A 112,693-nucleotide genomic window follows, 5' to 3' on the forward strand; every position below is an offset into this window, starting at 1 on the left:
AGCCCATAGGCCATATCCCGCCAGCCGAAGCCGAAGCTGCCTACTATGCCATGCTAGCCGAACAGCCCCTGGCCGCCTAACTTAAGCCAAATGGCCTCCGGCAAACCCGGGGCGGTTCAATAGACCCGGCCGCCCTCGGCAGGCTCAGAGATGATGCTCAGGCCGTGCTTCTTCTTCAGCGCCCCGGCCATGGCGCCGCGCACCGAGTGCGGCTGCCAGGCGGTCGCCGTGCTGATCTGCGCCAAGGTCGCGCCCTCGGGCCGGCGCAGCAGATCGACCACGATCCCGAGTTTGCCGGCAGGCGGCCTGGGCAGGCTGGGCACCGGCGCAGGTTCGGCAGGCTGCGGCGCGTCAGCCTCCAGCGCCTCGATCGGCGGTGCGGAGGGCGCTGTTCGCTTGGTGACGCGCTTCACGCGGGGAGACGGGCTCACGGATTTTGAGGCGCGGGCGGTTTGGGTGGATGCAGTCATCATGGGTCCTCGACAGCGGCGCGGGATGCGCCGGTACCGAGGAGAGCCCGCGTCGCGGGCCATGACACACCAATGCTTCGTTGCCCGCGACAGTCGAGCGGGAATTCCAGGCAGCATCACGTCTGTAATTCAAAATAAGCGACACAATACGTGTTGAGCGACCGCGTATGGGCCTATTTTGATTACTGAGCGATTTGTGTTAAATAGAAGGATCTAAGCTTGCTGAGACCACAACGGCTCGTCGGATGGCGACCCTGGCCCATAGAAGGATTACTGGTGCTGTCAGGCGAACGATAAAAGTTCTCCGGTATTTGTGGCGTAAGCCGCTGGCGGAGATGATGTTTCGTGAAGTCGATTTCGTTCAAGCGCCACCGGTTCCCGGCGGATGTCATCCGCCACGCCGTGTGGCTCTACTTTCGCTTCAGCCTGAGTTTTCGCGACGTCGAGGAGCTGATGGCGCAGCGCGGGATCGACGTCAGCTACGAGACGATCCGGTGCTGGACGATCAAGTTCGGACCGATGATTGCCCGACGTTTGAGGAAGCGACGGTGGCCCCCGACGCCGCGCTGGCATCTCGACGAGATGGTCTGCCGGATCGGCGGAAAGCGGATGTACCTGTGGCGCGCGGTCGATGACGAAGGCGAGGTCCTCGACGTCCTGGTCCAGCGCCGGCGGGATACGGACGCGGCGTTGAGGCTGCTCAGGCGGCTCCTGCACAGCCAGCCGGTCGAGCCGCAGACAATTACGACGGACGGCCTGACCTCATATGGCGCGGCGCTCGAACAACTCGATCTGCGCCACCTGCATCGACCAGGCCGGCTCCGCGAGAACAACCGAGTTGAGAATTCACATCTCCCGATCCGACGGCGGGAGCGACAACAGCAGCGGTTCAAATCCCAAGCCTCGGCTCAGAGATTCCTCACCACTCACGCAGCGATTTACAACACCTTCAACAACCAACGCCATCTGATCAGCAGACCCACACTTCGCCGCTTCCGCGCCGACGCGGCCTCTGCGTGGGCGGCCGCGACTGACTAATTTCAGGTAGGGTAGGGCGGCTTTCGACTTGGCGCGGTTAACTTGTCATCACCTTGAAAACACCCGCCGCACACTCCCGCTTGTAGGCTTGGAGAATTTATCGTGACATTCTGCTACCTGGACCCTCAAGATGTGCCGATGGCCCTTATGGAGCCGTTGACTGCTAAGACTGTCGAAGAGGCTCAGCGTGAGGCAACCCCCCTTTTGAAGCACCATCGAAGCGCGCGGGCGGCGCGCATCTTTTTCGACGCGCAAGAAATAGCGATCCTCGACGCTACCGGAGATCAGCTATGACCGCCGTTGTAGTACACGGCGACGTTTCACCAAATCACCTCCTAGCGGCGGCGGGTTGGGACGAACTCCCGGGTGAGCCCGTCATGCTCCGCGTCGGGGACGTCTTGCAGGTCCAGGGTCACAAGGTGTGGTTCCCGCTCAAGGCCGTCATTCGTATCGAGGTCGGCGCCGCGCGGATTTTCGGCGGTTGGGTGGATCACCGCGGAGCCGTTGGACTGAATGGTGAGACGGAGTCGCGCAGCCGCCATAGGTGGGTCGTCTCATCAGCCGGTTCAGCCTTGGCGGTTCCCACTGCCTTCGTCGAAGCCCGTATGGATCGGGCCCCTCGTTTCAGCCGTGCGACAATTGATTGGCTTCAGTGCACGGGTTGCGAAGCTCGCGAGCTTGCCGCTTCGAATGCATCTGACTCAGCCGCTGAGCGTGTTGCGAAGCTGTTGCTCGCCATGGACGGCCACGGAGTCTCAGGGGAGTTGATTGAAATCAACCAAGGTGAGATCGCACGGTTGGTTTGCGTTCGACGGACGACCGTTTGCGCCATGATGAAGGGTTTCAAGGACTCAGGAGCTATCGGATACGCTCGGGCTAGGGTTCGGGTTTTGGATCGCCAACGCCTTGAAGCTTTAATAAAGCTGTGAAGCCGGGTTCTTAGACGATGACGTGACCCCCTTTTCTCATCCAGCCATGTTGATCGGCGTGCAAGGCGGGGCCCCACCCGGTATGAAATAACATATTGAATGAGCTTAATATATCGGGGCGAGACGGGGTCCCGACAGACGCCAGTCAGCATGCGCGCTAACGTGTTTTTATATAGCGAATTCAACCGCCTAGGCTGCCTCTCGACGGGGTCCGATTTCGGCGCCGATCCACACCTCTGGCGGCTAAATTATAGATACTTCCGTGTTCAGAAGCGTTGCAACCGCGCTGATGATTTGTGCAGCGACGAATGGTTTACTCACGAGAATGCTGTTTGGAACGCCGTTGGCCGCCCACTCATGGGCGCTGTCCCCGGTAACATAAACGACCGGCAAGGTAGGGAACTTCTCGCGGGCGTTTCGAGCCACATCCCAGCCCTTCAGCTCTCCGCCAAGGTTTACATCTGTGATCAGCGCACGGCAGTTTTCGCCGTGCTCTCTAAATAGCGTCACCGCCTCTTCTGCCGACATCGCCGACTTGTGGTCGAACCCACCGTCTTGAAGTGCGTGTTCAATGGTCAGGAGGATCAGAGCCTCATCGTCAACGACGAAGACGCATACGGAGTCCGACATCAAGGTCTCGTTTCATTCATTCGAGAGCCTAACACCGCCCACTTTGCCAGGTTGCGTGCATTTCCCCTAAACCTCCGTGATCTTCGACAATGTCCGCAGCGGGTCGACATCGGTTTTCGGCTTGCGCCCAGAAAGCAGACGCGCTGGACATCGCCTTGGGGTGGGGACCGGACCCGCTGTCGCAATGAAGAGCAGCGACGGAAAGTCGCAGACTTAAACCTGCCTTTAAGAGGACTCATGGGACGCCGTTCGCCGGGAGCGGACCATGTCAGAGAAATCGGCCTTAACGCGCGCGCGGCTGCTGCGCATTCTGGTTTTCGCCGTGATCGCAGTGTCGGCGCTCATGATCAGCGTCGGCGGAATGGTCGCCTATTCCGCTTCCGTCATCGACCAGCAGACCGTCCGCACCCAGTCAGATTTGGTCGACCGCAGGGTCGAACGGCGCCTCAAGCGCCTTCGCGACGATGTTCTGTCGGCAAGTGTCTGGAACGAGGCTTACGCCAAGACCCTGGCCGGCGACCGGGAATGGATGCAGCTCAACTACGGCGACTACTACGCCGACTATATGCAGCACGAGGTAACCGTCGTGTTCGATGGGGCGGGGCGTGCCATCTACGCCTCGCGCGACAGCGAGGAGACATCCCCCGAGACCGAAGCGGAGCTGCTTGAAGTAGCTAGGCCCATCGTCGCCGACCTCCGCCGCAGCGCCGATGCCCAGCCGGCCGGCCCCGTCAAATATGGGTTAGACGCCGTCGTGACCCGAGAAGCCGCCGTGATGGTAGGCGACGAGCCGTATTTCATCACCGTCTCCAGCGTCGTCTCTGAAGATGCCGAGAATGACCGGCCGGGCACGCCAAGCCCTTTCGTCGTGTCAGGGGTTTCGGTTCGATCCTTCGTCGCCTCGCTCGAAACCGATCTGATGCTGACCGCCCCAAGGCTGGCGGGAGCAGATGAAAAGCTGACCGAGGCGTCGGTTCCCTTCATGGACAGTTCAGGGCAGCTGCTGGGCTCGGTTCATTGGACCCCGGATCGGCCGGGGGCCTCACTGCTAGTAGATGCTATTCCGGCGCTGTCGATCATGGTCGCCCTCTCGCTGGCCGCGCTGGCTACAGGCGGCTTCCGTGTCTACCGGCTCATTCGAGATCTGGCTTCCAACGAAGCGGCTCTGAACCGCACTCTGGCGGAGGCGGAATCCGCCAATGCGGCAAAGTCCCAGTTCCTCGCCAATATGAGCCACGAGCTGAGGACACCGTTGAACGGCATCATCGCCATGACTGAACTCTTGCGGGACCGCCAGACGGATTCCCGTGGGCGCGAAATGGCGGCCACGATCATCTCATCGGGTCACACACTCGAACATGTGGTCAACGACATTCTGGATGTCGCCAAGATCGAGGCGGGACTGCTGAAGTTTGAGGCTGCGCCGTTCGAACTGGACGAGTTGCTGAAGGTGGCCGCTCAGCTTCATGGTGCGGCTGCAGCCGCCAAGGGCATCACGCTCGGACTGACGATCCACGACGACGCCTCTGGGGTCTATCTGGGCGATCGGACGCGCGTGTCCCAGGTCATATCCAACCTGATCAGCAATGCGGTGAAGTTCACGGAAACCGGCGGGGTCCAGGTCACCGCCCGGCGGCATAGGGACCGGGGGCTTTGTCTGTCGGTCAGCGATACGGGCGTCGGCTTTGACCGGGCGACTACCGCCCGGCTCTTCCAGAGGTTCGAGCAGGCGGATGCGTCTGTCAGCCGGCGATATGGCGGCACCGGGCTCGGTCTCGCGATCTGCGCATCCTTGACCGAGATTATGGGAGGGCGGGTCGCGGCGAGATCGGTTCCGGGGAAGGGATCGACCTTCTTCGCTTATCTGGCCCTGCCGAGGATCGGCAACGCCGAGGTCATGGTGTCGGAGCCGGCGGCACCCTGTTTTGACGGGGACGGCCGCTCGCTGCGGGTGCTCTACGCGGACGATCATGCCATCAATCGTCAGGTAGTGACGATGATCCTTGAACTGTGGATCGGCGTCGAAATCGGACCCCATCGAGTGGTAGTCTAGGTGTTTGAATTCGCTATATAATGATACGTTCGCGCGCCTGCTGACAGGCGTCTGTCGGGACCCCGTCTCGCCCCGCAATATTAAGCGCATTCCATACGTTAGTTCATATCGGGGGGGGGCTCGCCTTCAACGCCGATCAACACTTGATGCCTCGCGGTGCCCGGGGCGGCCTGGGCCTCTGAAAAGGGGTGCGAGGCGACTTCGGGCTCTTCGTGGACTGTTGATCGGCGTCCAAATCGGACCCCCATCGCTATGCCGTTAACCGACTGACGTGAATGAAGAAAGTTAGGTTCCGACGCGGCTTGGGAACGCCTTCGAAAGGCAAGCCGGCAGCTACCGTGGAAGGAGTTGACGATCGAAAAGTCTCTTGCCTCGGCCCGGCGGATGACGGTTCTGGCAGCGCAAATAAGCCGAGCAATGAGCGTGATCCCCATAGAGGGGGAGCCGCTGGCCATCGCTCGTCCAGCGACAGAGGCCGAGAAGCGAAAGCGACAAAGGGCCACGCCGAAAAGCTGATATTCAGGTCAGATCGCTCACATCCATTAGTCTGAGACTGTGGATCGGCGTCGAAATCGGACTCCATCTAGGGGAAGTGATCCGCCCCCATTCTCTGGAGCACTCGAAGCTGGAGTTTCCCGGCCCGAGTCAGGGTGACAGGCTGGCTGTGTCACCTGGATTCATCAACGTGATCGGCGTCTTGTTGCCTAGGGGGCTTTCGACTTGGCGAAGTTACCCTGACAGTCCCCAGAGCCACACTTCGGCGTTTCCGCGCCGAAGCCGCGACCGTTTGGGCGGCCGCCGTTGACTGAAGCGAGACGGGTAGGGCGCTTTTCGACTTCACCCGGTTAACCTGTCAACGCCACCTTGGCCGCCTGTCCGATTTCCCGGCTCGGCCTCAAAGGTAACGGTGTTCCTTCCACCTTCAAGCTGAAGCCCATGGTCCGCCTCGGGACGGCACCATGATTCGGCATCCACGCTATATCAGTGCAAGGTCAAGACCGAACGGTCCCGAAACGACTGCGCTATGTCAACGAAGTCAGCTGGATGCTCAATGCTGCTACATGATAGGTCACCCGCAAGGCCATCCCGCAAAGAGCGCCGCGTTCGAGCACGTTCCTGAATGAACCGAGCTACGCCGGAGCTGCGTATCTACGCCGAGCGTCTCATCGCCAATGAGATCGGCCGAAACGCGTCTGCCAAATCAAAACCCACGGCAGCCTTTGCTGTCATAAATAAGTTGGGCCCGCATTTTGGCGCACTCATGGGCGCCGCAGGGTTTCGCGCGCTCCTCTCGCGCGCACTCATGCTGGCCGGTGCGGAAGTTGCTTGGCTGGGTGAGCTGCATGTCAGAGCGGACGGATCTTTTGAAGATCTGAATGAATTTGAAGCCCAAGCGAGTCCCGAAGAAATGTCTAACGCCGGGATTGTTCTACTCGCCCGGTTGCTCGGACTTCTGGTGACTTTAATTGGCGACGAATTGACCCTCCAGTTGTTGAGCAACATCAACGACCTGCAATTGGCCCCGGAAGGCTAAAATGGTAAAAAAACCTAGCGCTGCGGCTGCCCGCAAACTGACAAACAATGCCGCAGGGCAACCGGAAAAGGTCACGATCCGCAAACTGCCGACCGGCGTTCGCGGCCTTGACGACATCCTGGGCGGCGGCATCCCGGAATTTTCGTTCAATGTCATCGCCGGCATGCCCGGTTGCGGCAAGACTACGATGGCGCATCAGATCGTTTTCGCGAACGCGACGGCGGAAAAGCCCGCGCTCTTTTTCACCGTCCTCGGTGAGCCCGCCATAAAAATGTTGCGCTACCAGCAACAGTTTTCCTTCTTCGACGCATCCAAGTTGGGCAAAGCCGTCCGCTTTATCAATCTCAGCGACCTGGTGTTGAATCAGGATTTGAACGCGGTCCTTGCTGAAATTATCAAGCATGTCACGGCAATCAATCCGGGCGTCGTGGTGGTGGACTCCTTTCGCACCGTAATGCGCAAACCGCAGGCCGCTGGCGGCGAAATGGAGATGCAATCGTTCATTCAGCAGCTCACCCAGTTTCTGACCAGTTGGGAAGCCACGACATTTCTGGTCGGCGAATTTAGCGAGGGAGAGACCCAAGGCAATCCGCTGTTCACCATCGCTGACGGCCTCTTCTGGCTTTCGCAGAAAGTGGAAAGAAATTCCGTGGTGCGAAAACTGCAAATCCTGAAAGTGCGCGGGTCGGGTTCGGTGCCGGGATTGCACACCGTCCGCATCAACGAAGACGGGTTGCAAGCATTCTCGCGCACGCTGGGGTTCATTTCCAAAGCTGGAAAGCCGGCCAAGCGTCGGCGGCTTTCTATGGGCATTCCTGATTTGGACGAGATGATGGGCGGAGGCGTTCTCGAGGGCGACAGCCTTCTCATTGCCGGGCCATCAGGGACGGGCAAGACGGCGCTGGCCACGCAGTTTATTGCTGCGGGACTGCGCAATGGCGAGCCGGGGATCATGGCGATCTTCGAAGAACGACCGAAGGGCTACACTGATCGCGCTGACAGCTTTGGCTTGAATTTGAAGACGCCGCTGGAGAAGGGACGCCTGGAAATCATCTACCTTCGTCCGCTCGACCTCTCGGTGGATGAAACCATGCAGGAGATTCTCGACGCTGTCGAAAGGGTCGGCGCGAAACGTCTGGTGATCGATTCACTGGTCAGTCTTGAGATGGCGCTGGCTCCCGGTTTCCGCGAGGATTTTCGCGAGTCGCTTTACCGGCTGATCGTGGCTTTGACGGGGGCCGGGGTCACGATTCTCAGCACCGTTGAAGTGGAGGATACGTTCACCGGGTTTTCCTTCAGCCACTACACGATCTCGTTCCTGACCGATGACATCATCAGGATGCGCTATGTGGAAATCGACGGCCAGCTTCGAAAGGTCATGGCCGTGATCAAAATGCGCGGCGGCAATCACAGTAAAGACATCCGCGAATATGTCATTACGGACAAGGGCGTGATGGTCATCCAGCCGCGATCCACGGACTACGACGGACTGACAACCGGAATTCCCACGCGAACCGGCCCGCGCCCGGCGCAAAAGGCAGAACCCCCTCCGGAGCCGAAGGCTAGGTCTAAGGCTAGGGCCGCGAAATAGAAGCTCGGCCGCGCTGACCATCGAAGAGGGAGCGGCCAAGCCTAACCGCCAGCCCGATTCTCCGGGGCGGCCTTATGTTTGTGGTATAGGGTAGGCGACGGACGAGCGTCTCGTCGGGGTTGTGATCTAAGTGACCAGAGCCACGCAGTTGCATAAAAATACGGTCGCGATGAACGAAGCGCTGATCCTCAGTTCGCTGCGCCAGCAAGAACTCGTCCGCGTCGCAGAAGAGTTGAACGCCAAACTGCGGCGCGAAATCACCGTGCGTAAGCTGACGGAGGCAACGCTTTACGAAAGCGAAGCACGCTATCGCGCCCTGTTCGAGATAGGTCCCGTGGCCATCTTTTCTTGCAATGCCTCGGGTGTGATTCTGGATTTCAACCGCCGCTGCGCCGAACTGTGGGGGCGCGCGCCAATGCCGGGGGATAATCACGAGCGGTTTTCTGGCGCGTTCAAGATGTTCTGGCCGGACGGTGGTTACATGCCTCATGACCAGTGTCCCATGGCCGACGTGTTGAGTGGCAAGATACCAGAGGCGCGGGACGTGGAAGTGCACGTCGAGCGGCCCGACGGCACGCGGATTATCGTGCTTAAGAATATCCGTCCGCTAAAGAACCAGCGCGGAAAAATCACCGGGGCAATTAACAGCTTTTTTGACGTCACCGAGCGCCAGGCAGCACAGGAAGCCGTCCGCGCGAGCGAGGCGCGATTCCGGATGCTCTTCGAGTTTATCGACGAGGGCTTCTGCACACTCGAAAAGCTCGATACTCGCGCCGGCGAGCCGAGCGAATTCCGCTACCTCTCCGCCAATGCTGGTTTTGAGAAACAAACTGGTGTCGGCGGCATCGTCGGCAAAACCATTCGAGAAGCGTTTCCTGACGAGCCCCAAGAATGGTTCGACACCTACGACGCGGTCATGGCGACGGGAGAGCCGATCCGTTTCGAGCGCGATCTGGCATCGCAGGGGCGGACGCTGGAGTTGTTCGCCTTTCGCTTCGAGGATGACGCCGTCCTGAAAGTCGGTGTGATCTTCCTCGACGTGAGCCTGCGCAAACATCATGAGGAACGGCAGGAGCTGCTCCTGAAGGAGATGGATCACCGGATCAAGAACCTGTTCGCCATCGTCGGAGGAATGGTGACGTTGAGCGCTAGGTCGGCGACCACGCCCAAGGAGCTGGCCCAGACCATTCAAGGCCGGCTGGGCGCGCTCGCCAGCGCCCACCAAATGATCAGGCCGGGGCCTTCAGCGGCCCCGGCCACCAAGCAGGAAACCACCTTAGGCGATTTGATCCAAAAGGTTCTCTCGCCCTATGCGGAACTGGCGGGATCAGGCGACGTCGCACGCACCGAAATCGGCGGGCCGGAAATTGCGGTCGGCACCGAGGCCGCCACGAACGTCGCGCTCGTGATGCATGAGTTGGCGACGAACGCGGCCAAGTATGGCGCCCTGTCGGTCCCCGGCGGGCGCGTCCGCGTTTCGTGGGTGGTGGCCAAGGGGCGCCTCGCTCTTTCGTGGGAAGAAAAGGACGGGCCCGCGATCACGACCCCACCCGAGCGGGAGGGCTTCGGCAGCGTATTGGCCCGCAGAAGCGTCGAAGGGGGGCTCCGTGGCGACGTGACGTTCCACTGGTATCCCGACGGGTTGGTGGTTCTTGTTTCGGCGGAGACGGAACGCCTGGCCCTCTAAAGAACTTCAGCAAGGCGAAACATTTCCCAACGTCGCGCCTGGCACCGCCCTTGCTAAATCACTTATCAGTCCCCGTCGCCGAGGTGCTGTCAGGCGAACGATAAAAGGTCTCCGGTATTTGTGGCGTAAGCCACTGACAGGAATCATATTTCGTGAAGTCGATTTCGTTCAAGCGCCACCGGTTCCCGGCGGACGTCATCCGCCATGCCGTTTGGCTCTAATTTCGCTTCAGCCTCAGTTTTCGTGACGTCGAGGAACTGATGGCGGCCCGCGGGATCGACGTCAGCTATGAGACGATCCGGTGCTGGACGATCAAGTTCGGACCGCTGATCGCGAGGCGGCTGAAGCGCCGTCGGCCAGCTCCATCGCCTCGCTGGCACCTGGATGAGATGGTCTGCTCGATCGGCGGAAAGCGGATGTATCTGTGGCGAGCGGTCGACGACGAAGGCGAGGTCCTCGACCTCGTGGTGCAGCGCCGGCGGGACACAGAGGCCGCGTTGAAGCTACTCAGGCGGCTGTTGCACAACCAGCCGGTCGAGCCGCAATCGATCACGACGGACGGCCTGGCATCATACGGCGCAGCTCTGGATCAGCTGGACCTGAGGCATCTGCATCGACCGGGCCGGCTTCGGGAGAACAACCGGGCAGAGAACTCCCACTTGCCGATCCGACGACGAGAACGACAGCAAAAGCGGTTCAAATCCCAAGCCTCAGCCCAGAGATTCCTCACCACCCACGCAGCGATCTACAACACCTTCAACGTCCAACGCCATCTGATCAGCAGACCCACACTTCGCCGCTTCCGCGCCGACGCGGCGACCGCGTGGACGGCCGCCGTTGCCTGATCGAGTCCCCGGGTAGGGGCTTCTCAACCGACGGAAGTTTCCCTGACAGCGCCCTTTAACCTCCAGCGGGCTCTGTCAGCCCAAACCGATTGCCCCGCTTTCGTTGGCCATCTAGCCTCCCCGACCATGCCCAAATCGACCAATCCGTTTCGCTATTTCGACAGCTCGCCGGAGGTGATCCGGACGGTGGTGATGATGTACGTGAAGTACCCGCTGTCGCTCCGGAATGTGGAGGACCTGCTGGCCGAGCGTGGCATCGACATCTGCCATGAGACGGTGCGCCTGTGGTGGAACCGGTTCGGCCCGATGTTCGCAGCGGAGATCCGCAGGAAGCGGGTTCAGAAGATGCGCGCGTTCACCCACTGGAGGTGGCATCTCGACGAGGTCTACGTGAAGATCAACGGCGAGATGCATTACCTCTGGCGGGCCGTGGACCAGGAGGGCGAGGTGCTGGAATCCTTTGCCAGCAAGACCAGGGACAAGGCCGCGGCGCTGACGTTCATGAAGAAGATCATGAAGCGGCACGGCCGGGTGAAGGCCATCACGACGGACGGTTTGCGATCCTACAAGGCCGCCATGAAGGCCCTCGGCAACGCCGCCAAACAGGAGATCGGCCGCTGGGCCAACAACAGGGTTGAGAACTCCCATCTGCCATTCCGACGACGAGAACGGGCCATGCTGAGGTTCCGGCAGATGAAGACGCTGCAGAAGTTCAGCTCAGTCCACGCCGCCTTCCACAACCACTTCAATCAGGATCGCCACCTCATCAGCAGAGAGACATACAAAGCCCAACGCTCAGCCGCCCTGGCCGAGTGGAAGATGCTCGCCACATAGGCATCGCGTCATCTGCCCATAATGCGTCACTTGGAGCCAAGTTGGCGTTGGACTGACAGCACCCTCTACGGCGCTATTTCGCGTCCGCCGCCGCCGTCGCCGCCGTGAAGAACACGTGCTCGATCGATCGCGTCTCCGGCAGGATGTAGACGACCCCGACGGTGCCGTCGAAAGCGGGCTGCACGACGTTTTCGAAGAACGTCACCGGCACGTTGATGCAGCCGTATGAGATCCGGTTGTCGAGCGCGGTGGCGCTGGCCAGGCGTTGAAACCGCCGGTCGGACGCCCGGGCCGTGATCACCGGATGCAGCGAAAGCGCGGTGTCATAATCGATCCATAGAATACCCTTGCCGCCTAGATTCTCGCCCATCGACGCGATGAAGCGGCCGGCCGGCGTGATGCGATCCTCGGGGGCGATGCCGGACAGGGGGCTGTCGCCGATTCCGGGGGGCGAGACGTCGCCGGGCGCCAGGCCAAGGAGGACGGGGGCGGTCCCAAGCAGAACCCCTTCACGGTCGAACGCGAGGACCTGCGCATTGACCTTGTCGACGATGATGAAGGGCAGGCCCTGATTGTCGGCCGTCTCCAGGACCCAGGTCTTGACCTGGCCGGCGGCGGACGAAGCGGCGGCAGGCTCGTCCGTGGCATAGGCGCGCTCGGCGGCGAGGCAGGCCGGGGAGAAACCGAGCCCGAGCGCCAGCCCCGCCGCCGCGAAGCCGCGCCTGGTCCACGGAAACCGGGGAGCGGATTCCCGCCAGTGGGGCGTCATGCCGGCGGGGGCCGTCCCAGGCGCGCGCGTCGGAAGCCCCATGATCAATGGCGATCCTGTTTGCGGGGATAGACCGGGACCGGCGGCGCGGGGACCGGGACCGGGGCGACCCGAGGCGGAGTCTCGACCACGACCGGCGGAGACACGGGGGTCGCTTCATAGACCGGCATCCGCACGCCGCGATCGACCACCACCAGCGCCAGATCCGGCGTCGGCGTCACGGTCGGATACGTCACCGTTGGAAATGGCAGCAGGGGTCGGCTGACCACGGGCGGCGGAGGAGGAGGCGGCGGCGGCGGCGGAGGAGGAGGAGGAGGAGGAGGAGGAGGAGGAGGAGGAGGAGGCGGAGGAGGAGGAGGAGGAGGAGGAGGCGGAGGAGGAGGAGGAGGAGGAGGAGGAGGAGGAGGAGGAGGAGGAGGAGGAGGAGGAGGAGGAGGAGGCGGAGGAGGAGGAGGAGGAGGAGGAGGAGGAGGAGGAGGAGGAGGCGTAGGTGTGATCGTCCCGCGCGTCCGGAAGGTGGGCGTCCCGCAACAGAACCCGGCCAGGGCGTACCGGTCCGCGTTGGCGCCCGCGAGGGTGTAGCCGCTGTAGGTGATGCCCACGTCGGCCCCGACCACTGCGGAATCGAACGTCGCGCGGGCGGCCGGGCCGGCGACAAGGGTCACGTTGGCGGGCAAACCCGAAAGGGTCGTGGTCCTGAAGCCCGAGAGCGTCGTCTCCGTCGTCCCGTCAACGACCCGGCTGCCATCGGGGAATAGCAGCATGCGCTGGGTCAGCGTCGCGCCCTCGGTCAGGGTGAAGCGGTTCGAGTAGTCGGTCGGCAGGGCGTAGGAGACGGGATTGTAGTTGATCGTCGCCGCGGCGTTGGTGACGGTGACGCGCGGCGCAAGCGGACTGAAGATGATGGTGCCGCCAGCGACGCCGGGCCCCGTGCCGTTCGCGCCCGAGATCAGGGTCAGCCCGACCGGCAGGCCCAGGCTCTGGGCCGGAATTGTGCTGCCCCGCGTCAGGGTGACGGCCGCGTCAATGTGGACGTCGTGCCCGGCGCACAGGGCGATGTTGCCATCGGTCGTGGTGATGGCGTGAAAGACGTTCACATTCTGCCCGGCGTTGAGCAGGACGCTGCCGTTGGTGGTGGTGATGGCTGCGTTGACGTTCACGTCACGACCGCAACAGGCCACCAGATTGCCGTTGGTGGCCGTGATCGCGGCGTTGATGTTGATGTCGCGGTTGGCGTTCAGCGTCAGCGTCGTCGGGCTGGAGGAAGCGGTCCAGCTGATGGCATCATTGACGTGAATGTCGCCATTGCCCGGGAGATTGGCGCCGGGCCCGGTCATGGTGCTGATCACGACATTGGTGGTCACCAGCTGGGCGGAGAGGGTCGCGCCGGAGATATTGCCGCCCGCTCCGATGGTGAAGTCCGCCGGATCGATCAGCCAAGTCCCGTTGATCCCCCGAGGCGCTTCGGTGGTGACTCGAGCGTCGGGCGTAATGTTCACTGTCCCGGCGGACGTGTCGATGAAGCCGCCGTCGCCCCCGTCGGGGGCGCTGGCGTCGAGGACGCCGCCCACGGTCACAGTGCCGCTCGACATGTCACCCAGAAGGACGATCGTGCCGCTGCGATCGCCGATTGTGCGGGCCTGGATGACGCCGGTGTTGTTGACCACCGTCCTGAGCAGTTCGCCCGCACCCTGGGCGGTCATCACGACCCGTCCGCCGTCGGCCTGCAGCATGCCGCCGTTCTGGACCAGGGCGTTGGCCGCGCCTCTGTCGACGACCACATTCAACAGACCGTCGCCGGCAACGTCGAGGGTTACTGCTTCGCCCGAGACGAGGGCGATGGTGCCGAGGTTGGCCTGGATCAGGCCCTCATTGCTGACGTTGGCCCCCAGCAGGGCGACATAGCCCCCGTCCGCGATGATCGTGCCCTGGTTCACCACGGAGCCGCCGCCGGAGCCCGAGAGCCTGTACTCGCCGGCCATGAAGTCGGCGTCGGTCATGTTCAGGGTGGAGGCCACCAGCCCGCCGACGTTGACCTGGGATCCCTGACCGAACAGGACGCCGTTCGGATTGATCAGAAACACCTGGCCGTTGGATGTCAGGCTGCCGAAGATCGCCGAGGCGTCAGGCCCGAGGACCCGGTTGAGCGCGACGGACCGGCTGTTGGGCTGCACGAAGACGACACTGCCGCCACGGCCTATGGAGAAGCTCTGCCAGTTGATTGCCGTGTTCTGGGTCGTCTGGTTGATGGTGACGCTGTCAGGCCCGGTCGTAATGGTCGCGACACCACCCGTGACCGTTCCGCCGGTAGGAAGGGTCTGGGCCTCGGCCGCCGACCCTAAGGACAGCGACGCCGCCAGTCCAACCGCGGCCAGGCCGGCCAGGGATGTAGATACGGACAGGGCGCGCCTGCGACCGGGCCGCCCGCGCGCCGCCGTTCCGCACGAAGCGCCGGCGCTCAGGTGATGGAGTCTGGTCATCAGAACGTCCTTGTCGGGAGGGGCGTGAAGGGATGTCGGGTCGAGGCGGCCATCAGAACAGCTTGACGATCTGGAACCATGCCCGACCGCCGTCGTCGGGCCCCGATGTGGCGATCTGGTCGCCCAGCCGGTGGGCGTAGGTCACCCTGGTTGTAAGGTCGTCCGGCCCGGACCAGATCAGCCCAGCGCCGCCGCCGCTGCGTCGGGCGTGATTGGGGCCGGCGAACCACGGATCATGGGCGAAGTCGATCTCGCCGGCGTCGACGAAGGCGATGAGCTGGAACCGGCCCGGCAGCGTGGAGGTCCACTGGTCGAGGCTCAGCCGCGCCTCGACGGTGGCGACATAGCCGTCGTCGCCATAGGCCTCGCCTTCGGGATAGGCGCGGACCGCATAGGCGCCCCCCAACTCCATCTTCTCGGAGCTGTCGAGGTTGGCGGTGGCGACCTGTCCGCGCAGCGCGCCATAGATCGACAGGGGGCCGCCGACCATCTGCAGTCGGGAGACGGCGTACTGGAGTTTGCCGAAGCCGCCCTGGGAGTGTGCGCTGATCGCGTCGGCGGCGCGCTCGCGCGGGCTTTCGATGTCGAGCTCGCCGGCCGTCCACGCGACGGACCCGGTATTCCAGCCGCCGCCGCCGACGGGATCGTGGGAATCGCCCCGCAGGCCTGCGGTCAGCGACCGGATGGTCTTGTCCGAGACCTGCGAGACGAGGCCGATTTCATCGGTGAGGAATTTGGCGTCCGCGCTGGCGAAGACCTGGAGGTTGGCGTTGCGCGAGCGGATCAGCGGATAGCTGGCGAAGACGCTGACGATGTCGGCCGTGCCGCCGGCGTCGAGGGCCGAGAACTCACGCCCGAGATCATAGCGCATGTGCGTATAGGCGACCCCGACAGTGGCGGCGCCGATCGGCGCCTGGTAGGCGACCCGGCCGTACGCAAGCCCTTCGGTGGAGACGAGCAGACGCAGGCTGAGCAGATCGCCCAGGCCGGTCGGATTGTTCAGGTTGATGGAGCCGCCGAACCGGTAAGCGCCGGTGTAGTAATTGCCGGCGTTGTCGGCCTCAAGGCTGCCCGAGATGAGCGGGCCGGGGGCAAGATCGACCGTCAGGTCCGAGGCGCCGACCTGGGCGCCCGGAGACAGCGTCGAACGGACGATGACGCCCGGGATATCGGAAAGCAGCAGCAGCCTCCGCTCGAGCGGAGCGATGGCGACCGGATCGGCCGGGTCGAGACCGTCGAGGATGCGGCGGGCCACGCCGTCAGACAGTCGGGTCTGGTTACGCAATTCGATCGCGCCATAACGGCCTTCGATCACGGCGATGGTCACGGTCCCCTCAAGGACGTCCTGCGCCGGCAGATAGGCCTGGGCCAGAAGGTAGCCACGGCTGTTGTAGAAGCGTGTGATCGCCGCCGCGGCGTTGCGCAGCTCGGGCAGGGTCAATTCACTTTCCGGCACGAAGCCGGTGGCCGCGACAAGCTCCGATTCGGAGAACAGGGTCGCACCCGTGATCCGCAGCGCATTGACCCGGATTTGAACCCCATCGGCCGCCGCATCCGACGCGACTTCCGGACGCTCGATGCGAGTATCCGGAGCCATTCGGCCGGGGAGTGCGACGGGCGGAATCTGCTGCAGCTGGGTACCCGCGCCGGGCGGCTGCTGGGCAGCAGCGTTCTGGCTAACGGCCAGCAGCGCAGCCGCTATCAGGCTCGATCTCAACATAGCTACCTCGAAGTGCCGCCGCGGTGTCAGAGCGCAACGGCTCTCACGCAGCGGAGAGCACGCACGTAGGAAAGGCTTGAATGATCGATCTGGTCGGGAAAATTCCCGGAAATTTCGTCCGAATTAGCGAACGGACCTCGAGCTACCACCAATAAAGACCCTGAGACTTCGAATATTAACAAGACGGAAAAATCAACGGTTTATTCGAATTCTCTGTACACAAACTATTCTGCCCTATTTTTGTTCCGTACGGTCTGGAAGATTATTCAGCGGGAGCGTGTTCAGAGCTCTGACGAAGCCTGGCGCAATGTCGCGTTTCCACCCTTAGCCGCAGTTCGAAGCGTCGATTTCGGGCATCGGGCATGGATGTCTGATTTCGGGCCTGATGCCAATGGCGTGGTCCGACCCATAGGCGACCGTGGGGACGCCTACAAATCGACCTTTGCGGCGGCCAACGAAGCAAAAATCGCGAAGGTTAGTGAGCCATCCCGACGACATACCGGCGTTCAACTTTGCTCATCAGGTCCAATAGGACGCTTGTCACCTGTGCCCCACTTCCGTTCTCGGTGACGATCCGGAAGGACTGCTGGCTCAGTGGCGTAGGATCAGGCCGAGCCATGTCCCATCCCCTGAAGAGCCGGGCCTGAACCTCCCATTCGCCGAGAACGGTAACGTCCTCGTGCCGGTTGTCGGCCCGGATGCGCTTCATGAGCAGGCCTACCTTGCTCTTTTCGCCTTCAATGGATTGAACGAATTTTCCATCAGGCAACGCGAGAGCGCCCGTGATGCCATCTAGATTATTGTTTCGGCGCGATACTTTAAATATTGCGTCAAGCTCAGCCACGTCATCATGAGCAATGCAGGATTTGCTTCTGTAAACCAGTCGGATCAGATTCTTTTCCATAGATTGTTAGTGCCTTGGGGCTGAAAGCCCTCACCACGGCAACGCTTCACCGTGTCGAATGATCCCGGTTACACGGGGAACATCCGAACATGGTCCGCGCGGAAGTGATAAATGGGGTCCGCTAACCGTCCAGCGCCAACTTTTAGGGAACGACCGCGATGCGGGCCGGTTCATCTTCCTCGAAGCGGCAGGCAAGCCTCAGCCGGCAGGTACCAACCCAAGGTCTTCATCGAACACTTCAAGTTTGTCTGGTCGCGGCAAAGATGTCGGTCCTTCGAGACGCGCCAGAAGATAGGCCACTGCGAGCACCATCTCGTAGGCGTCATAGGGCTTGGGCATGGATGCGATCGCGACGGTCGCTGCCGTCCGCGCCCGGCTGATCTGACCGCTGATGAAGACCACGGGGATATCCAGCGCCTTCAGTTGCACGGCCAGCTCGATGCCGTCGTCGCGACCGGCGAGGCGGATATTGACCAGAGCTAGTTCCGGCTTGCAGGCCCTTGCGACCTCAAGGGCCTCGGCGTGTCGCGTCGTGAGGTCAAGCACAGGACCAGTTTCATAAAGCGATCATCGGCTACGCAAGCAATGTCCGCAACGGGTCGGACCACGACACTGGCATCAGGCCTGAAACCGGACACTCACCGCCATGTCGCGGAAGCAGACCTTCCTGAATGCGGCTAGGGTTAAAAGCGGACGCTTGAAACCTCAGATGAACGCTCTCTGGCGTGTTGAGATTGTTCCCTCGTCCAATAAGCCTTCTCCACTTTCATGGCTTTTTCATTCGCTTGCGCCAACATCGCCCGTTCGTCTTCGGGGGATGGATGTGACGCGAAGCTTTTGGGGACTTGACCGATCGTTCGACGATACGGCGGACGCCACGCGTGTCCAATTCCGTGATCGTCTGTTTGCGGCCATAGCGGTCTTCCTGCTTTCGATGCAGCAAATGTCAGCTCCACAGTTGGCGCTCTGGATGTGTCTTTTCGCCCTCGGCGAAATCCTCCTGCGCGTTGCGACGGCCAAGAAAATGCGTCGGCTCTACCCGGTCGCCAGCCGAACTCTGCGACTGGTCAGTTCAACAATCGCTGCCAGTTCCTGGGCGGCCCTCGCATCGTTTTGGTGGTTGTCGGAAGGTGGGCATGGTGGGGCCGTCGCGCTTGCGCTGCTTTGCGGCGTTTTGGTTTACATCGTCCGCGGCTGCCATCGCTCCCTTGCGCATATGATCGCGGTTGCGGCTCCTGTGGTCGCCACCTTGCTTGTGGTCCCGTTCCTCGCTCCCGTTACGAGCGCAAGATTGGAGACGCTGACCGCGATGGTTCTTCTGATCCTGTTCACTGCGTCATCGGCTGTCGGTTCGTGGAAGGCGGAACGCCAACTTAATGAGCTGACCGACGGCCTTCGGGAAAAGGAGCAGGAAGCTTCCGCCGCCAATACGGCCAAGTCAGAGTTCCTGGCCAACATGAGCCATGAAATTCGCACGCCCCTAAACGGGATCGTCGCCATGGCTCATATGCTGAAAAGGGCCGATCTGTCGGAGGAGAACAAGGAAGCGGCTAACCTGATCGCCACCTCGGGCGATACCCTCGAAGCCTTGCTCTCGGACATCTTGGACACAGCCAAGATTGAGGCAGGGCGTCTAACCCTGGAGGAGACCCCCTTCCATTCGGGCGATCTCGTGCGGAGCGTGGCGGCGCTGCTACGCCTAAAGGCTGACGAAAAGGGCGTCCGGTTGCAGGTTGAAGTCGACCAGAGTCAGGATCGGATCCTAATGGGTGATCCAACCCGTCTCCGCCAAATCGTGACCAACCTCGTTTCAAACGCAGTGAAGTTCACCGACTTCGGTCAGGTGACTATCCGTCTCAACGCGGGCGTAGAAACCCGTCAGCGGATTTGGGTGACAGACACAGGCGTGGGTTTTGACCCGGCCTCCAAACATGCCCTGTTCGAGCGTTTCCAGCAGGCTGATGGATCGATCACGCGGAACTTTGGGGGCACCGGGCTGGGTCTCTCCATATCTAAAAGTCTCGCTGAAGCGATGGGGGGTACGCTCGATTGCGACAGTGCGCCGGGCGAAGGATCGACCTTCTGGTTGGACCTGAATCTCCCAGACTGCTTGATGGGGGAGAGCGATCAAACCCCTAGCGCCCCGGCCTGGCAGGAAGAAACGCCGCTGTCCGTCCTCGTCGCGGATGACCACCCCACCAATCGACGGGTGGTAGAATTGATTCTCAGCTCAGTTGGCATAAACGTCACCTGTGTCGAAGATGGGCTACAGGCGGTCCTCGCGGCGCAAACACAGCTCTTCGACGCAATTCTGATGGACATGCAGATGCCTGTTATGGACGGCTTGACTGCCGTTAAGGAAATCCGCGCTCAGCAAGCTGCTGCCGACAAGCGCATCCCCATATTGATGCTGACCGCGAACGCCTTGCCTGAGCATATCGCCGCCGGAAGAGAGGCAGGCGCGGATGGTCACATCACCAAGCCGTTCAACCCCGAACAGCTGCTTAAACGCATCCATGCCATAGCTGCTGAAGCAGATAAGGGCGGCGCGCGATTGGCGGACGCGGCGTAACTCACAAGTCGGAACAGGGCGGTAAGCGCCCCGCGCTGCCTGGTCCGGGCGTTGGCGCTGCCCGAGGACGACCTGAACTGGCTGAGCGGTATCCTATGGTTCCTACATTGCGCATTAGTCGAAGAGATCAGGCGCGTGGCGCGTAGTTTCCGATAATTACGTGACACTCGGCTGCAGGGGGAGCGCTTCTGAACGAGGATTTTATGCGATCAGCGCCGATGTGACCGTCCGCTTTGGGTCGGGATGAGCCATTGGCACGGCACCCAGAACCGGACGTTCGGCCCAGTGCTAGTGATGAGGACCTCTCCGACAGCGGCACAGCTCGCTGGAGGGCTCTGTCAGCCCAAACTTAGGCCGGCGGTAAGGGGAGGCCGTCGTACTTCTTCTTCCAATTGAAGTACGTCGCCTGACTGATTCCGGCCCGCCGGCAGATATCTCCGCCACCGGCACGCCGTCGGCGCCCTGCTTCAGAATGAACGCCTTCTGGGCGTCCGAAAATGCTGATGCCTTCATGGTCTTCCGCTCCTTCCCAGCCAGGGAAATCTCAGCAGAAAACTCTAACGTCCAGTGATCCAGTTTCCGGGGAGCAGATCAGCCTCAGACCGGATAGCGGACATTGGCCCCGGCTGCCCAAACGCGGACCTGCCGCTGGAACCGGACCAGGTTCTGCAATGCGCCAGCATCGGTCCTTCGCGCCGCCGCTATTTTCTGCCTTGGCTCCATTCCTCTAAACGGCACCCACAATTCGCTGACTGACAGCACCTGATGGAGGGTTGAAGCGGGAACCCTTGCCATCTTCGCCGGGTTCATGTGCCGATCGTCGGTCTTGGTCCCGGCGAAGAAAGAAGATCTCCATGACACGTACCGCCCCGTTCGCTGCAGCCGGATTGAGCCTGACCCTCCTCTTGGGAGGGTGCGCCTACAACGATACGCTCGGCCGCAATCAGTTGATTCTCGCTGACTCGACCGGTCTCGAGCAGCAATCCGAAGCGGCCTGGCAGCAGCTGCTTCGGACCCAGAACCCCGCGCTGACAGGCGCTTCGGTCGACCGTATCCGTAGGGTCGGGAACCGCTTGGTCGAGGCGGCGGGCCTGAGCAATCGCAGCTGGGACTATGCGGTGTTCAACAGCGAAAGCCCGAACGCCTTTGTCCTGCCGTCGGGCAAGATCGGCGTGACGACAAGCCTGCTGGCCTTGGTACAGAATGACGATCAGCTGGCGACCGTGATCGGCCACGAGATGGGCCACGTCGTCGCCCGGCACCCGGCGGAACGGGCGTCCTCGACCGCCTTGACCAATCTGGGTCTGCAGGTGGCGCAAGGCGTGGCCGGATCGCGCGGGCAGACCGTAGGATCGTTCGGGGCCATCGCGGCCCAATACGGCCTGTTGCTGCCCTACTCTCGTCGCGCCGAGTTGGAAGCCGATCGGCTGGGGGTCGACTATATGAACTCGGCCGGGTTCCGTCCGTCGCAGGCCGTGGCCCTGTGGCGTCTGATGGCGCAGCAGCGCCAGTCGGGTCAGCCGGAGTTCGCTTCTACCCACCCGTCGGACGCCACGCGAATCGCCGCGCTGGAGGCCTACATCCGCGAACGCGGATGGAGCTGAGCTGGACCTTCACCACGCGCCTCTCCAGCCCTCAGTTGAGACCTCTTGATGATGACCGACCCCGAACGCGTCGAGGCCCTGCTCGATATGGTCGACCCCGCCCGTGCGGCGGCACCAAGCGGGGGGCCAGAGCTGGCGGTGTTGGGGCTGGCCGTCGCCAAGCCTAAAGGCGGCTATAAGCCGACGAACGCCGGCTGGGTGCTGATCGGCAATCGTGGCAGGGCGTTCCAGTCGAACTGAGCGCCTATGGCTTGCCTTCGCGAGCCGCAGAGAAGCGCATACAGTATCTGATCAGCAGGCCCGCGTTTCGGCGTTTTCGCGCCGACGCTGACCCCGCTCGGTCGGCCGTTATTGCTTGATGGAGTCGTGGGGTAGCGGCTTCTGAGCCGACGGAAGTTTTCCCTGACAGCGCCTCCAGTATTCGGGGCGCAGATCCCTATGCGGCGTTCGACCGCGTGGAAATGTTAGCGGTCCTGCTCAACAGGTGGACTGTCCAGGGTTGCGGTGCCGGACCGAAGATTCAGAGAGGTTCGGGCTGTGGAAATGAGGTTCGCACAAACGGCGAAGACCCCAGGCGTGGTTCGCGGCTCAGGCAAGGGCTATACGTTGGCGGGCGCGGCCCGTGTCTCGTTCTTTCTAGCTGCATTGAACAGCGGTTTTGATCCGGAGCGCATTGCGCGGAGCTGCTTTGGCGCGGGCGCGCCGGTCTGATGCGCAAGCTGGAGCTGATGGCGTACTTTAGTCTGGCCACAGGGCCGACCGAGTCGCTTGGGATCATCGCCGACATCCTCGCGGTGTCACAGCGCAACAACGGCAAAGACGGCCTGACCGGCGCGTTGGCCATCTGCGACGGCTGGTTCTTTCAGGCGATCGAAGGTAGCCCTTCCGCGATCGACGGCCTTCTGCGTCGGCTTGAGGCCGATCCACGCCACACCGATATCCGGGTTCTGCTTCGCCAGCCTGCGGCGACACGACTTTTTAGGGAGCGGACCATGACCAGCGTCCGGATCACACCGGATTTCGGCCCTGATCGCCTGCGCCTCATCAGTGAGTGCCAGACCCGACCGGAAATGGCAGTAGTGGCGCTGAAGAGCATCGTCGATGCACTGCATCCACCGACTGATTAGTGTTTGCCGCCGCCCTCGCCTGCATTGGCGCAGCCCGTTGGCCAGGATAGCGGCACCCGAAAGCGGACGTTTAGCTATCCTTGGAATCATCACCTCAAACGCGGTGTTGCAGCTTCGCCATTCTCCGCTAAGGGGGGCGAAAGACTAAACGGATACCTTGAAAATGCTCAGAAACTCACGTCTCGCATACGCAGCCATGCCGTTCGGTCTGGCACTCATCGTCGCTGGGCTGTTCCTTGGCCGCTGGGCGCACGGGCCGCTGTTCGGCATCTCGACCGATCTCTTGTCAGGCCTGATGTCGGGTGCCGGCATCGGGATAGTTCTCATGTCAGTAGTGGCGGGCGTCGGCACTCGACAAACCTGATGTGATCAGCAGGTGGTTGGATTTTGATTCTTAAGGCTCCTCACTTCTTGAATGTCAGCTACCCCCCCGAAAGAGACCCGGGCAACGTCCGCTCCCGGCGCGGCTGTCGAATGTCTGCTTTCTGACGTGGGGCCAATGACGGGGCACGACCCAGCGGTCATTGGCAGCGGCGTTGCCGATCAGCGTCGCAGCGGCGGCCTGACGCCATAAGTCGCCCAGCGCCACAGCCACTCGGCCGGGCCGAACCTATGCCGGGCCAGCCACCAGCGGCTGAACAGCACCTGCAGGGCGAACACGCCGACCGAGAAAACCAGCGCCAGCGTCGGCCCCATCCACGGCAGCAGCCCCAGGCCGAAACCGTACAGGACGAAAACGAAGAACAGGCTCTGCGTCAGGTAGTTGGTCAGGGCCATCTGGCCGACCGAACCCAGGCTGGACAGGCGACGCCGCACGGTCGGCCATTGGCATAGAATGACGATCAGGGCAGCGTAGCCGATGGCCAGGATCACGGCGACGGCAGGATTCAGGCCACGAAACAGCGGCTGGGCCCAAGTCATGGGTTCCAGCTCCAGCGACCGCATGATCGGCCGCGTCATCTGCAGCAGTAGCCCGACGGGAATCAAGGTGGCGGCCACGACGGCGAAGCCTTTCAGGTGTCGCTCCGGGGCCTGCAGCCAGCCCTGGCGGTAAATCCAGCTGCCGATCATGAACCGGCCCAGGATCCAGCCGAAATAGGACAGGGCCAGGGGCTCGGTGAAGAACTCGAGGAAGGCCCCGCGAAAGCTGGTGGCGACGAAGGCGAAGTAGTCGTCGCCGTTCAGGACCAGAGGCTCCAGCCGGGCGGCACCGGCCTCCATCATCGCCACGAAGCCGGGCGGGCCGCCGTCTCCGGTGATCTGGTACCAGGCCATGATGCCCGAGGGTAGCAGCCCGGTCAGGATCACGCCGACCGTCAGCAGCCAGCCGTCCGACCAGCGCCGCGTCAGCAGCAGCAGGAAGCCCATCAGGGCATAGGCGTTCAGGATATCGCCCATCCACAGCAGCGACGCGTGCGCCACACCGATGGCCAGCAGCACGGCCAGGCGGCGCAGATAGACCGCGGTGCCGTTGCCGCCGCGCGCGCCGATGCGGTCCATCATGATGGCGAAGCCAAAGCCGAACAGCATGGAGAACAGGGCCTGGGCCTTGCCGCCCATCATCTGGACCGACAGGAAGCCGACCACGTCCTCCAGCACCTTGAACTGGGTCAGGCCATGCACGGCCTCGCGGGGCACGACGAAGCCGCCCATGCCTTCGACGTTCATCCACAGCACGCCGAACAGGGCAAAGCCGCGGATAATGTCCAGCTCGCCGATGCGATCGGACACACCGGTCGGTGCGGTCAGGTCTGTCATTTGGCGGAGCCCCCTCTGTGCCCGCAACGCTAAGTAGATGTGCGAGCGACGGCAAGGGCGGCGACGACGGATCATCTACTAGCGAGCTTTCTGATGCAGCCGGGTTATGGGCAGCAAAAACCCGGTTAACTCGATGCCTGACGTGATGGTGTGGACGACCTCCGCCTAACCAGCTTTTCTGGAGCAGTCGTCATCAGGGACGTCACGTCTAGGAGCGGTATCATGCAGACCATCGCTGTCGTCGGGCTCGATCTGGCGAAGAACGTTTTCCAGGTACACGGAGTAGCCGCTGACGGTGCTGTCGTCGTTCGGCGGCAGCTCCGACGGGGCCAGGTGCTGGCCTTCTTTCAATCGATCGGTCCCTGCCTTGTCGGAATCGAAGCCTGCGCCTCCGCCCACCATTGGGCTCGCGAACTGATGGCGCTCGGCCATGATGCACGGCTCATAACGCCAGCGTACGTGAAGGCCTATGTGAAGCGAGGCAAGACTGACGCCGCCGACGCCGAAGCCATCGCCGAGGCTGTTACCCGGCCGACCATGCGGTTTGGGGCTGTGAAGTCGAAGGCCCAGCAGGCGGTTCTTATGCTGCACAAGACCCGTGACCTGCTCGTCCGCCAGAGGACGATGCTGATCAACGCACTGCGAGGCCACCTCGGCGAGTACGGTATCGTCGCGCCTCAAGGGCATGCCGGAGTGCAGGTGGCCCTCAAGGCTTTGCGCGACGATGATCAGGGTCTGCCGGATCTGGCGCGCTCTGCTCTTGGAGGGCTTGCAGATCAGCTCGAGCAGCTTGGCGCGGAGATAGGCCGACTGGAGCGTCAGATTCTAGAGTGGCACAGACAGGACGAGACGAGCCGGCGATTGGCGACCATCCCCGGGATCGGGCCGATCACAGCCAGCGCCCTGGCCGCCAGTGCGCCGGATCCGAAGCTCTTCCGTTCGGGGAGACAGTTCGCAGCTTGGCTGGGTCTCACACCTCGAGCAAACAGCAGCGGCGGCAAGGAGCGCCAAGGTGGCATCAGCAAGATGGGCGACGGCTATCTTCGCCGGCTTCTGGTCGTCGGCGCCACCGCTGTCTTGCGGATGGTACGCCAGCGCGGTCGGGAGGGCTGGGTCGGCAATCTGCTCGAACGCAAGAAGCCAAAGGTCGCCGCCGTCGCCCTGGCCAACAAAACCGCTCGCATCGCCTGGACCCTGATGGCGCGATAGGAGGACTACAGGCCGATGACGGCATAGAGAGATCGGCCCGGTCCCTACACAGGATTGGCGCCGTAGACGAAAGAGTGATGAGACGTGATGACGAATCGGCCGCAGCCGGGGACCGGTGAAACCCAGGGGGTCAAAGTGCTTCGAGCGCGTTGACGTGATTAGGGAGCGGGTCCGCGGACTTCATCAAGGCCAGCAGCTCACACAGCTGCATCAACAGGCCGAACACATGACTGCACTCGACCGAGCGCCAACGTCGTTTTTACTCTTGCGTCTTGGAGGTCGTCCACACATGACCCCCTGAAACTCCTCCAGGAATAGCTAGAGTCCGCCCCTCGAAAGGACGGACGGAATGAAGCGATCACGGTTCACGGAAGAGCAGATCATCGGGATCCTGCGCGAGCAGGAGGCCGGTGTTCCGGTCGCGGATCTGTGCAGGAAGCACGGTCTGAGCTCGCCGACCTTCTACACGTGGAAGGCCAAGTTCGGCGGCATGGACGTGTCAGAGGCCCGGCGGCTGAAGGCGCTGGAAGACGAGAACGCCAAGCTGAAGCGGATGCTGGGGGACTCGATGCTGGACAACGTCGCGCTGAAGGATCTGCTGGGAAAAAAGTGGTGACGCCCGCTGCGCATCGAGAGGCGGCGGCGCACTTGCAGTCGGTCTACGAGATGAGCGAGCGGCGGGCGTGCCGGGTGCTGGGCGTGGATCGGACGAGCGTGCGCTACCAGGCGACACGACCGGACGACGGCGCCTTGCGCGATCGGTTGAAGGCCCTGGCTCAGGAGCGTCGGCGGTTCGGCTATCGACGCCTGCACGTGATGCTCCGGCGCGAGGGGCATGCGGTCAACAAGAAGCGGGTCCAGCGGATCTACCGTGAGGAGAAGCTGGCGGTGCGCCGGCGCGGCGGGCGTAAACGGGCAATGGGCACGCGGCGTCCGCTGGAGATCCCTCTGGTCGCGAACCAGCGCTGGTCGCTGGACTTCGTGTCCGACCAGCTCACCGATGGCCGCCGCTTCCGCATCCTGACCGTGATTGTGGATCGGCGTCGAAATCGGACCCCATCGAGTGGCAGCCTAGGTGGTTGAATTCGCCATATAACAATACGTTGGCGCGCATGCTGACAGGCGTCTGTCGGGACCCCGTCTCGTCCCGAAATATTAAGCTCCTTCAATATGTTATTTCATATCGGGTGAGGTCCCGCCTTCAACGCCGATCAACACACCACGCCCATGATCTCGACCAATCGGCACGACGTGGCGAGGTCGACGCGGATCAGGGCGCAGCAGGACGGCTGAAACGCAAAAAGCCCCCGGCGTGAACCGAGGGCCAAGGTTGCAGCCGTGAGGAAGCCTGGAGGGGCGCAGTTGCCGGGCCACCCCTCGCGTCAGCCGGCTCCGACTCCACAACTTACTCGTGGCGTGCGAGGTTCCTGGAATGTCAAACGACAGACTTCTTGAGCGCGCCTACGCGATTGCCGGATCGGGCAAGTGTCGGAGCAGCAAAGATCTCCTCGTACTGCTGAAGGCGGAAGGGTTCGGCTACGCTGAACTTCAACAGTTGCAGAGTCGCTCGGTGGCTCGCGACCTACTGCGCCTACGCCGCACGGCCGACGCGGCAAGCCCCGATCCAATCACAGCGGGTTAGACGCCTCCGAGACCTCAGTAGGGAAAACGTGATGAGTTCAGAGGATCTGGTTGGAGAGCCGCGATCGACCCCTTGGATTTGGATGGCCGTGGTGGGGGTCGCTTTCCTCCTCGGTTGCTGCTCCGCGAACGTCCCCGCGCCCTATATCGCGATGAAGCACTCTGGTCTGAAAGTGGTTGGTGTCTCAGTTTGAAATCGGCGGCTCCGTTGGCCGTGGCGCAGGACCGGCTAAGGGCCCATCATACCGTCATGGAACTGTTGATCGACATCCTGTCCGACACTCGCCGATACCGCGACGAGGCAGTCAAAACATTGTCCGACGTCAAAGGTGGCGGGCTCCTTGCGGAGGGTATGACGCGCGAGGAGGCCATTCAGATTTTGACTGAAAACATTGAGACATATGAGGGCGTCCTACGCCGCCACGGGTGGACGAACGAGGCTCTGTCAGCCCAAACTTAGGCCGGCGGTAAGGGGAGGGCGGCTAGCTGTTTGGGATGGCCAAGAGCACCAACCCGTTCCGCTACTTCGACAGCTCGCCGGAGGTGATCCGGACGGTGGTGATGATGTACGTAAAGTACCCGCTGTCGCTTCGGAATGTGGAGGACCTGCTGGCCGAGCGCGGCATCGACATCTGCCATGAGACGGTGCGCCTGTGGTGGAACCGGTTTGGCCCGATGTTCGCCGCCGAGATCCGGCGAAAGTGGGTTCAGCACATGGGGGCCTTCACCCATTGGAGGTGGCATCTCGACGAGGTCTACGTGAAGATCAACGGCGAGATGCATTACCTCTGGCGCGCCGTGGACCAGGAGGGCGAGGTGCTGGAATCCTTTGCTAGCAAGACCAGGGACAAGGCCGCGGCTCTGACTTTCATGAAGAAAATCATGAAGCGGCACGGTCGCGCCAAGGCCATCACGACCGACGGGCTGCGATCCTACAAGGCCGCGATGAAGGAGCTGGGCAACACCGCCAGCCAGGAGGTCGGCCGTTTGGCGAACAACCGAGTCGAGAACTCACACCTGCCGTTCCGACGACGAGAGCGGGCCAGGCTGCGGTTCCGCCAGATGAAGACCCTGCAGAAGTTCAGCTCAGTCCACGCCGCCTTCCACAACCACTTCAATCAGGATCGCCACCTCATCAGCAGAGAGACATACAAAGCCCACCGCTCAGCCGCCCTGGCCGAGTGGGAGATGCGCGCCACATAGGCATCGCGTCATCTGCCCATAATGCGTCACTTGGAGAAAATTTGGCGTTGGACTGACAGCACCGCCACGGCCCTGCCCCCAGGTCAGCCGCACAGCGCGAAGAACCGCTCCACCCCCGCCTCCGACCCCGAATGTGGCGCATAGACCTCCCGCTTCCCGTCTACCCATTGCGCGATCCAGCCGACGCGGCGGAAGCGCTGCAGCACGGGGTCGCGGGTCGCGGCCGTGGCGGTCAGGATGTCGCCGTCATGCAGTTGCGACGGCTCGCCCTCGGCGGCGAACCGCTCGGTCTCTCCGCCGGATTCCAGAGAGATCTCGCGATCGCCGGTCTGGCCGAGCGCAGTCAGATCGACCTTGCCGGACCCCGCCGTGCAGTCGAGGCCGAGACGCAGGTCGTCGCTTGCCTCGACGCCGTAAGCCAGCCGGGCGATGTCCCCGTCCGGCGTATAGTGCCAGTCGTAGCCGGCCACCGGTGCGGGCGCCGGCGACGCGGCGGCCACGACCACGGGCTCAGGTGCCTCCACGCTGGCGCAGGCCGTCTCCAGTGCGGCCATCGCCAGGACCGGCAGCCATAGAATCCGCATGCGACCTCCCCGGTTCACCCGCTGCAAAGCTCGGTGAAGCGGCGCAGTTTGGCAAGGTGGGCCGTCGGCACCGCCACGGCCTGGTGGGCCCCGCCCACGGCGACGTCGAGCGCGCCGGTGACCAGGAACTGGCCGAAGACCGGATGATCGGTGCGCAGGGCCACCGACTGATGGTCGGAGAAGGCTTCGCTCTCGCCCGTCGCGGTGGCCGTTCCCGAGACGATGGTGGCAATGCCCGCCGCCGTCGCGCCGAACAGGTCCAGCCGCGCCACGCCGGCGCCCGGCTGGCATTCCAGAATGGCCTTCAGCTGGGGCGTGTCGGGGATCTCGTTGGCCAGCACCAGCGGCCCGTCCTCATAGAGGGTCCAGGTCCAGCCACCCTGGAGCGCAGCACCTTGGAGCGCTGCAATCGCAGCGATCATCGTCAGCAGTGTCATGGTTCAGGCCCCCCGCCCGGACTGGGTATCTATGCCCGTCCCGGAGAACAATAGGACAGAAAATCGCGCACGAGGTGACGTTCCTCGGTGCTCGCGGCCAGCTGGAAGCTGCCAGCGTCGCCGACAACCGTCATTCGGCCGTCGCGGGCCAGCCCGGCCAGGGCCGGATCATTGACCGCAATAGTGGTTTCATCGGCAGAGCCGCCCGACAGGGGATCGATCTCGATGCTGGCCTGCGTCATGCGCGCGCCCTCGACCTGGACGTCGCCATAGACGGCGGCGATGCGGTCGCCCGGCATGCAGGTGACCATGAGCGCCAGCTGATCGGAGTTGGCCACGCCATAGGCCAGTTTCGCCAGGGCGCCCTCGTGATGCACGCTCCAGCCCATGACCGGCGCGGCCATGAGGCCTGCAGTCGCGAGGTCGGGCGCGACATCGCTGGACTGGGCCGCGAAGGCGACCAGACCGAGAGCGGCGACGGCGGGAACGAGAACCTTGAACATCACTGGAAACCTTGCGTCTGAAGGCCAAACGCGGGTTTCCGTTAACGGTTCACGGCAAAGCTTCGGTCCTGACTGACCCGTGATGTTCAGGACACGGTGTTAACCCACTCTCTCCGTGCACCCCGCCTTCGCCGGGGTGCAGGGAGAGAGTTGGGCCGCGCTCAAGCAGGGCGCGACCGCGTCGCGCGCGTTAGCGCCCTAGAATGGACTGAACCGCTCCACCAGGCTCTGGGCGGCCGGGGTGGCCTGGACCCGGCTGATGTCGCCGCGCCCGCCATAGCTGATGCGCGCCTCGGCGATCTGCGTGTGGGCGATGGTATTGGCCGAGGAGATGTCCTCGGGCCGCACGATGCCGGCGACGGTCAGTTCACGCACCTCGCGGTTGGTGCGCACTTCTTGCCGACCCTGGATGACAAGGTTGCCGTTGGACAGGATGTCGGTGACCACGGCGGCGACGGTCAGGCTGACCCGCTCCGAACGGTTGACCGAGCCGGTGCCGTTGGCGTTGGACTGGCCCTGAACGCCGACGAGGGCCTGCGGGTCGAAGCCGCCAGGGAAGGCGCGGCCCAGGCTGTTCTCCAGCCCGAAGAAGTTGGTCACCCCGCCGGTGATGTCGTTGGTCCGGCTGCGGTTCGTCGTGTTCGAGGTCTGGGCCTGATCGTTGATGTCGATGTTGACGGTCAGGATGTCGCCGATGTTCCGCGCCCGCTGGTCGCCGAAGAAGGCGCGCGCGCCCGTCCGCCACAGGGAGTTGGCGCTGGCCGAGCGCGGCTCGGGCGCGGCGATATAGGCCTGGCTGACCGGGACCAGCTGGGCCGGATAGCCGATCGGCGCCAGCTGCGGGCCCTGCACCGTCTCGACGACGGTGGAGCAGGCGCCCAAAGACAGGGCGGCGAGGGCGGCGGCGAGGACGGGCTTACGCATGACTTACATTCCGTGGCGGGCGAACTGGTTGGAGGCGGCGGCGGCGCGGGCCCCGGCGCCGGCCATGGCTTGACCGGGTCCGGAGGCGACGGCGTCGATGGTGCGGCCGGACGTGGTGTTCAGGACCGGCACGGGCTCGCCGACAGCGGCGTCGCGCGTCGCGCGTCCGATGACGGTCAGCCTCACCCCTCCGGCGATGAAGGCCACCTCGACCAAATCGTTGCGGGCGATGACGCGCGGCGAGACCAGATCCCGGGCGCCGACCACGGCTCCTGCGCGCAGGGCCCGGCGGGCGCTCAGGCCGATGACCTGTTCGGCGTCGGAGGGCGAACCGCCCTGCGCCAGATGCGCCTGTACGGTGGACCAGATGATGTCCTCCGGCTGCACCACGTCCCCGGCCGCCAGGTTGCGGGCATAGGTCAGGACCTCGGTCGTGGCGCCCCGGGTTGCGGCGGGGGCGGCAGCGACGCCGGCGGTGGTCGGAGCGGCGGTGCCCGGCGCGAGCGCGGCATTGCGGACCACCACGCGGCGCAGACCCTGCGGGTTGGCCCACTGAAGGCCTGCGCGCGAGGCCATGGTCTGAAGCTGGCCGGCCTCGAACACGACCGACGGCCCGGCGCGATTGGCCACCACGACGCCCGAGGCCGATCCGGCTCCGTCGAAGATATCGCCCAAGGTCACCCGCCCGTCGTCGTCGACCGGATTGGCCCGCAGCATCACCGGGTCGGCGAGGGCGAGGGCGGGGGCGGCGACCAGCGCCAGAGCGGCCACCCCCATCGTCAGGATTGGCGTCAGAAGCCGGATCATCAGCCTTTGACCTGGGACGCGACGCTCATCATCTCGTCGGCCGTGGAGATGACCTTGGAGTTCATCTCATAGGCGCGCTGGGCGATGATCAGCGAGCTGATCTCGGTCACGGCGTCCACGTTCGACGCCTCGGTATAGCCCTGCAGTAACTGGCCGAAGCCGGTCTCGCCGGGCGTGCCGGTCGTGGCCGGGCCGGACGCGGCGGTCTCGAGCAGCAGGTTGTCCCCGATGGCTTCCAGGCCTGCCTCGTTGAAGAAGGTCGCCAGCTCCAGCTGACCCACGGTCGCCGGCTCGGGCGAACCTGCCGTGATGACCTGCACCTGGCCGGTCTTGGAGATGATGACGTCGACCGCGTCCTGCGGGATCGAGATCGCAGGTTCGACCGAATAGCCGTCCTCGGTGACCAGCTGGCCCTCGCCGCTCAGGGAAAAGTTGCCGGCGCGGGTGAAGCCGATCTCGCCGGAGGGCAGGGTGATCTGGAAATAGCCCTGGCCGTCGATGGCGACGTCGTAGTCGCTGCCCGTCTGTTGCGGCGTGCCCTGGTCGGTGATGCGATAGACGCTGCCCGCCTTGACGCCCAGGCCGACCTGGACGCCAGTCGGGACGACCGTGCCCTGGCTGGACGACTGCGCACCCATCCGTTCGACGTTCTGATAGATCAGATCCTGGAACTCGGCTCGCTGGCGCTTGTAGCCGACGGTGTTCATGTTCGCGATGTTGTTGGAGATGACCTCCACGTTCAGCTGCTGGGCGGCCATGCCGGAGGCAGCGGTTCTGAGAGCGCGCATTCAGGTGTTCCTTAGCTCGACTTGCCCAGCCGCTCGACGGCGCGACGGGACAGATCGGAGACGTTCTCGATCATTTTCGACGCGCGTTCGTAGGCGCGGCTGATCTCGATCAACTGGGTGATTTCAACGAGGGGATTGACGTTGGACCCCTCCAGCATGCCCTGGCGCACCTGCGCTCCGGTGGCATCGATGGGGACGGCGTTGGAGGCGTTGCGGTACAGGCCGTCGCCTTCCTTGGACAGGACTGCCAGGTTGTCGAACCGGGCCAGACCCAGCTGGCCGATGGCGATGCCGTTCTGGCTGATGTTGCCGTCGTCGGCGACGGTGATCGGGCCCCGCGCCGGGTCGATGACGATCGGGCCGCCCTCGCCCAGCACGGGCAGACCGGCCTTGGTGACCAGTTCGCCCTCGGGGCTGATGGTGAAGGCGCCGTCGCGGGTATAGGCCTCGTTGGCGCCGTCCTGGATCTTGAAGAACGCGCCCTCGCCGTCGATGGCGAAGTCCAGGTCACGACCCGTCTGCTCCAGCGAGCCCTGCGAGAAGTCGCGGCCCACGCCCTTGTCCAGCACGAAGCTGACGCCTGGCCGTACCGAGTCGTTGCGTGCGCGGTTGCCGACCTCGGTGCCCAGCAGCAACTGCTCGGCCTTGAAGCCGGTGGTGTCCGCATTGGCGATGTTGTTGGCCGCGATGTCGAGTTCGCGACGCAGCGTCATCTGCCGTGACAGTCCGATGTAGGCGGCGTTTTCCACGTAGGCTCCGAAGCTCCTTCGCTCCCTCCCACGCAACGACCGTGCCAACACGGTTAATGCCCGTCCTGCGGGCGTTTCACCCGGTTTCAGGCCGTCGACGCCCGGCAAATCTTGCCGGATTTACACCTCGCGTTAACCAAACCGGGGCCATCCTGGTCTCTGGGAATTCCCGGGGCAGGCTCCGCATGATCAAACTCGGCAAGAAGAAGGACAAGGCGCCCAAGGATGGGGCAACCGACCTGGCCGTCGCCCACGGCGCCGAAGTCGATGGCGACGAACCGCCCAAGAAGAAGAAGCTGCCGCTGCTGTTCATCATCGCGCCCGTGGCCTTGCTGGTCCTGGTCCTGGGCGGGGGCGGGGCAGGGGCCTTCTTCATGCTCCAGCCCAAGCCGGCCGCCGCTGCAGGCGAAGAGGCGGCCAAGGGCGGTCACGGCGAGGAGAAGGCCGGCGGTCACGGCGAGGAAAAGAAGGGCGGCGGCCACGGCGCTGCGCCCGAGGGGGAGGCCGACCCGTCGCTCGGCAAGATCAGCGAGGGGCCTGACGGCGTGACCTTCCTGACCCTGCCGGACATGGTGGTGAACATCCAGTCCCCGGACGGCCGTCCCACGGTGATGAAGCTGGGCCTGACGCTCGAGATGAAGGAAATCGATCTGGCCTATCGGCTTCAGAGCGAGATGCCGCGCATGCAGGACATGTTCCAGGGGTTCCTGCGAGAACTGCGGCCCGAGGATCTGGCCGGTTCGGCTGGCCAGTTCCAGCTGCGCGCCGAAATCCTTCGTCGCGTGAACCTGGTCGCCGCCCCGGCAACGGTCGACGCCGTGCTCATCGAAGAAATGCTGGTTCAGTAAGTATGAGCCCGAAACGCGTCAGCGGTGTTCTGACCAGCTCATGCTCCGGCACGGGGCGGTCGCCTGACGAAATCCGGCGGACGCGATGAGCGACGCCGGCGTGACCGAGAGCGAACTGGATCCCTTCGCCGCCGCCGACTCCTTCGGCGAGGACCGGGCCGGCGCGGCTGCCTCCGAACGCGTCCTGAACCAGGACGAGATCGACAACCTCCTCGGTTTCGACCTCGGCGACGACGATGGTTCCGAACGGACCGGCATTCGCGCCATCATCAACTCCGCACTCGTCTCCTACGAGCGTCTGCCGATGCTCGAGATCGTCTTCGACCGCCTGGTGCGGCTGATGACGACCAGCCTGCGCAACTTTACCTCGGACAACGTCGAGGTCTCGCTCGACAACATCTCTTCGATCCGCTTCGGCGACTATCTGAACTCCATCCCCCTGCCAGCGATCCTGGCGGTGTTCCGGGCCGAGGAGCTGGACAATTACGGCCTGCTGACGGTCGATTCCAACCTGATCTATTCGATCGTCGACGTGTTGCTGGGCGGTCGTCGCGGCACGGCGGCACTGCGCATCGAGGGCCGTCCTTACACAACGATCGAGCGGGTCCTGGTCCAGCGGATGGTCGAGGTCATCCTCGCCGATGCCCAGGCCGCGTTCGAGCCTCTGACGCCCGTCCACTTCAATCTGGATCGTCTGGAGACCAACCCCCGCTTCGCCGCCATTGCCCGCCCGGCCAACGCCGCCATCCTGGTCAAGCTGCGCATCGACATGGAGGACCGCGGCGGCCGGGTCGAACTGCTGCTGCCCTATGCGACGCTGGAGCCCATCCGCAAGATGCTGCTGCAGCAGTTCATGGGTGAAAAGTTCGGCCGCGACAACATCTGGGAAGGCCACCTGGCTACCGAGCTCTGGACCACGGACACCGAGGTCCGCGCCGTCCTCGACGAGCAGCAGGTGCCCCTGTCCCAGGCCCTGGGGCTCAAGGTCGGCGACACCTTCATGCTGAATGCGACGCCGGATTCCGACGTCTCGATCCGCTGCGGCACCATCCCGGTCACCACGGGCAAGATGGGCCGCAAGGGCCAGTACATCGCAGTGCGGGTCGAGGCGCCGATCAGCGTCGAGACCGCCAACAGCCTGACCAAGGGAAGGCGCTAACATGACCGGCATGATCCTGGACGCCATCCTGATGCTGCTGCTGGTGGCCGCCCTCGGCTACGGCGTTCGCCTGGAGAAGAAGTTGAGCCAGCTCCGCGCCGGCCAGATCGCCTTCGCCGGCGCCGTGACCGAACTGAACGCCGCCTGCGCCCGCGCCGAGAACGCCCTGGGATCGCTCCGCGCCTCGGGCGAGGAAGCCGACCTCCTGCACGACCGCATCATCAAGGCCCGCACGCTGAAAACCGAGCTGGAGCAACTGATCACGCGGGCGGGGCGCTCTTCTCCCTCCCCCTCGGGGGAGGGTGGTCGGAGCGAAGCGGAGACCGGGTGGGGGCGGCAAGGCGAACCAGACACCGATCGCCCGCGCGTTGCTGAGTCGCCCCCACCCGGTCGCTCCGCGACTACCCTCCCCCGCAGGGGGAGGGAGAACGTCAACGCCGAACCCACGCCCCCAGCCGCCGCCGACCCCGAGGACCGCGCCTTCCGCATGGCCGCCCTGGCCGAACGTATCCACGGCATGGCCACGCCGGTCCCCGCCGCCGCCGGCGCGGGCAACGTCCAGGCCATCCTGCACGCTCTGACCGCTAACCACGCCGCGAAGCAAACCCTCAACCGTGCGCGCGTAAACCTCGCCCCCGACGACGACATGTTCGCCGCCTAACGCTTTTTTGCGCCCCATGCCTCGCCCGCAGTACCCGGCGACTTGAGGGCGAAACTGGACTGATGACGCAATGGCCAAGCTGCCCCGCCTCCTGCCCCTGATCGCCGTCGCCATCGGCGGGGTCGTGGCCGTGCGCGCCGTCGGCGCCGGGCCTGACCTGTTCCAGGGCGCCAGCGCCTGGGCCGCAGAAGCCACTGCCGCCGCTAGCGAAACCGTCGCCTCGCCCGCCGCCGCGCGCACGCCCCCGCCGGCTGTCTGCGCCCTGACGCCGGAGCAACTGGCCCAGCAGGCCGGCATCTCCCCGGCCGAACTGCGCATCATTCAGTCGCTCAGCGCCCGGCGCACCGAACTGGACGCCCGCGACGCCGACTTCGCCACCACCCTGCCGCTGATGGTCGCAGCCGAACAGAAGCTGGACGCCAAGATCACCGCCCTCAACGCCATCAAGGCCGAGGTCCAGGCCCTGCTGGGTCAGGTCGACGAGCGCGAGGCTGCCGAGACCGCCCGTCTGGTCGCCGTCTATTCCGCCATGCGCCCGCGCGAGGCGGCGCCCATTTTCACGGCCCTCGACGACAGCGTGCGCCTCCCGATCGCCGCGGCCATGCGGCCGCGCGGCCTCTCGGCGATCCTGGCCCAGATGCCGGCCCCCGCCGCCCGCGAACTGACCGAGAAACTGGCGCGTCGCTTCCAGGCCCAGCAACTGGCCGCCCGCGCCGCCGCCGCCTCCGCCTCCGCTCCGGTCGCTCCGACCCAGGCCGCTGCGACGCCCCCGGCGCCGAACGCTCCGGCCCCGACCCCGACCCAGACCGCCGCTCCGGCCGCCATGACGCCTCCGGCCGCCCAGCCGGCCGTCAACCGCGCCCCGGCCCGTACGCCCCCGCGCACCCCGGCGCGTCAGACGCCGCGCGCGACGACCCCGGCCGCCACGCCTCCCGCGCCGGCAGGGCCCCAGCCCTACGCCCCGACGCCGGCCGCGTCGGGCGCCGCCAACCCGGCCGCGCCGCGCCAGTCGGTTCAGTGATTCCCGGCTCCGTGCACCCCGGCGAAGGCCGGGGTCCAGATCACGGAGGCTGACCTCCGGGATGTCGCACCGCGTCCCCTGACCAGCTGCCCGCGCTTTCCATCTGGACCACGGCCTTCGCCGGGGTGCACGGTGCCGGAACAACAACAGGGGGAGACATCCATGGCGTTTGATTTCACCGGCAAGACCGTGATGGTCTTCGGCGGGACCTCCGGCATCAATCTCGGTATCGCAAAGGCTTTCGCCAGGGCCGGCGCAAAACTCGGCGTCGCCAGCCGCAGCCAGGACAAGGTCGATGCGGCCGTCGAGAGCCTGTCTCTTGACACGCCGGCGCTGGGCTACAGCCTCGACGTCCGCGACTTCGACGCGGTGAAGGCCGCGATCGCCGACTTCCGCGACAAGCGCGGCACGATCGACGTCCTGGTCTCCGGCGCGGCGGGCAACTTCCCGGTCCCGGCCGCCGCCCTCAGTTCCAACGGCTTCCGGACCGTCACCGATATCGACACCCTGGGCACCTTCCACGTGCTCCGCGCCGCCCACGAACACCTGACCAAACCGGGCGCCAGCATCATCAACATCACCGCGCCCCAGGCCTGGATTCCCATGGCGCTTCAGGTTCACGTCTGCGCCGCCAAGGCCGGCGTCGACATGATCACCAAGACCCTGGCCATCGAATGGGGCGGGGAGGGGGTGCGGGTGAACTCCGTCTCCCCGGGACCCATCGACGGGACTGAAGGCATGGACCGTCTTGCCCCCACACCGGAGGCCAAGGCCGCTGCCGCCCGCGCCGTGCCGCTCAACCGGCTGGGCACGGTCGACGACGTCGCCGACGTCTGTCTGTTCCTGGCCTCCGAATACGCCCGCTATGTCTCGGGCGTCGTCCTGCCCGCCGACGGCGGCTGGAGCGTGGGACGCGGGTTCAGCGGCCTGGGGTAGTCCAGCGTTGTCGGATCGGGCGCGGGCGGCTATGCACCGCGCCTGTCACTTCCGAAGGCCCCGCCATGTCCGACACGCCCCCCGACCGTCTCTCGGTCAACCCGAACAACAAATACTATGACGCCGACGTGCTTCAGCGCGGCGTGGGCATCAAGTTCAAGGGCGAGGAAAAGACCAACGTCGACGAATACTGCGTCTCCGAAGGCTGGGTCCGCCTTGCCGTCGGCAAGGCTGTCGACCGCAAGGGCAATGCTCTGACCGTCAAACTCCAGGGCACGGTCGAACCCTATTTCCAGAACAGCGTCGTCGAGGGCGAAGCCGAGGGCTGACGCCCTCTCCCCCGTCTTCAATCCTTTCGTCATCCTCCGGCCATGCGGAGCGTGGACCGGGGGAGGCGCGCGCGTGAACCTGTCGCGAGGTTCGCCGTTTCCGGCATCCTGCCTCAAGGATCGCCTTCTGCGCCGCCGTGGCCCCGGTCTTCGCTGCGCGTCGCCCTGAAATGAGGGGACAGATCGTTACCGACAAAGCGGGTCGCCGGGTGGGCGATGGACGCTTTCGAGCCATGACGCATGCCGCGGATCGGGCGAACCCGGACCCGATCTGGTTATGAGTCTCGCGCTCTTGTGGGCGCGTCGAGAAGCCGGATTGCTGAAAATGCCGGCCGCGTCTGAGGTCATTTTCAACTTCGCCTCGGGCAGGTCGATCGCCTCAACCTGACCTTCTACAGCCGCAGGAGAGGCATATCGGCAGGCTCGGTGATGACACGGAAACTCGGTCAAAGTTGGCAGGCTCCGCGATGCTGATCCGACGCGAGATGTTGTTCACTGCACGAGGACTATGAGCGCTACCGGACACAAGTGTTGTTGGGCGGCGAGGTCTCAGTCAGACTCGCCCTGCGTCGGTTTCTGACATACAACAATCTGTCGCTGATGACTTTCCGGGTTCAGCGGTTGAGAGAGGCCGGCACCGCACGCCGCACGCTCCCGCCAAAATGGCTTGGGGAGTCTGTCGTGATCTATTTCTGTTTCGTCGAAAGCTCGCTAAGCGGGGTGCAGCATATGCAGCCGATGGACGCGGAGTCCGTCGATGGCGCCCGGACGGAAGCGGCGGGACTGTTGCGCCAGCACCGGCGGGCTTATGCGGCACATATCTTCTCGGAAGACCAGCATATCGCGACAATCCGAGCGCGCGACATCGTTTCCTCGTGAAGGGGATGCTCAACAACGCCTTTCTGCTGACGCTTCCGGCCCATGTTCAGGACCGGCTAGGCCGTTCCCTGGAGCCAATCCGGGTCTCCTCTGGGACGGACCTCTACCTTCCGCTTGACGAGGTGGATTGGGTCTACTTCCCGATTGCGGGCTTGATCTCGCTCATTTCCGTCATGCGCAACGGTGACGAAGCCGAGACCGGCATCGTCGGCCGGGAAGGCGCGCTTGGCATGGTGGAGGCGGCAGGCAGTGGTCGTATGCTTTATCGCGCCGTGGTGCAGATCGACTTGAACGCTGTCCGCATGCCAACAAGCGAATACCTCAGTCTGCTAAGGGGGAGCGTGGTGCTCCAACGCGCGGTGGCCCGTCATACGGAACTGAACCTGGCCGAGATCCGGCAGACGGCGGCGTGTCGGTCGCATCATAAGGTGCAGGCCCGTTTGGCGTGGTGGCTGCTCGAGTGCCAGGATCGAACGGGCTACGAAAGTTTTTATCTGACCCAGGAGTTTCTCGCCGCGATGCTGGGGGCTCAACGGACGACGCTGAACGCGGCGATCAGCGTGCTGAGGAAAGCTGGCCTGATCAGGGTTGGACGGGGGGCGATATATATCCTGGACCGGCCCGGCCTCGAACGAGCTTCCTGTGAGTGTTATTCTACCATCACCCGCTATCGGCAGGACATCGAACACACCGCGCCACATCGGTCAGCCGCCTGAGGTGGAGAGAACCCTCCCGACCGACATGGAAGGGGCTGAATGTCGGTCGGGCGATCCCACCGCAAGGTTACACCGAGCGTCAGTCAAATAAGCTCGGATTTGGATCAGGCGACAGGGTGAGTCGGCTTGGCGACATTACGCGCTGGGGACCTGTCTGTGAGCCTCCGCAATGGGTCGGATCGGTCGTCGGCCTCCCGCCCGACAGCGGGCCTCGCGTCACCCGCCCAGCGGCGGACGCCCTGGAGGTCCCCTGGGCTGGGAAGTGAACCGTCCTCCTTTCAACCTTGACGATAGAACTCCTCTCACCATCTCAGCGTTTGCCAGTGGTCGGGAGACGGAAATGTTCGGGTTGTTCTTCCATCCTCGGCGCTCCGACGATGGCCGACCGGTGGCGATGCGGGTGGTGGCTGGTCAGCAAAGCGCGGCAACGACCGACGCACCGTCACCTGTCATCGTGGATCGTGTCGCTGCGCCGATCTCGGCCGCCAAATCGCTACGACGAGCGACTGCCGCTCTCGGTGAAGAGCCGCCCGAGGATGGCGAAAGTTGCGGGGAGGATTTATTCCTATCTACCCTTTGCGTGACGGCCAGCGAGCCCCATGTTGTGGCCAGGCCCGTCAACGCGTCGGGCCCGGAATGCACCGTGTCACGCAGTGCAATTCGGAGTTGACAATAAGTGCCTGATTTTCTTCGAATTGCACTCTTGGACTCTGTTTTTTAGAGTCCAATCCGTCGGCCCAGCGGACCCTCAGACCAGTCGGATCGCCGACATCAGCCGCCCGAAGTCCGGCTCTCCTCTCTGGAATGCCCGCCGGTTCGAATAGAAGGCCGCCGCGTCGACGCAGGTGTCGTGCCCGGTCCAGGCCGCCTCGCCGACCCCCGCCTGTTCCAGCCGCCACAGGACGAATCCGGGCAGGTCGAACATCCGCTTGTCCGCCGTCGCGCCCTCGACGAAGAACCGCGCGGCGCCCGGATCATGGTGATCGAACCGCGCCTCGAAGTCGGCCCCGACCTCATACGAGGCCTGACCGATGCAGGGGCCGATCACGGCGACAATCCGGTCCGGTCGCGCGCCCAGCGCTTCCATCGCTGTCAGGGCGGAGTGCACGACCCCGCCCAGGGCCCCCTTCCAGCCCGCATGGACCGCGCCCACCACCCGCGCCTCGGCGTCGGCCAGCAGCACCGGCGCGCAGTCCGCCGTCAGCACCGCCGGGATCACCCCGACTGTCGCCGAGACCACGGCATCCCCCTCCGGCCGCTCCCCGGCCCAGGGCCCGGTCGCGACGCGCGTCAGGCTGGAATGGATCTGGTAGCAGGCCGCCAGATCGTCGGGCTGGCCGCCCAGCGCCGCCGCCACCCGCCGCCGGTTCTCTTCGACCGCCGCCGGGTCGTCCGCCGACCCCAGGCCGGTGTTCAGCCCCTCGTAGAGCCCGGTCGAAACCCCGCCCCGCCGCGTGAAGAAGCCGTGGCGAAGGCCCGCCTTATCCAGCAGCGGATGGGTGATCGGCGTCGTCTCGGTCATGCCTCGAACCCCGGAACGGTCAGGCTGCGGGGCGAGAAGATCGCCGCCGCCTTGAACAGGCCGCCCATCTGGTCCGCCGCCGTCAGCCGCGCCAGCTGGCGGGCGATGACGGGTGCCGCCTCGGGCCTTCCCGAGGACAACCGCTCGGCCCGCGCTTCGATCCCAAGCCGCCTCAGGAACTCGCCCTGGCCGACGCAGCCCGTGACGTCGGCGCCGGTCCGGATCGCCGCCTCCTGCACCGCCGGGAAGTCGGCCCACTGGGTCAGGTCCGCCTCGCCCGGCGTCGCCAGCACATCGACCTTCGCATGCCGCCGCAAGCCCTGCAGCGTATCGCCCACGCCCGGCCGGTCGCGGCCGTAGTCGATCAGCAGGGCCGCCCCCGACGTCTCGTGCAGCAGGGCGCCCAGATCCCGCCCGAACGCGGCCTGCTGGTCCGAGACCTCGACCACCTGGCCCGGCTCGACGTCGAACTGCGGCCGTTCGAACCCGCCGGTGATCCCCACCAGTCCGAAGATCAGTCCGCCGTCGTCGGTCACCCCGACCCGCCGCTCGGCCCAGCCGCCGTCGGTCCGCACGAACTGACGCGCTGGCAGACAGTCCAGTACCTCGTTCGCGATCAGGATGACCGGCGCATCGGTGTCGATCTGGCCCAGCGACCCGACCCAGCGGGGCGAGACGTCAGCCTGGGCCAGCCTGCGCGCCTGAATCTCCCGCAAGGGCCCCGAGGGCTCGATGAGGATCAGGTCGCAGGCCTCAAGGAACCCCGGCGCGACGCGTGCTGCCCGCAGCGCATCGTCCATCAGGGCGCCGTCGCCGGGCCCGACCTCGACCAGCCGGAACCGCTCCGGCGCGCCCAGCCGATGCCAGGTCTCGACCGCCCACAGGCCGATCAGTTCGCCGAACATCTGGCTGACCAGGGGCGCAGTGATGAAGTCCCCGCCTTCGCCCAGCGCGGGCCGGGTCGCGTAGTAGCCGTCCCTGGGATCGTGCAGGCAGCGGGTGACATAGTCGGCTACCGTCATTGGCCCGGTCAGGGCGATCTCCCGCGCCAGTCGATCCTTCAGCGACATCTCAGCCTGCGGCGGCGACCGGAGGACGCTTCCACGCGCGGTGGATCAACCACGCCCCGACCAGGATCATCGGGATCGACAGCATCATCCCCATGGTCAGGCCGAGCGGGAAATCCTCCATCCCGGCGTCGGGCTGGCGCACATTCTCCAGCAGCGCCCGCGACGCGCCGTAGCCGACGAGGAACAGGCCGGTGACATAGCCGGGCTTGGCCAGCAGCTTCCATTTCCAGACCGCCAGGCCGAGCACGATGAAGAGCAGAACCCCCTCAAGCCCCGCCTCGTACAGCTGGCTCGGGTGACGCGGTTCGTTTCCGGCCGGGCAGAAGCCGTACATCTGTTCGATGCGGGCGTTGCAGAAGCGGATGGCCCAGGGCACGTCCGTCGTCCGCCCCCACAGCTCGCCGTTCACGAAGTTCGCCATCCGTCCGAAGAGCAGGCCGATCGGCGCGGCCGCCAGGGCCATGTCGCCGATGCTCAGCGCATTGGCCTTCGTCCTCCAGGCGTAGACCAGCACCGCAAGCGTGCAGCCCAGCATCCCGCCGTGGAACGACATCCCGCCGGTCCAGAGCTGGAACAGCTCAAGCCGCTCGCCGAGGCTCGAACCCGTGAACAGCTGCAGGAACATGACCGGCTTGTAGAACAGGGCGTAACCGAACCGGCCGCCCAGGATGATGCCGAGGGTGATCCACAGGATCAGGTCGTCCAGCTGCGGGCCCGCCAGTGGCGGCTTGCCCGGCGCCCAGACCCGGTCGCTCTTGAGGATCCGCGCGGCATAGATCCAGCCCAGCACGATGCCGGCCACATAGGCAAGGGCGTACCAGCGGATCGGCAACGGCCCCAGATGGATCAGGACCGGATCGAACTCGGGAAAGGTCAAGCAAGGCTCCTGCGACGGTTCGCTCCGCCTTTAGCAAGCGTCGCTCGGTCGCGCGAGCGTGACACGTTTCGGCCCCGATTGCCCCCAATCAGGGGGTGTCTGGAAAGGTTTCGTTCACCATATCAGGCAACCTTCCCTTAACGACGCCCGCCGCTCGCGGGCCGGAGACGACCATGCAGACGCGCAACCCCATCCTCGACGAGTTCGCCAAGCTCTCGACCAGCGCCATGGGCCTGGCCCAGGCCGCCGGCGAGGAAGCCAAGGCGGCCTTCCGCGCCCAGTCCGACCGCGTCGTCGCCGAGATGGACCTGGTCCGGCGCGACGAGTTCGACGCTCTGAAGGCTGAGGTCGCCGCGCTGCGCGCCGAGCTGGCGACGCTGAGAGCCGCCCCGACCAAGGCGAAGAAGCCTCAGACGGGAACCTCCACAGATGGAACTCGTCTCCCGGACGCAGCCGGTTGAGCCGAATCTCCGAACACGCCTACCGTCTTTTCGAAGGCGGCCCTGAGTCGCCCGAGACCTTGTCGTCCCTGCCCTCCCGCGAGATCGAGTTCACCTGATGGATGCTGCCGGACCCCAAGAGGTCGACGTCCCCTACGATCCGCTTGACGTGGTCGAGCATGTGCTGAACGCCGAGAACCTCCCGTTCGACCGGACGGACGACGGCGACCTTGCCTTCGCCCTGGCCGGGGACTGGAAGGACTACGAACTCTGGTTCGCATGGCGCCCCGAGGGCGACTGCCTGCAGCTGTGCTGCGCCCTGGACCTGCGCGCGACCAAGTCACGCCGCAACGCCGCCTACGAGCTCGTCTCCATGGTCAACCAGCGCACCTGGATGGGCCATTTCGAGGTCTGGTCCGAGGATGGCGAGATCGTCTTCCGTCACTCCCTGGCCCTGCCGCACGGCGAGCGACCGACCCTGGCCCAGGCCGCGTCGATGATCGATGCCGCCGTCGAGGCCGCCGACCGCTACTACCCGGCCTTCGACTTCATGATCCGCGGCCACAAGAAGCCCCAGGATGCGATCGACAGCTGCCTGTTCGAGACCGTCGGCACGGCCTGATCCTCCGCGAGGGCTCTGATGCAGGTCACCCTCCTCGGCCACGGCCGCCTCGGCTCCGCGATCGCCGAGGGCGGCTGACCGGGACGGTTCCTTGCCCCACCGTCCTGACCCGCGCCGTCCCGCCGGTCTGCCCGCCTGACACCCTTGCCCTGGTGATCGCCGTCAAGCCCGCCGCCTGGCGCCAGGCCGTCGCTCCGATTCTGGCGACCCTGCCGGCCGACGCGACCGTGATCTCCGTCATGGCCGGCGTCCGGGCGGCTGACCTGTCCGCCGCCTTGCCGGGCCGGGCCGTGGCCCGCGTCATGCCCACGACCGCCGTGGCCCAGGCTCAGGGCGTCGCCGCCATCTGGTCCGATGATGCCGCCGCGCGCGCCCTGGCCCACGCCCTGTTCGACCCTGTCGCCGACACGGTCGATCTCGACGAGGAAGTACTGATCGACGCCGCAACAGCCGTGGCCGGCTCGGCGCCGGCCTTCTTCTACGCCCTCGCCCAGGCTCTGGCGGCGGCCGGAGTGGCGGAAGGCCTGACTCCGGACGCAGCCGAACGGCTGACGCGCGGCGCGCTGCGCTCGGCAGGATCAGGCGCGGCTACCGAGGCGACGCTCGAAGCCCTGATCGCCCGCATCGCGTCAACCGGCGGCACCACCCAAGCGGGCCTTATGGCGTTCGCCGAGGGACACGGACTGGCTTCAGCGGCCAGCACCGCCGTAGCCGCCGCCGTGCGCCGGGCCCAAGGTTTGGCCGGCGACTGAAGCAGTCGCCGAGCGCGTTGATCAGTTGGCGACGGTCCGTGACCAGAGGCCGGTCACACGGCTGTCGGTGTAGGGGCCGGTGATCTGGGCGACGCACACGAGCATCGGGCGGCTGGTCATGGTGCCGGCCCCCACCCTCACCTGACTTCCGTTGCAGGTCTCGACGTTGCTGCTGAACGCTCCAATAACCCCTGTAGCAGGGCACCCGCTGGGCATGTCCACCCGGAAGACATAACCCCGCTCTGTGGCGACGTAGACGGTCCGATCGTCGACTCTATTGACATTGATAACCGGGCCGGTCCGGACACAGGCACTGGGAGCCTGATAGGCCGTCTGGGTCTGGCTCGGGGCGGCCGTATTCGCCGCCGCGCACGCGGACAGGCCGCCAGCGCCCACGAGAAGAGCCGGCAACATCGAAAGGCGTTTCGCACCAGTCATCTCGAACCCTCTTCTGGTTGAAACAACGATGCCACCATCGGGCGCGCAACGCAATCTATGCGTTTACGCAAAGTCTAGCGGGCGACCAGCCGGCCTGAGGCGAGATTGTTCGCTAACCGGTCGTAAGTCTGCTCGGCGTCCTGCCAGGTGTTGTAGCCCCGCACCTCGGCGATCGAACTCGAATAGTTCGAATAGCGCACCGGCAGTCGCTGGCCCTCGGCGGTGACGACCTCACCCTCCACCGTTGCGCCCCCGATGGAGAAGCTGTCCATGATCGACAGTCCGGGCCTGTCGGCGGCCTGCTGCCAGGTCGGACGGTTCGGCTTCAGGTCGGTGATCACGAGGTTGATGGTCGCGCCTTCGAGCGCGCCGTCGCGGGCCAGGCGACGTTCGACGACCGTCTGCAGCCGTTCAAGCTGGCGATCCACGTCGCGTTGACCGAGCCTGTTGACCTCTTCGGTCAGATCGCCGCCAACGGTCACCGTCACCTGCGGCGTCTGGGCGAATGCGGGCGCCGCGAGGGCCGCGGCGAGAGCGAGCGGGGCGAGAAAGGCGAAGCTGCGCATGACGATCTCCGGGAGGTCCTTGTCACAGGGAAGATGGGCTCGGCGGCCCGTCTCCGCAATCCTTGCGCAAGGGCCGCGCCCGATAGACGCCACCGTGACGCAGATGCCTTCAGCCCGGGAGGCGGATCAGCGCCCGCAGGCCCCCCAGATCACTGCGCGCCAGGGTGATGTCGCCGCCGTGCCCCCGCGCCACGTCCCGCGCGATGGCCAGGCCGAGCCCGACGCCCTTTCGGTTCTGGTTGCGGCTCTGGTCCAGCCGACTGAACGGGCGGAAGGCCTCCTCGTGCATGTCGTCGGGAATGCCCGGACCGTCGTCCTCGATCGCGATCTCCAGTCCGCCGGACGCCAGAGCCCGCGCCGACAGCCGCACATGGTCTCCATGCGCCGCCGCATTGCCCGCGAGGTTGGCCAGGGCGCGCTTGAAGGCCAGGGGCCGCAGCGAGGCGGTCAGGTCGGCGGGCGCGGCGATCTCGACCTCGGCCCCCGCCCGTTTCACGTCCTCGCCTGCCGCCTTCAGCAGGGCCGAGACATCGACGGGTTGCGTCGCCTCGCCGGCCTCGCCCTTCGCGAAGGCGAGGTATTCGTCGATCATATGCTCCATCTCGTCGAGGTCGCCCTTCATGGCGGCCTGACGCTTGAACTGCGGGGCCAGCGCCAGCTCCAGCCGCAGCCGGGTCAGGGGCGTGCGCAGGTCGTGGCTGACCGAGGCCAGCAAGGCTGTCCGCTGTTCTATATGCCGCTGGATCCGGTCGCGCATGGCCAGGAAGGCGACCGCCGCCTGACGCACCTCGCGCGCGCCATGCGGCTTGAATTTCGGCGACATTTCGCCCCGACCGAAGGCTTCCGCCGCCTCGGCCAGCCGCTCGATGGCGCGGACCTGATTGCGGATGAACAGGATGGCCACGCTCATCAGCAGCACCGTCGCCAGCATCAGCCACAGGACGAAGATATGCGCCTGGGTCGCCACGGCCCGCTCCCGCGGCGCGATAATGCGCAGCACCCCTGTCGGCTGCTGTACCTGGATGTCGACATAGGCGGGATAGCGGGTCGTATCGAACCAGAAGGGCTGGTCCAGACGCGACGCCAGCGCCGCCTCCAGTGTCCGGTCCACCACCCCGATCGCCCCGCGTCGCTGTTCCTCGGGCAGGGTGGCGCCGGGCCGCAGCGCGATCGACAACTGCATCGATCGCTCGCCCCGATCGGCGATCACCGCCAGGTTCGCCTCGGTCGGTTCGTCGCGATAGCTCTCCGCCGCCCAGGCTACGTCGCCGGCCAGCCCCTCGGACAGGCGCGCCGTCACCGTCTGCCAGTGCATGTCGAAGAAAGCCCAGGTCACCGCCCCCTGCATGATCAGGATCGGCAGGACGATGATCAGCAGCGACCGGCCCCAGAGCGATGTCGGCAACTGCCGCTTCAGAAACCGCGCGAGGACGGGGAAGGGCAGCAGCCTCATGTCAGTCGGGCGCCAGCATATAGCCCACGCCACGCACCGTCTGGAGATAGCGCGGGTTCTTCGGATCGGCTTCCAGCTTCCTGCGCAGGCGGGTCACCTGAACATCGACCGCGCGGCCGGTGATGTCGGCCGTGTCCGGCGACAGGTCCATCCGCTCGACCGGCGCGTGGGCGTGCAGGGCGAGCGTCTTCAGCAACTGCCCCTCGGCCTCGGTCAGCCGCATCGGCGCGCCGTCACGGGTCAGCTCCAGGCGCTCCAGATCAAACGTGGCCGTGCCCAGCTTGATCTCGCGCGGCATGATCGGCTTCACGCCCGTCCGTCTCAGAATGGCGTCGATACGCAGGGCCAGTTCCTTCGGGTCGAAGGGCTTGGACATATAGTCGTCGGCGCCGCGCGACAGGCCGTCGATCCGGTCCGATGCCTCGCCGCGCGCGGTCAGCAGCAGGACCGGCGTCCTGGACAGCTGCGCCTTTGACCGCACCCAGGTGGTCAGCTCCAGTCCGCTCTCGCCCGGCATCATGACGTCCAGCACGACCAGGTCGAACTCGATCAACTCCATCAGGCGACGCGCCGCGGCGGCGTGCGCGGCCCCCGTCACGCGATAGCCCTCGCGCGCCAGATACTCTTTTAACAGCTCGCGAATCCGGTCGTCGTCGTCGACGATCAGCAGGTGGCGACCGACGCCGGCGCCCGCCACAGGCCCTGAACGGCTGCTGCTCATGCGAACATTCCCGTGCGCGCGCCGTTGACCTTCGGCGCTTCGGGCGTTCTAACCGGCAAATCTGCGCAGGAGACGTTGTTCAATGGCCTTGGTTCCTTTCGACGATCGTGACGGTTGGATCTGGATGAATGGTGAATTCATTCCGTGGCGGGAAGCGAAAACGCACGTTTTGACCCACGCCCTTCACTACGGCTCGTCGGTGTTCGAGGGTGAGCGTATGTATGGCGGGGAAATCTTCAAGCTGACAGAGCATTCCGAGCGTTTGGCCCGGTCCGCGAACCTGCTGGACTTCGAGCTGCCTTACAGCACCGCTGAAATCGATCAGGCCTGCAGGGAAACCTGCGCGAAGATGGGCATGGAGGACGCCTACGTCCGCCCCGTCGCCTACCTCGGCCCGGAACAGGTCAGTGTCTCGGCCCTGAACAACAAGGTCCACGTCGCCATCGCCGTTTGGGACTGGCCCAGCTATTTCGACCCCGAGGTCAAGAAGAAGGGCATCAAGCTGGAGTGGGCCAAGTGGCGCCGCCCCGACCCGCTGACGGCCCCGACGACGGCCAAGGCCGCCGGCCTCTACATGATCTGCACCATGTCCAAGAATGCGGCCGAGAAGCGCGGCTTTGCGGACGCCATGATGCTGGATTGGCGCGGCTATGTCGCCGAGGCGACCGGCGCCAACGTCTTCTTCGTCCAGGACGGCGTGATCCACACGCCGGACGTGACCCACATCCTGAACGGCATCACCCGCCAGACGGTCATCGACATCGCCGAGGCCAAGGGCATCGAGGTCGTGGTGCGCCACATTCGGCCCGAAGAACTGTCGACCTTCAGCGAATGCTTCCTGACCGGTTCGGCCGCCGAGGTGACGCCGGTCCAGTCGATCGGCGAGTACGCCTTCACGCCGGGCGACCTGTCGCTGACCCTCATGGACGACTACGGCAAGCTGGTTCGCCGCATCAAGTAAGACGACGCGTTCGAGACAAGACGCACGGCCCGGCGGCGACGCCGGGCCGTTCTGCCTTGTGGGCTGCGACAAATGGACTTGCGGCCCGGCGCGCACTGGCGTTCAACCGGGACGGACCCGGCGACGCCGGTGTGGGGAAGACCGTCGTTTCCATGTTCAGCATTCTGAATCTTCAGAGCCTTCTGGGCCTGTTCGTCATTGTCGCCGCCTGCTGGGCGCTGTCGGAGAACAAGCGCGCCTTTCCCTGGCGGCTGACGCTGGGCGCCATCGGCGTGCAGGCCGTGCTGGTGCTGGCCCTGTTCGCCATCCCGGGCTCGCAGACGGTGCTCGCCGCGATCACCGGCGCCGTCGACGGCCTGTCGCGTGCCACGTCCGAGGGGGCGAAATTCGTGTTCGGCTATCTCGCCGGCGGCGACCAGCCCTATGCCGTGACCAACGCGGGCGGCCTGTTCACCTTCGCCTTCAACGTCCTGCCGATGATCCTTGTGATCTCGGCCCTGTCGGCGTTGCTGTGGCACTGGAAGATCCTGAAGTGGCTGACGCACGGCTTCGGCATCCTGTTCCAGAAGACCATGGGCCTGGGCGGAGCCTCGGCCCTGGCGGTCGCGGCCAATATCTTCCTCGGCATGATCGAGAGTCCGATCGTGATCCGGGCCTATCTCGACAAGCTGACCCGGTCCGAGATCTTCCTGATGATGGTCGTCGGCCTCGCCACCGTCGCCGGCTCGACCATGGTGGCCTACGCGACCATCCTTTCGGCGACCCTGCCGAACGCCGCCGGTCATGTGCTGGTGGCCTCCATTGTTTCTGCGCCCGCGGGCGTTCTGCTGGCCCGCATCATCATCCCTGAAAAGCCGGGCGAGGGCGGTCAGGTGGCGGACTATGGCTCAGCGCTGAAATACGACTCGGCCATTGATGCCATCGTCAAGGGCACGGCCGACGGCCTGATGGTTGTCCTCAACATCTCCGCCGTCCTGATCGTCTTCGTGGCCCTGGTCGCCCTGGTGAACATCATGCTGGGCGGGTTCTGGCTGTTCGGCGATCACATCACGGTCGAACGCCTGCTGGGCTGGATCTTCATGCCCCTGGCCTGGCTCATCGGCATCGACTGGTCCGAGGCGGGCAAGGCGGGCTGGCTGCTGGGTGTCAAGCTGACCCTGACCGAGTTCGTGGCCTTCATACGTCTGGGCGAGGTTCCGGCCGGCGAGATGAGCGAGCGCACCCGGATGCTGCTGACCTATGCCCTGTGCGGCTTCGCCAACATCGGCTCGGTCGGGATCACGGTCACCGGTCTGTCGGTCCTGATTCCCGAGCGCCGCGAAGAGGTGCTGGGCATGGTGTGGAAAGCGCTGTTCGCCGGATTCCTGGCGACCTTGATGACGGCGGCGGTTGTCGGCGCCATGCCAGCCTCCATATTCCGCTGAACCGGAGACCCGCTCTATGAAGCTCTACGACAGCCACCGCGCCCCCAATCCCCGGCGCGTCCGCTGGGTCATGGCCGAGAAGGGCATCGAGGACGTCGAGATCGTGCCTATCGACATCATGTCGGGCGAGCACAAGGCGCCGGAATATCGAGCCCGCGTGGGCGTCCCCCACGTCCCCGCGCTGGAGCTGGACGATGGCACCACCATCTCGGAGTCCGTCGCCATCGGCCGCTATCTGGAGTCGATGTATCCGGAGCCGAACCTGTTCGGAGTCGACGCCCGCGAACAGGCCATCGTCGAGATGTGGACCCGCCGCTGCGAGTTCTATCTGGCCAACCCGATCATGTTGAACGTGCGCCTGACCCACCCCGCCCTGGCCATCCTGGAGGCTGCCCAGACCGAGGTCGCGGACTACAACCGGCTGTCGGCTGAGCGGTTCATGAAGACGCTGGACCGGCACCTGGCCGACCATTCCTTCATCGCCCTGGATCGGTTCACCATCGCCGATATCGTCGGCGTCGTGGGGCTGGATTTCGCCAGGCTCGTCAAATACCGCCCGCCAGAGGAGTTCACCCACCTGTACCGCTGGCTGGACGACTGCCGCGCGAGACCGGCGGCCAAGGCGGGGGTGTGATCAGCGCGGCGTGAATTTCCGGATGATCCCGCTGTAGGTCATCAACGTCCGCTCGCCCGTGCTGATCTGGCCCCGCACGAAGATCAGCGATCCGCCGGCGCGCACCACTTCGCCCGTCGCCTCGACCAATTCGCCGACATAGGCCCCGTCGATCAGGGTGGAATCGAGCTGTACGGTCACGCCGTTCATTCCCTCCATCTGCTGATACGCGGTCTGGAACAGGGCGATGTCGGCGAAGGTCATCAGGCAGCCACCGTGCATCCTGTGCCCTGCGTTCATGTGTTTGGGCTCGGCACGGAAGGCGCAGCGCATCCTCCCATCCGGATCCGGCTTGAAGTAGAAGGGACCCACGACCTGATCGAAGGTGCCGTGCAGGTCGTACGTCTGCCAACCTGTGAACTCGCCCTCCGTGACCGTGATCTTCTCGACCATTTCCGAACTCGCCTTCTTTTCACTGTCGCAGTGCAGCATATAGGCCCCATGAGCGATCCAATCGAAGCAGCAATTTTCGAGACCCTGGCGAAAGCTGACCCCAAGGGCGTCGGCGGCAAGTCCGTGGAGCCGGCGGATGTGGCCAAACATATCCAGACCGAACAGTGGCAGCGCGTCCTGCCCAAGGTCCGGGCGACGGCGCTTGGCCTGATGCGTCAGGGCAAATTGACCATCACCAAGAAGGGCAAGGTCGTCGATCCGACCAACTTCCGCGGCGTGACCCGTCTGCGCCTGCCGACCGAGGCGGAGACCGCTGCGGCGCTTGCCGCCCTGCCACCCAAGGCGAATGAAGACGCCGACGACTAGATCCGAGCATCCCCGCCTTCACGGGGATGAGCGGAAAGGGGAGTGCCTCGAAGACGTCCTTTCGGATATTCGGGCCTGCCGGGCGTGTCTCGGCGACCTGCCGCACGAACCGCGACCGGTGGTCCGGGTCTTTCCCGAGACCCGCCTGCTGATCTGCGGCCAGGCGCCCGGCCGTCGGGTGCATGAGAGCGGGATGCCCTTCACCGATCCGTCCGGCGACCGGCTGCGCGACTGGATGGGCGTGGACGACGAGGCCTTCTACGACGACCACCGCATCGGCGTGGCGGCCCAAGCCTTCTGCTATCCCGGCACGGCGCCCCCGAAAAATGGAAGAAGCGGCGGCGACTATCCGCCGCCGAAGCGCTGCGCGACCCTGTGGAGACCCAGGCTGCTGGAGGCCCTGCCCCGGATGGAGCTGACCCTGCTGGTCGGCGGCCATGCCCAGGTCTGGGCGCTCAGTGAACGGGCCAGGGCCAATATGACCGACACCGTCCGCGCCTGGCGGGAGTACGCCCCTGACATCCTGCCCATGCCCCATCCGTCGTGGCGGAACACCGCCTGGCTCAGGCGCAATCCGTGGTTCGAGGCCGAGGTCGTGCCGTATCTTCGCCAAAGGGTCCGGGGCATCCTGTCCACATGATCCGCGCGCTAGCCCTGTCCATGATGCTGCTAGGCCTCGCCGCCTGCGCCACGCCCCATGTCCAGCCGCCGTTGACGCCGCCCGCAGGTTTCGCCGGTCCCCGCATCGAGCGGGGCGCCTTCGTTGTCGATGACGGGGCGAGGTTGCCCTACCTGCGCTGGGGACCCGAGGAGCCGGAGGTCATCGTTATCGGCCTGCACGGCATGAACGACCATGCCGCCGCCTTCCGACTCGCGGGTCCGTGGTGGGCGGAGCGCGGCATCGCCACCTACGCCTATGACCAGCGCGGCTTCGGCGCGTCCCCCGGTCGGGGCGTGTGGGCGGGCGAGGCCCGGATGGCGGAGGATCTGCGCACGGTCGTCGCCCTGGTCCGCGCCCGCCATCCGACCGCCCGCATCGCGGTGGCGGGAGAGAGTATGGGCGGGGCAGTCGCCATCTCGGCCTTCGCTTCGGATCGGCCGCCTGTCGCCGACCAGTTGATCCTGCTGGCCCCCGCTGTCTGGGGCTGGTCCAGCCAGAGCCTGCCCAACCGCGCCAGCCTGTGGGCCGCAGCGCGGCTGATGGGGTCTCGCTCGATTACGCCACCGGATTGGGCTGTCCGGCGCATCCGGGCCACCGATAACCTGATCGAACTGGTCGCCAACGGGAACGATCCGGGCTTCATCCGCTCGACGCGGTTCGACGCCCTGTCCGGCCTCGTCGATCTGATGGAGAGCGCGACCCTCAAGCTGGGGCAGGTGAGGGCGCCGACGCTGCTGCTATACGGCGCCAAGGACCAGATTATCGAACAGGGTCCCATGCGCCGTGCCCTGATCCGCGCCGGCGATCCGTCGAACCTGCGCACCGGCTGGTATCCGGACGGCTGGCACCTGCTGAACCGCGACTGGCAGGCGGAGGTGATGTTCCGCGATGTCGAGGCCCTGCTGAGCGATCCGGACGCGGCCCTGCCGTCCGGCGCCGGCCCGGTGCTGGACGAACTTGGACGTTAACCCCGAAAATCGGCGAGCTAACCCTGACACTTAAACCGCCGTTAACCACGCGGGCGGCAGTTTCTGCCTAGCGAGGGCAGTCGGCTCCCCCGTGACAGTATTTGGGCGGGGACGCGTGGGCGGCTTCACGGCGGCGTTGCAGAGATTTGGGATCGGGCGGCTTGCCATGGTCCTCGGCGTCGGGGCCGGCGTCGCCGCCGTCCTGGTGGCCTTGATGCTGCGCGTCGGCCAGGCGCCGGACGCCCTGCTGTATTCCAACCTCGACCTGCGCGAGGCCGGCGAGATCACGTCCTCGCTGGACCAGGCGGGCATCAAATATTCCACCCGTGGCGACGGCTCGACCATCATGGTCAATCGCGACGACGTCGGCACGGCCCGCCTAATGCTGGCCGGCAAGGGGCTCGTGAGCTCCGGCTCTGTGGGCTACGAGCTGTTCGACAACCAGTCGGTGCTGGGCCAGACCGAGTTCCAGCAGCAGATTTCGGAACAGCGCGCCCTGCAGGGCGAACTGTCCCGCACCATCATGTCCATGCGCGGCATCTCTTCGGCCCGCGTGCAGATCGCCTTGCCGCGCCGCGAACTGTTCGCCCAGGACGCCGCCGAGCCCACCGCCGCCGTCGTCGTCGGCCTGGGCGGTCGCGCCCTGAGCGCCGACCAGGTTCGCGCCATCCGCAATGTCGTCGCCTCGTCCGTGCCGAACCTGAAGCCCGGCAAGGTCACCGTGGTCGACGAGACCAACCAGACCCTCGCTGCAGCCGACGATGAGGAGGGCTTCTCCTCCGCCACCGCCGAGGCCGCCAAGACCAACACCGAGGCCCAGCTTCAGGCCCGTATCAAGGATCTGGTCGAGGGTGTTGTCGGGCCGGGCGCCGCGCGGGTCCAGGTCACCGCCGACATCGACATGAGCCGCTCCACCACCCAGGAGCAGAAATACGATCCCGACGGCCAGGTTGTCCGTTCGACCTCGACCAACGGCGCCCAGTCCCAGAACACCGAGGGTACGCCCGACGGCGGCGCTACCGCAACGAACAACATCCCTGGCGGGGCGGCGCCCGCCAACGCGGCAGCCGGCTCGACCGAGAGCACGACGGGCGAGACCACCAACTACGAGATTTCCAATACCACCACGACCACGACCAAGGAGCCGGGCGAGGTGCGCAAGCTGTCGGTGGCCGTGGCCGTGGACGGAAAGCTGGCTCCGCCCGCCGAGGCCGGCGGCGAGCCGACCTACACCGCCCGCACGCCGGAAGAAATCACCCAGATCGAGGATCTGGTGAAGGCGGCAATGGGCTTCGACCAGACGCGGGGCGACCAGGTGCGGGTCACTAACGCGCGCTTCAACCGGGACGCCCTGGTGTCGGCCGGGGGCACCGATGGCGGCTCGCCGCTGTTCAACTTCACCAAGAACGACATCATGCGCGGGGTCGAGCTGCTCGTTCTGCTGATCACCGGCCTGCTGCTGATCTTCTTCGTCCTGCGACCGCTGCTGAAGTCGGCGACCGGTCCCGGCGGCATGCCCGCCCTGGCCGGCGCAGGCGGCGGCCAGATCGGCGTCACCTCTTTGCAAACCAGTGTCGTCGGCGGCGCGGGCCAGCTGACCGGTCCGTCCGACATGGACCAGCGGCTCGACATCGCCCGTATCGAGGGTCAGGTGAAGGCGTCGTCCGTCAAGAAGGTCGCGGACTTCGTCGAGAAGCATCCCGATGAGTCGACGTCCATCCTGCGCAGCTGGGTCCACGAAGGCTGATGGTCGCCAGGATGGCAAACAAGAAAGCATCCGTCGACGACGCCAAGAAGCTGTCCGGCCCGGAAAAGGCGGCGGTCATCCTGCTGTCGCTTGGCGAGGAGCACACCCGCCTGTGGCAGGGTCTTGACGACGAAGAGGTCAAGGAAATCTCCCAGGCCATGGCCGGCCTCGGCACTGTCAGCTCGACGGTGGTCGAGGAGTTGCTGATCGAGTTCGTCTCCGGCATGTCCGGCTCCGGCACGATCATGGGCAGCTTCGAACAGACGCAGCGCCTGCTGGCCTCCTTCATGCCCTCCGACCGCGTCGAAGGGCTGATGGAGGAAATCCGCGGTCCCGCCGGCCGGACCATGTGGGACAAGCTCGGCAATGTGAACGAGGCGGTCCTCGCCAACTATCTGAAGAACGAATACCCGCAGACGGTCGCCGTGATCCTGTCCAAGGTTAAGCCCGACCACGCCGCTCGCGTGCTGACCTCCCTGCCCGAGGACTTCGCCCTCGAATGCGTCCAGCGCATGCTGCGCATGGAGCCGGTCCAGCGCGAAATTCTCGACAAGATCGAACAGACGCTGCGCAACGAGTTCATGTCGAACCTGGCCCGCACCTCCAAGCGCGACAGCCACGAGGCGATGGCCGACATCTTCAACTCGTTCGACCGCCAGACCGAGGCCCGGTTCATCGGCGCCCTGGAAGAGCGCAATCGTGAGTCCGCCGAACGCATTCGCGCACTGATGTTCGTCTTCGAGGATCTGAGCAAGCTGGACCCGGGCGGCGTCCAGACCCTGCTGCGGTCGGTCGAGAAGGATTCCCTCGGCCTGGCCCTGAAGGGCGCCTCGGAAAGCCTGCGCGAGATGTTCTTCACCAACATGTCCGAGCGGGCGTCCAAGATCATGCGCGAGGACATGGAATCCATGGGGCCCGTGCGCCTGAAGGATGTCGACACCGCCCAGATGGCCATGGTCCAGGTCGCCAAGGATCTGGCGGCGCGCGGTGAGATCATGCTGGCCGGTGCGGCCGGCGACGACGAGTTGATCTACTGACATGACCGATCACGCTCCCATCACCAGCCGCCCCTTCGCCTTCGACACCGAGTTCGACGGCGCGGGCTCTGTCGTGCACGCCTCCGAGTTCCGTCCGACCAAGCGCGCCTACATGCCGTCCGAGGTCGAGGCCCTGGTCGCCCAGGCCCGGTTCGAGGCGCGCGAGTCGGCCCTGGCCGAGGCCGCCAGCATCGAGGCCATGGGCGTCGCCGCCATCGGTCAGGCCATGGGCCAGGCCATTCCGGCCCTGACCCATGTCGCCCAGACCCATCGCGAGCAATCGGCCGGTCTCGCGCTCGCCGCCGCCCGCGTCATCGCCGCCGCCGCCCTGGAGCGGCTACCGATCGGCCCGCTGCAATCGGCGCTGGAAAGCCTGGGTCAGGAGATCGACAGCTCGCCCCGTCTCGTGGTCCGCGCCTCGGGCCTGGAGCCCGGGGTCCAGGAGAAGATCCAGGCGATCTGTATCGATGCCGGCTTCACCGGCATGGTCGCCTTCCGCGAAGACCTGTCCCTGCCGCTCGCGGCCTTCCAGCTGGAATGGGCCGACGGCCGGGCCGACTTCGATCCCGCCGCCGCCGCCGACCGGATCGCCGCCGCCCTGGCCTCCGCCCTCGCCGCCGAGGCCGGGCATGCCGAACCCCTCATCAACGGAAGTGACCTCTGATGGCCGCCGACGATCTCGCCCTCGAAGAGTTTCCCGAGTCGACATCCCTCGCCATGATGGACGAGGCCGGGGACAAGTCCGCCGCCGACCTGTCGACCGTCTTCGACGTGCCGGTCAATATCTCCGCCGTCCTGGGCAAGGCCCACATGACGGTGGCTCAGCTGCTGAAGCTCAATCGCGGGTCGGTGCTCGAGCTGGACCGCAAGGTCGGCGAGGCCATCGACATCTTCGTCAACAACCGTCTGGTCGCGCGCGGGGAGGTCGTCGTCGTCGAGGATCGCCTGGGCGTGACCATGACGGAAATCATCAAGACAGAGGATTCGGCCGCCTAGGGCGCGCCGGTTCCGGTACGGATTAAGGGAGAAGACCCATGCGGCTTCTGGTGGTCGGACGGCTTTCGGGCCAGCTCGCGGCGGCGGTGAAGATGGCCATGGCGCACGGCGCCAAGGTCAGCCACGTCGAACGCACGGATCAGGCGACGGAACAGCTCCGGCGCGGGCAGGGGGCCGACCTGCTGATGGTCGACTACAATCTCGACATCGGGGCCCTGATCGCCGCCAACGACGCCGAGCGGATCTTCGTGCCGGTCGTCGCCTGCGGCGTCGACAACGACGCCGAAAAAGCCGCCGCCGCCATTCGCGCCGGAGCCAAGGAGTTCATCCCGCTTCCGCCTGACGCCGACCTGATCGCCGCCGTCCTGGCCGCCGTCGCCGACGACGAGCGCCCGCTGATCTCGGCCGATCCGTCGATGCAGGCCGTGATCAAACTGGCCGACCAGGTCGCGCGCTCGGAAGCCTCCATCCTGATCACCGGCGAAAGCGGCGTCGGCAAGGAAGTGATGGCGCGCTATCTGCACCAGCAATCCAAGCGCGCCGAACGGGCCTTCATCAGCGTCAATTGCGCCGCCATCCCGGACAACCTGCTGGAATCCGAATTGTTCGGGCACGAGAAGGGCGCCTTCACGGGCGCCGTCGCCCGCCGGATCGGCAAGTTCGAGGAGGCCGACGGCGGTACGCTGCTACTGGACGAAATCTCGGAGATGGACGCCCGGCTTCAGGCCAAGCTGCTGCGCGCGATCCAGGAGCGGGTCATCGACCGCGTCGGCGGCACCAAGCCTGTGCCCGTCAACATTCGCATCCTCGCCACCTCCAACCGCGACCTGGCCAAGGCCGTGGCGGAGGGCGTGTTCCGCGAAGACCTGCTGTATCGCCTGAATGTCGTGAACCTCCGTCTTCCGTCTCTGCGCGAACGTCCCGGCGACGTGGCCGTGCTGGCCGATCACTTCGTCAAAAAATACGCCGCCGCCAACGGCGTGCCGGCCCGGCCGCTGTCGCAGGATGCTCGCCGCGCACTCGCCGCCCACCGCTGGCCCGGCAACGTGCGGGAGCTTGAGAACGCCATGCACCGCGCGGTCCTTCTGGCCGTCGGCGCCGAGATCGACGCCGAGGCCATCCGCCTGCCCGACGGCCAGCCGCTGACGGGCGCGATCGCCGGTTCCGACGCCGGTCCCGCCGCCCGCGCCGCCCAGACCGCCGACGCCGTTTCCCGCGCCTATGTCGGCCAGACGGTCGCCCAGATGGAAAAGACCCTGATCCTGGACACCCTGACCCACTGCCTGGGCAACCGGACGCACGCGGCCAACATCCTGGGCATCTCGATCCGCACCCTGCGCAACAAGCTGAATGAGTATTCGGACGAGGGGACGCAGATCATGGCGCCCCAGACGGGCATCGCCACGAGCGCCTACGGCGCGAACGCGGCGTGACCGATCGCCGGATGGTCCTGGCGGGTCTTGGCGCGCTCGGTCTGATCGGCTGCGCGCCCAGGGGCGAGGCCGCTGCTCCCGTCGCGCCGCCCGCGCCGGAAACGCTCGACCTGTCCGGTCTGGAACAGGCGCACGGTGGTCGCTTCGGTCTGTTCGCCCATGACCTCGGCACGGGGCGCCAGTTGACGGCGCGCGGCGACGAGCGGTTCGTCTATTGTTCGACGTTCAAGATGTACCTCGCCGCCGCGACCCTGATTCGCGTCCAGGCCGGCGACGAAAAGCCCGACCGGATGATTCCCATTACCCGCGCCGACATGGTCAACCATGCCCCCGTCACCGAGCCGGCCATCGGCTCTAGCCTGACGGTCGAGCGTATGATGCAGGCGGTGGTCGAGGTCTCGGACAACCCCGCCGCCAACCTGCTCCTGAAGGCGCTGGGCGGCATCGCGCCGATGCAGGCCTTCTATCGTGGCATCGGCGACGCCTCGACGCGCGTGGACCGGTTCGAGCCCGAGATGAACCGCCTCGACGGCGACAAGGACACCATCACCCCGGCCCAGTCGGCCGCCAACATCCACCGCCTGTTCATCGACCCGGCCTCGCCCCTTTCGCAGGACTCCAAGGCCATGCTGCTGGGCTGGATGTTCTCCTCGCCGACCGGCGTCGATCGCATCAAGGCGGGTGTTCCGGCCGACTGGCGAGTGGCGCACAAGACCGGCACCGGCGGCTACGGCCCGACCAACGACATCGGCATCCTGTATCCGCCGACCGGCGAGCCGATCATCATCGCCGCCTACTACCATGCCGCGTCCGACGCGCCGGCCAACGAGGCCGTCATAGCCGAGGCGACCCGTCGGGCCCTGGCTCAGCTCGGTCGCGCATGACCGACACACCCGTGATGATGAAGGACGGCATGGCCCGTCCGACCGGCGGGGACATCCGCGGCTGGCTGATGCGCGGCGAGGTCGGCATGGCGGTCGGCGTGATCGGCGTCATCCTGCTGCTGATCCTGCCCGTTCCGAAGATGCTGCTGGACCTGCTGCTGGCGATCTCGCTGGTCTCGTCCGTGCTGATCCTGATGACGGCCCTGATGATGAAGCGCCCGCTGGACTTCGCCATCTTCCCGACAGTCCTGTTGATCTCGACCCTGTTCCGCCTGGGCCTGAACCTGGCCTCGACGCGCCTGGTCCTGACCCACGGCCACGAGGGCCACGACGCGGCCGGTCAGGTCATCAACGCCTTCGGCGCCCTGATGATGGGCGGCTCCTTCATCATCGGCATCATCATCTTCGCCATCATCCTGGTGGTGAATTTCGTGGTCATCACCAAGGGTTCGACCCGGATCGCCGAGGTCAGCGCCCGCTTCACCCTGGATTCCATGCCAGGCAAGCAGATGGCCATCGACGCCGACCTGTCCTCGGGCCTGATCACCGAGGATCAGGCCAAGCTGCGCCGCAAGGAGCTGGAGCAGGAATCGACCTTCTTTGGGGCCATGGACGGTGCCTCCAAGTTCGTCCGCGGCGACGCCGTCGCCGGCCTGATCATCGTCGCCATCAACGCCATCGGCGGCATCCTGATCGGCACGATCCAGCACAGCCTCCCGATCGGCGAAGCGGCCAACACCTATATCCAGCTGACCATCGGCGACGGCCTGGTGACCCAGGTTCCGGCCATCATCATCTCGATCGCCGCCGGCTTCCTCGTGTCCAAGGCGGGTGTCGAGGGATCCGCCGACAAGGCCCTGGTGGCCCAACTGGCCACCAACCCCGTCAGCCTCGGCATGGTCGCCGCCGCATCCGCCCTGCTGGCCCTGATCCCCGGCATGCCGATCCTGCCCTTCGCCGGTTTGGCCATCGGCTGCGGTTACATGGCCTGGCATCACGGGCGGGCGAAATTGAAGCCGCAGCCGACCGAGGCCGAACTCGCGGCCGCGGCCAACGCGGGCAAGCCCAAGGACGATGCGGAAGAGCCCATCGGCACGGCCCTGACCATCGACGAGGTCAAGATCGAGCTCGGCTATTCGCTGCTGACCCTGATCAACGACCTGGAGGGCCGCCGCCTGACCGACCAGGTCCGCGCCCTGCGGCGCGCCCTTGCCCAGGAGTATGGCTTCGTCATGCCGTCGGTGCGGATCCTCGACAACATGCGCCTGCCGACCCAGGGCTACGCCATCCGCATCAAGGAGATGGAGGCCGGCGCCGGCGAGGTCCGTCTGGGGTCGCTGATGACCATGGACCCGGCCGGCCGCCAGGTCGAACTGCCCGGCGAGCACACCAAGGAGCCCGCCTTCGGCCTGCCCGCCACCTGGATCGATGAGAGCCTGCGCGAGGAGGCCACCTTCCGCGGCTACACCATCGTCGATCCCTCGACGGTGCTGACGACGCATCTGACCGAGATCCTGAAGGAGAATATGGCGGACCTGCTGACCTATGCCGAGGTGCAGAAGCTGCTCAAGGAACTGGGGCCGGAGGAGAAGAAGCTGGTCGAAGAACTCGTACCCTCCGTCGTCACCGTCACCACCCTGCAGCGCGTGCTCCAGACCCTGCTGCGCGAGAAGGTCTCGATCCGCGATCTCGGCGCCATCCTGGAAGGCCTGGCCGAGGCCGCGCCGCACTCGTCGTCGATCACCACCCTGGTTGAACACGTCCGCACCCGCCTGGCCCGTCAGCTGTGCTGGCAGAACAAGGGCGACGACGGCGCCCTGCCGATCATCACCCTGTCCCCCGATTGGGAGGCCGCCTTTGCCGAGGCCCTGGTCGGCCAGGGCGAGGACAAGCAGCTGGCCATGGCTCCCTCGCGGCTCCAGGACTTCATCCGCGCTGTCCGCGACGTCTTCGAACGCGCCGCCATGTCGGGCGAGAGCGCGGTCCTGCTGACCGGCCCCCAGATCCGCCCCTACGTCCGCTCCATTATCGAACGCTTCCGCGGTCAGACCGTGGTGATGAGCCAGAACGAGGTGCACCCCAAGGCGCGCCTGCGGACGCTGGGGTCGGTGTAAGGGCTCTCCTCCCCGTCCTTCGGACGGGCAGGAGAAGCGCACTTTATCTCAGTTCACCCGCACGAACCCGCCCGCCGACGCCTCGCGCGCCGCATCGTTGGTCGGCCGGGCGATCAGGCCGGACTGGGTGATCCAGACCTCATAGGTCGCCCCGTTCGCCATCGGCATATAGGCTGCGGAACCATAGAGGGTGTCCACCGCGTCGACATAGCGACGGTATTTCCGCGCCACATCCCAGACGCTGAGGGTCCACGGCACATAGGCGAGGGGCCCGGTCTTCACGTCGCCCCCCGACAGGGCGTGGACGCTGCGGGCGCCGGTGCGTTCCTGCTCGATGGTCTGATAGCGGCCCGAGAGACGGTCGAGCCGGTATTGGGAATCAAGACCGACCACATTTGCCCACGGCTTCCACTTCAGGACCTGGGCCTCCATCCGCCATTCGTCGCCGTTGACCGGATAGACGGCAGTGCGGGCGGGCGCCTCGCCCTGGGCCGGCTGGGTCAAGACGACCTCGAAATACTGTGGCGCCAGCTGTCGGATCGACAAACTCGCGACCGGCCGCTCATAGGTCAGGCGCGAATAGGTCTGGACGTTCTGGCCCAGCAGACCGCCCGCCAGGGCCGCCGCCAGCAACGCCGCGCCCCCGGCCGTGCCGAACAACCCGCCGAAGAACTTGCCTTTGAACAGCGAGCCCAGTCCGACGAACAGAATCAGGACGCCGATGATGGCCAGGGCCGTCGGTGCGATCCACCACCACCAGAACATTCAATCCACTCCCGAAACGGCAAAGCTTGTTAACGGAACACTTTGGTCCTGCACAGCTTGCGCCGCGAATGACTTCACTGGACACGCGAATGTGCGCCGCTAAAGCTTGCGCTGTATGTCGTCGATCCTTCCCAAAACCCTCTCACAGTTCGGCCGGTTCCTGCGCGAGGGAACGCTCGGCCGATCGATCTCTCTGCTGCTGGCGGGCGCGATCGCCCTGCTGCTGCTGGTCAACCTCTCGACCTTCATCCTGATCCAGCGCACCGCGGCCTTCAACGAGCAGGTCGACGCGACATGGCAGCTGCGTCGCGCGGCGCGGACCGTCCTGCTGAACATCAAGGACGCTGAGGCAGCCCAGCGCGGTTATCTGCTCACTGGCCAGACCAGCTTCCTGCTGACCTACGACCAGAGCGCCGAGGCCGCGCCGCGGCTGCTCGAGCGGCTGACCGAGCTCGCCGGCAGCGACGAGGTCGGTCAGGCTTCGGTGGAGTCCCTGACGCGGCTGTCGCGCGACAAATTCCTGGACATGTCCAGCATCACCGACCTGTCGCGGCGGGGGCAGAGCGCCCAGGCGCTGGATCAGGTCCGCTCCGGTCGAGGCAAGACCTTGATGGAGCAGATGGACACCGAAATCTCCACCCTCGATTCTCAGCTCGGCGCCCGGCTGTCGGCCCAGCAGGCGAGGTCCGAGGGGTCCGCCGTCTTCACCATCATCGTCAACGCCCTTGCCGCCGTCCTGATTCTTGTCCTCGGCGGCATCGTCGCCATCCTGATTCGTCGATACCTGATGGACCTGGCGAGCGCGCGCGCCGATCTCGATCGCGTCAACGCGGGACTGGAGGATACGATCAAGGCCCGCACCGCCGCCCTGACCCGCGCCAACGAAGAGGTGCAGCGCTTCGCCTATATCGTCAGCCATGATCTGCGCTCGCCGCTCGTCAACGTCATGGGCTACACCGCCGAGCTGGAACAGGCCGGCAGGACCATCGACCTGCAGCTGACCAAGGTGGAGACCGTCGCGCCCGACCTGATCGAGAAGGACGCGATCGTCGCCGCGCGCGAGGACATGCCTGAGGCGATCGGCTTCATCCGCGCCTCAACCCAGAAGATGGACCGCTTGATCAACGCCATCCTGAAGCTGTCGCGCGACGGCCGGCGTGGTCTTGTCGCGGAAACGATCGACGTCGGCGAAATGGCCAAGGCCGCCGCCGACAGCATCCGCCATCAGTTGGAAGAGACCGGGACCGAGGTTATGATCGGCGAAATGGTCGCCTTCGAAAGCGACCGTCTGGCGATCGAGCAGATCATCGGCAACCTGATCGAGAACGCCGTCAAATACTCGCACGCGTCCCGCCCCAACCGCATTGAGGTCAGTGGCCGCGATCTGGCTGGCGGGTGGGTCGAGATCGCCATCGCGGACCAGGGGCGTGGCATCGCACCCAGGGACCACGAACGCATCTTCGAACTGTTCCGCCGCTCAGGCCGCCAGGACCGTTCGGGCGAAGGGCTGGGGCTGGCCTTTGTGCGGAACAGCGTTCGCCGTCTCGGCGGCGCCATCGACGTCGAATCCGCCCTCGGCGAAGGCTCGACATTCCGTCTGAAATTCCCCAAACGCCTGATCCTCGACGAGGCCGGAGACACCCAGTGAGCAACCCCGTAAAGATCGTCATGGTCGAGGACGACCATGGCCACGCCAAGCTGATCGAGAAGAATATTCGCCGGGCCAACATCTCCAACGAGATCGTCCATTTCGACCACGGTCAGCCGGCGCTGGACTATCTGTTCAGCGAGGACGTCCGCGCCAACGGCCCGATGCTGATCCTGCTGGACCTGAACCTGCCGGACATGCAGGGCACCAACATCCTGGCCGAGGTCAAAAAGGACGAGCGGCTGAAACGCGTCCCCGTCGTGGTGCTGACAACCACCGACGACAAGGTCGAGATCCAGCGTTGCTACGATCTGGGCTGCAACGTCTATATCACCAAGCCGGTGGACTATGAGAGCTTCGCCGGCGCCATCCGCCAGCTGGGCCTGTTCCTGTCCGTCATGCAGGCGCCCGAGATCGAATGACGACCGAAAGGCCGCCCATCCGGCTCCTCTACATCGACGACGACCGCGGCCTGTCGCGGCTCGTACAGAAGGAACTCGGCCGTCACGGGTATGAGGTCACCCTCGCCGCCGATGGAGACGCGGGCGTGGCGGCGCTGGATGCCGACGATTTCGATATCTGCGCGCTCGACCACTACATGCCCGGCCGAGACGGCCTCGACGTCCTGCCCGACATCCTGCATCGCCCCGCGCCCCCGCCCGTCGTCTATGTAACGGGGGCCCAGGAGGGCCGGATCGCCGTCGCCGCCCTGCGCGCCGGGGCCGCCGACTATGTCATCAAGGACGTGTCAGAGGACTTCACCGCCCTGCTGCGCTCGGCGCTCGAAGACGCCTTGCTGCGTCGCCGCCTCGAACGCGAGAACGAGGAGGCCCAGGAACAGGTCCGCATTGCCCGGGACCGCGCCGAGGCCATGCTGCGCGAGGTCAATCATCGCGTCGGCAATTCGCTCCAGCTCGTCTCGACCTTCATGTCGCTGCAACTGCGTCACATGGCCGACGAGGGCGCCCGCGATGCGCTCCGCGAAGCCCAGGCTCGCATCGAGGCCGTCGCCCATGTGCACCGCCGCCTTTACACCTCGGGCGACATGGAGACGGTGGACATGCAGGCCTATCTCGATGGTCTGGTCGGCGAGCTGACCAAGTCGCTGGGATCCGACGCCGCCTCGCCGAACATCACCCTTCAGGCGGAGCCCATGCGCGTCTCCACCGACCAGGCCGTGTCGCTGGGCGTCATCGTCACCGAACTGGTCACCAACGCAGTGAAATACGCCTATGCGGCCGGCGAGGCGGGCGAGATCCGAGTCAGCCTGGCGCCCGACCCTTCGGGCCGCGCCATCCTGACGGTCGAGGACGACGGCCCGGGCCTGGGCGACGGCAAGCCCAAGGGCACTGGCCTCGGCGGCAAGATCATCACCGCCATGGCCTCGGGCCTGCGTTCCGCCGTGGAGTTCGACGGCGCCCACAAGGGCGTCCGCGCCCGTCTGGCCTTCGACCTGTGAAGCCCTCCCTCCAGTTCGGCCGCGCCGACGACGGCGTCGACTATCTGTTCCGCCCCGCGACCTTCGGCCTGGTCTTTCATGACGAGAAGATCGCCTGCGTCCGCGTCACTCGCGACACCCCCTACTACGACCTGCCCGGCGGCGCGGTGGACGGCGTCGAGACCGAGGAACAGGCTCTGGTCCGCGAGTACGTCGAAGAGACCGGCATGAGCGTCCGCGCGATCGAGCGCATCGCCGAGGCCGGGCAGTTCTTCCGCAAGTCCGACGGCGAGGCGGTCAACAATGTCGGCGGCTTCTGGGTCGCCGCGATGATCGCGCTCGATCCATCGAGGAAGGTCGAGGACGACCACGAACTGGTCTGGCTGCATCCGCGCACGGCGCTGGCCGAACTGCGGCACGACGCACACGCCTGGGCCGTGGCCCGGTGGTTGAGGCGCAAGGCCTAAGCGTCGCCATACGGAACGGCGATGGCCTTTGCCCGCTCTCCAAGGTGAAGCGCCGCCGCCGGGGCGACGCCAGTACCAGGAGCTCCCCCCATGGCTGACAATGATCGCATCGAAGGCGCCGCAAAGAATATGGGCGGCAAGATCAAGGAAGGCGTCGGCAACGTGACCGGCGACGAGAAGCTGAAAGCCGAAGGCAAGGCCGAACAGGTCGAAGGCAAGGTCCAGAACACCATCGGCGGCATCAAGGACGCCATCAACGAAAAGCACTGACAGCCGTCAGAGTCGAAAACATGAAAGGCCGTCCCTCGGGGCGGCCTTTTTCTTTCCGGGCTCAGTCCTTGCCGAACAGCCGGAACGACAATCCACGGTCGCCCGCGTTCTCCGCCCGGCAATCGGTGATGAAGGCCACCGATCCGCCCTGACGCTGCGGACGGGGACGGCAGTCGGCAACAGGCGGCGTCACCGCCGCCGCCGCCTGTCGCTCAGGCGTACCGCACTGGACCGGATAGGCGCCGTCGTCGCCCGGCGTGGCCAGGCATGGCAACGGTTCGCCCGCAGGCCTCAATCCCGCCGGCAACCGGTCCCCCAGCGCCGCTGACAGCTCGGTCCGTACCCGCGCCTGACAGATGTCGAGCGGTTCGCGGCTCACCAGCGGACTGCACTGCGACCGTTCCCAGGCGAACGGATCGGCCAGCGCCCAGGCGGGTAGGGTTGTCGAGACGATGGCAGGTTCTGGTCCGGGATCGAGGTCCGGTACGGGCTCCTGCCAGCTCATCGCGCCTCCGGCCTGTTGCATCACCAGGGTCATGGCGAAAACGGTCAGCATCTTGGGCCCTCCTGAACAGCCGCGAGGTTCGCATGAAACGTGGGTTTGGACACCTCACGCCTGCGTGTCAGCGAACCCGTCCTAGCGCGTCAGCGCCCGCATGGCCCGGTCCAGACCGTCAAGCGTCAGCGGATACATCCTCTCGTTCATGACCTCGCTGAGCAGCTTCACTGACGCCGTATAGCTCCAGAACCTCTCGGCCACGGGGTTCAGCCACACTGACTTGTCCCATTGCAGCCGCGCGCGCCGCATCCAGACCGCGCCGGCCTCCTCGTTCCCGTGCTCGACCGAGCCGCCGGGCATGGTGACCTCATAGGGGCTCATGGTCGCGTCGCCGACGAAGATCGCCCGCCAGTCGCCGGGATATTTGTTCAGCAGGTCCCAGGTCGGGATCTTTTCGCCGTGGCGACGCCGGTTGTCCTTCCACACACCCTCGTAGAGGCAGTTGTGGAAGTAGAAGAACTCCAGGTTCTTGAACTCCGTCTTCGCCGCGCTGAACAGCTCCTCACAAAGCTTGATGTGCCCATCCATCGAACCGCCGACGTCGAGGAACAGCAACACCTTGATGGTGTTCCGCCGCTCCGGCCGCATGCGGATGTCGAGCCAGCCCTGGCGCGCGGTGCCGTCGATGGTGCCGTCGATATCCAGTTCCTCGGCCGCGCCTTCGCGTGCGAACCGGCGCAGGCGGCGCAGGGCGACCTTGATGTTGCGTGTCCCCAGTTCGACCGTGTCGTCCAGGTTCCTGTATTCGCGCTTCTCCCAAACCTTGACCGCGCGACCCTGTTTGGCCGGTCCGCCGATGCGCACGCCCTCGGGGTTGTAGCCGCCATGGCCGAACGGGCTGGTCCCGCCGGTGCCGATCCACTTGTTCCCGCCTTCGTGGCGCTTCTCCTGCTCCTCCATCCGCTGTTTCAGCGTTTCCAACAGCTTCTCGAAGCCGCCCAGCGCCTCGATCTCGGCCTTCTCCTCGTCGGTCAGAAATTTTTCGTTGAGCAGTTTCAGCCAGTCCTCGGGCACGTCCAGGCTGGGCTCGTCGCCCGCGCCGATGGTCTCGATGCCCTTGAACACCGTGCCGAACACCTGATCGAACCGGTCGTAGTGTTTCTCGTCCTTGACCAGCACCGCGCGTGACAGGTGGTAGAAGTCCTCGACCCGACCCCCGGCCACATCCTTGTCCATGGCCTCCATCAGATGGAGCCATTCCTTGGTGGAGACGGGGACTTTCGCCTGTCGCAGGGCGGTGAAGAAGGGGAGGAGCATTTCTGAAACCCTGGACCCAGGTCAGCCGCGCCGCAAGATGAACTCGTCGTCCCGCCAGGCGCCGACGGGGTACTGGTACTCGCCCGCCTTCGTGAATCCGTAGGCCTCGTAAAGCTTCTGGGCCTTCAGGTTCCCGTTCCAGACACCGATCCACAGAGGCCCGGTGCTGTTGGCCTCCATCCAGTCCAGCGACAGCTTGAGCAGTTGTGTCCCGAGACCCAGCCCCTGTGCCGGTTTGCCGACGTAGAGCCTTCTCAGTTCCATTTGGGTCGGCGCGCTCTCGGGGTGGGGCAGGGTGTTGGGCCCCGCATTGGCGAACGCCAGCAGGTCGCCGCCGCGCTCCGCCACCCACCAGGCCGCGTCCGGTTCGGCCAGTTTCTTGGTGGTGGCCTCGGCGCTGAAGCTGGCGTCAAGGAAGGCCGCCAGGTCGTCGGCGGGGTAGGGGATGGCGAACCCGTCTTCGGCCACGAAGGTGTCGATGAAAGTCTGGCGTCCCAGCGCGCCGAGCGCTGCGGCGTCTTCGGGGCGAGGGGGGCGGATCACGGCGTCTGTCATCCGGAGGGTTTCGCTTGGTCGACGCGATCGCTCAACATTTTATTCCGCGCATCCCGATGCGCTTGTAAGCTGACCCGATGTCCGTCGCCCTGTTCACCCACACCGACATGATCGCCCACGCCCCCGGCGCGGGTCACCCCGAACGGCCCGAGCGCCTCGCCGCCGTCCTCGCCGCCCTGGACGACGCCGACTTGAAGCTGGATCGCCGCGAGGCCACCGAGGCCGCCGTCGCTGATCTCGAGCGCATCCACCCCGCCGCCTACGTCGCCCGCATGATCGAGGCCTCGCCCGCGACCGGCCGGGCCCAGCTCGACGCCGACACCATCCTGTCGCCCGGCAGCGTCCGCGCCGCCCGTCTCGCCGCCGGCGCCGCCATCGACGCAGTTCGGGCCATCGTCGCCGGCCAGACCCGGCGCGCCTTCGCCGCCGTCCGCCCACCCGGCCACCATGCCGAACCGAACCAGGCCATGGGCTTCTGCCTCTTCTCCAACGTCGCTGTCGCCGCCCGTGTGGCTCAGTCTCTCGGCCTGGCCCGGGTCGCGGTCGTCGATTTCGATGTCCACCACGGCAACGGCACCCAGGCGGCGTTCGAGGCCGACCCGACCCTGTTCCTGGCCTCCATCCACCAGATGCCCCTCTATCCAGGCACCGGCGCGCCATCGGAGACGGGTGTCGGCAATATCGTCAACGCGCCGGTCGAGCCGCACGCCGCCCGCGAATCATGGCGCGCCACCTTCGCCGGGGGACTGATGTCAGCGCTCGACGCCTTTGCTCCGGATCTTGTGATCATCTCCGCCGGTTTCGACGCCCACCGGCGCGATCCGCTCGCTCACCAGAGCCTTGAGGCTGAAGATTTTGCCTGGGCGACCCGCGCGGTGCTGGAGGTCGCGCGGCGGCATTGCGGCGGCAAGGTTGTCTCTTCGCTGGAGGGCGGTTACGACCTCGAAGGACTGGGCCAATCGGCCCTCGCCCATGTGCGGGCCCTGGGGGAGGCGTAAGGAAGGTCCATGTCGGCACCCGGTTATCTTGGGCCGTCTTCCCTTTCATCCGCAGCATGACGTCAGACAGTGTCGAACAAGATGCCGGCCAGATGCTGAAGCCCTCGCGCCCCGGCTCGATCACCCTCGCCCGTCATGGCGAGCCCGCCCTGTCGCGAAAGTGCATGCTGACGTCCGACCAGTACCGCGACTGGTGGGCGAAGTATGAGCTCGGCGGCCTCCTGGCCGGCCAGACCCCCCCGCCAGAACTGCTGACCACAGCGGCCGGTGCCGGCGTCATCTTCGCCTCGACCCGCCAGCGCGCCCAGGAAACCGCGCTCGCGATCTCGGCGGGCCGCGAGATCACCTCGGACGTCATGTTCATCGAGGCGCCCCTGCCGCCGCCGCACTTCCCGTCGTGGTTCAAGCTGCCGCCGAAATACTGGGGCGCGGTAGCCCGCTTCTGGTGGCACGCCTTCGACCACCATGATGGACAGGAAACCCGGGCCCAGGCCGAGGTTCGGGCCGAACAGGCGGCGCAGCGGCTGATCGCCCGCTCCGAGGCTGGCGAGGACGTGCTGGTCCTCGCCCACGGGTATTTCAACCACATGGTCGGCGGACGACTGAAGGCTGACGGCTGGAAGCTGGTTCACAACCAGGGCTTCAAATACTGGTCCCAGCGTCGCTACGAGCGCGGCTGAAAGCCGTTTACCCTGCGAGGCCTGTTCCCCGTTGAAGCGAAAGCGGCTCGCCTCTAGGGTTGCTCCAATGTCAGACGCAGCGCCCTCCATTCCCGCCGATCTCAGCTTCGAGGACGCCCTGTCGCGTCTGGAGACTATCGTCTCACGCCTGGAGTCCGGCCAGGCTCCGCTGGAGGAATCGATCAGCTTATACGAGCAGGGCGCGAAGCTGAAGCAGCATTGCGAGGCCCGTCTGAAGGCTGCCCAGCTGCGGGTCGACAAGATCGTCGTCGGCGCGGACGGCTCCGCCAAGGGCGTCGAACCGGCCGAGTTCAGCTGATGACCACAGCCGTCGCCGCCAGTCCTGTCGCCGACCGCATCGCCTTCGACGACTTCATGAAGGTCGATATCCGCATCGGCGAAGTCCTCCGCGCCGAGCCGTTCCCCGAGGCGCGGAAGCCCGCCTACCGGCTGACCATCGACTTCGGACCCGACATCGGGGTGAAGCGCTCATCGGCCCAGATCACCCGCCACTACACCCTGGACCAGTTGACCGGTCGCAAGGTGGCGGCGGTGGTGAACTTCGTGCCGCGCCAGATCGGTCCCTTCATGTCCGAGGTCCTGACGCTCGGCTTCCCGGACGCGGACGGTGAGGTCGTGCTGGCCGGCGTCGATCGCGATGCGGTGATCGGCGGGAGGCTGTTTTGACCCAGCCGCCTCTCGCGAAACCCCACGCCGCCAACTCTCCGGAACAGTCGGTCATCGACCGTGTCGCCGAGGTCGCCGACCTCGTCACCGTGGCGCTGGACGAACTTCTGCCCCGCGCCGACGGGCCGGAGTCCCGCCTGACCGAGGCCATGCGCTATGCGGCGCTCGGGCCCGGCAAGCGGCTGCGTCCCTATTTTGCGATGGAGGCGGCCCGGCTGTTCGACATCGAGGAGCGTCCAGTGCTGCGCGCCGCCTGCGCCCTGGAATGCGTCCACGCCTATTCGCTGGTCCACGACGACCTGCCGGCGATGGACAACGACGACATGCGTCGTGGCCGGCCGACGCTGCACATCGCCTATGACGAGGCGACGGCCATTCTCGCTGGCGACGCGCTCCAGACCGCCGCCTTCGACATCATCCTGCACCCCGACACCCATGAGGACGCCGCCATCCGCTGCGCCCTCGCGGCCCGGCTGTCGCTGGCCTCCGGCGCACGCGGCATGGCGGGCGGCCAGATGATCGACCTGCTCGGAGTCCGCGACGACCTGGGCGGCGTCGCCCGGATGCAGCGGCTGAAGACCGGCGCCCTGTTCACCTACGCCTTTGAGATCCCGCTGATCATCGCCGGCGCGCGCGACAACCAGTGCCAGGCCCTGACCAGCTTCGCCCACGACATCGGCCTGGCGTATCAGATCGTCGACGACCTGCTGGACGTAGACGGCGACGAGGACATCCTGGGCAAGGCCGCCAATGGCAAGGACGCCGCCCAGGGCAAGACCAATTTCGTCACCCTGCTGGGCGTCGACGCGGCGCGACATCGCGTCGCGCACCTCGCCGATCAGGCCCGCAGCCACCTCGACGTGTTCGGTTCCGACGCCGAAAATCTCAAGGCGAGCGTGGACTTCGTGCTAAACCGTCGGTCTTGACGCGCGTTAGAGTTATTGATGTCTGACACCCCCCTGCTCGACAAGGTCCACACTCCCGCTGACATGCGCGGCTTCGACGCTGCGCAGTTGCGTCAGCTGGCAGACGAGCTGCGGGCCGAGACGATCGACGCGGTCTCCACGACCGGCGGTCACCTCGGCGCCGGCCTCGGCGTGGTCGAGCTGACCGTCGCCCTGCACCATGTGTTCGAGACGCCGAAGGACATCCTGATCTGGGACGTCGGTCACCAGTGCTATCCGCACAAGATCCTGACCGGCCGCCGCGACCGCATCCGCACCCTCCGCCAGCCCGGCGGCCTCAGCGGCTTTACCAAGCGCAGCGAGAGCGAATACGACCCGTTCGGTGCGGCCCACGCCTCCACCTCGATCAGCGCCGCCCTCGGCTTCTGCGCCGCCCGCGACCAGAAGGGCGAGAAGAACAAGGTCGTGGCCGTCATCGGCGACGGCTCCATGTCTGCAGGCATGGCCTACGAGGCGATGAACAACGCGGCCGAGACGACCGGCCAGTTGACCGTCATCCTCAACGACAACGACATGTCGATCGCCCCTCCGGTCGGCGGGATGAGCGCCTATCTCGCCAAACAGGTTTCTGGCGGCGCCTACAGGAACCTGCGCGAGTTCGGCAAGAAGGTCGCCGAACACATGCCACGCCCGTTCCGCAATGCGGCGCGCAAGGCCGAAGAATATGCGCGCGGCATGATTGTCGGCGGCACCTTCTTCGAGGAGCTCGGCTTCTACTACATCGGCCCGGTCGACGGGCACGACATGGACAACCTCGTTCCGATCCTGAAGAACGCCGCCGCCATCACTGACCGCCCGGTCCTGGTCCACGTCGTGACACAGAAGGGCAAGGGCTACGCCCCGGCCGAAAGCAGCGCCGACAAGCTGCATGCGGTGGTCAAGTTTGACGTGGTCTCGGGCAAGCAGAACAAGTCCGTGTCCAACGCTCCCAGCTACACCAAGGTGTTCGGCGCCGAACTGATCAAGCGAGCCGCACGCGATCCTGCGATCGTCGCCATCACTGCCGCCATGCCGTCGGGCACCGGCCTCGACCTGTTCGGCCAGGCCTTCCCGGACCGCACCTATGACGTCGGAATCGCCGAGCAGCATGCGGTCACCTTCGCCGCGGGCCTCGCCGCCGACGGGATGAAGCCGTTCTGCGCCATCTATTCGACCTTCCTTCAGCGCGGCTACGATCAGGTCGTCCACGACGTGGCGATCCAGAAGCTGCCGGTCCGTTTCGCCATGGACCGCGCCGGTCTGGTCGGCGCCGACGGCTGCACCCACGCGGGCAGTTTCGACATCGGCTATATGGGCGCGCTTCCGGGCATGGTGCTGATGGCCGCGGCGGACGAGGCCGACCTCGCCGCCATGATCGCGACAGCCTGCGAGATCGACGACCGTCCGTCCGCCTTCCGCTATCCGCGCGGCGACGGCGTCGGCGTGGAAATTCCCGAACTGTCCGCCCCGCTGGAGATCGGTCGCGGCCGGATCGTCCGCGAGGGCACAGCTGTCGCCATCCTGTCCTTCGGCACACGCCTGCAGGAATCGCTCAAGGCGGCCGACCTGCTGGCCACCCACGGCATTTCGGCCACCGTCGCCGACGCCCGCTTCGCCAAGCCCCTCGACCACGACCTGATCACCCGCCTGGCGCGCGAGCACGAGGCGCTGATCACGGTGGAGGAAGGGGCGATGGGCGGCTTCGGGGCCTTCGTGCTTCAGTATCTGGCCGGGGCGGGCGCCCTGGATGGGGGCCTTAAGATACGGACGTTGCACCTGCCCGACGTCTTCCAGGACCAGGACAGCCCGGCGGCGCAGTACGCCGCGGCGGGACTGGACGCGGAGCACATCGCGGCATCGGCGCTGAAGGCGCTGGGTGTGGCGACGGCCAGAGGCGCAGTGCGGGCGTAAAGGCTTATCCCTCCCACCTGGGGGAGGGTGGTCGGAGCGCAGCGAAGACCGGGTGGGGGCGGCAAGGCCCTCCGATCTGTCTCTGGATCGCCCGCCGTTCCCACCCCGTCGCTTCGCGACGACCCTCCCCGGCCGGGGAGGGAAATTTCGGCGCCTTAAGCCGCCGCCTTCACCACATTGCCCTCGTCCAGCAGCACGACGGTCGGCGACCACTGGCGCGCTTCTTCGGCAGGCAGTTGGCCATAGGTCACCACGATGATCTTGTCGTTCTTCTGCACCAGGCGCGCGGCGGCGCCGTTGACGCCGATGACCTTCGACCCGCGGGGGGCCTCGATCGCATAGGTCGTGAAGCGGGCGCCGTTGGTGATGTTCAGCACATCGACCTGCTCGTGCGGGAAGATGCCGGCGGCATCCAGCAGGTCGCCGTCAATGGCGATGGAGCCTTCGTAGTCGAGATCGGCCTGGGTCACCGTCGCGCGGTGCAGCTTGGCCTTCATCAGGGTGACCAGCATGGGAGGTGCGGTCCAGTCATGACGCGGGGCATAGGCCCCCGCTCGCAGGTCGCTGATATAGGGATTTCCCGGCCCGCCATCAATCGCAATGCTGCGATTGCGAACGGAGCTCCTCTGACGGATTCCCCCGTTGCACCACGTTCATTTGACCGCAACGCCGCGGTCCCTATGTTCAGGCTCAGGCCGACCTTGGCCGCCGGACCGGACGCTCCCTCGCCCATGAAACAATTCTTCCTGACGGTGCTTGGTGTCTTCACCGGCCTGATCCTGTTCCTCGTCGTTCTGCCGATCGTGCTGATCATCGCGGCTGCGGCCTCGTCGAGCGAGCCGGCCACGCCCGCCAACGCGGTCCTCGAGCTGGACCTGCGCGAAGGCCTCTCCGACCAGGTCTCGACCAATCCCTTCGCCGCCTTCGGGGGCTCGGGCCTGTCCGTCGTCGGCATTGTCGACACCCTGGCCCAGGCGGAAAAGGACACCCACGTCAAAGTTCTGCTGATCCGCTTGCCGGAAGCGGGCCTCGCTCCCGCCGCCGCCGACGAGATCCGTCAGGCCGTCCGTCGCTTCCGCGCTTCGGGCAAGCCTGTCATAGCCCACTCCCAGGGCTTCATGCCCGTCGGCACGGTAATCTCCAGCTATATGGTCGGCGCCGCCGCCTCCGAGCTGTGGATGCAGAACACCGCCAACTTCCAGGCGACGGGTTTTTCGGCCGACAGCATCTTCCTGGGGCGCGCCTTTGAACGCTACGGCGTCCGCGCCGAGTTCGAGCAGCGCTACGAGTACAAGAACGCCGTCAACGAGTTCACCCAGTCCGACTACACCGGCCCCCACCGCGAGGCGATGACAGCCTGGATGACATCGATTTACGACTCCGCCCTGGCCAACGCCGCCGTCGACCGCAAGGTCGAGGCGCCGGCGCTGAAGACCACGATCGAAGCCGGCCCCTATTCCGCAACCCAGGCGCTCCAGCTGAAGCTGATCGACAAGATCGGTCAGGTCGAGGAGGCCGAGGCCGAGGCCAGGCGTCGCGCGGGCAAGGGCGCCGACATCATCGAATTCTCCGACTACGCTTCGTCCCAGGGCGAGCGCATGGGCTCCGGCCGCGACGCCATCGCCATCGTTGGCGGTGAGGGCGCGATCGTGACCGGGACGGGCGGAAGCGGTGGCTTCGGCGGCGGATCCTCGATCCATTCCGACGTTACGGCCGAGGCTATCTACGAAGCCATCGAGGACCGGTCGGTGAAGGCCATCGTATTCCGCGTCTCCTCGCCTGGGGGCTCGCCGGAGGCCTCTGAACAGATCCTGGCCGCCGTCCGCGCGGCCAAGGCGGCGGGCAAGCCGGTCGTGGTCTCGATGGGCGACTATGCGGCCTCGGGAGGCTACTGGATTTCGTCGGAAGCGAACTGGATCGTGGCCCAGCCCTCGACCCTGACGGGTTCGATCGGCGTCTTCGGCGGCAAGTTCGTAGTGTCCGAGGCGCTCGGCCGCTTCGGCGTCGACCTGCGCGGCCTGTCGGTCGGCGGCGAATACTCCGACGCCTTCAGCCCCTCGTCTGGCTTCTCCGAATCGCAGCGTGCGGCCTTCTCCGCCTCGATGGACCGCACCTACGAGGAGTTCGTCCAGCGGGTTTCCACCGGCCGCCGCATCCCGATCGCCCGCGTGCGCGAAATCGCTCGCGGCCGCGTCTGGACGGGCGCCCAGGGCAAGACCCTGGGCCTCGTCGACCAACTGGGCGGCCTGACCGAGGCCATCGGCAAGGCGAGGGAATTGGCCGGGATTCCCGAGTCGCAGTCGGTCCGCTTCAAACGCTTCCCCACGCCCCAGTCGCCGTGGGAAGCGCTGTCGTCGGCCTTTGGCGTCCAGTCCGAAGCCGCCCGGACCCTCGTCGCCCTCGGCGGCGTCATGGCCGACCCGCGCGCACAGGCCGTCCTGTCGCGCGTCGAAACCGAGCGGATGCGTGGGCAGGGGGCCTCGGTCCTCGCGGACCAGCCTCTGTAAATCCTCCCCCATCGGGAGGGGGACCACGAAGTGGTGGAGGGGGCAAACCTCACGCGCAGGAGTCTGGGGCCAGCCCCCTCCATCTCTGCGCTTCGCTTCGAGCCCTCTCCCCCGTCAGGGTGCGGCGATTAACACTCGCCTGTGAAGCGGCCGGTCATTGACGGTTCGCCTCTGTGGACCGACATTGGTGTTCAGGCGTTCTGCGGGACGCTCGACAAGGAATAGAGATGACGCAGGATCCGTTCGCCACCCTCGGTTTTCAGAATCGCCGTCGGCCCCAGGGCCTGCTCGCGCCGATCATGTGGCTGTGCGGCCTGATCGCGACCGTGGCGGCTTTGACCGTAGGGGCGCTGCTGGCCGTCTTCACGGCCGCCGCTGTCGCCGTGATCGCCCTCTGCGCCAGTATCCTGATCTTTTTTGCCGGACTGGCCATGCGGGCCCGTCGTCGCGTGACCGTCCGCGCCCGCCGCAATGACGATGTGATCGAGGCTGAGAAGGTCGGCGAAACCTGGGTCGCCTACGGGGGGGAACGTCCCCATCGCTAAGCATCGGCGCTAGCCCATGCGAACCATCGCCGAGGCGCCGTCGCCCAATTTCGACCAGCGTCGCGGTCCGCCCGACATGGTCCTGCTCCACTACACCGGCATGCAGACCGCCGAGGCCGCCGTGGCGCGCCTGCGCGACCCCGAGGCCAGGGTCTCGGCCCACTACGTCGTCGATGAGGACGGGGCAGTCCTTCGCCTCGTGCCCGAGGAGCGCCGCGCCTGGCACGCCGGCAAGTCCTGGTGGAAGGGCGAGACCGACATCAACGCCGTCTCCATCGGCATCGAGATCGTCAATCAGGGCCATGAGTTTGGCTATCGCGATTTTCCAGATGCCCAGGTCGCCTCGGTCATCGAACTGATCGACCAGATCCGCACGCGCTGGGCCATCGAGGACGCCCGCATCCTCGGCCACTCCGACGTCGCGCCGGCCCGCAAACAGGATCCCGGCGAACGCTTCCCGTGGAAGACCCTCGCCGCTCATCGCCAGGGCCTGTGGTTCGAACCCGCCCCCGAGCGCATCGCCGCCCTTGGCCCGCCCCTGACGATCGGCGACGAAGGCCTCGGCGTCCACGTCCTGCAGGCCGGACTGCACCGCCTGGGCTACGAGCCTCTGCCAGACGGCAAATACACCGACGAGACCCGCATCACTGTCGAGGCCTTCCAACGCCACTGGCGTCCGTCGAAGGTCGACGGCATCGCCGACGGCGAGACCCGCGTGACGCTGATGGGCGTGCTGCAGCTGGCGACGGCCGAGAGTGTGACCGGCGTGCTGAACTGACGCCCGGCGTTGACCTTCGCGGCCTGAGCGCGCACTGAACCCCCGCCAGACGGCCGGGCGGTCGCGGCGGGACTTGCTCCCGTCGAGGAAAGTCCGGGCTCCACGGTGAAAAGGCGGCGGGTAATGCCCGCCCGGGGCGACCCGAGGGACAGCGCCACAGAAAGCAAACCTCCTGCGTTTCGGCGCGGGTAAGGGTGAAAGGGTGGGGTAAGAGCCCACCGCGTTGCTGGTAACAGCGACGGCATGGCAAGCCCCGCCTGGAGCAAGACCGAATAGGGACGTCGCGCGACTTCGGTCGCAGGGTTCACCGCCCGAGGCGTCCGGGTAGGTCGCGAGAACCGTCCAGCGATGGGCGGTCCAGAGGAATGATCGTCACCGCTTTCGGGCGGAACAGAACCCGGCTTACAGGCCGTCTGGCATTTTGATCCCTGTTGGGGGCTACCGGTCGCGACGCGGTCGCTCGCTGCTTTGGCCCGATGAGGGCAGTCTCATCCCTGTCCGCCGCTTGGCGGATGGGGAGGTGGCGCGGCGCATCTTCGTGCCGTGACGGAGGGGTTCTGGCCTCGTCCCATTAACCCCTGGGACCAAACCACGGCACACAATCCCCAGCCTGTTAATACTTGTCATGTTCTATGTATGTTCTGATTTGTGCTGTCGCGATCCTGCAACATCGGCAACTTGGTTAAATACCGTCAACCATTCCCATTGAGACCCAGTTCATCCCATGCTATCCCATAACAACTATGCGGGGATTGGCGGCGCCGGCGATTCAGGCGCGGGGATGAACTCAGGGGCGGGCCGACAGGCTCGATTGGGACGGGCGTGTTTCTCGGAACCAGTGAGAAGCAGCTGGATGGCAAGCGCCGTCTCCTGATCCCGCAGGAGTTCCGCACCTCCGAAAACGGCGCCGACCTGGGCGTCTTCTGCTTCTTCTCGGTCGAGTCAGACTGCCTCGAGGCCGGCGGCGACAAGCTGATGGCCGAGTACGTCGCCATGATCGAGGCCCTGCCGTTCGGCGATGACTGGCGCACAGCCCTGGAAGAGACCGTCTACGGCGGCCAGAAACAGCTCGCCTTTGACGGCGGCGGCCGCATTACCCTGCCGGAAAGCCTGTGCCAGGAAGCGGGCCTCGGCGAGGATGTGGTCATCGTCGGTCTCGGCCCCCGCTTCCAGATCTGGGATCGCGCCCGCTGGAACGCCCGCAAGGACGAGCGCCGCGAGCTGGCGAGGAAGGCCATGCGCGAACGTGGCGAGGTCGCTCGCCGCCGCATGCCGGGCAACGACACGTGACCGGCCCGCACGCCCCCGTCCTGCTGGATGAAGTCATCGAGGCCCTGGCCCCGAAGTCGGGCGATGTGATCATCGATGCGACCTTCGGCGCCGGCGGCTACACCCGCGCGATCCTCGCCACCGGCGCCCGGGTCATCGCTCTGGACCGCGACCCGACGGTCCAGCGTCACGCCGACGCCGTCGCCAACGACTTCCCCGGCAAATTCCAGCTGATCCGCTCTGCCTTCTCGGGCCTCGCCGACGCCTTTGCTGAAACCGGTGAGACGAAGCTCGATGGGGCCGTCTTCGACATCGGCGTCTCCTCGATGCAGCTGGACGAGGCCGAGCGCGGCTTTTCCTTCATGCGTGACGGCCCGCTGGACATGCGGATGTCGAGCGAGGGCGAGAGCGCCGCCGACATCGTCAACGGCTGGGACCACGGCCCCCTGGCCCACATCCTCAAACAATATGGCGACGAGCGTCAGTCCGGCCGTATCGCCACCGCCATCCTGCGCCGCCGTGTGACCGTGCCCTTCGCCCGCACTCTTGATCTCGCCGACGTCGTCGAGAAGGCGCTGGGCGGCCGTCGCGGCGCCCCGACCCATCCGGCGACCCGCACCTTCCAGGCCCTGCGCATCGCCGTCAACGATGAGCTGGGCGAGCTGATCAAGGGGCTGGAGGCCGCCGAACGCACCCTGTCGCCGGGCGGGCGTCTGGCCGTCGTGACCTTCCATTCGCTGGAAGACCGGATCGTGAAGGCCTTCCTGACCGAGCGCAGCGGCAATGCGCCCGGCGGATCGCGTCACGCCCCGGTCGCCATCGAGACCCGCAAGCCCAGCTTCACGCTCCAGTTCAAAGGCGCGCGCGAGGCGGGCCAGGCCGAACTGGCCGCCAATCCGCGCTCGCGCTCGGCCAAGCTGCGCGCCGCCGTCCGGACCGAGGCTCCGGCCTGGAAGGCGGCTGCATGAACCGCAATCCAGTCCAGCGCCTGTTCGACTGGAAGATCCGCGGCATCCGCTGGATCGAGATCGTCGGCGTCATGTGCGTCGCCGCCATGGTCTTCTCGGTCTATGTCGCCAAGGCCGCCGCCGCCCGCGAAAGCGCCGCCATTGGCCAGCTGGAACGCCAGATCGCCGAGAACTCCCAGCGTGTCCGCCTTCTCCGCGCCGAGGCTGCGCGGCTGGAACAGCCTGGCCGTCTGGAGACCCTGTCACGCGGCGCCGCCCTGGCTCCGGTCAAGGCCGAGCGGCAGGTCGAAGAGAATGCCCTGCCAACCCTGAAGCCGGTCCACGTCCCGGTCGTCGCGCCCGTACCGGCCGCTCCCGCTCCGGCCGTCGCCGGACCCGCCGGGGACGCGCCGGCCCCCCCCGCTGACGCCGCCACCGTCGCGGAGGCTGGCCGATGACGGTTCAGGATCCCCGCGCCTACCGTCCGGCTCCCGGCGCCAGCCGCCCTCTGACCTCGACCGTCTCGCCCTGGCTGCGCTGGATGGGCGAGGCGGTCTGGTTTATCGAACACGCCTTCGAACGCGCGCGCGCCGACGCCCGGCCAGAGGAGGACACCCGCGTCCGCATCTTCCTGATCCGCATGGTCTTCGTCGCGGTGTTCAGTCTGCTGGCACTGGGCGCTGCCCGCGCGGCCTTGCTGGCGCCCAGGGGCGGGTCCGGCGCCGCCCACGTCGCGGGCGCCCTGCAGCGTGCGGACCTGACCGACCGCAACGGGGCCCTGCTAGCCACCAACATCACCCACTACGGCCTCTACATCGATCCGTCCGAGGTCTGGGACAAGGACGCCGCCTTCCGCCAGATCCGCCGCGCCCTGCCGGGGATCTCGGCGACCCGCCTGCGCCGCGTCCTGGCCGGCGACCGTCGCCTGATCGCCCAGCCCGGCCTGACCCCGGCCGAGCGCCAGGCGGTGCATGCCCTGGCCCTGGGAGGTCTCTCGTTCGAGCCCGAGGATCGCCGCGTCTATCCATTGAACAGCTCCGCCGCTCACCTGATCGGCGCCGCCGATACCGGCGGTCAGGGCGTCTCCGGCGCCGAACTGGCCTTCAATGATGCCATCCGCCAGGCGGGCGTGGCGGGCGCGGATTTCGCCCTGTCCATCGACCTTCGCGTTCAGGGCGTGCTCGAGAACGAGCTGGCGGCCACCGCTGAGGAAGCCTGCGCCAAGGGCGCGGTCGGGGTCGTCGCCGACGCCCGGACCGGCGAGATCCTCGGCATGGCCAGCTGGCCGACCTACGACGCCAACCGCCGGGGCCAGGCCTCCGACGACGCCGCCCTGAACCGCGTCACCTCGGCCCACTACGAGATGGGATCGGTGTTCAAGACCTTCACCGTCGCCACCGCCATCGACACAGGCCTGGCCGATCTCGACACCATGATCGACGCGTCCCAGGCCTATATGATCGGCAACCGCCGCATCTCGGACTTCCACGCGACCAACAAGATCCTGTCGCTGGAGGAGGTCTATCTGCACTCCTCCAACATCGGCACCTCGCGCCTGGCCGTCGAAATGGGCGCCGACACGATGCGCTCCTATTTCACCAAACTGGGCCTGCTCGACGCTGCCCCGATCGAGCTGCGCGAGAGCGCCCGTCCACGCCGTCCGCAGGACTGGAGCGATACGACCCGCGCCTCCATGTCGTTCGGCTACGGCATCATGATCACCCCGCTGCAGATGACGGCGGCTACGGTCGCCCTGGTCAATGGCGGGATTTATCGTCCGCTATCGCTGCGCCGCGGCGGCGCGGGTTCGGAAGGCCATCGCGTGGTCAGCGTCGAGACCTCCGCCGCCATCCGTCAGTTGATGCGCGCCAACGTCCTGCGCGGTTCGGGCGGTCAGGCCGACGCGACGGGGCTGCGCGTCGGCGGCAAGACCGGCTCGGCCAACAAGCTGGTCAACGGCCGCTATGACGCCAGCCACGGCGTCGGCTCGTTCGCCGCCGTCTTCCCGGCCGACGGCCCGGAGGATGCGCAGCGCTACGTCATCTTCGTCCTGATCGACGAGCCCAGCCAGGGGTCGCGCCTTGGCGGGGCTATTGCCGCCCCCGTCGTCGGTCGGGTGGCAGACCGCATCGCCGGCTTCCTCGGCCTCCAGCGCCGCATCGATCCGCCCGTCGCGGCCGAGGTTGCTCGATGAGCGCCGTTCGCCTCTCCGACCTGTTGCGCCGCGACGTCGCGACCGACCCGATGATCACGGGCGTGACGGCCGATAGCCGCAAGGTAGCGCCCGGCTCCCTGTTCGTGGCCTTGCCGGGCAGCGCCGCCGACGGCCGCGCCTTCATCCCCCAAGCCCTGTCGCAAGGCGCGGCCGCCGTCCTCGCACCCCAGGACACGCCGGAGGGCATGGCGCCCCTGCTGGTCCGTTCCGGTGACGTCCGCCGCGCCTATGCGCTCGCGGCACGCGGCTTCTATGGCGCTCAACCCGCCACCTGCGTCGCTGTCACCGGCACCAACGGCAAGACCTCGGTCGCCGCCTTCTGCCGTCAGATCTGGGCCGCCCTTGGCATCAAGGCTGCCAGCATGGGCACCCTGGGCGTCGTCGCCCAGGTCGGTGCGACCACCGAGATCCTGACCCCGCCCGGCCTGACCAGCCCGGACGCCGGCGACGCCGCCCGCCTTCTGGCCACCCTGGCCGAGGGCGGCGTGACCCACCTGGCGCTCGAAGCCTCGTCCCACGGCATCGACCAGCGCCGCCTCGACGGCGTGACGCTGAACGCCGCCGCCTTCACCAACCTGACCCAGGACCACCTCGACTATCACGGCGACATGGAGGCCTATCGCGCCGCCAAGATGCGCCTGTTCGAGACCCTGCTGCCGCGCGGCCGCACTGCCGTCCTGAACGCCGATTCCGATGCCTACAACGCCTTCGCCGCCGCCTCGATCATGTCCGGCCTCGGTGTCATGGGTGTCGGCGAGCGGGGCAGGGACCTGTCGCTGATCGAACGTCGCGCCGTGCCAGAGGGCCAGCGCCTGATCCTCGACGTGCGCGGCGACCGCCACGACGTCCTGCTGCCGCTGGCCGGCGCCTTCCAGGCCTCCAACGCCCTGGTCGCGGCTGGCCTGTGCATCGCCGCCGGCGAGGATGCCGCTAGAGTGTTGCACGCCCTTGAAAAGATCACCGGCGCGGCTGGCCGGCTGCAGCGCGTCTCGGGCGGGCCGGCTAGCGTGAGAGGGGGCGAGGCCTACGTCGACTACGCCCACACGCCCGACGGACTCGAGACCGTGCTCAAGGCGCTTCGTCCCCACGCGACCGGCCGCCTGATCGTCGTCTTCGGCGCCGGGGGCGACCGCGATAAGGGCAAGCGTCCCCTGATGGGCGAGATCGCCGGTCGCCTCGCCGACGTCGCCATCGTCACCGACGACAATCCCCGGTCCGAGGACCCCGCCGTCATCCGGGCCGAGGTCCGCGCGGGTTGCCCTGACGCAATGGAGATCGGCGACCGCCGCGCCGCCATCCGCGAGGCCACGGCCATGATGGGCGACGGAGATGTGGTCGTCGTCGCCGGAAAAGGGCATGAACAGGGTCAGATCGTGGGCGGGACGACTCATCCCTTCGACGACGCCACCGAACTCGCCGAGGCCCTGAAACACACCTAGTTCCGCTCATCCCCGCGAAAGCGGGGTCCCAGTTCTTAAGTGTGGCGCGGTGTTTGGGCTTTACGGTGGTGCGGTCTCGGTGTCAGTCATCGCCCAAAGGACTGGGTCCCCGCTTTCGCAGGGATGAGCGGAAAGAAAAACTCTTGTTGGCGCCTACCTGCGAATGAGTTCTCACCCTGACACGATCCCGCCTCTCTGGACGGCGACCGACATCGCAACGGCCACCGGCGGGCGGCTCGAAGGCGGAGATTTCGCCGCCAACGGCCTGACCTATAACAGCCGCGAGATCGGGCAGGGCGAGCTGTTCCTCGCGCTGAAGGGCGCACGCGACGGCCACGCCTTCGCCGCCTCGGCCTTCGCCGCCGGAGCCTCGGGCGCGCTCGTCGAACACCCGGTCGATGGCGGTCCCTGCATCGTCGTACCCGACACTCTGCACGCGCTCGAGGCCCTGGGCGCCGCCGCCCGCGACCGCGCTCCTCATGTCCGTCGCGGCGCCGTCACCGGCAGCGTCGGCAAGACCAGCGTGACCCAGGCGATCAAGGCCGGCCTCGATCTGGCTGGTCCGGCCCACGCCTCGATCAAGAGCTACAATAACCACATCGGCGTGCCCCTGACGCTCGCCCGCATGCACCCCTCGGTCGAACGCGCCGTGTTCGAGATGGGCATGAACGCGCCCGGCGAGATCGCGCCCCTGGCCCGAATGGTCCAGCCGCATGCCGCTTGCGTCACCACCGTCGGCCCGGTCCACATCGAGGCCTTCGCCGACGGCGAAGCCGGGGTTGCCCGCGAAAAGGCCGCCATCTTCCAGGGCCTAGGCCCAGGCGGTCTGGCGGTCATCAACGGTGACAACGTCTGGGAGCCGATGCTGCGTCAGGCGGCGCTGCATGTCGGCGCCCGGGTGGCTGCGTTCGGCTCCGAGCCCGCCCACGACGCCCGCCTGATCGACTTCACCCCCAATCCCCTCGGCGCCGTCGTCACCGCCGAAATCTACGGCCGCAGCCACGTCTTCCCGCTGAAACAGTCGGGCTTCCACTGGGGCCTCAACAGCCTGGCGGTCATCCTGATGCTCGACGCGCTTGATGTGCCGGTCGAGACGGCGCTCGCCGCCCTGGCTGATTTCGAACCGCTGAAGGGCCGGGGCGAGACCCGCACAGTCCGCATCCCCGGCGGCGGCTTCACCCTGATCGACGAGAGCTACAACGCCAATCCGCTGTCGATGACGGCCGGTTTCCGCTCGCTGGGCGCCAAGCCCATAGCGCAGGGCGGCCGTCGCATCGTGGTCCTGACCGACATGCTGGAACTCGGCGACCAGTCCGAAGCGCTTCACGCCGGCCTTGCCGCCCCGATCGATCAGGCGGGCCTCGATATCGTCCATGCCGCAGGGTCGGAGATGCGCCACCTCTATGACGCCCTGCCGCCCGCCCGTCGCGGCGTGTGGGCCGAAAGCGCCGCCGATCTCGCGGCCCAGGCCGCCGATCTGGTCGGGCCGACCGACATCGTCATGGTCAAAGGCTCGAACGGGTCGAAAGCGTCGCTTGTCGCGGCGGCGCTGGCGCGGCTAGACACATCCACAGGGGAGGCGCCCCTCCAGTAGGGTAGCGCCGCGCGCGACCCGACAGGGGCCAAAAACAATGTTCTATCTGCTTTATCTCTACTACGCCGACGTCGCGAACGAGTATCCGCTGCTGAACCTGGTTCAGTACCAGACCGTGCGCGTCGCCCTGGCCATGGCCACGGCCATGATCGTCGCGGTGGCGATGGGCAGCCGGTTCATCTCCTTCATGCGGGTCAAACAGGGCAAGGGTCAGCCGATCCGCGCCGACGGGCCGGTTTCGCACCTTTCCAAGGTCGGCACGCCCACGATGGGCGGACTGATGATCCTTGCGGGCATCGCCATCGCCGTCTTCCTGTGGGGCGACCTGACCAACCCCTATATCTGGATCGTCTCCGGCGTGACGGCGGCCTTCGGCGTGCTGGGCTTCGTCGACGACTACGCCAAGGTGACGAAACAGACCTCGGCCGGCCTGACCTCGAAACAGAAGCTGCTGGCCCAGGTCGTCGTCTCGGTGATCGCGGGCGTCTGCGTCGTCCTGTGGATGTGGCGCTCGCCCACCTCGCCGGGTCTCGAGACCTCGATCGCCTTCCCATTCTTCAAGGACGTGCTGCTCAACGTCGGCTGGTTCTACGTCGCCTTCGCCGCTTTCACGATGGTCGGCTTCTCCAATGCGGTGAACCTGACCGACGGCCTCGACGGCCTCGCGATCGTGCCGGTGATGATGTCGGCGGCGGCCTTCGGGATCATCTCCTACCTCGTCGGCAACTTCATCTTCTCGGAGTATCTGGGCGTCCACCACGTGCCGGGCTCGGGCGAGCTGGCCATCTTCTGCGCCGCCATCATCGGCGGCGGCGTGGGCTTCCTCTGGTACAACGCCCCGCCGGCCAAGATCTTCATGGGCGACACGGGGTCCCTGGCCCTGGGCGGCGCGCTCGGCTCGATCGCCGTCGCCACCAAGCACGAGCTGGTCCTGGGCATCGTCGGCGGCCTGTTCGTCATCGAGGCCGCCTCGGTCATGATCCAGGTCGCCTATTTCAAGGCTACCAAGAAGCGGATCTTCCTTATGGCCCCGATCCACCACCATTTCGAGAAGATGGGCTGGCCGGAATCGACCGTCGTCATCCGCTTCTGGATCGTCGCCGCCATGCTGGCGCTGGTGGGGCTCAGCACGCTGAAACTCCGGTGAGGGCGCGCATTGCTGCTCCCTCTCCCGTTTGGAGAGGGCTTGAGGCTCGGAGAGCGCAGCGCTCCGCAAGCCGAAAGGGTGAGGGGCGGATGGTGCGAATGAGGCGAGGTCGAACCCTCACCCTTTCGCGCAAGTCCGATCGCCTGCGGCTCTCGGGCGCTCAAGCCCTCTCCCACCGGGAGAGGGAAGCATGACCCCGGTTCCCGGCTTCGAAGGCCGTCGCGTCGCGGTGTTCGGCCTCGGCCGCTCGGGCATCACCGCCGCCCGCGCCCTCAAGGCCGGCGGCGCAGAGCCCATCCTGTGGGACGACGGCGTCTCCGGCCGCATGCAGGCCGAGGCCGAAGGGTTCGAGGTCGAGGACCTGACTGCTGCGGACTGGTCAGACTTCGCGGCCCTCGTCCTGTCGCCCGGCGCGCCCCTGACCCACCCGAAGCCTCACTGGACCGTCGACAAGGCGAAAGCCGCCGGCATCCCCGTCATCGGCGACATCGAACTGTTCGCCCGCGCGCTCGCCGCCACCCCGGCCTCCCTGCGGCCGAAGGTGATCGCCATCACCGGCACCAACGGCAAGTCCACCACCACCGCCCTGATCGGCTGGGTGCTCAAGCAGGCAGGCATGAAGATCGCCGTCGGCGGCAATATCGGCATCGGCGTCCTGGCCCTGCCGCCTCCCGCCGAGGTCCAGGCCTATGTCATCGAGGTCTCCAGCTACCAGCTCGACCTGACCACTTCCTTCGCCCCCGACGTCGCCATCCTGACCAACATCAGCCCCGACCACCTCGACCGCCACGGCGGTATGGAGGGCTATGTCGCGGCCAAGACCCGGCTGTTCCAGGTCATGTCGTCCGACAAAGTCGCCCTGATCGGCGTCGACGACGACTGGGGCTGGAAGACCGTCAACGCCCTCAACGACCGCCGCCTGCGGGTCTCGACCATCACCACCCGCACTCCGCCCGAGTTCATCGACCCGACCGGCGCAGTCCCCGTCGCCGACCTCGCCGCCCGCCTGCCCGATCAGGTCGCCGCCTTTGACGCGGGCCGGTTCATCATCGTCGATGCGACCAACGGCAAGCTCGTCGCCGACGGCGTCGCCATCGCCGACCTCGCCCCCGCCCGCTCGCTGCCCGGCCGCCATAATGCCCAGAACGCCGCCTTCGCCTATGCCGCCGCTCGCGCCATCGGCGTGTCGCACGACACCGCCGTCGAAGGCCTGATGACCTTCCCCGGCCTCGCCCATCGGATGGAGACGGTCGGCCATCTCTGTGCCGTGCGCTTCGTCAACGACTCCAAGGCTACCAACGCCGACGCCGCCCGTCAGGCCCTGATGTCCTATCCGAGCTCCTTCTGGATCGCCGGCGGGCGAGCCAAGGATGGCGGCATCGCCGAACTGGCCGACCTCTTCCCGCGCGTGGCCAAGGCCTATCTGATCGGCGAAGCGGCGAAGGATTTCGCATCGACCCTCGGCGACACGCCCCACGTCATCGCCAGGGATATGGCCGCGGCTGTCGCCCTCGCGTCCGAGGACGCCGCGAGAGCCGGCGGCGACCCCGTCGTCCTCCTCAGCCCAGCCTGCGCCAGCTTCGACCAGTTCCCCGACTTCGAGGCGCGCGGAGAAGCGTTCCGGGCCGCCGTTCTTAACCTCGGAGCTACCCCTTCCGTTCATGGTTGAGAAACCATGACCCAGGCCGTCTATTCCCATCCGTTTTCGCGCAACGACCAGAGCCCGATCGCCCAGTGGTTCTGGACGGTGGATCGCGGCCTGCTCGGCGCGGCGCTCGCCCTCATGGGCCTGGGCGTCATGCTGTCGTTCGCCTCGTCCCCGGCCGCCATCCTGGCCGATGAGTCGATCACCGACCCCTTCCACTATTCCTGGCGCATGATCGTCTGGGCCAGCGGCGGCATCGGCCTGATGCTGACCATGTCGCTGCTGTCGCCCCGAGGCGTGCGACGGATCGCGGTCCTCGGCCTGCTCGGCGCCATTGTCGTCATGGCCATGCTGCCCTTCATCGGCGACACGGTGAAGGGCGCGGCGCGCTGGGTGAACCTCGGCCCGTTCAGCCTCCAGCCCTCCGAGTTCGCCAAGCCCAGCCTGATCGTCTTCGCCGCCTGGATGTTCGCCGAAGGCCAGAAGGGGCAGGGCGTTCCCGGCGTCTCCATCGCCTTCGGCTTCTACGTTGTGACCGTAGCCCTGCTGCTGATCCAGCCGGACATCGGCCAGACGCTTCTGATCACCACCACCTTCATGGCCGTCTTCTTCATGGCCGGCGTACCCCTGCGCTGGGTCGCGGTTCTCGGCGGGATGTTCGTCGCCGGCATGACCGCCATCTATCTGCTCTTCCCCCACGTCCAGGCGCGCGTCGCCAAGTTCGTCTCGCCCGGCGTCGAGGACACCCACCAGATCGACCGCGCCTCCGAGGCCATCCGCGCCGGCGGCCTGGTCGGGCGCGGCGTGGGCGAGGGGGTCATGAAACGCTCCGTCCCCGACCTGCACACCGACTTCATCTATTCCGTCGGCGCCGAGGAGTTCGGACTGGTCCTCAGCCTCGTCATGATCGGCCTCTACGCCTTCATCGTCTTCCGCGGCATGGGCCGGGCGATGAAGCTGAACGATCCATTCGAACAGACGGCGGCTGCCGGCCTGTTCATGCTGATCGGCCTGCAGGCGTCGATCAATGTCGCGGTGAACCTGAACCTGATCCCGACCAAGGGGATGACGCTTCCCTTCATCAGCTATGGCGGCTCGTCCATGATGGCCATGGGCCTGACCATGGGCTTCGCCCTGGCGTTGACGCGGAAACGCCCTGGAGCCTACGAGCCGGGGGCCAGCCTCCAGCGGCCGCGTCGGTTGTTGATGCCGTAGCAATCCTCTCCCTCCCACTCGGGGGAGGGAGAGGATGACGATCGCCAACGCGTCGGCTAAGCCATCGACATGACCAAGCTCTGCGTCGTCGCCGCCGGCGGAACCGGCGGCCACATGTTCCCGGCCGAGGCCTTGGCCCGCGAGATGGCCGCGCGCGGCTGGCGCGTTGTCCTGGCCACCGACCATCGCGGCGAACAGTACGCCCAGGCCTTCCCGGCCGAGGAGCGCCTCGCCCTCGACGCCGCCACCGGCTCCGGTCCGATCGGCCTGATCAAGGCCGGCGTCGCCATCGTGCGCGGCATTGGTCAGGCCCAGACCGCCTTCAACCGGCTGGACGCCCAGGTCGTCGTCGGCTTCGGCGGCTATCCGTCCGCCCCCGCCCTGGTCGCCGCTATCCTGCAGAAGCGCCCGACCCTGATCCACGAACAGAACGCCGTCCTCGGCCGCACCAACCGCGCCCTCGCCCCCCACGTCCGCGCCGTGGCCTCGTCCTTCCCGACGCTGGAGCGCGCCTCGCCGGCCGTGAAGGCCCGCGCCCAGGTCGTCGGCGCCCCGGTCCGCGCCGACATCCGCGCCCTGTTCGACCGCACCTGGGCGCCTCCGGGCGACGGTCCCATCCGCATCCTCGTCACGGGCGGCAGCCAGGGTGCCCGCCTTCTTTCCGAGACCACCCCCCGCGCGCTGGCGACCTTGCCGGACGCGATCAAACGCCGCCTCAAGGTTCAGCAGCAGTCCCGCCCCGAGACCCTGGAGACCTCGCGCCAGATCTACCTCGATGCCGGCATCGAGGCCGAGGTCGCCCCCTTCTTCCGCGACATGGCCTCCCGCCTGTCCGCCGCCCACCTGGTCGTCGGCCGTGCCGGCGCCTCGACCTGCGCCGAGCTGGCCGTCGCGGCCATGCCGTCGATCCTGATCCCGCTGACGATCGCCACCGACGACCACCAGCGTCTCAACGCCAAACTGCTGACCGACGTCGGCGCCGCCGAGGTGATCCTCGAGGACGACGTCACCGTCGCCGCCATGGCGGCCGCTGTCGCGGGCGTCCTCGCTGACCCCGCGCGCCTTGCCTCCATGAGCGCCGCGGCCCGCTCCGTGGCCATACCCGACGCGGCCCAACGCCTCGCGGATCTCGCCGAGGCTACGGCCGGATGACCGGCGCGGCCCTGCCGCCGGTGGGAACAGAAGACGCCGTTGACACGCTGTTTGCGTCTATGCCCCCCGAAATCACCAACCTGACCCGCCAGATCGTCACCCTGTGGCGCCAGTTCTACTGGCTCCCGGAGTGGCTCGTGGTCGCCATCGTGGTGACCGTCTTCGTCGGCGCTGGCTGGATCATCCACCGCATCGTCTTCTCCATTCTTCGTCGCGTCGTGAAGAACCGTGACCTGTACTGGCGCGGGGTGCTCGAACGGGTCCGCAAGAAACTGCGCATCCTGATTATCCTGATCGCCATCGGCTTCTCGATCACCGTCTCGCCACTGGACCCGGAGCCGTCCCAGAGCGTCCGCGCCGTCATCCTGTTCCTGACCATCCTCGTCCTCGGCTGGATCGTCGCCGGCGCCGTCGACATGTGGGCCGTCGTCCATCTCCGTCAGTTCAACATGCAGACCGAGGACAACCTGGTCGCACGCAAGCACGTCACCCAGACGCGCATCCTGCAACGCGCTGCTGTCATCCTCATCGGTCTGATCACTGTGGCCCTGGCCCTGATGACCATCGGGGCCGTGCGTCAGTGGGGCGTCTCGCTGCTGGCCTCCGCCGGCGTGGTCGGCATCATCGCCGGCCTCGCGCTGCAGCCCTATCTGACCAACCTGATCGCCGGCATCCAGATCGCCACCGCCCAGCCCATCCGCATCGACGACGCCGTCATCGTGGAAGGGGAGTGGGGCACGGTCGAGGAAATCACCTCCACCTATGTCGTGATCAAGCTGTGGGACTGGCGGCGGATGATCCTGCCGCTCAGCTATTTCATCGAGAAGCCGTTCCAGAACTGGACCCGAGAGACGTCACGCCTGATCGGCACGGCCATGCTCTACGTCGACTACGAGGCCCCGATGGACCGCCTCCGCGCCGAGCTGGAACGCATCTGCAAGGCGTCGCCGCTGTGGGACGGCGACATCGTCAACCTCCAGGTCACCGACATCACCGACCGTGTCGCCCAGGTCCGCTGCCTTGCCAGCGCGCGCTCGGCACCGGTGGCCTTCGACCTGCGCTGCGAGATCAGGGAGAAGATGCTGGCCTTCATGCGGGACCAGTGCCCGGAGGCCCTGCCGCAGGATCGGCTCAACTTCCCTCTCCCGGTGGGAGAGGGCTTGAGGCCCGCAGAGCAAAGCGATGCGACTTGGCCGAAAGGGTGAGGGTCGGGTGCTGACCGGTGAGGCACGACCCTCACCCTTTCGCGCAAGTCTGATCGCCTGACGGCTCTCAGACGCTCAAGCCCTCTCCCGCCGGGAGAGGGAGGCTATTCCGCCATCGCCTCTCGCCCGATCCGCACCGCAGCCTCCACCGTCGTCGCCACGACCTTCTGCTCCACAGTCCCACAGGCCACTGCCAGCAACTCTGCCGCATCCCCGCCCGGCGCCGCCGGATAGGCCGGCTGCCCTTCCGGCGTGCTCGGTCCCTCGGCTCCGCCGACCGCCACCGAGGCGAAGTCCAGCCGGTCCGCCGTCCCGGCATCACAGCCGAACCGCCACCAGGACCAGCCACCCAGATACCGTGTCGTCCCGACCGTGAAGTCCTCCTCCACGACCTGCAGCGACCGCATCCGCACCCCGTCCGGCTCCCGCCGGATCGTGGCCGCGTCCGCGAACACGACGAATCGACCGACCCCGGTCAGGACCAGCGCATGCGCCTCGGGCGGGAGAGACGCAGCGGCCTGGATCACGCGACCAGCGTCTCGGCCTGGGTCAGGTCGACGCTGACCAGCTGCGACACCCCGCGCTCGGGCATGGTCACGCCGTACAGCCGATCCATCCGGCTCATGGTCACCGGATTGTGGGTGATGACGATGAACCGCGTGTCCGTCCGGTTCCGCATCTCGTTCAGCATCCGGCAGAAGCGATCCACGTTGGCGTCGTCCAGCGGCGCATCCACCTCGTCCAGCACGCAGACCGGCGCCGGATTGGCCAGAAAGACCGCAAAGATCAGCGCCGCCGCCGTCAGGGCCTGCTCTCCGCCCGACATCAAACTCATGACCGACAGCCGCTTGCCGGGCGGACAGGCGAAGATCTCCAGTCCGGCCTCCAGCGGATCGTCGGACTCGACCAGTTTCAGCTCCGCCTGGCCGCCGCCGAACAGCGCTTCGAACAGGCTCTTGAAGTTGTCGTTGATGACGTCGAACGCCGCTACCAGCCGCTCACGCCCTTCGGCGTTCAGTTCGTCAATGCCGTCGCGCAGTTTGGCAATGGCGCCGGTCAGGTCCGACCGCTCCAGCCGCATGGTCTGCAGCCGCTCGCCGTACTCCTCGGCCTCGTCCTCGGCCAGGAGATTGACCGCGCCGAGCATCTCCCGCTCGCGCTCGAGACCGAACAGCAGGCTCTCCGCCCCCGCCGCGTCCGGCGGCCGGGCGATGGCGTCGTCGGTCAATTTCTGTCCCAGGTCTTCCGGCGACATCTGCGCCGTCTCGCGGACGTTGTTCGCGGCGTCCAGCAGCCGTTCGGCCGCCGCCTCCGACCGCGCCGCCAGACCGGCCCGGGCCTCGCGCGCGCTCGCCGCCGTCGCATCAGCCGCGCGGCTGGCCCGGTCCGCATCGCCGGCCTCGCCTTCGGCCACCGCCAGCCTATCCGCCGCCGTCTTCCGCCGCGTCTCGGCTGAGGTCAGCATGTCCTTCAGCTTCGATCGCTGTGCAGCCAAGGCTTCCGGCGCCCGTTCGGCCTGCAACAGCAACGCGGCCGTCTTGCCCGTGTCGCCCTCCAGCACCATGATCCGCGCCGTCGAATCCCTGGCCCGCGCCGCCCAGCTGTCGCGCTCCCGCGTCAGGGAGCCCAGCCGCTGCTCGCGTCCGGCCCGGTCCCGCGCTTCTGCATCCCGGTCCGCCCGCGCCCCGGCCGCAGCGCCACGCGCCGCATCCGCCGCCGTGCGCGCCGTCGCCAGCTCGGCCTTCAGTCCCGACAGCGTCTCGGATGGCGCGTCGGTCGCCAGCGCCTCGGCCAGCGCCGCCTCCGCCGCCTCATGCTCGACCGCCAGCCGTTCCAGCGTCTCGTCCAGCGCCGTCGCCCGCGCCTCGCGCCGGGCCTGTTCATTGGTCAGCCGCTGCACCGCGTCCCGCGCCGTGGTCACGGCCTTGTCGGCCGCGAAGGGCAGCAGCCGCGCCGCCTTGACCGCCTCTTCCGAAGCCCGGAAGGCCTCGGTGGCCGCCTTCAAAGCTGCCTGCGCCGTCTCCAGCGCCGGCTTGCCAGCATCGATGTCCGCTTCCAGTTCGGCCAGCCGCGTGCGCTGGGCCATCCGCACGGCCGCCGGTCTCGGCGCATCGGCCCGGCTGACGAACCCGTCCCAACGATAGAGGTCGCCCTCCCGCGTCACCAGTCGCGCCCCGACCGGCAGCGACTTTGCCAGCCCTGCGGCCTCAGCCTTCGCCGCGACCCCGCACAGGGCCAGCCGCGCCGCCAGCGCCTCGGGCGCCCTCACATGATTGGCCAACGGCTCGATTCCTGCCGGCCAGACGGGTGCTGGCACGTTCGCCCCGCCCCAATAGGCCGCCGCCTTCGCATCCAGCGCCGCGTCCAGGTCGTCGCCCAGCGCCGCCGCCAGAGCGGCCTCATATCCCTTGTCCGCCCCGACCTGATCCAGCGCCGGCGGATGGTCCCGCCGCCCCGAGAGCAGCAGCGACGCCAGCCCCCGCGCCTCGGTCTGCAACCGCCCCAGCCGATCCTCGGCCGCCCGCGCCGTCGTCCGCGCCTCCTGCTCGGCCCGCGCGCGTTCCGCCCGATCGGCCTCGGCGGCTTCCACACCCGCCCGCGCCCCGGTCAGCGCGGCCGTCGCCGTCTCCAGCGCCTCGCGCGCGGCGGCCAGTTCCGGCGTCTCCAGCGGCCCCAGCGCCTCGCGCTCCCGCCTGGCGCCGTCCAGGGCCGCGACCGCCCGAGCCACCCGCGCCTCGGCGTCGCGTTTCCGCGCCGTCTCGGCATTCGCGCGCGCCTCGACCGCCGCGAGCGAGCCCGCCAGCCGTTCGACCTCGGCATCGGCTGCGCGACGGGCCTCTTCCGCCGCCTCCAGCGCCCGCTCCAGCTCCGGCCCGCGCCCGGGCGCCGCGGCGATCTCGGCTGTCAGCACCTCCAGCTCGGACCCCAGCCGCGCCAGTTCGCCCTCGGCGTCGCCCGCCATGGCGATCTCGCGTTCGGTGTCGTTGGCGATCCGCTGCGCTTCGGCAGTGAGACGGTCGACCTCGGCCCGCGCCGACTGCTCGGCCATGTCCAGCCGGTCGCGCTCCAGCGAGGCGCGGTGCAGCAGGGCCGCCGCCACCGCATCCTCTTCCCGCGCCGGCTTCAAGCTTTCCTGCGCCGACAGGGCCGCCGTCTGGGCCCTGGCCGCCGCCGCCGTCGCCTCGGCGACCGCCCGGTCCGCCGCCGCCAGTTCCGACGCCGCCGCCTCCGCCGCCAGCCGCGCGTCGTTCCAGCGCACGAACAGCAGGGCCGCCTGCAGGGCCCTGATCTCGGCCGAGATCTTCTTGTACTTCTCCGCCTGCCGCGCCTCGCGCTTCAGCCGCGTCAGAGCTGTCTCAAGCTCGCGCCCGATGTCGTCCAGCCGCTCCAGATTGGTCTCGGCCGCCTTGAGCCTCAGCTCCGCCTCGTGCCGTCGGGTATGCAGGCCCGCCACCCCGCCGGCCTCCTCGAGGATCCGCCGTCGGTTCTGCGGCTTGGCCGCGATCAGCTCGCTGATCTGCCCCTGACGCACCAAGGCCGGAGAGTTCGCCCCCGTCGAGGCATCGGCGAACAGCAGCTGGACGTCCCGCGCCCGCACCTCCTTGCCGTTGATGCGATAGGTCGAGCCCTGGCCCCGGTCGATCCGGCGCGACACCTCGATGATGGCGCTGTCGGTGAAGGGCTGGGGCGCCTTCCGCTGGGCGTTGTCGATGGTCAGCTGGACTTCGGCGTGGTTCCGGGGCGGGCGGTTCGAGGCCCCGGAGAAGATCACGTCGTCCATGCCCGTGCCGCGCATGGCCTTGGCCGAGTTCGCGCCCATGACCCAGCGCATGCTCTCCAGCACGTTAGACTTGCCGCAGCCGTTCGGTCCCACGATCCCCGTCAGACCCGGCTCGATCCAGACCTCCGCCGGGTCGACGAACGACTTGAAGCCGACGAGCCGGAGGCGCTGGAACTGCATGCCTTCGTCAGCTGCGGGGCAGCAGGGGCCGGATCGCAGCGGACAGACCGTCCAGCGAGGTGTCCGACACGGCGCGGCCGTTGACGAAGAAGCTCGGCGTGCCCTGGACCCCGGCAGCCGTGGCGCCCGCGATCTCGGCGCGGATGCCGTTCAGCGTCGCCGGATCGGCCAGGCAGGCGTCGATCTCGGCCTGGGTCCGGCCGCTGGCGGCGACCCCTGCGGCGTACCAGTCGGCCAGCGGCGCGCCGTCGATGATCGCGGCCTGACCGGTCATGAAGGACGAGGCCACCGCGTAGAACCGGGCCGGAGCCGCGCAGCGGGCGATGCCGGCGGCGCGCGCCGCCACCTGGGCCGGTGCGGTCGGTAGGTTGCGGAACACCAGCCGCACCTGGCCGGTGTCGATGAACCGCGCCTTGAAGCCCGGCAGGACGGTCGTGTGCCAGTGGGCGCAGTGCGAGCAGATGAACGAGGCGTATTCGATCACCGTCACCGGCGCGTCGGCGCGACCCAGCACCCGGTCGGCGCTCGTCACCGCAGGCGGAGCGGCCGCAGCCTGGGCGGACGCCGCCATCGGGGTGGCGACCAGCGCCAGCATCAGGACCAGCGAACGGATCATTTGGCCAACTCGGCTTCGATGGCCGGCGCCAGGTCGGCCATGACCGTGCCTTCGCCGCCGGGCGACGAGACCTGTCTTCCATTCACGAAGAAGGTCGGCGTGTTGATCACGCCGGCGTCCGTCGCGGCCTTCACCCGGGCCTCGAGCGCGGCGATCCCCTCGGGATTGGTCACGCAACGGGTGAACGCCGCCTCGTCAATGCCCACGCCGCCGGCGATTCGGATCAGGCTGTCGCGCGGGTTGGTCCCCGTGCGCCATTCCGTCTGGCTCTCCATGATGGCGTGGATGACGTCGAAATACTTGTCCGGTCCGGCGCAGCGGGCCAGCAGGAAGCCGGCTGCGGCGACCTCGGCCGGCGGCGTCGGCAGTTCTCGGAAGACGTAGCGGACCTTGTTGGTGTCGACATAGGCGGCCTTGAATGCCGGCCAGGTATTCTGCTGCCACAGGGCGCAGTGGGGGCAGGTGGGCGAGGCGTACTCGACAACCGTGACCTTGGCGCCTTCGGCTGCGCCCAAGGCCATGTCGCCGTTGACGACCGCCTTCGACCCCCCGCACGAGGCGAGGGCCAGGGCGGAAAGGGCGAGGAACAGGTTGCGGAACAGGATCATCGGATCAGCTCGCAGCTATGGCGGCGTCGATCTTTTCCGACAGCCCGCTCAGCGAGCTGTCGGCGACATGTTCGCCATTGACCATGAAATAGGGGGTGCCGGTCACGCCGGCGTCGAGCGCCGACTTGATGCGGGTGTCCATGGCCTTGATCGCATCGGCGTCGGTGACGCAGGCCTGGAACTGCTCTTCCGACAGGCCCGCGCCGTTGGCGATGCGCAGCAGGACGGAGCGGGGCGGCACGCCGCCGAAGATCTCGGCCTGGCTGGCCATGATCTCGTGGATCACCGGGAAATATTTGTCCGGCCCGGCGCAGCGCGCGATCAGGAAGCCGGCGACGGCCACGGATTCAGGCGCGGTCGGGAATTCGCGGAAGACATATCGGACCTGGTTGGTGTCGACGTATTTGGTCTTGAACTCCGGATAGACCTGCGCCTGCCAGGCGGCGCAGTGGCTGCAGGTGACCGAGGCGTATTCGACCACGGTGACCTTGGCTCCTTCAGGGGCCCCCAGCGCCATGTCGCCCTCAGCCGGGGCGCCGGTCTGGGCACCGGAGCAGGCGGCCAGCATGGCCATGGCCGCCAGGGCGGTTCCTGTCACGGCCGCGCGGCGGCTCATGGAGGCGTATTTGAACGGGCCGCTGGCGCGCATGGCGTCTTCCTTAAGAACTCAGACTCTGGATGATCGCGCGATTCCCCGACGGCTGCGCGAATTCCATGGTTGTCGAGAACAGGTGCGGCGGAAAAAGGTCAAGGGCCAGCCCTCGGAATCTGACTGGAGGCGGCGGGCTAAACGACGCATCGTTGACGGATCCCTCTTCCTTTCGTCATTCCAGGCGCAGCGCAGCGAGACGGACACGCGAAATGCGCTTATCGCCGCCGCCCCTTGGCCTCATCCGAAAGCACGGCCCGCCCCAGGTTCGCCAGCGCCGCCTTCAGCCCGTCCGGTGCGGCTGCGACCGACTTCGTCAGTTCAGCCTCCGCCGCTGCATCCAGCGGATCGATCCGCCGCCGCGCGCCGCGCGTCGAGGCGGCGATCTGGGGCAGGGGCTTCACCGGCCCCTGGGCGATGCGCAGCTTGTCCACCGCGCCGGGACCGAGGAACAGGTTCACCCGCGCCAGGATGTCGGCCGACTGGTGCTGGACCAGCAGTGCCGCCGGGCCCGCGACGCGCAGCTCCAGCGTCCCGCCGGTTCCGGCCCGGCCCTTGGTCAGTTTCTGCGGCCGGGTGACGCGGGCGAGCTGGTCGCCGACGATCTCGCGCCAGCGCGGCTCCAGCGCCCCCGCGCCGCGCCCGAACTTCTCGTCCAGTTCGCGGATCAGCGGCGCCAGGGCCCGACCGGCCGGAGGCGTCGGGCGCGGCATGGGCCGGGTCCGTCGCCGCGACAGGATCTCGCGGGTCTCAGCGTCTGTGGGCAGATCGCGCGCCATGACCGCACCCTAACCGATATTCGCGCCGACTTCTCCCTCCCCCTCGGGGGAGTGCAGGTCGCGCAGCGACCGGGTGGGGGCGGCAAGGCAAGCCACTCAGAGCGGTGTCCGCATCGCGCGGCCGCCCCCACCCGGTCTCCGCTACGCTCCGACCACCCTCCCCGAACGGGGAGGGAGAGGCTATGGGATCACCCATGCCTCCCGCCGACATCGCCACCCTGCGCGCCGCCCTGCTGGCCTGGTACGACGCCCATGCGCGCACCCTGCAGTGGCGCAGCCCCCCGGGCGCGGCCGAACGGACCGACCCCTACCGCGTCTGGCTGTCCGAGGTGATGCTGCAGCAGACCACCGTCCCCCATGCCGCCCCCTATTTCGAGCGGTTCACCGCGCGCTGGCCGACCGTCGGAGACCTCGCCGCCGCTCCCGACAGTGACCTGATGGCCGCCTGGGCGGGGCTCGGCTACTACGCCCGCGCCCGCAACCTGCTGGCCTGCGCCCGCGCCGTGGCTAACGATCACGGCGGCGTCTTCCCCGACACAGAGGTCGCGCTTCTGGCGTTGCCGGGGGTCGGCGCCTATACCGCCGCCGCCGTCGCCGCGATCGCCTTCGACCGGTCGGCCAATGTCGTGGACGGCAACGTCGAGCGCGTCGTCGCCCGCCTGTTCGCCGTCGAGACGCCCGTCCCCGCCGCCCGGCCAGAGCTGAAACGTCTGGCCGCGACCCTCGTCGCCGATGATCGCCCGGGAGCCAGACACGGGGATTGGGCCCAGGCCCTGATGGACCTCGGCTCCACCGTCTGCCGTCCGAAATCCCCACTCTGCCTGATGTGCCCGATCTCAGGGTTCTGCGCTGGCCGCGCGACCGGAGAGCCCGAACGCTATCCGGTCAGGACGAAGAAGGCCGCCCGCCCGCACCGGCGCGGCGTCGCCTGGGTCCTCCGCGACGACGGGGGTCGCATCGCCCTCGTCCGCCGCCCGGACAAGGGTCTGCTCGGCGGCATGGCCGGCCTCCCGACCAGCGACTGGCTCGAAGGCACGCCGGATGCCCTCCCGCCGGTCGCCGCCGACTGGACCGACGCGGGCGCCGTCGAACACGTCTTCACCCACTTCTCCCTGACGCTGGCCGTACGCGTCGCGACGGGGCAGGGTGACTTCCTCTGGACGCCGGAAGCCGAGGCGCTGGCGGCCTTGCCGACGGTGTTCCGCAAGGCGCTGGAACGGGCTCTGGCAATGCAACCCACCTCCGTGCACCCCGGCGAAGGCCGGGGTCCAGATGGAAGACTCGCTGCTAAGGCCCACAAACCTTTGCGCAATCCCGGCCGTCTCCATCGGTGATCTGGCTCTGCCGCCTTCCCCGGTTGCACGGAGGGCGGCCTACCGTGTCGTCACGATCCTGACCTCGCCGACGCGATTCCTCGGCATGACCACCACCTGGTCACCCAGCCGCTCGAAGGCCAGGTCGAGGACGGCGTCGCCGACCTGGAGCCGGCTGACGGTCAGCCGCTCGATCCCGGCGGGCAGTGTGGGGGCGTCTATGGTCACGGTCTTCGTCAGGGCGTCAATCGACACCCCCAGCGAAGCCTGCAGCATCAGGAATACCGACCCTGCCGCCCAGGCCTGGGGCAGACAGGCGACCGGATAGGCGATCGGTCCCTCGCCCGGCTCCCGCTCGAAGCCGCAGAACAGCTCCGGCAGGCGCATCTGGAAATGGCTGGCGGCGGCATAGATCTCGCCCAGGATCATCCCGACCGCGTCCCTCTCGCCGTAGCGGGCCATGCCGGCGACCCCCAGCGAGGTGTCGTGCGGCCAGACTGAGCCGTTGTGATAGCTCATCGGATTGAACCGGGCCTGCCCCTTCGCCAGCGTCCGCAGGCCCCAGCCGGAGCGGAACTCCGCGCCCAGCAGCCGCTTCGTCACCGCTGCGGCCCGCGCCGCAGACGGCAGGCCGGTGAACATCAGATGGCCGGCGTTCGACCCGATGGCCTCGCAGGGGTTCCCGTCGCCGTCCAACGCGATGGCGTAGAACTGTTCATCCTCCATCCAGAACCGGTCCTCGACCAGCAGCCGAACCTCCTCGGCCTGCTGGTTCCAGGCCGGGGCCCGGGCGTCGCCCAGCAGTGCGCCCAGATCGGCCATCGCCCGCCAGGCCGCGAAGGCGTAGCCTTGGACCTCCAGAAGGGCGATCGGCCCCTTCGGGAACCGGCCGTCGGAATGGAAGATGGAGTCCTCGGAATCTTTCCAGCCCTGGTTTGACAGGCCCGTTTCGGCCGCCCTGGCGTAGTCGATCAGCCCGTCGCCATTGCTGTCGCCATAGTCCCGCATCCACTCCGTCGCGGCGACCAGATTGGGCCACAGCGCCCGGATCGTCTCCAGATCGCCGGTCCGGCGGAACCAGGCCCCGGCCAGGGCGACGAACAGACAGGTGGTGTCTACCCCGCCGTAATAGAGGCCGAAGGGCACCTCCCCGAGCGCGCTCATCTCGCCGCCCCGGGTCTCGTGCATGATCTTGCCGGGCTGGCTGTCCTGGAAGGGTGAGACCTCGGTCGCCTGTCGGGCAGCCAGATAGGTCAGCACCCCCTTGGCCAGCGACGGATCGAGCCACAGCATCTGCCAGGCCGAGATGATTCCGTCACGCCCGAACGGCGTCGAGAACCACGGCGTCCCTGCATAGGGATACGGCCCTGTCGGCAGGTCGGTGGTTAGCAGGGCGATGTCGGATCGCGACTGGTCCAGCCAGGCGTTGAAGCGCGGGCTTCGTGGCCCCCTCAGCGAGGCTCCCCGACGGCGCCGGCGCCGCATCGCCAGCCGCGCCTGCACCGCGTTCTCACGCCAGCGCTGGGCGTCCGGCGTCAGGCACATCTCGGGCCCGCACTCGATATAGAGATCCAATTCCTTGCCCATCGGCAGGCTGAACATGAACTCGGCTCGCGAGCCGTTCAGTCGGGCGGGCGGTTCGGAAAACGCCAGGCAACTCGTCCGCACCACCGCGTCGAGCCCGGTATAGCGGAAGGTGACACGACGTCCGTCGGTGGTCGGAACCTCGCCTGCCCCGCGCTTTTTGCGCAGGGTGCCTCGCACCTGGAAGATATCGGCGAAATCGGCGCCGAACTCGAAAGCCAGCGGTAACAGGACGTCCTCGATCCCATGGTTCACCATCCGGACCCGCTCGAACAGCCGCCGGTCCCATACAAACCGACGCCGCTCGATATGCAGCACCCCCGCCGGCGCCGACCGACCACCCATTGGCGGCAGGGGTCTGTTGGTCGTGTGGGCCGTGAAGAACACGTTGTCCCGCGACACGCCCGAACTCAGCCGCGATGGCCTCGCCAGCCCCACGGTCATCACGAACCGTGACAGGATCCGGGTGTCGCGGTCGAACAGGCCGTCGGCCCCGCCCTTCAGGTCTCCCCAGTTGTCCGCCACCAGGAAGGTGTCGCCGTCCTTCAGCGCCTGCAGAGTATCCAGGCCGCCGCTCTCCGCGCTTTCTGCGGCCGTCTGCTGAACCGAATAGCCGTCGTCCATGGAACCTCGCTGGCGCCCCCGCCTGTCACCAGCCTGGCGTGCCAATGCGAAAGGACAATGGCCGAGGCGAGGTTAGGTTCAGGCGGAAACCGCAAAGCTCCGGTCTTCGTGCAGCGGAACCACCACATCGTCCAGGATCGCTTCGGCGTAAGGCTTCTTCGCCAGCAGGTCGCCGTAGACATCGAGATAGCGCCGGGCCATCGCCGCAGCCGAGAACCGCAGCTCGAAACAGGCCCTGACGGCCTCGCGGTCGAGCATGGGGGCGCGATCGGCGGCGGCCACGGCCTGCTCCAGGGTGTCGACCAGGAAACCGGTCGCGCCGTCCTCGATGACCTCGGTGGTCGAGCCGCAGCGGAAGGCGACGACCGGCGTCCCACAGGCCATCGCCTCGATCATCACCAGGCCGAAGGGCTCGGGCCAGTCGATCGGGAACAGCAGGGCCTCGGCGCCGCCCAGGAACTCCGACTTCTGGTGATCGCCGATCTCGCCGATGAACTCGATCAACGGGTTGCCGTCGATCATCGGTTTGATCCTGGTCTCGTAGTAGACCCGATCCGCCGCATCGACCTTGGCCGCCATCTTCAGCCGCTTGCCCAGCTTGGTGGCGATCTCGATCGCCCGGTCGGGACGCTTCTCGGGCGAGATTCGACCAAGGAAGGCGAGGTAGCCCCTCGACTTCGGCGAGAAGACATACTGCTCCGCCGGCATCCCGTGGTGAACGGTGGCCTTCCAGTTGGCGAAGGCCAGGGGGCGCCGCTGATCGTTCGAGATCGAGACCAGACCGAACTGCGGCCAGTGCTCATAGACCTCCGGCAGGTCCTTCATGTCGAGCCGTCCGTGCAGGGTGGTCAGGGTCTTGTTCGCGATCCGCTCGAAGAACGGGAAATGGATCATGTCAGTGTGGAAGTGGATGACATCGAAGTCGTCAGCGCGGCGCAGGACCTCCGCCAGCATGCTCATGTGCGAGGCCAGATCCGACTTGAGCGGCGCCGGATCCAGCCGGATCGCCTGGTCCCGGACAGGCACCAGGCTGGCCCGGGTCTGCGCCTCTGCCGATGCGAACAGGGTCACCTCATGGCCCAGATCGACCAGGGCGTCTGTCAGGTGGGCGACGACCCGTTCGGTGCCTCCGTACAGCTTGGGAGGGACGGCTTCGTACAGCGGAGTGACCTGGGCGATCTTCATGATGGCTTGCTCCGACCCGCTCAGCCGGGCCGTAGACATCAATGATTTCGCAACGGCGCAGTTCCCTGAGGAACGGAGAATTTCAGCAATGATTGCGGCGCGTTAGCGCGGACCAAAGGTTCGCTTCCCGACACTTCTGCGGTCCGCCTCAAGCAGATGAAGGACCTGGTCGAGACTATTGCATCCCAGCCCTGACCTCGGCGCGCAGGGCGTCGATGGAGCGCAGACCCGTATCGGTGCGGAAGCGCCAATAGGTCCAGCCGTTGCAGGCCGGGGCATTCTCGAACAGGGCCCCCAGCTTGTGGATCGAGCCTGTCATGGCGCCCGACACCAGAGACCCGTCAGCGCGGACGCGAGCCTCGCGCTCGCCCTTTGGACAGTAGAGGACATCGCCCGGCGACAGCAGCCCGGCCTCGACCAGGGCGCCGAACGGAACCTTGACCTCGGCGCGTTTGGAGCCCGTGACCACGAGGTCCTCCGGCCGGGCCGGGATGACCGCCTTGATCCGCGTCTCGGCGACTTTGGCGTATTCGGCATCGCGTTCGATGCCGATGTAGTGACGGCCCAGCCGCTTGGCGGCCGCGCCGGTGGTTCCCGTGCCGAAGAAGGGGTCCAGGATCACGTCGCCGGGCCGGGTCGCGGCCAGGATCACCCGGTGCAACAGGGCCTCGGGCTTCTGGGTCGGATGCGCCTTCTTGCCGTCCTCGCCCTTGATCCGCTCCTCGCCGGTGCAGAGCGCAAAGGTCCAGTCCGAGCGCATCTGGGTGTCTTCGTTGAAGGCCTTCAGCGCATCGTAGTTGAAGGTATAGCGCTTCTGCTCACGGCTCTTGGCGGCCCAGATCAGGGTTTCGTGGGCGTTGGTGAAACGCGTCCCCTTGAAGTTTGGCATCGGGTTGGTCTTGCGCCAGATGATGTCGTTCAGCACCCAGAACCCGAGGTCCTGGATCGCCGAGCCCAGGCGGAAGACATTGTGATAGCTGCCGATCACCCAGATCGAGCCCTCGTCCTTGAGGACGCGGCGGCATTCCTTCAGCCAGTCACGGCAGAAGGCGTCGTAGGCGGCGAAGCTGTCGAACTTGTCCCAGTCGTCATCGACCGCATCGACCTTGGAGTTGTCGGGTCGCAGCAGGTCGCCGCCCAGCTGCAGATTATAGGGCGGGTCGGCGAAGACCATGTCGACGGACTTGTCGGGCAGGGACCGCAGGATTTCGATGCAGTCGCCCCGGTGGATGATGTCGGTCTTCAGATCGGTCACGAAACACGGCCCCACACAGCTTGAGGGCCGAACCGTGAATCATCACGGTTAAGGTGGGGTAACCACCGGGCCTTTTCGCACGTCCATCGCCGCGCGGGCCGCGGCCATGTTCGGGAAGGCGGCGCCGTCGGAGTTGGCGTCTGGTTCGCACACGACCTCGAGGGCGCCGTCGACCAGAGTGCCCGGGGCGACCGGCGCCGGCTCCTCATAGACGGGGCTCTGGGAAACGAAGGCCCCGTCGCGATAGGCCTCAAGCACCAGGGGGCGGCGGGTGCGGGCGGCGCAGTCATACATGACGCTCATCGCCACCGCGTCGATCATGCCCTCGTCGGAGGTCACTTCCTCGTCGAGGAAACTCCATTCCCAGACGAAGGGGTCGGCGCTGACGCCCTGCACCATGACGACGCGTGTCTGGCCCACAGCGGCAATGCGAAGTTCGCCGGTCGCATCGAGGGCGTCCTGGGCACGGGCCGGAGAAAGGCCGGCGGCCGTCAGGGTAGCGGCAAGGGCGGCGGCAAGGGCGGCGATGCGCATGGTCCGGGTCCGTCTGGTCTCTGGTCGTTGTTCGTTTATCCCGACAGAGATCGCCCACGTCGAGAGCGGAAGTGGGGCAAGGCTCGTGCAAATCGAAATCGGCATGGCTATGACGCTTCCATGATCGCTCGCCTTCGCCCCATACCCTTCGACCTCGGCCCTGTGCATTTCGTAGGCATCGGCGGGATCGGCATGAGCGGCATCGCCGAGATCATGCTCAAGATCGGCTATTCGGTGCAGGGCTCGGACGCCAGGTCTTCGGCCAACACGGAGCGGCTGGCGGCCCTGGGCGCGAAGATTTTCATCGGCCATGACGCCGCCCATGTCGGCGAGGGCGTCTCGGCAGTCGTCTATTCGACGGCGGTCAAGGCGACCAATCCGGAGATGATGACCGCGCGCGAGCGTCGCATCCCCCTGGTCCGCCGGGCCGAGATGCTGGCCGAGCTGATGCGGCTGCAGTTCTCGATCGCGGTGGGCGGCACCCACGGCAAGACGACGACGACCTCCATGGTTGCGGCCCTGCTGGACGCGGCCGGGCTGGACCCGACGGTGGTCAACGGCGGGATCATCAACGCCTATGGCACCAACGCCAAGGTCGGTGACGGCGACTGGATCGTGGTCGAGGCGGACGAGTCGGACGGCAGCTTCCTCCGCCTGAAATCCACGGTGGCCATCGTCACCAACATCGACCCGGAGCACCTGGACCACTACGGCGACTTCGACGCGGTGCGGAAGGCGTTCTGCGACTTCGTCGAGAACATCCCCTTCTACGGCTTCGCTGCCGTCTGTCTCGACCACCCCGAGGTCCAGCGGCTGGTCGCCCAGATCGATAACCGCCGGATCGTGACCTATGGCATGAACCCCCAGGCCATGGTCCGCGCCGACAACTGCCAGATGAGCCCGGACGGCTGCCGGTTCGACGTCCTGATCCAGGGACGTGGCCAGGCCGCGCTGGAGGAGCCGGTGCGGATTACCGGCCTGCACCTGCCGATGGCCGGCTGGCACAATGTCGCCAATGCCCTGGCCGCCATCGCCGTGGCGCGGGAGCTGGACGTCTCGGATGACGCGATCCGGTCAGGTCTGGCGGCGTTCGCGGGGGTCAAGCGGCGGTTCACGACAACGGGCGTGGTGGGCGGCGTGCGGATCGTCGACGACTACGGGCACCATCCGGTCGAGATCGCGGCCGTGCTGAAGGCCGCGCGTCAGGTCGGGGAGGGGCGGGTCATCGCCGTGGTCCAGCCGCACCGGTTCACCCGGCTGCGTGACCTGATGGACGAGTTCTCGACCAGTTTCTCGGACGCCGACAGCGTCATCGTTGCCGACGTCTATGCCGCGGGCGAGGCCCCGATCGAGGGCGTGGACAAACAGGCGTTGGTGGACGGCATCCGCCGCTACGGCCACCTGCGCGTATCGGCGCTGGAAAACGCCGCCGTCCTGCCACGCGTGATCGCCGAGGAAGCGAAGGCGGGGGACGTGGTCGTCCTGCTGGGCGCGGGCGACATCACCGCCTGGGCCTATGCTTTGCCGGCGCAACTGGAAGCGTTGGCATGAGCTGGCGTGACGCTCTCCCCTCCGTGCGCGGCAAACTCCTGCGAGACGAACCGCTTGGGCCGTTCACCTGGTTCCGGGTCGGCGGGTCGGCGGATGCACTGTTCATCCCGGCTGAGGCCGACGATCTGGCCGCATTCCTGAAGGCCATCGACCCCGCCGTGCCTGTCATGGTGCTCGGCGTCGGCTCCAACGTCATCGTCAGGGACGGCGGGATCGAGGGCGTGGTCATTCGTCTGGCCGGTCGGCCCTTCGCCGGGATCACCGCCGGGGGCGACACGATCACGGCCGGCGCCGGCGCGCTGGACGCCATGGTCGCCAAGGCTTCGGCCAGGGCCGGGCTCGCCGGTCTGGAGTTCTATGCCGGAATACCGGGGACCGTCGGCGGCGCCCTGACCATGAACGCCGGCTGCTATGGCTCGGAAACGAAGGACATCCTCGTCTCCGCCTGGGGCCTGACGCGGACCGGAGAGCGGATCGACTACGCGCTGACCGACTTCGGCTACACCTACCGCCACTCCGAGGCGCCCGCCGACATCATCTGGATCGAGGCGGTCTATCGCGGCACGCCGGACGCGCCCGAGGCGGTCGCCGCCCGCATCGCCGAGATCACGTCTCGCCGCGAACAGACCCAGCCGATCCGGGAAAAGACCGGCGGCTCGACCTTCAAGAACCCGCCCGGCCATTCGTCGTGGAAATTGGTCGACGAGGCGGGCTGGCGCGGAAAGCTGCACGCCGTCACCGGTGGGGGCGCGAAGTTCAGCGAGCTGCACTCCAATTTCATGATCAACCCGGGTGAGGCGACCGCCGCCGACATCGAGGGATTGGGGGAAACTGTCCGCGCCGACGTTCAAAGTAAACTCGGCGTAAACCTCGAATGGGAGATCAAGAGGGTCGGCCGACCCCTGTAACCGCAGAACGCTCCCAGAACCCAGATGAACCGTCCCTTGTCAGAGCTGCACGTCGCCGTCCTGATGGGCGGACTGTCCTCCGAACGGGACGTGTCGCTGTCCTCGGGCGAGCAGTGCGCCAAGGCCCTGGAAGGGCAGGCGGCCCGCGTCACCCGCATCGACGCCGGCCGCGACCTGGCCCAGGTGCTGGCCGAGCTGAAGCCCGACGTCGTCCTGAATGCGCTGCATGGCGAATGGGGCGAGGACGGCTGCGTCCAGGGCATCCTCGAGACGCTGCAGATCCCCTACAGCCACTCCGGCGTCCTGGCCTCGGCCCTGACGATGGACAAGGACAAGACCAAGGCCGTGCTGGGCGCGGCAGGGGTCAAGGTGCCGGGCGGCGGGCTGTTCGACCGGCGCGAGGTGGCGCGTCGCCACGTGATCGAGCCGCCTTACATCATCAAGCCCAATGCCGAGGGGTCGTCGGTCGGCGTCTATCTGGTGCTCGCGGGGGCCAACGGCCCGCAGACCGAGGTCGGGGCCGACGACTGGACCTATGGCGAGATGGTGATGGTCGAGCCCTACATTCCGGGCAAGGAACTGGCCGTCGCCGTGATCGGCGAGGCGACCGGCCCGCGCGCGCTGACCGTCACCGACATCACCCCGGTGAAAGGCTTCTACGACTACGAGGCCAAATACGCGCCTGGCGGATCCGTCCACAAGCTTCCAGCCGATCTCCCCGCTAATGTTTTCGAGGCCGCGCTTCGGGAATCCGAGCAGGCGCATGCCGCACTGGGGTGTCGGGGCGTGTCGCGGACCGACTTCCGTTATGACGATGTTAAGGACGAACTGGTCCTTCTGGAGGTCAATACCCAGCCCGGCATGACGCCGACCTCTCTGGTTCCGGAGCAGGCCGCCTACGTCGGGATGAGTTATCAAGATCTGGTCCGGTGGATGGTGGAGGACGCCTCATGCCCGCGGTAGTTCGCGGCGGTCGGCGCGCGAATGTCGCGCCTGCGCCCAAGCGAAGCGGCGGTCCGAAAGGGCAGGGCGGGCGCTCGCGTGGAGGCGCGCCTCGCAATGCCGGCGGCGTTCCCGGCAAGATGGCTGCGCTGGGCAAGCTGGATCTGACTCCGCGCGCCGTTATTCTTTCCATCTGCGCGGGATTCGGCGTTCTGGCCCTGGTGCTGGCCACCGGCGCCCGAGCCGAGCGCATCGGCCAGTCGGTCACCCACGGCATGGACCAGATCACCACCGGCATGGGGTTGAAGCTCCGTCGGGTGCACATCACCGGCGCCTCGGCCGAGGCGACCCCCGCGATCCAACGCGCGCTGAACGTCGAGGCAGGCCAGCCGATCACCAGGCTGGATCTCGGTGCGCTGCAGGCCAGCATCCAGGCCGTCGGCTGGGTCAAGGAGGCGCGCGTGGTACGACTGTTGCCCGATACCTTGATCGTCGAGGTCAAGGAACATGACCGCCTGGCCGTGTGGCAGGCCGGCGGGCGCGTCTTCGTCATCGACGGAGAGGGCCGCGCCATTCCGGGCGCGGACGCCGGACGCTATCCGGGCTTGCCCCTGGTCGTCGGCGTCGGAGCGGACAAGGCGGCGGGCGACATCCTGCCTCTGCTGACGCAACGTCCCCGGCTGATGAGCCGGATCGACGCCTTGGTGCGAGTCGACGAGCGCCGCTGGGACCTGCGACTGAAGGACGGCGGCATCATTCAGCTGCCGGCCGTCAAACAGGAGGCGGCCCTGATCCAGCTTGACGCCCTGGACCAACGCGAGCGGCTGCTGGAGCTGGGCTTTTCCCGCATCGACCTCCGAACCGAGGGCCAGGTCGCGGTCCGGCCGGGCGCCGGCGTCTAACAACACACAGTTTCGAGTAGGGCGGCAGGCATCATGGCGGGCAAGAAGGCGGATCCGACGACAGAAGCGGCCAGAAACGACGGCCGTGCGGCCGCGCGCGCGCCCGTGGTCGCTGCGCTCGATCTGGGCCAGTCCAAGGTTGCCTGCTTCATCATGAAGCCGGACGGCGTGCGTCACGCCGACCGGACCATCCGCGTCGCCGGAGCCAGCCACGTCCAGTCGAAGGGTGTGCGCGGCGGGGCGATCGTCAACATGGACGAGGCCGCGCAGGCCATCGGTCACGCCGTCGAACGCGCCGAGCGCACCGCGGGCGCTCCGGTCTCCGGCGTTATCGTCACCACGGCCATCGGCCAGATGGCCAGCCATCGGGTACAGGCCCGCGTCTCTCTCGGCGCCAACCCGGTCAGCGACGCCGACCTGGCCAGGGCCATTGGCATGGCCCTGGCCCAGATACGCCTGCCTAACCGGAGGCCGATCCACGTCCTGCCCATCGCCTGGTCGGTGGACGGCGCACGCGGAGTCCACGACCCGCGCGCCATGCGCGGGCATTCGCTGGGCCTTGACCTGCTGGTCGTATCGATGGCGGAGGGGGCCTTCGCGTCCTTGAGTCACTGTCTGGAACTGGCGCACCTCGACCTGCAGGGCGTCGCCGCCGCGCCGGTGGTCTCCTCGCTCGCCTCGCTGGAAGAGGACGAGATGGATCTCGGCTGCGTCTGCATCGACATGGGCGGCGGTTCGACCTCTGCTGCCGTGTGGGGCGGCAGGTCCTTGCTGCACATCGAATCACTGAATGTCGGCGGCGATCATGTCACGGCCGACATTGCGCGCGGCCTGTCGACGTCCAGGGCCGGCGCCGAGCGACTGAAGACCCTGCACGGCTCGGCCATGGCCAGCGCCAACGAGGACCGCGAGATGCTCGAAGCCCCGCCGCGCGGCGAGGACGCCGGGTCTGGTCCGGTCATCGTGCCCCGGGCCATGCTGAAGACGGTGATCGCGCCGCGTGTTGAAGAGACCCTCGAACTGCTGCGCGACCGCCTGAGGAACGCCGGCGTCGGCCTTGAACCGGGCGCGGGTCTCGTGCTTGCGGGCGGAGCCAGTCAGTTGAACGGTGTGCGGGAGCTCGCTATTCGCGTTTTCGACCGCCCTGTCAGGCTCGGCCGTCCCCAGCGGGCGCCTCACCTGGCGGACTCGGCGGCGGGCCCGGCCTTCTGCTCGGCGGCCGGCGTCCTGTTGCGCGCCGCCTATGGTCCTCGCGAGGCTGTTTCCGCCAGAAAGCTGATGTCGCGCCAGATTACGGCTGCCGACGCCCCGCGTGTTCAGGGCGGAAATCTCGTAGCCCGGGCAGCCGGCTGGTTACGCGACAACCTGTAGAAGATTCGGGCTTCAAACCTTCTGTGTCCTTGGTGTGTCTGAAGTGTAACAAATCCGAGTTCCGATTGCCGCAGTCGCGCCCCAATGGTTGCCGTGGCGCAATTCTCTGACTAGCAACGCCCCTGAACGGTCAGACTCGCAGAAGTCTGCCGCGCGTCATTCAGTCATTGGGGCCAAGCACCATGCTATCCACACGCAAGTATCTCTTCGGAACCACCATCCTCGCGGGCGTTCTGACGCTGTCCGCCCCGGCGTTCGCTCAGTCGACCCAGCCGGCGCAGGACGAAGAATCCGTCCAGGTTGAGGAAGTCATCGTCACCGGGTCGCGTATCCGTCGCGATCCGACCACCGCCCCGACCCCGCTGATCCAGGTGAACCGCGAGACTCTGCTGACCACCGGTCAGAACACGGTCATCGACTACCTGGCCACCATCCCGGCGCTGTCCAACTCGCAGGTTCCGTCCGACACCGTCGGCTCGCTGAACGCGGGCGGCCTGTCGCTGCCGAACCTGCGCTCGCTCGGCGCCGGCCGGACCCTGACCCTGGTTGACGGTCGTCGCCACGTCGGTTCGCCGCAGGGCTCGCTGGCTGTCGACGTCGACACCATTCCCCGCCTGCTGATCGAGTCGGTTGAGATCGTCACGGGCGGCGCCTCGTCGGTCTACGGCGCCGACGCCGTCTCCGGCGTGCTGAACTTCGTTCTGCGCAAGGACTTCGAGGGTCTCGAAATCGACGGCCGCTGGGCCCAGATCAACGACGGCGGCCAGGATGCACAGCGCATCTCGGTGCTGGCCGGCAAGAATCTCTTCGACGACCGTCTGAACGTCTACGCCTTCGGCGAGTACGAGAAGCTGGACGAAGTTCTGTCCGGGGACATTGACTGGCTGGCTGAAGGCTGGGGTCTGGTCGGTCGCGACGCCGATCCGGCCGCAACGCCTTACGACGGCATCCGCGACGCCGAACTGTACCGCGACCGTCGCGGCCTGCAGCTGCTGCGCTGGGGTCAGGTCACCCTGGCCAACAACTACCAGCCGAGCGCTCTGAACAACCCGAACAACGTTCCGCTCGCGAGCTGCAACAGCACCGCGAACTTCACGACCGGCTCCTGCTTCAGCGTGGCTCCGGGCCGGACCTATGTGTTTGAAGGCACGACCGCCCGTACCGCCAACTTCGGCGACTGGGTCGCCCTGACCGGCACCAACCGCACGGTCAATGTCGGCGGCGACGGCGAAAACCCGAACACCATCTTCAACGTTGACTCCACCCTGCCGCAGTCGGAAAGCGCCCGCTTCCAGGTCGGCGCCAACTTCGCCATCACGCCCGACATCAACCTGTACGCCGAAGCCAAGTACGTCGATGAAACGACCGACCTGGCGACCGGCTATTCGTTCGGCGACATCTATATCGGCGACCTCACGCCGCGCACCAACTCGCAGCAGATCCTGAGCACCTCGGCCTATATCACGCAGACCGACAACGCCTTCCTGCCGACCAATCTGCGCGATGCGATCCTGGCCAACCGGGTCACCATCTATGGTCCCGCTACCGCTAACGCGCCCGGCCCCGTCATCGGCACCGCCGCTGCTCCGTTCGCTCGCTACAGCGCCTGGCTGGTGGATCGCCCGCAGCACAACGAACGTCAGCTGCAGCGCTACGTCCTGGGTCTGAACGGCAATGCCGGTGACATCTCGATCTTCAAGAACGTGGACTGGGATATCGGCTATACCTATGGCCGCGCGGACAACCACAACGAAGAGAACGGCCTCGACATCGCCCGCTTCTCCTACGCCATGGATGCGGTGCGTAACTCGTCCGGCCAGATCGTCTGCCGCGTGCAGGCTCTGACCGCAGGCGGCGGCACGGTAACGAACCGCAACCCGAACGTCGGTGGAACACTGACCTCCGCCTCGCCGGACGTCGCCCAGTGCGTGCCGATCAACGTCTTCGGTCTGGGCAACCAGTCGGAAGCCGCCCTCAACTACGTCCACGCCGGCCTGCAGTTCGACCAGAAGAACGA

106 protein-coding genes, 1 other RNA gene and 3 pseudogenes (1 of these 110 cut by a window edge) are annotated in these 112,693 nt (G+C 66.6%); 72 read left to right on the forward strand and 38 right to left on the reverse strand.

Annotation, left to right across the window (positions count from 1 at the left end; translation table 11 throughout):
* Positions 1–116 precede the first annotated feature (116 nt).
* Positions 117–473, reverse strand: a complete 357-nt coding sequence (locus ACP7AZ_RS11950; RefSeq protein WP_426038876.1) for a DUF3489 domain-containing protein — start codon at positions 471–473, stop codon at positions 117–119.
* A 342-nt stretch (positions 474–815) separates the two neighbouring features.
* On the opposite strand from ACP7AZ_RS11950, the gene ACP7AZ_RS11955 reads away from it, so the two are divergent.
* Both ACP7AZ_RS11955 and ACP7AZ_RS11960 read left to right on the forward strand, forming a co-directional pair.
* Positions 816–1,508 carry an IS6 family transposase gene (locus ACP7AZ_RS11955; protein WP_426038877.1) on the forward strand — a complete coding sequence of 231 codons (693 nt, stop codon included), beginning with the start codon at positions 816–818 and terminating at the stop codon, positions 1,506–1,508.
* 605 nt (positions 1,509–2,113) lie between these two features.
* A complete protein-coding gene (locus ACP7AZ_RS11960; protein ID WP_426038986.1) occupies positions 2,114–2,437 on the forward strand; it encodes a helix-turn-helix domain-containing protein in 324 nt (107 codons plus the stop codon).
* A 243-nt stretch (positions 2,438–2,680) separates the two neighbouring features.
* On the opposite strand, the gene ACP7AZ_RS11965 is transcribed toward ACP7AZ_RS11960, so the two are convergent.
* A complete protein-coding gene (locus ACP7AZ_RS11965) occupies positions 2,681–3,067 on the reverse strand; it encodes a response regulator (RefSeq protein ID WP_426038878.1) in 387 nt (128 codons plus the stop codon).
* Positions 3,068–3,332: 265 nt separating this feature from the next.
* On the opposite strand from ACP7AZ_RS11965, the gene ACP7AZ_RS11970 reads away from it, so the two are divergent.
* The 6 genes and pseudogenes from ACP7AZ_RS11970 to ACP7AZ_RS11995 all read left to right on the forward strand — a co-directional run bounded on the left by ACP7AZ_RS11970 (position 3,333) and on the right by ACP7AZ_RS11995 (position 11,611).
* A complete protein-coding gene (locus ACP7AZ_RS11970; protein WP_426038879.1) occupies positions 3,333–5,120 on the forward strand; it encodes an ATP-binding protein in 1,788 nt (595 codons plus the stop codon).
* Positions 5,121–6,240: 1,120 nt separating this feature from the next.
* A complete protein-coding gene (locus tag ACP7AZ_RS11975; RefSeq protein WP_426038880.1) occupies positions 6,241–6,654 on the forward strand; it encodes a hypothetical protein in 414 nt (137 codons plus the stop codon).
* A 1-nt stretch (position 6,655) separates the two neighbouring features.
* Positions 6,656–8,245 carry an RAD55 family ATPase gene (locus ACP7AZ_RS11980; protein ID WP_426038881.1) on the forward strand — a complete coding sequence of 530 codons (1,590 nt, stop codon included), beginning with the start codon at positions 6,656–6,658 and terminating at the stop codon, positions 8,243–8,245.
* Between the two features lie 130 nt (positions 8,246–8,375).
* Entirely contained in the window at positions 8,376–9,932 is a 1,557-nt protein-coding gene (locus ACP7AZ_RS11985; RefSeq protein ID WP_426038882.1) for a sensor histidine kinase, read from the forward strand.
* A 152-nt stretch (positions 9,933–10,084) separates the two neighbouring features.
* A pseudogene (locus ACP7AZ_RS11990) lies at positions 10,085–10,777 on the forward strand (IS6 family transposase).
* Between the two features lie 126 nt (positions 10,778–10,903).
* A complete protein-coding gene (locus ACP7AZ_RS11995; RefSeq protein ID WP_426038883.1) occupies positions 10,904–11,611 on the forward strand; it encodes an IS6 family transposase in 708 nt (235 codons plus the stop codon).
* A 73-nt stretch (positions 11,612–11,684) separates the two neighbouring features.
* Here the strand turns inward: ACP7AZ_RS11995 and ACP7AZ_RS12000 are convergent, their stop codons facing one another.
* The 5 genes from ACP7AZ_RS12000 to ACP7AZ_RS12020 form a co-directional block, all read right to left on the reverse strand.
* Complete coding sequence (locus tag ACP7AZ_RS12000; protein ID WP_426038884.1) at positions 11,685–12,422, reverse strand: L,D-transpeptidase; 738 nt, start codon at positions 12,420–12,422, stop codon at positions 11,685–11,687.
* A gap of 2 nt (positions 12,423–12,424) precedes the next feature.
* On the reverse strand, positions 12,425–14,860 hold the full coding sequence (locus ACP7AZ_RS12005) for a filamentous hemagglutinin N-terminal domain-containing protein (protein ID WP_426038885.1): 2,436 nt from the start codon (positions 14,858–14,860) through the stop codon (positions 12,425–12,427).
* A 52-nt stretch (positions 14,861–14,912) separates the two neighbouring features.
* Positions 14,913–16,580: a ShlB/FhaC/HecB family hemolysin secretion/activation protein gene (locus ACP7AZ_RS12010; protein ID WP_426038886.1), complete on the reverse strand. Its 1,668-nt coding sequence runs from the start codon at positions 16,578–16,580 to the stop codon at positions 14,913–14,915.
* 475 nt (positions 16,581–17,055) lie between these two features.
* On the reverse strand, positions 17,056–17,484 hold the full coding sequence (locus tag ACP7AZ_RS12015) for a BLUF domain-containing protein (RefSeq protein WP_426038887.1): 429 nt from the start codon (positions 17,482–17,484) through the stop codon (positions 17,056–17,058).
* A gap of 198 nt (positions 17,485–17,682) precedes the next feature.
* Positions 17,683–18,030 (reverse strand): hypothetical protein, encoded by a 348-nt coding sequence (locus ACP7AZ_RS12020; RefSeq protein WP_426038888.1) that lies wholly within the window; start codon positions 18,028–18,030, stop codon positions 17,683–17,685.
* Between the two features lie 163 nt (positions 18,031–18,193).
* On the opposite strand from ACP7AZ_RS12020, the gene ACP7AZ_RS12025 reads away from it, so the two are divergent.
* On the forward strand, positions 18,194–20,056 hold the full coding sequence (locus tag ACP7AZ_RS12025; protein ID WP_426038889.1) for an ATP-binding protein: 1,863 nt from the start codon (positions 18,194–18,196) through the stop codon (positions 20,054–20,056).
* A 355-nt stretch (positions 20,057–20,411) separates the two neighbouring features.
* On the opposite strand, the pseudogene ACP7AZ_RS12030 reads toward ACP7AZ_RS12025, so the two are convergent.
* Positions 20,412–20,569: pseudogene (locus tag ACP7AZ_RS12030) on the reverse strand (transposase); the annotation flags it as partial.
* A gap of 341 nt (positions 20,570–20,910) precedes the next feature.
* On the opposite strand from ACP7AZ_RS12030, the gene ACP7AZ_RS12035 reads away from it, so the two are divergent.
* The 3 genes from ACP7AZ_RS12035 (at position 20,911) to ACP7AZ_RS12045 (ending at position 22,787) form a co-directional block, all read left to right on the forward strand.
* Entirely contained in the window at positions 20,911–21,660 is a 750-nt protein-coding gene (locus tag ACP7AZ_RS12035) for a M48 family metallopeptidase (RefSeq protein ID WP_426038890.1), read from the forward strand.
* A 48-nt stretch (positions 21,661–21,708) separates the two neighbouring features.
* Positions 21,709–21,900: a hypothetical protein gene (locus ACP7AZ_RS12040; RefSeq protein WP_426038891.1), complete on the forward strand. Its 192-nt coding sequence runs from the start codon at positions 21,709–21,711 to the stop codon at positions 21,898–21,900.
* A gap of 470 nt (positions 21,901–22,370) precedes the next feature.
* Positions 22,371–22,787 (forward strand): BLUF domain-containing protein, encoded by a 417-nt coding sequence (locus ACP7AZ_RS12045; protein ID WP_426038892.1) that lies wholly within the window; start codon positions 22,371–22,373, stop codon positions 22,785–22,787.
* A 543-nt stretch (positions 22,788–23,330) separates the two neighbouring features.
* Here ACP7AZ_RS12045 and ACP7AZ_RS12050 read toward each other — a convergent pair.
* Positions 23,331–24,545, reverse strand: a complete 1,215-nt coding sequence (locus tag ACP7AZ_RS12050; protein ID WP_426038893.1) for a DUF418 domain-containing protein — start codon at positions 24,543–24,545, stop codon at positions 23,331–23,333.
* 222 nt (positions 24,546–24,767) lie between these two features.
* Between ACP7AZ_RS12050 and ACP7AZ_RS12055 the strand changes: the two genes are divergently transcribed.
* From ACP7AZ_RS12055 to ACP7AZ_RS12065, 3 genes and pseudogenes are all read left to right on the forward strand, one after another.
* A complete protein-coding gene (locus ACP7AZ_RS12055) occupies positions 24,768–25,754 on the forward strand; it encodes an IS110 family transposase (RefSeq protein WP_426038894.1) in 987 nt (328 codons plus the stop codon).
* Between the two features lie 349 nt (positions 25,755–26,103).
* Positions 26,104–26,801: pseudogene (locus ACP7AZ_RS12060) on the forward strand (transposase); the annotation flags it as partial.
* A 1,089-nt stretch (positions 26,802–27,890) separates the two neighbouring features.
* Entirely contained in the window at positions 27,891–28,598 is a 708-nt protein-coding gene (locus tag ACP7AZ_RS12065) for an IS6 family transposase (protein ID WP_426038895.1), read from the forward strand.
* 83 nt (positions 28,599–28,681) lie between these two features.
* On the opposite strand, the gene ACP7AZ_RS12070 is transcribed toward ACP7AZ_RS12065, so the two are convergent.
* The 7 genes from ACP7AZ_RS12070 to flgF all read right to left on the reverse strand — a co-directional run bounded on the left by ACP7AZ_RS12070 (position 28,682) and on the right by flgF (position 33,390).
* Positions 28,682–29,182 carry a hypothetical protein gene (locus tag ACP7AZ_RS12070; protein ID WP_426038896.1) on the reverse strand — a complete coding sequence of 167 codons (501 nt, stop codon included), beginning with the start codon at positions 29,180–29,182 and terminating at the stop codon, positions 28,682–28,684.
* 14 nt (positions 29,183–29,196) lie between these two features.
* Positions 29,197–29,619 carry a hypothetical protein gene (locus tag ACP7AZ_RS12075; protein ID WP_426038897.1) on the reverse strand — a complete coding sequence of 141 codons (423 nt, stop codon included), beginning with the start codon at positions 29,617–29,619 and terminating at the stop codon, positions 29,197–29,199.
* 29 nt (positions 29,620–29,648) lie between these two features.
* Positions 29,649–30,122, reverse strand: coding sequence for a hypothetical protein (locus ACP7AZ_RS12080; protein ID WP_426038898.1), 474 nt, complete (start codon positions 30,120–30,122; stop codon positions 29,649–29,651).
* A 198-nt stretch (positions 30,123–30,320) separates the two neighbouring features.
* Entirely contained in the window at positions 30,321–31,046 is a 726-nt protein-coding gene (gene flgH / locus ACP7AZ_RS12085; protein ID WP_426038899.1) for a flagellar basal body L-ring protein FlgH, read from the reverse strand.
* Between the two features lie 3 nt (positions 31,047–31,049).
* Positions 31,050–31,853, reverse strand: coding sequence for a flagellar basal body P-ring formation chaperone FlgA (gene flgA / locus ACP7AZ_RS12090; protein ID WP_426038900.1), 804 nt, complete (start codon positions 31,851–31,853; stop codon positions 31,050–31,052).
* Entirely contained in the window at positions 31,853–32,641 is a 789-nt protein-coding gene (gene flgG, locus ACP7AZ_RS12095; protein ID WP_303693909.1) for a flagellar basal-body rod protein FlgG, read from the reverse strand. Before flgG ends, flgA begins: the two co-directional genes overlap by 1 nt.
* A gap of 11 nt (positions 32,642–32,652) precedes the next feature.
* Positions 32,653–33,390 carry a flagellar basal-body rod protein FlgF gene (flgF, locus tag ACP7AZ_RS12100; RefSeq protein WP_426038901.1) on the reverse strand — a complete coding sequence of 246 codons (738 nt, stop codon included), beginning with the start codon at positions 33,388–33,390 and terminating at the stop codon, positions 32,653–32,655.
* A gap of 185 nt (positions 33,391–33,575) precedes the next feature.
* Here flgF and ACP7AZ_RS12105 point away from each other — a divergent pair, with 185 nt between their 5' ends.
* From ACP7AZ_RS12105 to ACP7AZ_RS12140, 8 genes are all read left to right on the forward strand, one after another.
* Positions 33,576–34,238 (forward strand): flagellar basal body-associated FliL family protein, encoded by a 663-nt coding sequence (locus ACP7AZ_RS12105; protein WP_426038902.1) that lies wholly within the window; start codon positions 33,576–33,578, stop codon positions 34,236–34,238.
* Positions 34,239–34,323: 85 nt separating this feature from the next.
* The gene (gene fliM / locus ACP7AZ_RS12110) at positions 34,324–35,397 is read left to right on the forward strand and encodes a flagellar motor switch protein FliM (protein WP_426038903.1); all 1,074 of its coding nucleotides are present in this window, start codon (positions 34,324–34,326) and stop codon (positions 35,395–35,397) included.
* A gap of 1 nt (position 35,398) precedes the next feature.
* Positions 35,399–36,058: a DUF6468 domain-containing protein gene (locus tag ACP7AZ_RS12115; protein WP_426038904.1), complete on the forward strand. Its 660-nt coding sequence runs from the start codon at positions 35,399–35,401 to the stop codon at positions 36,056–36,058.
* 70 nt (positions 36,059–36,128) lie between these two features.
* Positions 36,129–37,079, forward strand: a complete 951-nt coding sequence (locus ACP7AZ_RS12120; RefSeq protein WP_426038905.1) for a MotE family protein — start codon at positions 36,129–36,131, stop codon at positions 37,077–37,079.
* Between the two features lie 162 nt (positions 37,080–37,241).
* Positions 37,242–38,015 carry an SDR family oxidoreductase gene (locus tag ACP7AZ_RS12125; protein WP_426038906.1) on the forward strand — a complete coding sequence of 258 codons (774 nt, stop codon included), beginning with the start codon at positions 37,242–37,244 and terminating at the stop codon, positions 38,013–38,015.
* A 65-nt stretch (positions 38,016–38,080) separates the two neighbouring features.
* Entirely contained in the window at positions 38,081–38,344 is a 264-nt protein-coding gene (locus tag ACP7AZ_RS12130) for a DUF3297 family protein (protein ID WP_426038907.1), read from the forward strand.
* A gap of 534 nt (positions 38,345–38,878) precedes the next feature.
* Positions 38,879–39,223, forward strand: coding sequence for a hypothetical protein (locus tag ACP7AZ_RS12135; protein ID WP_426038908.1), 345 nt, complete (start codon positions 38,879–38,881; stop codon positions 39,221–39,223).
* A gap of 5 nt (positions 39,224–39,228) precedes the next feature.
* Positions 39,229–39,939: a Crp/Fnr family transcriptional regulator gene (locus ACP7AZ_RS12140; protein ID WP_426038909.1), complete on the forward strand. Its 711-nt coding sequence runs from the start codon at positions 39,229–39,231 to the stop codon at positions 39,937–39,939.
* 748 nt (positions 39,940–40,687) lie between these two features.
* Here the strand turns inward: ACP7AZ_RS12140 and pgeF are convergent.
* From pgeF to lgt, 3 genes are read right to left on the reverse strand one after another with little or no spacing between them, the layout of a single operon-like run.
* Positions 40,688–41,461, reverse strand: a complete 774-nt coding sequence (gene pgeF / locus ACP7AZ_RS12145; protein ID WP_426038910.1) for a peptidoglycan editing factor PgeF — start codon at positions 41,459–41,461, stop codon at positions 40,688–40,690.
* Positions 41,458–42,531, reverse strand: coding sequence for a class I SAM-dependent methyltransferase (locus tag ACP7AZ_RS12150; RefSeq protein WP_426038911.1), 1,074 nt, complete (start codon positions 42,529–42,531; stop codon positions 41,458–41,460). The genes pgeF and ACP7AZ_RS12150 overlap by 4 nt, the downstream gene beginning before the upstream one ends.
* 1 nt (position 42,532) lies before the next feature.
* Positions 42,533–43,408, reverse strand: coding sequence for a prolipoprotein diacylglyceryl transferase (gene lgt / locus ACP7AZ_RS12155; protein ID WP_426038912.1), 876 nt, complete (start codon positions 43,406–43,408; stop codon positions 42,533–42,535).
* Between the two features lie 173 nt (positions 43,409–43,581).
* Here lgt and ACP7AZ_RS12160 point away from each other — a divergent pair, with 173 nt between their 5' ends.
* The 3 genes from ACP7AZ_RS12160 (at position 43,582) to ACP7AZ_RS12170 (ending at position 45,222) form a co-directional block, all read left to right on the forward strand.
* Positions 43,582–43,869, forward strand: a complete 288-nt coding sequence (locus ACP7AZ_RS12160; RefSeq protein ID WP_426038913.1) for an accessory factor UbiK family protein — start codon at positions 43,582–43,584, stop codon at positions 43,867–43,869.
* 97 nt (positions 43,870–43,966) lie between these two features.
* Positions 43,967–44,470, forward strand: a complete 504-nt coding sequence (locus ACP7AZ_RS12165; protein WP_425991404.1) for a YbjN domain-containing protein — start codon at positions 43,967–43,969, stop codon at positions 44,468–44,470.
* Between the two features lie 152 nt (positions 44,471–44,622).
* A complete protein-coding gene (locus tag ACP7AZ_RS12170; protein WP_426038914.1) occupies positions 44,623–45,222 on the forward strand; it encodes a pyrroline-5-carboxylate reductase family protein in 600 nt (199 codons plus the stop codon).
* A 512-nt stretch (positions 45,223–45,734) separates the two neighbouring features.
* Here ACP7AZ_RS12170 and ACP7AZ_RS12175 read toward each other — a convergent pair.
* The 3 genes from ACP7AZ_RS12175 to ACP7AZ_RS12185 all read right to left on the reverse strand — a co-directional run bounded on the left by ACP7AZ_RS12175 (position 45,735) and on the right by ACP7AZ_RS12185 (position 48,400).
* The gene (locus ACP7AZ_RS12175; RefSeq protein ID WP_426038915.1) at positions 45,735–46,226 is read right to left on the reverse strand and encodes a hypothetical protein; all 492 of its coding nucleotides are present in this window, start codon (positions 46,224–46,226) and stop codon (positions 45,735–45,737) included.
* Between the two features lie 109 nt (positions 46,227–46,335).
* Positions 46,336–47,679 (reverse strand): ATP-binding protein, encoded by a 1,344-nt coding sequence (locus ACP7AZ_RS12180; RefSeq protein ID WP_426038916.1) that lies wholly within the window; start codon positions 47,677–47,679, stop codon positions 46,336–46,338.
* A gap of 1 nt (position 47,680) precedes the next feature.
* Positions 47,681–48,400 carry a response regulator gene (locus tag ACP7AZ_RS12185; RefSeq protein ID WP_303696354.1) on the reverse strand — a complete coding sequence of 240 codons (720 nt, stop codon included), beginning with the start codon at positions 48,398–48,400 and terminating at the stop codon, positions 47,681–47,683.
* An 82-nt stretch (positions 48,401–48,482) separates the two neighbouring features.
* On the opposite strand from ACP7AZ_RS12185, the gene ACP7AZ_RS12190 reads away from it, so the two are divergent.
* The 3 genes from ACP7AZ_RS12190 to ACP7AZ_RS12200 all read left to right on the forward strand — a co-directional run bounded on the left by ACP7AZ_RS12190 (position 48,483) and on the right by ACP7AZ_RS12200 (position 51,419).
* On the forward strand, positions 48,483–49,361 hold the full coding sequence (locus ACP7AZ_RS12190) for a branched-chain amino acid aminotransferase (RefSeq protein ID WP_426038917.1): 879 nt from the start codon (positions 48,483–48,485) through the stop codon (positions 49,359–49,361).
* Between the two features lie 152 nt (positions 49,362–49,513).
* Positions 49,514–50,785 carry a NupC/NupG family nucleoside CNT transporter gene (locus tag ACP7AZ_RS12195; RefSeq protein ID WP_426038918.1) on the forward strand — a complete coding sequence of 424 codons (1,272 nt, stop codon included), beginning with the start codon at positions 49,514–49,516 and terminating at the stop codon, positions 50,783–50,785.
* Positions 50,786–50,801: 16 nt separating this feature from the next.
* Positions 50,802–51,419, forward strand: coding sequence for a glutathione S-transferase family protein (locus ACP7AZ_RS12200; RefSeq protein WP_426038919.1), 618 nt, complete (start codon positions 50,802–50,804; stop codon positions 51,417–51,419).
* On the opposite strand, the gene ACP7AZ_RS12205 is transcribed toward ACP7AZ_RS12200, so the two are convergent.
* Entirely contained in the window at positions 51,420–51,851 is a 432-nt protein-coding gene (locus tag ACP7AZ_RS12205; RefSeq protein ID WP_426038987.1) for a PaaI family thioesterase, read from the reverse strand.
* A 48-nt stretch (positions 51,852–51,899) separates the two neighbouring features.
* Between ACP7AZ_RS12205 and ACP7AZ_RS12210 the strand changes: the two genes are divergently transcribed.
* From ACP7AZ_RS12210 to flhA, 10 genes are all read left to right on the forward strand, one after another.
* Positions 51,900–52,217, forward strand: a complete 318-nt coding sequence (locus tag ACP7AZ_RS12210; protein ID WP_426038920.1) for a DUF3253 domain-containing protein — start codon at positions 51,900–51,902, stop codon at positions 52,215–52,217.
* Between the two features lie 67 nt (positions 52,218–52,284).
* Positions 52,285–52,857 (forward strand): uracil-DNA glycosylase family protein, encoded by a 573-nt coding sequence (locus ACP7AZ_RS12215; RefSeq protein ID WP_426038988.1) that lies wholly within the window; start codon positions 52,285–52,287, stop codon positions 52,855–52,857.
* Entirely contained in the window at positions 52,854–53,846 is a 993-nt protein-coding gene (locus tag ACP7AZ_RS12220; RefSeq protein WP_426038921.1) for an alpha/beta fold hydrolase, read from the forward strand. The genes ACP7AZ_RS12215 and ACP7AZ_RS12220 overlap by 4 nt, the downstream gene beginning before the upstream one ends.
* Before the next feature lie 115 nt (positions 53,847–53,961).
* A complete protein-coding gene (fliF, locus tag ACP7AZ_RS12225; protein WP_426038922.1) occupies positions 53,962–55,593 on the forward strand; it encodes a flagellar basal-body MS-ring/collar protein FliF in 1,632 nt (543 codons plus the stop codon).
* Entirely contained in the window at positions 55,593–56,630 is a 1,038-nt protein-coding gene (fliG, locus tag ACP7AZ_RS12230; RefSeq protein WP_303696345.1) for a flagellar motor switch protein FliG, read from the forward strand. Before fliF ends, fliG begins: the two co-directional genes overlap by 1 nt.
* 1 nt (position 56,631) lies before the next feature.
* Entirely contained in the window at positions 56,632–57,294 is a 663-nt protein-coding gene (locus ACP7AZ_RS12235) for a flagellar assembly protein FlbE (RefSeq protein ID WP_426038923.1), read from the forward strand.
* Positions 57,294–57,626: a flagellar motor switch protein FliN gene (gene fliN, locus ACP7AZ_RS12240; protein WP_425991374.1), complete on the forward strand. Its 333-nt coding sequence runs from the start codon at positions 57,294–57,296 to the stop codon at positions 57,624–57,626. Before ACP7AZ_RS12235 ends, fliN begins: the two co-directional genes overlap by 1 nt.
* A gap of 38 nt (positions 57,627–57,664) precedes the next feature.
* Entirely contained in the window at positions 57,665–59,059 is a 1,395-nt protein-coding gene (locus ACP7AZ_RS12245) for a sigma-54 interaction domain-containing protein (RefSeq protein WP_426038924.1), read from the forward strand.
* Positions 59,056–59,943 carry a class A beta-lactamase gene (bla, locus tag ACP7AZ_RS12250; RefSeq protein WP_426038925.1) on the forward strand — a complete coding sequence of 296 codons (888 nt, stop codon included), beginning with the start codon at positions 59,056–59,058 and terminating at the stop codon, positions 59,941–59,943. Before ACP7AZ_RS12245 ends, bla begins: the two co-directional genes overlap by 4 nt.
* Positions 59,944–59,957: 14 nt before the next feature.
* Positions 59,958–62,057: a flagellar biosynthesis protein FlhA gene (flhA, locus tag ACP7AZ_RS12255; protein WP_426038989.1), complete on the forward strand. Its 2,100-nt coding sequence runs from the start codon at positions 59,958–59,960 to the stop codon at positions 62,055–62,057.
* Positions 62,058–62,105: 48 nt separating this feature from the next.
* Here the strand turns inward: flhA and ACP7AZ_RS12260 are convergent, their stop codons facing one another.
* Entirely contained in the window at positions 62,106–62,822 is a 717-nt protein-coding gene (locus ACP7AZ_RS12260; RefSeq protein ID WP_426038926.1) for a hypothetical protein, read from the reverse strand.
* Positions 62,823–62,937: 115 nt separating this feature from the next.
* Here ACP7AZ_RS12260 and ACP7AZ_RS12265 point away from each other — a divergent pair, with 115 nt between their 5' ends.
* From ACP7AZ_RS12265 to ACP7AZ_RS12285, 5 genes are all read left to right on the forward strand, one after another.
* Positions 62,938–64,470, forward strand: coding sequence for a sensor histidine kinase (locus ACP7AZ_RS12265; RefSeq protein WP_426038927.1), 1,533 nt, complete (start codon positions 62,938–62,940; stop codon positions 64,468–64,470).
* A 20-nt stretch (positions 64,471–64,490) separates the two neighbouring features.
* A complete protein-coding gene (locus ACP7AZ_RS12270) occupies positions 64,491–64,892 on the forward strand; it encodes a response regulator (RefSeq protein WP_426038990.1) in 402 nt (133 codons plus the stop codon).
* Positions 64,889–65,929: a sensor histidine kinase gene (locus ACP7AZ_RS12275; protein ID WP_426038928.1), complete on the forward strand. Its 1,041-nt coding sequence runs from the start codon at positions 64,889–64,891 to the stop codon at positions 65,927–65,929. Before ACP7AZ_RS12270 ends, ACP7AZ_RS12275 begins: the two co-directional genes overlap by 4 nt.
* Positions 65,926–66,375, forward strand: a complete 450-nt coding sequence (locus ACP7AZ_RS12280; RefSeq protein ID WP_426038929.1) for an NUDIX domain-containing protein — start codon at positions 65,926–65,928, stop codon at positions 66,373–66,375. Before ACP7AZ_RS12275 ends, ACP7AZ_RS12280 begins: the two co-directional genes overlap by 4 nt.
* Positions 66,376–66,465: 90 nt before the next feature.
* Entirely contained in the window at positions 66,466–66,645 is a 180-nt protein-coding gene (locus ACP7AZ_RS12285; protein ID WP_426038930.1) for a CsbD family protein, read from the forward strand.
* A 61-nt stretch (positions 66,646–66,706) separates the two neighbouring features.
* Here ACP7AZ_RS12285 and ACP7AZ_RS12290 read toward each other — a convergent pair whose 3' ends face one another.
* From ACP7AZ_RS12290 to ACP7AZ_RS12300, 3 genes are all read right to left on the reverse strand, one after another.
* Positions 66,707–67,201: a hypothetical protein gene (locus tag ACP7AZ_RS12290; RefSeq protein ID WP_426038931.1), complete on the reverse strand. Its 495-nt coding sequence runs from the start codon at positions 67,199–67,201 to the stop codon at positions 66,707–66,709.
* A gap of 81 nt (positions 67,202–67,282) precedes the next feature.
* Positions 67,283–68,461 (reverse strand): vWA domain-containing protein, encoded by a 1,179-nt coding sequence (locus ACP7AZ_RS12295; RefSeq protein WP_426038932.1) that lies wholly within the window; start codon positions 68,459–68,461, stop codon positions 67,283–67,285.
* Between the two features lie 21 nt (positions 68,462–68,482).
* Entirely contained in the window at positions 68,483–69,016 is a 534-nt protein-coding gene (locus ACP7AZ_RS12300) for a GNAT family N-acetyltransferase (protein ID WP_426038933.1), read from the reverse strand.
* A 77-nt stretch (positions 69,017–69,093) separates the two neighbouring features.
* Between ACP7AZ_RS12300 and ACP7AZ_RS12305 the strand changes: the two genes are divergently transcribed.
* The 6 genes from ACP7AZ_RS12305 to dxs all read left to right on the forward strand — a co-directional run bounded on the left by ACP7AZ_RS12305 (position 69,094) and on the right by dxs (position 74,236).
* Positions 69,094–70,014 carry a histone deacetylase family protein gene (locus ACP7AZ_RS12305; RefSeq protein ID WP_426038934.1) on the forward strand — a complete coding sequence of 307 codons (921 nt, stop codon included), beginning with the start codon at positions 69,094–69,096 and terminating at the stop codon, positions 70,012–70,014.
* 92 nt (positions 70,015–70,106) lie between these two features.
* On the forward strand, positions 70,107–70,694 hold the full coding sequence (locus tag ACP7AZ_RS12310) for a histidine phosphatase family protein (protein WP_426038935.1): 588 nt from the start codon (positions 70,107–70,109) through the stop codon (positions 70,692–70,694).
* 67 nt (positions 70,695–70,761) lie between these two features.
* The gene (locus ACP7AZ_RS12315; RefSeq protein WP_303696330.1) at positions 70,762–71,013 is read left to right on the forward strand and encodes an exodeoxyribonuclease VII small subunit; all 252 of its coding nucleotides are present in this window, start codon (positions 70,762–70,764) and stop codon (positions 71,011–71,013) included.
* Positions 71,013–71,381: a tRNA-binding protein gene (locus ACP7AZ_RS12320; RefSeq protein WP_425991344.1), complete on the forward strand. Its 369-nt coding sequence runs from the start codon at positions 71,013–71,015 to the stop codon at positions 71,379–71,381. Before ACP7AZ_RS12315 ends, ACP7AZ_RS12320 begins: the two co-directional genes overlap by 1 nt.
* A gap of 53 nt (positions 71,382–71,434) precedes the next feature.
* On the forward strand, positions 71,435–72,307 hold the full coding sequence (locus ACP7AZ_RS12325) for a polyprenyl synthetase family protein (RefSeq protein WP_303696368.1): 873 nt from the start codon (positions 71,435–71,437) through the stop codon (positions 72,305–72,307).
* 15 nt (positions 72,308–72,322) lie between these two features.
* Complete coding sequence (dxs, locus tag ACP7AZ_RS12330) at positions 72,323–74,236, forward strand: 1-deoxy-D-xylulose-5-phosphate synthase (RefSeq protein ID WP_426038936.1); 1,914 nt, start codon at positions 72,323–72,325, stop codon at positions 74,234–74,236.
* Positions 74,237–74,391: 155 nt separating this feature from the next.
* Here the strand turns inward: dxs and panD are convergent, their stop codons facing one another.
* Positions 74,392–74,748: an aspartate 1-decarboxylase gene (panD, locus tag ACP7AZ_RS12335; protein ID WP_426038937.1), complete on the reverse strand. Its 357-nt coding sequence runs from the start codon at positions 74,746–74,748 to the stop codon at positions 74,392–74,394.
* A 219-nt stretch (positions 74,749–74,967) separates the two neighbouring features.
* Here panD and sppA point away from each other — a divergent pair, with 219 nt between their 5' ends.
* From sppA to ACP7AZ_RS12410, 15 genes are all read left to right on the forward strand, one after another.
* Positions 74,968–76,743, forward strand: a complete 1,776-nt coding sequence (sppA, locus tag ACP7AZ_RS12340) for a signal peptide peptidase SppA (RefSeq protein ID WP_426038938.1) — start codon at positions 74,968–74,970, stop codon at positions 76,741–76,743.
* A 227-nt stretch (positions 76,744–76,970) separates the two neighbouring features.
* A complete protein-coding gene (locus ACP7AZ_RS12345) occupies positions 76,971–77,288 on the forward strand; it encodes a hypothetical protein (protein ID WP_426038939.1) in 318 nt (105 codons plus the stop codon).
* Positions 77,289–77,304: 16 nt separating this feature from the next.
* Positions 77,305–78,066, forward strand: coding sequence for a peptidoglycan recognition protein family protein (locus tag ACP7AZ_RS12350; protein WP_426038940.1), 762 nt, complete (start codon positions 77,305–77,307; stop codon positions 78,064–78,066).
* A gap of 45 nt (positions 78,067–78,111) precedes the next feature.
* Positions 78,112–78,487: RNase P RNA component class A (gene rnpB / locus ACP7AZ_RS12355), an RNA gene on the forward strand.
* 401 nt (positions 78,488–78,888) lie between these two features.
* Positions 78,889–79,356: a division/cell wall cluster transcriptional repressor MraZ gene (locus ACP7AZ_RS12360; RefSeq protein WP_426038941.1), complete on the forward strand. Its 468-nt coding sequence runs from the start codon at positions 78,889–78,891 to the stop codon at positions 79,354–79,356.
* Entirely contained in the window at positions 79,353–80,303 is a 951-nt protein-coding gene (gene rsmH, locus ACP7AZ_RS12365) for a 16S rRNA (cytosine(1402)-N(4))-methyltransferase RsmH (RefSeq protein ID WP_426038942.1), read from the forward strand. Before ACP7AZ_RS12360 ends, rsmH begins: the two co-directional genes overlap by 4 nt.
* The gene (gene ftsL, locus ACP7AZ_RS12370; protein WP_426038943.1) at positions 80,300–80,740 is read left to right on the forward strand and encodes a cell division protein FtsL; all 441 of its coding nucleotides are present in this window, start codon (positions 80,300–80,302) and stop codon (positions 80,738–80,740) included. The genes rsmH and ftsL overlap by 4 nt, the downstream gene beginning before the upstream one ends.
* Positions 80,741–80,823: 83 nt before the next feature.
* Entirely contained in the window at positions 80,824–82,476 is a 1,653-nt protein-coding gene (locus tag ACP7AZ_RS12375; protein ID WP_426038991.1) for a peptidoglycan D,D-transpeptidase FtsI family protein, read from the forward strand.
* Entirely contained in the window at positions 82,473–83,936 is a 1,464-nt protein-coding gene (locus ACP7AZ_RS12380) for a UDP-N-acetylmuramoyl-L-alanyl-D-glutamate--2,6-diaminopimelate ligase (protein WP_426038944.1), read from the forward strand. The genes ACP7AZ_RS12375 and ACP7AZ_RS12380 overlap by 4 nt, the downstream gene beginning before the upstream one ends.
* A 163-nt stretch (positions 83,937–84,099) precedes the next feature.
* On the forward strand, positions 84,100–85,530 hold the full coding sequence (locus tag ACP7AZ_RS12385) for a UDP-N-acetylmuramoyl-tripeptide--D-alanyl-D-alanine ligase (protein WP_426038945.1): 1,431 nt from the start codon (positions 84,100–84,102) through the stop codon (positions 85,528–85,530).
* 37 nt (positions 85,531–85,567) lie between these two features.
* Positions 85,568–86,677 carry a phospho-N-acetylmuramoyl-pentapeptide-transferase gene (gene mraY, locus ACP7AZ_RS12390; protein ID WP_426038946.1) on the forward strand — a complete coding sequence of 370 codons (1,110 nt, stop codon included), beginning with the start codon at positions 85,568–85,570 and terminating at the stop codon, positions 86,675–86,677.
* A gap of 190 nt (positions 86,678–86,867) precedes the next feature.
* Entirely contained in the window at positions 86,868–88,346 is a 1,479-nt protein-coding gene (murD, locus tag ACP7AZ_RS12395; protein WP_426038947.1) for a UDP-N-acetylmuramoyl-L-alanine--D-glutamate ligase, read from the forward strand.
* Positions 88,347–88,352: 6 nt separating this feature from the next.
* Positions 88,353–89,537, forward strand: coding sequence for a peptidoglycan glycosyltransferase FtsW (locus ACP7AZ_RS12400; RefSeq protein ID WP_426038948.1), 1,185 nt, complete (start codon positions 88,353–88,355; stop codon positions 89,535–89,537).
* 69 nt (positions 89,538–89,606) lie between these two features.
* Complete coding sequence (gene murG, locus ACP7AZ_RS12405) at positions 89,607–90,689, forward strand: undecaprenyldiphospho-muramoylpentapeptide beta-N-acetylglucosaminyltransferase (protein ID WP_426038949.1); 1,083 nt, start codon at positions 89,607–89,609, stop codon at positions 90,687–90,689.
* A 59-nt stretch (positions 90,690–90,748) separates the two neighbouring features.
* Entirely contained in the window at positions 90,749–91,894 is a 1,146-nt protein-coding gene (locus ACP7AZ_RS12410) for a mechanosensitive ion channel family protein (protein WP_426038950.1), read from the forward strand.
* A gap of 104 nt (positions 91,895–91,998) precedes the next feature.
* On the opposite strand, the gene ACP7AZ_RS12415 is transcribed toward ACP7AZ_RS12410, so the two are convergent.
* The 6 genes from ACP7AZ_RS12415 to ACP7AZ_RS12440 all read right to left on the reverse strand — a co-directional run bounded on the left by ACP7AZ_RS12415 (position 91,999) and on the right by ACP7AZ_RS12440 (position 98,507).
* On the reverse strand, positions 91,999–92,421 hold the full coding sequence (locus tag ACP7AZ_RS12415) for a hypothetical protein (RefSeq protein ID WP_426038951.1): 423 nt from the start codon (positions 92,419–92,421) through the stop codon (positions 91,999–92,001).
* Positions 92,418–95,855 (reverse strand): chromosome segregation protein SMC, encoded by a 3,438-nt coding sequence (gene smc, locus ACP7AZ_RS12420; RefSeq protein ID WP_426038952.1) that lies wholly within the window; start codon positions 95,853–95,855, stop codon positions 92,418–92,420. Before smc ends, ACP7AZ_RS12415 begins: the two co-directional genes overlap by 4 nt.
* Positions 95,856–95,862: 7 nt before the next feature.
* Positions 95,863–96,471, reverse strand: coding sequence for a thioredoxin domain-containing protein (locus ACP7AZ_RS12425; RefSeq protein ID WP_426038953.1), 609 nt, complete (start codon positions 96,469–96,471; stop codon positions 95,863–95,865).
* Positions 96,468–97,079: a DsbA family protein gene (locus ACP7AZ_RS12430; RefSeq protein WP_426038954.1), complete on the reverse strand. Its 612-nt coding sequence runs from the start codon at positions 97,077–97,079 to the stop codon at positions 96,468–96,470. Before ACP7AZ_RS12430 ends, ACP7AZ_RS12425 begins: the two co-directional genes overlap by 4 nt.
* A 4-nt stretch (positions 97,080–97,083) precedes the next feature.
* The gene (locus ACP7AZ_RS12435) at positions 97,084–97,728 is read right to left on the reverse strand and encodes a DsbA family protein (RefSeq protein ID WP_426038955.1); all 645 of its coding nucleotides are present in this window, start codon (positions 97,726–97,728) and stop codon (positions 97,084–97,086) included.
* Between the two features lie 218 nt (positions 97,729–97,946).
* A complete protein-coding gene (locus tag ACP7AZ_RS12440) occupies positions 97,947–98,507 on the reverse strand; it encodes a DUF721 domain-containing protein (RefSeq protein WP_426038956.1) in 561 nt (186 codons plus the stop codon).
* A gap of 194 nt (positions 98,508–98,701) precedes the next feature.
* Between ACP7AZ_RS12440 and ACP7AZ_RS12445 the strand changes: the two genes are divergently transcribed.
* Positions 98,702–99,841 carry an A/G-specific adenine glycosylase gene (locus ACP7AZ_RS12445; RefSeq protein WP_426038957.1) on the forward strand — a complete coding sequence of 380 codons (1,140 nt, stop codon included), beginning with the start codon at positions 98,702–98,704 and terminating at the stop codon, positions 99,839–99,841.
* Positions 99,842–99,880: 39 nt separating this feature from the next.
* Here ACP7AZ_RS12445 and ACP7AZ_RS12450 read toward each other — a convergent pair whose 3' ends face one another.
* From ACP7AZ_RS12450 to ACP7AZ_RS12465, 4 genes are all read right to left on the reverse strand, one after another.
* Positions 99,881–102,028, reverse strand: coding sequence for a glycogen debranching N-terminal domain-containing protein (locus tag ACP7AZ_RS12450; RefSeq protein ID WP_426038958.1), 2,148 nt, complete (start codon positions 102,026–102,028; stop codon positions 99,881–99,883).
* A 78-nt stretch (positions 102,029–102,106) separates the two neighbouring features.
* Positions 102,107–103,213: a glycosyltransferase family 4 protein gene (locus tag ACP7AZ_RS12455; protein ID WP_426038959.1), complete on the reverse strand. Its 1,107-nt coding sequence runs from the start codon at positions 103,211–103,213 to the stop codon at positions 102,107–102,109.
* 175 nt (positions 103,214–103,388) lie between these two features.
* Positions 103,389–104,468: a site-specific DNA-methyltransferase gene (locus tag ACP7AZ_RS12460; protein ID WP_426038960.1), complete on the reverse strand. Its 1,080-nt coding sequence runs from the start codon at positions 104,466–104,468 to the stop codon at positions 103,389–103,391.
* A 48-nt stretch (positions 104,469–104,516) separates the two neighbouring features.
* Positions 104,517–105,002: a hypothetical protein gene (locus ACP7AZ_RS12465; protein ID WP_426038961.1), complete on the reverse strand. Its 486-nt coding sequence runs from the start codon at positions 105,000–105,002 to the stop codon at positions 104,517–104,519.
* 120 nt (positions 105,003–105,122) lie between these two features.
* Here ACP7AZ_RS12465 and murC point away from each other — a divergent pair, with 120 nt between their 5' ends.
* The 6 genes from murC to ACP7AZ_RS12495 all read left to right on the forward strand — a co-directional run.
* On the forward strand, positions 105,123–106,553 hold the full coding sequence (gene murC, locus ACP7AZ_RS12470) for a UDP-N-acetylmuramate--L-alanine ligase (RefSeq protein WP_426038962.1): 1,431 nt from the start codon (positions 105,123–105,125) through the stop codon (positions 106,551–106,553).
* Positions 106,550–107,461: a UDP-N-acetylmuramate dehydrogenase gene (gene murB / locus ACP7AZ_RS12475; protein ID WP_426038963.1), complete on the forward strand. Its 912-nt coding sequence runs from the start codon at positions 106,550–106,552 to the stop codon at positions 107,459–107,461. Before murC ends, murB begins: the two co-directional genes overlap by 4 nt.
* A 24-nt stretch (positions 107,462–107,485) precedes the next feature.
* On the forward strand, positions 107,486–108,424 hold the full coding sequence (locus ACP7AZ_RS12480) for a D-alanine--D-alanine ligase (protein ID WP_426038964.1): 939 nt from the start codon (positions 107,486–107,488) through the stop codon (positions 108,422–108,424).
* Positions 108,412–109,305 (forward strand): cell division protein FtsQ/DivIB, encoded by an 894-nt coding sequence (locus ACP7AZ_RS12485; protein ID WP_426038965.1) that lies wholly within the window; start codon positions 108,412–108,414, stop codon positions 109,303–109,305. The genes ACP7AZ_RS12480 and ACP7AZ_RS12485 overlap by 13 nt, the downstream gene beginning before the upstream one ends.
* Before the next feature lie 33 nt (positions 109,306–109,338).
* Positions 109,339–110,676 carry a cell division protein FtsA gene (ftsA, locus tag ACP7AZ_RS12490; protein WP_303696296.1) on the forward strand — a complete coding sequence of 446 codons (1,338 nt, stop codon included), beginning with the start codon at positions 109,339–109,341 and terminating at the stop codon, positions 110,674–110,676.
* A gap of 182 nt (positions 110,677–110,858) precedes the next feature.
* Positions 110,859–112,693 carry the 5' portion of a TonB-dependent receptor domain-containing protein gene (locus ACP7AZ_RS12495; protein ID WP_426038966.1) on the forward strand. The gene runs 1,426 nt beyond the window's last position, so only the first 1,835 of its 3,261 coding nucleotides appear in the window; it begins with the start codon at positions 110,859–110,861; its stop codon lies off the right edge, out of view.

Origin of the sequence: Brevundimonas sp. DC300-4 (assembly GCF_049897365.1) — a bacterium.
GTDB lineage: Bacteria > Pseudomonadota > Alphaproteobacteria > Caulobacterales > Caulobacteraceae > Brevundimonas.

Excerpts from the sequence above, each read along its gene's own strand:
- ACP7AZ_RS11950 (WP_426038876.1), bottom strand. The coding sequence starts at position 473 with ATGATGACTGCATCCACCCAAACCGCCCGCGCCTCAAAATCCGTGAGC.
- ACP7AZ_RS11960 (WP_426038986.1), top strand. The coding sequence starts at position 2,114 with ATGGATCGGGCCCCTCGTTTCAGCCGTGCGACAATTGATTGGCTTCAG.
- ACP7AZ_RS11965 (WP_426038878.1), bottom strand. The coding sequence starts at position 3,067 with ATGTCGGACTCCGTATGCGTCTTCGTCGTTGACGATGAGGCTCTGATC.
- ACP7AZ_RS11970 (WP_426038879.1), top strand. The coding sequence starts at position 3,333 with ATGTCAGAGAAATCGGCCTTAACGCGCGCGCGGCTGCTGCGCATTCTG.
- ACP7AZ_RS11975 (WP_426038880.1), top strand. The coding sequence starts at position 6,241 with ATGAACCGAGCTACGCCGGAGCTGCGTATCTACGCCGAGCGTCTCATC.
- ACP7AZ_RS11980 (WP_426038881.1), top strand. The coding sequence starts at position 6,656 with ATGGTAAAAAAACCTAGCGCTGCGGCTGCCCGCAAACTGACAAACAAT.
- ACP7AZ_RS11995 (WP_426038883.1), top strand. The coding sequence starts at position 10,904 with ATGCCCAAATCGACCAATCCGTTTCGCTATTTCGACAGCTCGCCGGAG.
- ACP7AZ_RS12000 (WP_426038884.1), bottom strand. The coding sequence starts at position 12,422 with ATGGGGCTTCCGACGCGCGCGCCTGGGACGGCCCCCGCCGGCATGACG.
- ACP7AZ_RS12005 (WP_426038885.1), bottom strand. The coding sequence starts at position 14,860 with ATGACCAGACTCCATCACCTGAGCGCCGGCGCTTCGTGCGGAACGGCG.
- ACP7AZ_RS12010 (WP_426038886.1), bottom strand. The coding sequence starts at position 16,580 with ATGTTGAGATCGAGCCTGATAGCGGCTGCGCTGCTGGCCGTTAGCCAG.
- ACP7AZ_RS12015 (WP_426038887.1), bottom strand. The coding sequence starts at position 17,484 with ATGGAAAAGAATCTGATCCGACTGGTTTACAGAAGCAAATCCTGCATT.
- ACP7AZ_RS12025 (WP_426038889.1), top strand. The coding sequence starts at position 18,194 with ATGAACGCTCTCTGGCGTGTTGAGATTGTTCCCTCGTCCAATAAGCCT.
- ACP7AZ_RS12035 (WP_426038890.1), top strand. The coding sequence starts at position 20,911 with ATGACACGTACCGCCCCGTTCGCTGCAGCCGGATTGAGCCTGACCCTC.
- ACP7AZ_RS12040 (WP_426038891.1), top strand. The coding sequence starts at position 21,709 with ATGATGACCGACCCCGAACGCGTCGAGGCCCTGCTCGATATGGTCGAC.
- ACP7AZ_RS12045 (WP_426038892.1), top strand. The coding sequence starts at position 22,371 with ATGCGCAAGCTGGAGCTGATGGCGTACTTTAGTCTGGCCACAGGGCCG.
- ACP7AZ_RS12050 (WP_426038893.1), bottom strand. The coding sequence starts at position 24,545 with ATGACAGACCTGACCGCACCGACCGGTGTGTCCGATCGCATCGGCGAG.
- ACP7AZ_RS12055 (WP_426038894.1), top strand. The coding sequence starts at position 24,768 with ATGCAGACCATCGCTGTCGTCGGGCTCGATCTGGCGAAGAACGTTTTC.
- ACP7AZ_RS12065 (WP_426038895.1), top strand. The coding sequence starts at position 27,891 with ATGGCCAAGAGCACCAACCCGTTCCGCTACTTCGACAGCTCGCCGGAG.
- ACP7AZ_RS12070 (WP_426038896.1), bottom strand. The coding sequence starts at position 29,182 with ATGCGGATTCTATGGCTGCCGGTCCTGGCGATGGCCGCACTGGAGACG.
- ACP7AZ_RS12075 (WP_426038897.1), bottom strand. The coding sequence starts at position 29,619 with ATGACACTGCTGACGATGATCGCTGCGATTGCAGCGCTCCAAGGTGCT.
- ACP7AZ_RS12080 (WP_426038898.1), bottom strand. The coding sequence starts at position 30,122 with ATGTTCAAGGTTCTCGTTCCCGCCGTCGCCGCTCTCGGTCTGGTCGCC.
- flgH (WP_426038899.1), bottom strand. The coding sequence starts at position 31,046 with ATGCGTAAGCCCGTCCTCGCCGCCGCCCTCGCCGCCCTGTCTTTGGGC.
- flgA (WP_426038900.1), bottom strand. The coding sequence starts at position 31,853 with ATGATCCGGCTTCTGACGCCAATCCTGACGATGGGGGTGGCCGCTCTG.
- flgG (WP_303693909.1), bottom strand. The coding sequence starts at position 32,641 with ATGCGCGCTCTCAGAACCGCTGCCTCCGGCATGGCCGCCCAGCAGCTG.
- ACP7AZ_RS12105 (WP_426038902.1), top strand. The coding sequence starts at position 33,576 with ATGATCAAACTCGGCAAGAAGAAGGACAAGGCGCCCAAGGATGGGGCA.
- fliM (WP_426038903.1), top strand. The coding sequence starts at position 34,324 with ATGAGCGACGCCGGCGTGACCGAGAGCGAACTGGATCCCTTCGCCGCC.
- ACP7AZ_RS12115 (WP_426038904.1), top strand. The coding sequence starts at position 35,399 with ATGACCGGCATGATCCTGGACGCCATCCTGATGCTGCTGCTGGTGGCC.
- ACP7AZ_RS12120 (WP_426038905.1), top strand. The coding sequence starts at position 36,129 with ATGGCCAAGCTGCCCCGCCTCCTGCCCCTGATCGCCGTCGCCATCGGC.
- ACP7AZ_RS12125 (WP_426038906.1), top strand. The coding sequence starts at position 37,242 with ATGGCGTTTGATTTCACCGGCAAGACCGTGATGGTCTTCGGCGGGACC.
- ACP7AZ_RS12130 (WP_426038907.1), top strand. The coding sequence starts at position 38,081 with ATGTCCGACACGCCCCCCGACCGTCTCTCGGTCAACCCGAACAACAAA.
- ACP7AZ_RS12140 (WP_426038909.1), top strand. The coding sequence starts at position 39,229 with ATGCTCAACAACGCCTTTCTGCTGACGCTTCCGGCCCATGTTCAGGAC.
- pgeF (WP_426038910.1), bottom strand. The coding sequence starts at position 41,461 with ATGACCGAGACGACGCCGATCACCCATCCGCTGCTGGATAAGGCGGGC.
- ACP7AZ_RS12150 (WP_426038911.1), bottom strand. The coding sequence starts at position 42,531 with ATGTCGCTGAAGGATCGACTGGCGCGGGAGATCGCCCTGACCGGGCCA.
- ACP7AZ_RS12160 (WP_426038913.1), top strand. The coding sequence starts at position 43,582 with ATGCAGACGCGCAACCCCATCCTCGACGAGTTCGCCAAGCTCTCGACC.
- ACP7AZ_RS12165 (WP_425991404.1), top strand. The coding sequence starts at position 43,967 with ATGGATGCTGCCGGACCCCAAGAGGTCGACGTCCCCTACGATCCGCTT.
- ACP7AZ_RS12175 (WP_426038915.1), bottom strand. The coding sequence starts at position 46,226 with ATGCGCAGCTTCGCCTTTCTCGCCCCGCTCGCTCTCGCCGCGGCCCTC.
- ACP7AZ_RS12180 (WP_426038916.1), bottom strand. The coding sequence starts at position 47,679 with ATGAGGCTGCTGCCCTTCCCCGTCCTCGCGCGGTTTCTGAAGCGGCAG.
- ACP7AZ_RS12185 (WP_303696354.1), bottom strand. The coding sequence starts at position 48,400 with ATGAGCAGCAGCCGTTCAGGGCCTGTGGCGGGCGCCGGCGTCGGTCGC.
- ACP7AZ_RS12190 (WP_426038917.1), top strand. The coding sequence starts at position 48,483 with ATGGCCTTGGTTCCTTTCGACGATCGTGACGGTTGGATCTGGATGAAT.
- ACP7AZ_RS12195 (WP_426038918.1), top strand. The coding sequence starts at position 49,514 with ATGTTCAGCATTCTGAATCTTCAGAGCCTTCTGGGCCTGTTCGTCATT.
- ACP7AZ_RS12200 (WP_426038919.1), top strand. The coding sequence starts at position 50,802 with ATGAAGCTCTACGACAGCCACCGCGCCCCCAATCCCCGGCGCGTCCGC.
- ACP7AZ_RS12205 (WP_426038987.1), bottom strand. The coding sequence starts at position 51,851 with ATGGTCGAGAAGATCACGGTCACGGAGGGCGAGTTCACAGGTTGGCAG.
- ACP7AZ_RS12210 (WP_426038920.1), top strand. The coding sequence starts at position 51,900 with ATGAGCGATCCAATCGAAGCAGCAATTTTCGAGACCCTGGCGAAAGCT.
- ACP7AZ_RS12220 (WP_426038921.1), top strand. The coding sequence starts at position 52,854 with ATGATCCGCGCGCTAGCCCTGTCCATGATGCTGCTAGGCCTCGCCGCC.
- fliG (WP_303696345.1), top strand. The coding sequence starts at position 55,593 with ATGGTCGCCAGGATGGCAAACAAGAAAGCATCCGTCGACGACGCCAAG.
- ACP7AZ_RS12235 (WP_426038923.1), top strand. The coding sequence starts at position 56,632 with ATGACCGATCACGCTCCCATCACCAGCCGCCCCTTCGCCTTCGACACC.
- fliN (WP_425991374.1), top strand. The coding sequence starts at position 57,294 with ATGGCCGCCGACGATCTCGCCCTCGAAGAGTTTCCCGAGTCGACATCC.
- ACP7AZ_RS12245 (WP_426038924.1), top strand. The coding sequence starts at position 57,665 with ATGCGGCTTCTGGTGGTCGGACGGCTTTCGGGCCAGCTCGCGGCGGCG.
- flhA (WP_426038989.1), top strand. The coding sequence starts at position 59,958 with ATGATGAAGGACGGCATGGCCCGTCCGACCGGCGGGGACATCCGCGGC.
- ACP7AZ_RS12260 (WP_426038926.1), bottom strand. The coding sequence starts at position 62,822 with ATGTTCTGGTGGTGGTGGATCGCACCGACGGCCCTGGCCATCATCGGC.
- ACP7AZ_RS12265 (WP_426038927.1), top strand. The coding sequence starts at position 62,938 with ATGTCGTCGATCCTTCCCAAAACCCTCTCACAGTTCGGCCGGTTCCTG.
- ACP7AZ_RS12270 (WP_426038990.1), top strand. The coding sequence starts at position 64,491 with ATGGTCGAGGACGACCATGGCCACGCCAAGCTGATCGAGAAGAATATT.
- ACP7AZ_RS12275 (WP_426038928.1), top strand. The coding sequence starts at position 64,889 with ATGACGACCGAAAGGCCGCCCATCCGGCTCCTCTACATCGACGACGAC.
- ACP7AZ_RS12285 (WP_426038930.1), top strand. The coding sequence starts at position 66,466 with ATGGCTGACAATGATCGCATCGAAGGCGCCGCAAAGAATATGGGCGGC.
- ACP7AZ_RS12290 (WP_426038931.1), bottom strand. The coding sequence starts at position 67,201 with ATGCTGACCGTTTTCGCCATGACCCTGGTGATGCAACAGGCCGGAGGC.
- ACP7AZ_RS12295 (WP_426038932.1), bottom strand. The coding sequence starts at position 68,461 with ATGCTCCTCCCCTTCTTCACCGCCCTGCGACAGGCGAAAGTCCCCGTC.
- ACP7AZ_RS12300 (WP_426038933.1), bottom strand. The coding sequence starts at position 69,016 with ATGACAGACGCCGTGATCCGCCCCCCTCGCCCCGAAGACGCCGCAGCG.
- ACP7AZ_RS12305 (WP_426038934.1), top strand. The coding sequence starts at position 69,094 with ATGTCCGTCGCCCTGTTCACCCACACCGACATGATCGCCCACGCCCCC.
- ACP7AZ_RS12310 (WP_426038935.1), top strand. The coding sequence starts at position 70,107 with ATGCTGAAGCCCTCGCGCCCCGGCTCGATCACCCTCGCCCGTCATGGC.
- ACP7AZ_RS12315 (WP_303696330.1), top strand. The coding sequence starts at position 70,762 with ATGTCAGACGCAGCGCCCTCCATTCCCGCCGATCTCAGCTTCGAGGAC.
- ACP7AZ_RS12320 (WP_425991344.1), top strand. The coding sequence starts at position 71,013 with ATGACCACAGCCGTCGCCGCCAGTCCTGTCGCCGACCGCATCGCCTTC.
- panD (WP_426038937.1), bottom strand. The coding sequence starts at position 74,748 with ATGCTGGTCACCCTGATGAAGGCCAAGCTGCACCGCGCGACGGTGACC.
- sppA (WP_426038938.1), top strand. The coding sequence starts at position 74,968 with ATGAAACAATTCTTCCTGACGGTGCTTGGTGTCTTCACCGGCCTGATC.
- ACP7AZ_RS12345 (WP_426038939.1), top strand. The coding sequence starts at position 76,971 with ATGACGCAGGATCCGTTCGCCACCCTCGGTTTTCAGAATCGCCGTCGG.
- ACP7AZ_RS12350 (WP_426038940.1), top strand. The coding sequence starts at position 77,305 with ATGCGAACCATCGCCGAGGCGCCGTCGCCCAATTTCGACCAGCGTCGC.
- ftsL (WP_426038943.1), top strand. The coding sequence starts at position 80,300 with ATGAACCGCAATCCAGTCCAGCGCCTGTTCGACTGGAAGATCCGCGGC.
- ACP7AZ_RS12375 (WP_426038991.1), top strand. The coding sequence starts at position 80,824 with ATGGGCGAGGCGGTCTGGTTTATCGAACACGCCTTCGAACGCGCGCGC.
- ACP7AZ_RS12380 (WP_426038944.1), top strand. The coding sequence starts at position 82,473 with ATGAGCGCCGTTCGCCTCTCCGACCTGTTGCGCCGCGACGTCGCGACC.
- ACP7AZ_RS12385 (WP_426038945.1), top strand. The coding sequence starts at position 84,100 with ATGAGTTCTCACCCTGACACGATCCCGCCTCTCTGGACGGCGACCGAC.
- mraY (WP_426038946.1), top strand. The coding sequence starts at position 85,568 with ATGTTCTATCTGCTTTATCTCTACTACGCCGACGTCGCGAACGAGTAT.
- murD (WP_426038947.1), top strand. The coding sequence starts at position 86,868 with ATGACCCCGGTTCCCGGCTTCGAAGGCCGTCGCGTCGCGGTGTTCGGC.
- ACP7AZ_RS12400 (WP_426038948.1), top strand. The coding sequence starts at position 88,353 with ATGACCCAGGCCGTCTATTCCCATCCGTTTTCGCGCAACGACCAGAGC.
- murG (WP_426038949.1), top strand. The coding sequence starts at position 89,607 with ATGACCAAGCTCTGCGTCGTCGCCGCCGGCGGAACCGGCGGCCACATG.
- ACP7AZ_RS12410 (WP_426038950.1), top strand. The coding sequence starts at position 90,749 with ATGCCCCCCGAAATCACCAACCTGACCCGCCAGATCGTCACCCTGTGG.
- smc (WP_426038952.1), bottom strand. The coding sequence starts at position 95,855 with ATGCAGTTCCAGCGCCTCCGGCTCGTCGGCTTCAAGTCGTTCGTCGAC.
- ACP7AZ_RS12425 (WP_426038953.1), bottom strand. The coding sequence starts at position 96,471 with ATGATCCGTTCGCTGGTCCTGATGCTGGCGCTGGTCGCCACCCCGATG.
- ACP7AZ_RS12430 (WP_426038954.1), bottom strand. The coding sequence starts at position 97,079 with ATGATCCTGTTCCGCAACCTGTTCCTCGCCCTTTCCGCCCTGGCCCTC.
- ACP7AZ_RS12435 (WP_426038955.1), bottom strand. The coding sequence starts at position 97,728 with ATGCGCGCCAGCGGCCCGTTCAAATACGCCTCCATGAGCCGCCGCGCG.
- ACP7AZ_RS12440 (WP_426038956.1), bottom strand. The coding sequence starts at position 98,507 with ATGGCGCGCGATCTGCCCACAGACGCTGAGACCCGCGAGATCCTGTCG.
- ACP7AZ_RS12445 (WP_426038957.1), top strand. The coding sequence starts at position 98,702 with ATGCCTCCCGCCGACATCGCCACCCTGCGCGCCGCCCTGCTGGCCTGG.
- ACP7AZ_RS12450 (WP_426038958.1), bottom strand. The coding sequence starts at position 102,028 with ATGGACGACGGCTATTCGGTTCAGCAGACGGCCGCAGAAAGCGCGGAG.
- ACP7AZ_RS12455 (WP_426038959.1), bottom strand. The coding sequence starts at position 103,213 with ATGAAGATCGCCCAGGTCACTCCGCTGTACGAAGCCGTCCCTCCCAAG.
- ACP7AZ_RS12465 (WP_426038961.1), bottom strand. The coding sequence starts at position 105,002 with ATGCGCATCGCCGCCCTTGCCGCCGCCCTTGCCGCTACCCTGACGGCC.
- murC (WP_426038962.1), top strand. The coding sequence starts at position 105,123 with ATGATCGCTCGCCTTCGCCCCATACCCTTCGACCTCGGCCCTGTGCAT.
- murB (WP_426038963.1), top strand. The coding sequence starts at position 106,550 with ATGAGCTGGCGTGACGCTCTCCCCTCCGTGCGCGGCAAACTCCTGCGA.
- ACP7AZ_RS12480 (WP_426038964.1), top strand. The coding sequence starts at position 107,486 with ATGAACCGTCCCTTGTCAGAGCTGCACGTCGCCGTCCTGATGGGCGGA.
- ACP7AZ_RS12485 (WP_426038965.1), top strand. The coding sequence starts at position 108,412 with ATGCCCGCGGTAGTTCGCGGCGGTCGGCGCGCGAATGTCGCGCCTGCG.
- ftsA (WP_303696296.1), top strand. The coding sequence starts at position 109,339 with ATGGCGGGCAAGAAGGCGGATCCGACGACAGAAGCGGCCAGAAACGAC.